The organism is Micromonospora sp. CA-269861, assembly GCF_050948505.1.
Lineage (GTDB): Bacteria > Actinomycetota > Actinomycetes > Mycobacteriales > Micromonosporaceae > Micromonospora.
The window spans coordinates 6,897,128-7,009,613 of sequence record NZ_CP192014.1 but is presented as its reverse complement, the minus strand read 5'-3'; the positions used below and the strand labels follow the sequence as shown (position 1 = coordinate 7,009,613).

The following is a 112,486-nucleotide window of genomic DNA, read 5'->3' as shown; positions in this document are numbered from 1 at the left end:
CACCACCGGATGCGGGGTGGTGTTCAGGCCCTCGACGGTGACCAGCAGCAGCGGCAGCAGAGTGGCCATCCGCAGCCACGGCCCCGGCCATGACGGAATCCGCTGCGCGGTCAACTCGCGGACCCGGTCGGTGAGCGCGGTGACCGCGCCCGCCGCGAGCAGGCCGAGCAACAACGTGGTCCAGAGCATCAACCGCCCGGGGGTACGCAACCCGTTCCAGCCCGGCAGATGCTCGAACAGTGGCACATAGGTGAACGTGCCGTCGAAGAAACGGGTGCCCATCGCGAAGGCCATCGTCGCCAGTACACCGGCGAGCAGCAGCAGTCGGTGCCGCAGCCGCCAGACCGAGAAGAACAACCCGCCCGCGGCGAGCGCGTAGAGCACGAAGCCCGGTAGCAGGGTCATCTCCGGGTGCCAGGGCAGTGCCGCCCGGGCCCCCTCGTGCAGCCCACCCCAGATCCGCGACTCCCCGGGCGCCGTCACGAAGCCCGACACCGGCGGCGAGAAGAGGCTGATGTCGCCGATGGTGCGCTCGGCGTACGGGTGCAGCTCGGTCACCCTGAAGAACGGGAACGCCATCAGCAGACCGACACCGGCGAACAACACCCCGCCGAGCACGTCGGCGGTGAACAACCGGCGACCGAACGGAACTGGCTGCCTGGTGCGCAGCCGCCGTACGAAGAAGAGGACGGCAGCGACCAGCACCGCGGCGGCCAGGAAGTACGCGAATGGCAGCCCGATGCCGAAGCCGAGGCTGAGTTGCCAGGCCGCCACCAGCCAACCGGCGTAGACCCAACCGTCATGCCGGCGCTCCGGCCGGTAGCCGTGCCGGAGGGACCACCCGTGCCCGCGCGCCAACATCGCCAGCGCCAGCGGAATCCCGCCGTTGGAGAGCACGTGCAGGTGCCCGGCCTGGGCCAGCAGCCACGGCGCGTAGGTGTAGCTCACGCCGGCGACGGCCGCGCCGATCCGGCCGGCCCCGAGCTGTCGGGCCAGCGCGTACGCCCCGAGCGTGGCGAGCGCGTGCGCCAGCACGAACATGATGTTGTAGCGCAGCACGGCGTCCTCGGGACCACTGCCGAGCATCCCGGCCGGGGCGTACCCGAGCAGCGTGTCGGAGAACGCGAAGCTCCACAGCTCGGGGAAGAACGTGTTGGACTGCCAGAGGCGCGCCGGGTCGGCCAGCAGGATGTGCCCGGACCAGGCCATCTGCCAGGCTTGCAGGCTCGGGTCCCAGTAGTCCTGCGGGAGGGTGTAGCGCGGATAGCGCAGCGTCGGCCAGGTCATCAGCACGGCCAGGGCCAACGCGCCGAGGGTGGCCACTGTCCACTCGTGGATCAGGAACCGACCGACGGCCCGGCCCGCCCGAGTGAAGATGGAGGGCCGTGGTTCCGGCGCGGACGCGAACGCCTCCCACCGCTCCGGGCCGACCGGCTTCGCCTCGCCGTCGGCCTTGTCCGGACCGTCAGCGTCACCCGCCTTCGCACCCTTGGCCGGGTCACCGTCCTTGGTCGCGCCATCCACCGCGCCGCTGTCCTTGGCCGGGTCGCCGTCCTTGGCGGACTTGCTGTCCGTGGCCTGGCCGCTGCCCTTGGCTGCGGCACTGCCCTTGGCGGTGCTGTCGCTGGTTGCGGTGCCGCCCTCGGCGGTGTCCTGCTTGGCTGCGGTGCCCTGCTTGTCGGCCTGCCGGGCGGTGTCCTTCCTGGCGGCACCACTCGTCGCGGGGTCGGCCTCGGGGTCGTCGATCGGGCCGGCTCCGGTCGTTGCACCGTCGCCCACTGGCGAGTGGTCCGCGGTGGTCTCGGCGGAGGCCTTGTCGGAGGCTTTGTCGGCGGTGCGAGCCGGCTGGGTGCGTGTGCCGGCCGCGGCCGTGGTTGCGGGTCGGCTCTCGGCGTCCGCGCCGGTGGGGGTGGGCCGGGCACTGCCGGTCCCGGGCTGTCCGCTCGTCATGCCGCCGGGCTCTCCGCTCCGAGCTGCTCACGCAGAAAGTCGATATCGGCCGCCTGGCCGGTCACACCACCGGGTGTCTCGACGACCACCGGCGCGCCGGCCGCCCGGATCACCGCCACCACCAGCTCCGGGTCGATCGTCCCGCCGCCCAGGTTGTCGTGTCGGTCCTGGCCGGAGTTGAACCCGCCCTTGGAGTTGTTGGCGTGCACCAGGTCGATCCGCCCGGTGATCGCCTTGACCCGGTCGACCAGGCCGAGCAGCTCCTCGCCGCCCGCGTACGCGTGGCAGGTGTCCAGGCAGAAGCCGACCTCGTGGTCACCGATGGCGTCCCAGAGTCGGGCGAGCGCGTCCAGCCGTCGGGCGCAGGCGTTGTCGCCGCCGGCGGTGTTCTCGATCAGGACCGGTACGCCGAAGCCGCCGGAGTCTGCCGCGTACGCGAAGGTCTTGCGCCAGTTGTCGAAGCCGACGGCCAGGTCGTCGCCCGCGTTGACGTGCCCACCGTGGACGATCAGGCCCTTGGCGCCGATGGCGGCGGCCGCGTTGGCGTGCCCGAGCAGCAGCTTTCGGCTCGGGATCCGGATGCGGTTGTTGAGAGTGGCCACGTTGATGACGTACGGCGCGTGCACGTAGAGGTCGACCTCGGCAGCGCGTAGCCGCTCGGCATCCTCGCGAGGCTTGGGCGCCTTCCAACCCTGTGGGTCGGAGAGGAAGAACTGCACGGTGTCGGCGGACCGGGCGGCCGCCTCCGCCAGCGGGTCGGTCGAATCGACGTGGGCTCCGATACGCATGCGAGCGAGCCTACGTCGCGACCCCGACCGGCGGGGCGACGGCCGGGGCGGTGTCGCGTCACCGGACGGACCGACGATCGTTGATGGGTTTGAACCGGCGACCAGCACCCGGTGCCGCCAGCGGCGCGAGCGTCGCACATGGCGACCGGCGGTCGGCGGCCGACAGCGAGGTCACCCCCGCCGCGCGGCCCGGCGCAGCGGGGGCGACCCCATCGCACACCGCATACCGGGCGATGACGAATCTCGGAAAATTGGGCTTTTCCCCCCGACACGGTACGAGTGCTGTTGTATCGTCAGATAACAACACGATAAAGCTCCGCGGGGCGTCTTCGGTCCAACCTCATCGGTGTGGTCGTTCCTCCCCAGGTCCCACCCAAGGAATGCGGACCGGACGCCCCGCGGCCTCGTAGACGGGGGTCCACCACCGGCCGATTGACGGTCGGATCGGTGGGCCCCCGTCGGCACGTCCGGTGCGACCCAGACCACCCCGGGCATGATCGTTCGGACCGGGTATCCTGGTCAGGTTGTCCGCGTCCGGCCGGGTTCCCTCGGCGCGTGCGGGCGGCGACACAAGACCTCCTGCCACGGAAGGACCGTGGCCGCTTAGCCCACAGGAGGTGAGCACGTCTTGCGTCACTACGAACTAATGGTCATCCTCGATTCCAGCCTCGAGGAGCGCACCGTCGCACCGTCGCTCGACACGTACCTGAACGTGATTCGGACCGCGGGTGGCTCGGTTGAGAAGACCGACGTGTGGGGCCGCCGGCGCCTCGCGTACGAGATCAACAAGAAGGCCGAAGGCATCTACGCCGTCATCGACCTGCAGGCCACGCCTGCTGCGGTGGCCGAGCTGGACCGTCAGCTCCGGCTCAACGAGTCCGTGCTGCGCACCAAGGTCATCCGACCGGAAATGCGCTAGAGCATCCAAACCCCGGTTCGTCCGGATCAGCCTCCGCGACTTCGTCATACGGCTCTGCGAGCCTGTACGACGAAACGCTGAGTGCGCGAGGAGATGGTCATGGCAGGAGACACCACCATCACGGTCATCGGCAATCTGACCGATGACCCCGAGTTGCGGTTCACCCCCTCCGGGGCGGCGGTCGCCAAGTTCCGAGTCGCTTCGACGCCCCGTTTCATGGACAAGGCGTCGAACGAATGGAAGGACGGCGAGCCGCTGTTCCTCGCATGCACCGTCTGGCGGCAGGCCGCCGAGCACGTCGCCGAGTCGCTGCAGCGCGGCGCTCGGGTGATCGTGTCGGGCCGGCTGCGTCAGCGGTCGTACGAGACCCGCGAGGGTGAGAAGCGCACTGTCATCGAGCTTGAGGTCGACGAGATCGGCCCGTCGCTGCGCTACGCCACGGCGAAGGTGCAGAAGATGTCCCGCTCCGGCGGCGGTGGCGGCGGCTTCGGTGGCGGCGGTGGCGGTGGCAACCAGGGTGGCGGCGGAGGCAACTTCGACGACCCCTGGGCTTCGGCTGCTCCTTCTCCCGCGCGTGCCGGTTCGGGCGCCAATTTTGACGAGGAGCCACCGTTCTAATGGCGCCGAGCGCCCGCGATCGCAAACCAGGAGCACGTGCAATGGCCAAGGCTGCGGCACTTCGCAAGCCGAAGAAGAAGGTGAACCCGCTCGACAAGGACGGGATCACCTATATCGATTACAAGGACACCGCGCTGCTGCGCAAGTTCATCTCCGATCGCGGCAAGATCCGCGCTCGGCGGGTGACCGGCGTGACCTCGCAGCAGCAGCGGCAGATCGCCCGTGCGGTCAAGAACGCCCGTGAGATGGCGCTCCTGCCGTACACGGCCACCACCCGCTGAGAGGAGGCACCGATATGAAGATCATCCTGACTCAGGAAGTGTCCGGCCTCGGTGCCCCGGGCGACATCGTCGAGGTCAAGGACGGCTACGGCCGTAACTACCTGCTGCCGCAGGGCTTCGCGATCGCCTGGACCAAGGGCGCGGAAAAGCAGGTCACGGTCATCAAGCGGGCCCGTGGGGCCCGCGAGATCCGCGACCTCGACCACGCCAACGAGGTCAAGGCTCAGCTCGAGGGTCTCAAGGTCAACCTGAAGGTCCGCGCCGGCGACGGCGGACGGCTCTTCGGCTCGGTCACTCCGGCCGAGATCGTCGACGCCGTCAAGGCGGCCAGCGGCCCGGTCCTCGACCGGCGTCGGCTGGAGGTGCCCGGTCACATCAAGTCGACCGGCACCTACCCGGTGAAGATCAAGCTGCACCCCGAGGTGACCGCGTCGTTCAACCTGAATGTCCTTCAGGGCTGACGTCCGCAACACCACCACGAGGGCCCGCACCGAGCGATCGGTGCGGGCCCTCGTGCGTACGTCGTCCAACCCGGCACTGCCCGGGTCGAGAGTGGCCGCCCGCGCAGCGCGTGCACCGACCCGCCGCCCGCCCGTCCTGGCCCCGACCCGCAGACGGGTCACCCGATGGGCTGGCCCGTCACCGCGCTGATCAGCACCGTGGAGAGGCCGCCGCCCACCACCGCGGCGGCAACCGCGATGGTCGCCGAGCGCCACGTCGTACCCACCCGACGCAGCAGCGCCGCCACCACCAGACTGCTCACCAGCGCCAACCCGAAGCGCGGCGAACCGGCGAGGAGTGACTCCAACGCGCGGGACCGGGCCGATTCGCACCCGCCGCCGCTGATGTCCGTCACACAACCAGCCGGCGCCTGGCTGTCCAACGTCAACAGCCATACGAAGATCAGCACTGCCGGCACCAGGTAACAGGCGGCCGTGTACAGCAGAGGCCGAACCGACCCACCCGGATCCGGGTCCAGCAGATCGTCCTCCAGGCGGCGCGCCCAGGCACCCGTGGCCGCCGACTCGACCCGCTGACGTACCGACGCCGTTCCTACCGACGGTCGGTCTGCCCGCCGCCGGGGCGCACCAGCACGCGGCACACCAGCACGCGGCGCAGGCGCGCTGCGCGGTCGTGGAGCTGTGTAACCCACCACCGGCGACCGGGGCGCCGACGTCGGAGGATCCATCCAACGTGGGTCGTCATCGGCCAGCCGGGTGCCGGACCAGAATCCGTCTTCCCGGCTCGGCCACCCCTCGGTTGTCGCCGAGCGATCGGAGCGCGGCGGCAGCGTACGGTCCCACTGGTCGTCCTCGATCGCGGACCGCTCCCACTGACCGGTGCGGTCCGACCGCTCCCAGCCACCGACGCTCTCCACCGCCGACCACTGACCGCTCAGGTCCCCGCCGTCACCGCCACCAGCCCCGGTCACCGGCGGCCAGGCCTGCACGCCCGAGGCGTCCCACGGATCCACCGCCGGCGGGTACGACGGTTCGGGCTCCGCCACCCGGTCTGATCCTCGGGCCCACGGGTCGGCCGCCGGACGGGTCCAGGACTCCTCCGCCGCACGACGGCTGCGCCGGCTGCGACGGCTCGGCTCCTGGTCCGGCACCTGCTCGGTCGGGGCGGCCTCCAGATCCCCGCCCGACCAGATCACCTGCGGACGGCCAACGGGCGCGCGGCGGGGACGCCGATCCGCGACAGCGCCAGAGATTGGCTCGTCCTCCCCGGCGTCGGCCCGTCTGCGGCCGGAGTATCCCTGATCCTGCGGCCGGTCGAGCGTCCACTCGCGGGTGTGGTCCGAGTCCGGCGCCGGGCCGATCGCCGCCTGCTCTCGCCGACGCGTCTCGCTGCCCCGCCGCCGACCGGTCGACGACTCGGCGGACCGCCGGCCCGCGCCGGACGTCGGCCGCTCGGGCTCATCCTCGGCCTCGTCAGGCGCCGCGTGGCGACCGCCGCCATCCGCGTGCCGGACCCCTGACTCCAGCGCCCACCTGGGCAGATAGGCGTCGACAGGCTCGTCCTGGCCGCGGTCCAACGCACGCCGTCGGCTGGAGGTGCGGTAGCGCCCGTCCTCGTCGTACGGATCAACCGGAACAGACGCCGCGCGCTCACTCCACGAGGCGGTTGGCTGGCGCTCGCGCGGGCTGCCATCGCCGCGTCCCCAGTCCCGGTAACTCACGGCCGGAGTGTGACCCTTCTGAACCGAAAGCGGAATCCGCTGTCCAGGTGTAGCCGTTCGCTGGAGATAGTACGGGACGATCGTGTCAAAGGCCCGACCGAAATATTCTCCTCCACAGGCTGGGGAGCATGTCTCCGCAGGTCAAAGACTTGTGGCCGAGAATTCCCCAATGGTTGTCCACAGGCTGTGCACACGCTGCGCACATGCTGTCCACCGGGATCCACAGGTTGTCCCGAGGCTCGTCCACCGGCGTTGTTGAGTCTCTGACCTCGGGGTCCGTATGGTTGGCCCTCGACCGCCGGCGATGGCCCCCGATCGACCGGCCCGGTCGGACGGAAGTGTCGTACCCCAGCGGTAGAGCTGGGACTGGATCCGGCGCAGTGGAGGGGGGACCCGTGTCGGTCACCGACGACATGCGGGCAGAGCCACGCTCCGGCGGAGGCCAGCCACCCGCGCCGCGGGACGGCCAGTACGACAAGACCCCGCCGCAGGACGTCGCCGCCGAGCAGTGCGTCCTCGGCGGCATGCTGCTGTCCAAGGACGCCATCGCCGACGTCGTCGAGATCCTCAAGACCAACGACTTCTACCGGCCGGTGCACGCCACCATCTTCGACATCATCCTCGACATCTACGGCCGCGGTGAGCCGGCCGACTCGATCACGGTCGCGGCGGCACTCGCCGACTCCGGGGATCTGGTCCGCATCGGTGGCGCGCCGTACCTGCACACCCTGATCGCCAGCGTGCCCACCGCCGCGAACGCGGCGTACTACGCCCGCATCGTCAGCGAGCGGGCGGTGCTGCGCCGGCTGGTCGAGGCCGGCACCAAGATCGTGCAGCTCGGCTACGGCACCGCCAGCGGCGGTAGCCGCGACGTGGACGACGTCGTCGACCTGGCCCAGCAGGCCGTCTACGACGTCACCGAACGGCGGGTCAGCGAGGACTTCGCGGTCCTGGCCGACATGCTGCAGCCGACGCTCGACGAGATCGAGGCGGTGGGCGCGCAGGGCGGCATGATGACCGGTGTCCCGACCGGCTTCAGCGACCTGGACCGACTGCTCAACGGCCTGCACGCCGGACAGCTGATCATCGTGGCTGGCAGGCCTGGTCTCGGCAAGGCGCTCGCGCTCGACACCCCGCTGCCGACCCCAGACGGCTGGACCACGATGGGTGAGGTCAAGGCAGGCGATCAACTTCTCGCGGCGGACGGCAGACCCACCACGGTCACACACGCCTTCGACGTCATGCACGACCGTCCCTGCTACGAGGTGGAGTTCTCTGACGGCACGGTCATCGTGGCCGATGCGGAGCACCTGTGGAAGACGACAAGTCGGGCTAGTCGGCGGCAGGGGCCGGCGCGCCAAAGGCGGCACTGGTCCGAGTCGTCGCTCGCCAACGTACGTGCGGCACATGAGCGGCTGAGCTCCCTGCGGAACCAGCCGATCACCCTCTTCGACACGATCGAGCAGGTCGGGCCGGAGTTCCGGCATGTCCTGCACACAGTCGCCCGTGAGGTCGGGTCGGTCGGTCGGATCAGCCGCCCCACCGTCCGCAGCGGCAAACCACGGAACTGGACTGCGCCCGGCTATCCGGCCGGTCCCCTCCTGAGCGCGCTTCTTCAACGAGCCGAGCGGGAGGTCAATGCCAGCAGCCGGGCCGACCACGACGGCGTCGTCACCACCGCCGAGATCGCGGCCACCCTGCGTACCGACACAGTCGAACGCCGGCTCAACCACGCCGTACGGAACAGCGCTCCCCTTCAGCTTTCGGAGCAAGACCTGCTGGTTCCGCCCTACACGTTGGGGGCGTGGCTCGGTGACGGGCACAGCGGCGCCAGCCGCTTCACCACGGCAGATCCGGAGATGGTCACGCACGTCGAGGCGGACGGCTTCGTCGTGCGGCCCAGCGGGCCGATGGTCTACACCATTCTGCTGCAGCCCACGTCCGCTGCTCCGGGAAACGGTGTCTGCGTGGACTGTGGCGTTTCCACCAGGGCGTTGCGTGAGAATCCAGCGACCAGGAAGTGCTCCGGCTGCCGTCACCGGAACGGGTCCTTCGTCGGGTTGTTGCGTCAGGTCGGGGTAGCGGGAAACAAGCACATCCCGGGCGTCTATCTGCGCGGCTCGGAGGCTCAGCGCAGGGCGTTGCTAGCGGGGCTGATGGACACCGATGGGACGGTCGCCCCTGCTGGCAATTTGCAGTACACGTCGACCTCGAAGAGGCTGGCTGATGACGTCCGCGAACTCATCGTCAGCCTGGGCTACCGCTGCACGGTCAATGCGAAGCCGGTACGCGGCCGTACCCCCGAGTCTTCCATCGCGTACACGTTGAACTTCTCCACGCCGGACGTGATCTTTCGGCTCAAGCGCAAGCAGGACGCGCACGCCGAACGCCGCCGCACCGCCTCCGACGTTCGGACGACCTCGCGGTTCATCGTCGACGTCCGCCCGGTTCCCAGCGTCCCGGTGCGGTGCGTGACCGTCGATAACGACGAACACCTGTACCTGGCCAGCCGGGCGATGATCCCCACCCACAACAGCACGGCCAGCATGGACTTTGCCCGAAATGCTGCGATTCGCGCCAACCAGGCGGCCGCCATCTTCTCGCTGGAAATGAGCAAGGTCGAGATCGTCATGCGGCTGCTCTCCGCCGAGGCGCGGGTGCCGCTGCATGTGCTGCGTAGCGGTCAGCTCTCCGACGACGACTGGACCAAGCTGGCCCGGTGCATGGGCGAGATCAGCGAGGCACCGCTCTTCGTCGACGACACACCGAGCATGAACCTGATGGAGATCCGGGCCAAGGCCCGGCGGCTCAAGCAGCGGCACGACCTCAAGATGATCGTGGTCGACTATCTCCAGCTGATGACCTCGCCAAAGCGCACCGAAAGTCGCCAGCAGGAGGTCGCCGACCTGTCCCGTGGCCTGAAGCTCCTGGCCAAGGAGGTCGAGTGCCCGGTCATCGCGGTCAGCCAGCTGAACCGTGGCCCCGAGCAGCGCACCGACAAGCGACCTCAATTGTCCGACTTGCGTGAGTCTGGATCAATTGAGCAGGATGCCGACGTTGTCATCCTCCTGCACCGCGACGACTACTACGACAAGGAGTCGCCGCGGGCCGGGGAGGCGGATTTTATTGTTGCCAAGCATCGGAATGGGCCTACCGACACCGTGACCGTCGCGGCTCAGCTGCACCTGTCCCGCTTCGTCGACATGGCCATCGGCTGACCGGCGCAGCGCCCCTGTCGTCGGTCAGCCGAGTAGTGGGAACCAGCCTGCCGACTCACCCAGCTCCAGCCGGTCCCGGTCGGTCAGCGGGACGCGCCCGGTCGCCTTCAGCAGGAAGTCGTGGTCGTCCCAGGCGGTGGGTCGAACGGTGTCGTCGCTGAGCAGGCCGTCCATGGTCGCTACGGCGACGCGTACCGCCAGGGGGCCGGGCGGCGGCGCGTCGGGCAACTCCAGTGTCAGGTCCAGGTGGTGGACGACAGCCTCGGTGGTCAGGGTGGCGAGGAAGTCGGGTACGCGCAGCACGTGTCCCTGGGTGGTCACGTACCCCTCGGGGTTGGCTGACGCGGCGGCGCGGACCGCCGCCGGGGCGGTGTCCCGCCAGAGGTTGACGATCCCGGTGGGACTGTCGAAGGCGGCAGCCGATCGGCGGACCCACCATGCGTGCCGGGCGGCCTCGTCGTCGTTGCCGGGGAAATCACGCCAGTAGCTCACGTCGTCGACGTCGGCGGGGCCGTCGACGGGGCTGGCCAGGGTGACAAGTGCCCGCTGGGCGTCGCCGAGCACGTGCAGGAGCAGGTCAGCGATGAGCCAGCCCCGGCAGCGGGTGGCTTGTTGCAGGCCGGCGTCGTCCAGGCGTCCGACCACCGCGGTGATCCCGTCGTACGCCTGGGCCAGCGCCTCGTCCGGTCGGATCGCGGTCATGCGATTCAGCCTCGCATGACCGCATCACGCCCGCCAACGATCAGTGGCCCGGGTGGTGTGCCCGGGTCGATGCGTGGATCGACCCGGGCGGAACGTCGGCGAGGGATCAGCCGAACATCTCGTCGAGGAAGCCCTTGCGCTTCTTCTGCCGGTAGTGGCCGTGGTAGCCGTGGTGCTGCTGCTGGTGGCCGTAGGCCGGCTGCGGCGGGTAGCCGTGGGCGGGCGGGGGCGGCGGCGGGACGGCGCCGTAGCCGGGCTGGTGCGGCGGGGGCGGCGGGGGCGGGTAGCCGGCCGGCTGCTGCGCGGGCTGCCCTGGCGCGCCACCGGTCTGTTGGCGGCTCCAGTTGGCCTCCGCCTCGAACAGCTTCTCCAGCTCGCCACGGTCCAGGAAGATGCCTCGGCATTCCCCGCACTGATCGATGACGACGCCGCTGCGCTCGTACTGGCGCATTTCTCCGTGACACTTGGGACAGGTGAGGCTACTCATCTCCCGACGGTACCCGGTGGACCTATGCAGTTGCTGTGAGCGCCTCGGTGACTTCTTCGTCTGACACTTCGTGGAAGTCGTCGTAGTAGACGCTCACCGCACCGAAGTCGGGTGGGCGTTGGGCACAGATGACCTGGTCCGCTTCGGCGGTCAGCAACTCGTACGCCTCCTGCGCGCCGACCGGGACCGCGACCACGACCCGGTGTGCCCCGAGTTGGCGGACGACCTCGACGGCGGCGCGGGCGGTCGCGCCGGTGGCGAGGCCGTCGTCGACGATCACCGCGGTCTTTCCGGTGAGGTCCAACTGTGCGCGTCCACCCCGGTAGAGCCGTTCCCGGCGTTCCAACTCGGCCTGCTCCCGACGGCTGACCTCGGCGATGTCGTCGCTGCTGAGTCGGCTGGCCACCGCGTCGTTGAGCACCTGGACGCCGCCCGGCCCGAGTGCGCCGAAGGCGACCTCGCGGGCCCATGGCATGCCGAGTTTGCGGACGACCAGCACGTCAAGTGGCGCGCCGAGCCGTTCGGCGACGACCCGGGCGACAGGCACGCCGCCACGGACGAGGCCGAGGACGACGACGTCCGGTTCGCCGATGAGTGCGGTGAGCCGTTCGGAGAGCACCCGGCCCGCATCGGCCCGGTCGCGGTACGTCGTCATGCCTTCAGGTCTACGCCCTGGCGCGCTGTTCCGCTCGGGAGTTACGCCGAAGTGGTCCGACCGGACGGCTCGTCGGGGACCGGCGCGGCCGGCGTGTCGATCGGGCGGTGCAGTGCGGGTGCCCAGGTCAGCAGGGCCAGCGGGTACAGCAGGTAGCCGAAGCGGGTCGTGGGCATCAGGGCGATGGCGGCGAGCAGCCCGTACCCGCAGATGAGCGCGGTGGCGACGGCGGTGCGGGGCGGGCGGCGGGCGAGCCGGACGGCGATGGCCACTCCGGCGGCGATCAGCAGCGCGGCGGCGATCAGCCGGCCGGCGGGTAGCGCGCTGGCGATCAGGTAGCCGGGGAACGGGGACTGCGCGGGGCTGGTGACCAGCCCGTGGCCGAGGGGGAAGCGCAGGACGTTCTCGGTGAGGGCGTCGCGGTCCACCAGGAGCGCCGGCAGTAGTGCGGCGACGGGCAGGCCGATGGCGCCGACGGCGACGCGGGTGCCGGCGCGCCGGGTCAGGCCCCAGACGATCAGGACCAGGGCGACCGGCCAGGCGAACAGCTTCAGCGCGCCGGCGAGCCCGACCGCGAGGCCGGCGCGGCCGGGTCGGTCGGCGGCGGCGAACGCGAGGGCCAGCAGGCAGAGCGCGAGTACGGGTAGGTCGTCGCCGCCGGTGGCGAGGGTGAGGGCGCAGATCGGCAGTACGGTGGCGGCCTGCACGCCGCGCAGCAGGGTGGCGTCCCGCCGGTGGGTCGCGGCGGAGGTGGTCTGGTCGGTGGTGGTCGGTGTTCCGCGGAGGACGGCGACGGCCAGGGCGAGGGCCAGCGCGGTGCCCACCGCGAACCAGACCCGGGAGTCGGTCCACCAGGTGTCGAGCAGTGCTCTGGGCAGGCCGAACATCGCCATGCCGGGCTGGTACGGGGTGTAGCCCATCAGTTGCTCGCCGGGTGGCAGGGCGGCGATGGCGTCGGGTCCGAGGTAGGGCGTGCCGTGCTCCAGGAGGCGGCTGCCGGCGTGCTCCACGACCAGCACCTCCTCCTGGGCCCGGTCGGTGCGCCCGCCGGCCCGGTCGATGCTCTGCCAGGCCAGGGGCAGCAGTGTGGTGGTCGCCCAGGCGAGACCGGTGACCGCCCAGCGGGCTGGCAGACCGGTCAGCCGGGAGGTCGGCGAGCGTCTGCGCAGCAGGAGTTGGGCGATCACCGCCAGCGTTGCGAGCAGGTATCCGACGGCGGCGACCGCGCCCCAGGCGCGGTGCGGCAGCAGTGTCGACGTGACCGCGGTGATCGCGGCGAAGGCGGTCGAGACGGCGTAGAGGCCCAGGTCGAGGGCGAGGCCGCCGGCGGCGTTGTCGAGCGTCCGCCAGTGCCAGCGACGGCGGTGGGCGGTCGGGTCGTCGACGATCACGCGCGACAGTCTGGCAGACCGGGCTGCCGGCGCAGTGGGCCGATGCCAGCTCAGGCGGGCAGGTGTGGGAGGCGGTCGGGCCTGGAGCGGCCGGCCTGGCGGCGGTTCTGGTTCAACCGGATCACCGCCCCGGCGTCGTGCAGTGGCGCGGCCAGGGTGCCCGGTCGGCCGCCCGAGCCGCGCTGCATCGCCGCGAGCAGGGTGCCGGACGGCATCGGCCGGGCGAACAGGTGCCCCTGGCCGGCGACGCAGCCCAACTCCCAGAGGGCCCGCCGCTGCGGTTCGCTCTCCACCCCCTCGGCCACCACGTCGAGGTCGAGGCTGCGACCGAGGTCGAGGGTGGAACGGATGACGGCGGCGGCCTCGGCCGAACTCTCCATCGTCGTCACGAAGCTCCGGTCGATCTTCAGCTCGTGTACCGGGATCCGGGAGAGCAGTGAGAGGGAGGAGTAGCCGGTGCCGAAGTCGTCCAACGCCAACCGGACTCCCTCGTCGCGTAGTCGGCTGAGCACCCGGTCGACCACGTCGAGTTGGCTGAGGGTCAGCGTCTCGGTCAGCTCCAGGACCAGCCGGTCCGGTGGTAGGTCGTGGGCGCGGAGGCGGGCCAGCACCGAGCCCGGGAACCGCGCGTCGAGCAGGCTGCGCGGGGACACGTTGACCGCGACGGGTACGTCGAAGCCGGCGTCGCGCCAACTGACCGCCGCGAGCAGTGCCTGGTCGAGAATCGCTTCGGCGAAGGCCGGTAGCAGGCCGGAACGTTCCACCGCCTCCAGGAACCGCAGCGGGTCGATCATGCCGTGGGTGGGGTGGTGCCAGCGGGCCAGCGCCTCCGCGCTCGTCACCTCACCGGTGCCCAGGTCGACGATCGGTTGGAAGTTGACGACGAACTCGTGGTCGGCGACCGCGCGCGGCAGGTCGCCGCCGAGGGTGAGGCGGCCGAGGTCGGCGGTGTCCCGGGTCGGGGCGTACGTGGAGATCCGCTGCCCGGCCCGCTTCGCCTGGTACATGGCCACGTCGGCGCGGCGGAGCAGTTCGGCCATGCCGCCGTTGGACGGGGCGCCGGAGATCCCGCCGCTGGCCTCGACGCTGATGCGCATGCCGTCCAGTTCGAACGGCTCGTGCAGGGCGGCGAGCAGCGTCTCGGCCCGGTGCGCGGCCACCGCCGGGGCCGGCAGACCACGCAGGAGTACGGCGAACTCGTCGCCCCCGAGGCGGGCCACCAGGTCTGTCGCCTGGGCGGCTCCCCGCAACCGGTCGGCCACCTGCACCAGCACCTGGTCACCGGCGGCATGCCCGAGCGTGTCGTTGACCTCCTTGAAGTGGTTGAGGTCGATCAGCACCAGCGCGGTCACCCCGTCGGCGTGCCGGGTGCTCAACTGCTCGGTGCCCTCGTCGAGGAGGTGCCGGCGGTTGGCCAGGCCGGTCAGCGCGTCGTGCGAGGCCGCGTACGCGTGCTCGTCGGCGACCCGGGCCAGCTCGGCGTACGCCTGGGCGTTGCGGACGGCCGTGCAGAGCGCGGAGGCGAAGGTGCGCAGGGTGTACTGCTCCCGCTCGGAGAGCTGCACCGGGCCGCGGAAGCGCAGTCGGAGCATGCCGACGTCGGCCGTCCGGTCGTGGCCTTCCAGCGGTGCGGGGACGATCGTGCCGTCGACGCCGGTGGGCGTGCCGGTCGGACCGTCGAAGGTGATGCCGCCGGTGCCACCGCGAACGGTGCGGTCGCCGTGGCGCAGCTCGATCTCGACCTCGTCGGCGGAGAACAGCTCGGCGGCCTGAGTGACGGCGGTGGTGAGGACGTTGTCCAGGTCGACCACGTTGAGCGCGTCGGTGGTGCGGGCCAGTCGCTGCCACGCCTGCTGCTCGGTGCGGCCTCGGATTCGCGCGGAGTAGGCCAGGTGCAGGCTCAGGACCAGGGGTGGGACGGCGAGCAGTAGCCGGGGGTCCATCTGGAGGGTGAGCAGGGTCAGGGCCGCCACCACGAACCGGACCGCGTAGCCGGCCAGGCGAAGGTCCAGGTTGCTGCGGAACTGGGTCGAGATCTTGGTGCCGGAGGCGAGCGCGATCACGGGAATCGCCAGCAGCTCGTCGAGGAGGGCGGCGATGAGGTACGCGACCGACAGGATCCCCACCAACTGCGGGGCCTGCATGGCGGGCCACGTCCAACCGAGCACGGCGAAGGTGAAGCCTGCACCGGCCGCGACGAGGATGTTCTTGCCGACGCCGAAGGCCAGCTTGATCGGTGGTAGGCGGACCGAGGCGATGGTGATCCCGATGCAGGTGCAGAGCACCACCCACGGAACAGGGGCAATGGCGGCCGCAATGACGATCGCCGCCTCGCTCCAACTGATCAGGTGCACCGTGGACCGGACACGTACGCGGGTCTTGACGAACGCACCCAGGGCGATCATGGCGGTCAGCGTCACCAGGGTTGCGCCGTCGGGTGTCGGGGCCTCCGCCGAAGGGAAGGTGAGTCTCAGGGAGGCGAGCGCAACGACTGCGGCAGCAACGACGAGGAGACCGACGATCAGCCGTAGCCGTCGATCGGTCCCGTCATCGCGTCGTTGTGAAGAGGCCACGCAACTCCTGGATTACCTCGCCTGTCGTGCTTGCAACCATATCGTCGAGCGATGCAGAAGTCCTGCACCGATGTCAGCCCCACTCGTTTCCGCGCATTTCACCCACCCTCTCCTTCGTGTGGTTGTCGGCTCCGTTGGCGCCGACTCTCTACGAATGGAGCTTAAATGGGGTTGGCCCTAGTTAGGGATGATAAATGTCGTTATCCTCAACATTAGTTAATCCCGTGCGTATAAGTGACATTCTGTTTGCGTTCCGGTGCGGAGAGCGCTGGGATGCTCGCCTGCTGCAGCCGGCTCGTCGCGGAATGTCGCGAGCTGTGTCGACTGATTGGACCGCGCCCTCAGTGTGGGTGCTGGACTGCCGCAACTCATCCGCCGATTCGGTCAACCGCTCCCCAGCTTCAGGTAGGAGTCCCCTTCGTCGACTGTGGGCGCAATCGTTCGCGGATGGACATTGACGATGGTGGCACTGCGTCGGGCTGGGGCCGGGGCCGAGCGCCGGGGCGGAAACCAGTAGTTGAGGGCTTTCGCTCCTTCTTTCCGTCATGCGGCAGGAGTTGAGAACGCCGATGCAACAGATGGTTCTTGCAATGTTCGCATTGCACTCGACGGCCCCGACGCAGTGGGTGACCGGGAGAGCTCGCCCCGCCTGCCTGATTGGCATCGGGCCGTCACATCCGGTGCCCGTAAGCTTCGTTGCGTGATCGGCTGAATACCCCGCTGGAGCAGGGGGACGGGTGGAGATTCAACTTCTGGGCGGCCTCTCGGTGCATCTGCTCGCTCGCAAGCTGCACCTGGGTACGCCCAAACAGCAGGCTGTCTTCGCGATGCTCGCGGTCCAACCCGGGCAACTGGTGACCCTCGACGACCTGGTCGACGAGCTGTGGCCGGACGGCCCACCGCGCTCTGCGGTGGCGAACGTACGGACCTACGCCGCCAATCTGCGCCGAACCTTCGAGACATTCGAGTCTGGTCGGGGTGTCGTCGTCAGGCAGCAGAGCGGCTACCGGCTCAACCTGGGGCCGGAAGCAGTCGACCTGTTCTGCTTCGAGATGGAGTGCGCTGCGGGCCGGGAAGCCCTGACAGCCGGCCACGTGGACCGCGCCCTGGAACTGTTGGGGTCCGCCGTGGCGCGCTGGCGCGGGGCGATGCTCGCCGGCATGTCGCTCGGGCCCGTGCTCGGCGCACGCGTGGTGGCCGCCGAGGAGGAGCGTCTGCTGGCCGTGGAACTCCTCGCCGACGCGCAGCTCAGGGCGGGCCGGGGCGACCTGGCGATCCCCCTGTTACGGGAGACCGTCGCCCGTCATCCCCTCCGGGAACCGGCGTACGTCCTCCTCGCGCGGGCGTTTCACGAGCGCGGCGACCACGTGGGCGCGCTCGTCACGTACGACGAGGTTCGGGCGAAGCTGATGGCCGAGCTCGGCGTCCTCCCGGGCTCCGACCTGCGGGCTCTTCACCGCACGATCGTGTCGGCGGTGCCACCCCGGCGACCGGCGAACCGCGCCGTACCGCGTCCGGCCGGCCGGAGCGTCCGCCCTCTCTCGAAGGCGCCTTCCCCGGTCGGTCTCCTGGTCCCCGAAAGCGCACCTCGGCCCGACCCGGTGGATCACCTGCCCCGAGCGGTCACCGACTTCGTGGGCAGGGAGGATGTGGTGTCGCGGCTGCTGGCGGAGACCCGGCGGGTCGAGCAGCGGGTGCCGGCCGTGCACATCATCGATGGCATGGCGGGTAGCGGCAAGACGACCCTCGCCGTGCACCTGGCCCGCCGGCTGTCCGATCGGTACCCGGACGGCGCGCTCTTCATCGACCTGTGCGGGCACGGCGAGAAGAACCGGGTCGAGCCGGCGAGTGCTCTGGTCACCCTGCTCCGACAGTTGGGCGTTCCGGCTGGTCGGGTTCCAGTGGAGTTCGACGACAGGGTGGAGTTGTGGCGACAGGAACTGGCCCGCCGGAGGTCGGTGGTGGTGCTCGACAACGCCGCGGGCAGCGAGCAGATCATGCCCCTGCTGCCGGCCGAGCCGACCACCGTCGTGCTGGTGACCTCGCGGCGGCGGCTGTCCCACCCGGATGTCGGGCCGTCGCAGACGCTGCCGCTCCTGAACCCCCGGGAGAGCGTGGATCTCCTCAGCCTGAGCGTCGGTCGGGACAGGGTCGAAGCCGAGCCGGAGGCGGCCGCCGAGGTGGTGCGTCGGTGCGGGTACCTCCCTCTGGCGATTCGTCTGGCCGGTGCCAGGCTGGCGCATCGGCGCGGCTGGCGGTTGGCGGACCTCGCCGAGCAGATGGCTGGTGACGTTCCGGTGCTGCACCATCTGGCCCAGGAAGAGAGCACTGTCACCGGGGCCTTCGCCGCTTCCTACGAGCCGCTTCCGAACTCGACCAAGCGTGTCTTCCGATTCCTGGGCCTGTATCCCGGCAGCCGCTTCAGCACGCCGGCAGTCGCCGCGCTGACCGGTCTGACGATCGCGGAAGCTCGCGCGGCGCTCGACGACCTCGTCGACAGAAACCTGGTGGAGGACCTGGACTCGACGCGATATCGGGTGCACGACCTCATGCGGCAGTACTCCATCGAACTGTGTTCGCGCACCGACTCAGTGAACGACCGAAAGGCTGGCCTGGCTCACCTGTTCGATTTCACTCTGGAGGCGGCACTGAGGGTCGCCAAGACGCTGGAGTTCAACGACCTGGGACCTCGCGTCACACATCTCCCGTTCGGGCGACCCGAGCTGATCGACGCGATCGGGGAACCCACCGCCGACTGGTTGGAGACGGAGCGGACGGACCTGGTGACGATGGTGAGGTCGGCGCTCGATGAGGGCTTCCACGAGCACTCCTGGCGACTGGCCCGTGCTCTATGGCGATTCTGTTACATCCGTGGATACTTCGAGGACATCATCACGACCCACCGGTACGCGCTGACCGCAGCGGAAGCATCCGGGGACGTCGGTGCGACGGCACTGATGAACAACTACCTCGCCTCCGGCTACGTCCGGACCGGCGACAACCGGGCAGCGCTGCACCATCTGACCCGCGCTGTCGCCCTCGCCGGAGAATCGCGGGACGTGCTGAACGCCACCCGATACCGCGCCAATCTCGCCGCCGTCTACTGGTGGGGCGGCAATCTCACCGAAGCGGTGACAGTCGGTCTGGAGAGCCTGCGCGACTACAAGGGGTACGGCAACGTCAGGGTGCCGATGGTGCTGCCGAATCTCGGCATAGCACTGACGTCCCTGGGGCGTTACGAGGAGGCGTTGCGGTTACACCGCCTGCACCTGGCGTGGGCCCGGACGAACTCCGACGAGTTCCACACGCTCAACGCGCTCAGCCACATCGGCGCCGTACGCCTGCGAATGGGTGACCTTCCGCAGGCGATCCGAATTCTCCTGGCCTCGTTGGCCCTACGTGATCGCACCGGCCACCGGTACGCCGAGGCCGAGGTGCGCAACGACCTCGGGATCGCCTATCGCCGGCTGGGTCGTCTGGTGGAGGCCCAGCGGGAACACGAGCTGGCCCGTGAGCTGTCGATCGGTTCGGGGGAGCGACACGTCGAGGCGGCCGCGCTCAACGAGCTCGGGCGCACCCTGCTGGCGCAGGGGCGCAGTGGCGGGGCGTTCGAGGCGCATCAGGAGGCGTTGCGGTTGGCTACCCGGATCGCGCACCCGCACGAGCAGGGTCGAGCCCTCGCCGGGCTCGCCGAACACGTCGCCCGCATCGACCCGGCCGAGGCCCGACGGTACTGGGAGCGGGCGTTGGCGATCTTCCGGCGGATGGGCGTGCCGGAGCGGTTCGAGGCCGAACGCCGCCTCGCCGAGCTGGGTGACGTAACAGTGGCCGCAGACCGCTGACCAGCCTGGACGTCGCTTATCGATTTCTTATCGGCGGGCCCGCTAACTTACCTGCCGTATCGGCGAACGGGGGAGGTTCTGCCCACGGGCAGAACCGGGTCGTCGACGCGCGCCCGCTGCCGGGTCCCCCCAGCGACCTCGGCGGCGGGTCGGTGAGTGGAGGAGCGGCGTCGGGGCCGCTGCGCCGTCAGCACCCGGTGCGGCGTGCGCGTGACGCCGCTCCTTCCGACCGCTGTCGTACCGCACCGATAGGCTCACGACCGTGACCGAACCCGCGCAGCTCAGCCACGTCGACCGCGCCGGCGCGGCCCGCATGGTCGACGTCTCCGCCAAGGCGGTGACGGGTCGGTTGGCCGTCGCGGCCGGCCGTCTGCGGACCACACCCGAGGTCATCGACCTGCTGCATCGCGACGGGCTGCCCAAGGGTGACGCGTTGGCCGTCGGGCGGCTGGCCGGGATCATGGGGGCCAAGCGCACTCCGGATCTGATCCCGCTCTGCCACCCGATCGCCCTGCACGCCGTCACTGTCGACCTGCGGCTGACCCCCGACACCGTGGAGATCACGGCCACTGCCCGCACGGCGGACCGGACGGGGGTGGAGATGGAGGCACTGACAGCTGTCGCTGTCGCCGGTCTCGCCCTGGTCGACATGGTCAAGGCGGTCGACCCGGCGGCCTCGGTCGAGGCGGTCCGGGTGCTGCGCAAGGAGGGCGGCAAGACCGGCGAGTGGGTTCGTCCGGAGGACCGGCCGTGATCCGGGCTCGGGTGATCGTCGCTTCCAACCGGGCCACCGCAGGTGTCTACGCCGACACCAGCGGGCCGCTGCTCGTCGCCGGCCTGCGCGAGCTGGGCTGCCAGGTCGACGAGCCGGTGGTGGTGCCCGACGGTGACCCGGTCGGCGACGCCCTGCGGGCCGCCCGCGCCGACGGTGTCGACGTGGTGCTGACAAGCGGTGGCACCGGCGTGACCCCGTCGGATCGGACACCGGACGTGACCCGGGGCCTGCTGGATTACGAGATCCCCGGCATCGCCGAGGCGATCCGCGCGCACAGTCGTGACCGGGTGCCGACGTCGGTGCTGTCCCGGGGCCTGGCCGGGGTCGCCGGCCGGATGCTGGTGGTCAATCTGCCCGGCTCGACCGGTGGTGCCCGGGACGGCCTGGCGGTTCTCGGGCCGATCCTCGGGCACACAGTCGATCAACTCCGCGGCGGGGACCACTGACCGTAGCGCGGCGCGGACCACTCACCGCTCCATGACGGGACCGGTGCACGCCAGGCCCGGGCGGGTGTCGGTCAGTGCCGATAGGCTCGGTCGGTGAGCACGGAAACCGCACCCACCGCGGATCGGGTCACCGCACCCCCACCGGCCGGGTGGGAGGAAGCACGGTCGCGGGTCTACGCGGTCGGTCTGGCCGCCGCGCTGCCCGCCGTCGCCCGACCACTTGCCGACGCCGACGGGTCAACCCTGGCCGAGCCGTTGACCACCCGCACCGACCTGCCCGCGTTCCCGACCTCCAGCGTGGATGGCTGGGCCGTGCGCGGTCGTGGCCCGTGGCGCGTCGTCGGCCGGGTGCTGGCCGGCAGCACCCCCACGCCACTCACCGAAGACGACACGACCGTCGAGATCGCGACAGGTGCGATGGTCCCTGAGGGCGCGACAGCAGTGCTGCGCGTGGAAGAGTCGACGAGCGCTGACGGCCTGGTCAGCGGCGTTCCCCGGACGACGCCGGAGTGGCGGAAACCCGGCGAGGAGGCGTACGCCGATGAGGAGCTGATGCCGGCCGGCACGCCTGTCGACCCGGCGGTGATCGGCCTGGCCGCCGCCTGCGGGCACGACACGCTGCGGGTCCGGCGGGTGCCGCGTGCCGCGCTGCTGGTCTTCGGCGACGAGCTGCTGACGGCGGGCCCGCCCGCGGCCGGTCGCATCCGTGACGCGCTGGGCCCCGCGGTGCCGGCGTGGCTACGCCGGTACGGCTGTCAGGTCCGCCCGTCGGACGTGGTCGGCCCGGTGGCCGACACGTTGCCCGCGCACGTGGCGGCCCTGCGCGCGGCGTTGGCCAACGCCGATCTGGTCTGCACCACCGGCGGCACGATGAACGGCCCGGTCGACCACCTGCACCCGACCCTGGAGGCGCTCGGCGCCGACTACGTGGTCAACACGGTGGCCGTCCGCCCGGGCTTCCCGATGCTGCTGGCCCGGCTGACCGGCCCCGACGGGCGAGCCCGGTTCGTGGCCGGGCTGCCGGGCAACCCGCAGTCCGCCATCGTCGCCCTGGTGTCGTTGGTCGCCCCGCTGCTCGCCGGCCTCCAGGGCCGGTCGATGCCGGTGCTGCCGAAGGTGACGTTGGCCGAGGCGGTGCCCGGTCGCGGTGACCACACCCACCTGGCGTTGGTCCGACTGGACCGGGCCGCCGGCGTCGCGTCCCCGGTCCGCCACGTCGGCTCGGCGATGCTGCGGGGCCTGGCCGGCGCGGACGGGTTCGCGGTCATCCGACCCGGCACCAGCGGCGAGCCGGGCGATCGGGTGCCGATCGTGCCACTGCCGTTGTTCCCCGGGGAGCGTGCGTCGTGACCGCACCAGCGATCACCTTCGGCGAGGTCACCGACCAGCCACTCGACCTCGCCATGCACGAGGCGGCGGTCGCCGACCGCCGGGCCGGCGCCGTGGTGTCCTTCCAGGGCGTGGTCCGCGACCACGACCACGGCCGTCAGGTCACCAGCCTGGAGTACGAGGGGCACCCGAGCGCCGCGCAGGTGCTGCGCGACGTGGCCGCCGAGATCGCCGCGGAGCCCGACGTCTACGCGGTGGCGGTCTCGCACCGGGTCGGCCCCCTGGCGATCGGTGACGTGGCGCTCGTCGCCGCGGTGAGCACCGCGCACCGGGCGGCGGCCTTCGCGGCCTGCGCCCGGCTGGTCGACGAGGTCAAGGCGCGACTGCCGATCTGGAAGCGGCAGGTCTTCACCGACGGCACCGAGGAGTGGGTCAACTGCCCCTGACCGCTCAGCGGTGGCCGTTGACCACCACGGCCCTGGCGAGCCGGTCGCCGTAGAACGCCGGCTCCGCACCCGGGCGCCACGGCAGGGCGGCGACCAGCACGATCAGCGCGACCGCGAGCGAGTTCTCCATCAGTGCTCCGAAGAGACCATCCTGGTAGTGCGACATCTCCGGCAGCTGGTGCTCGTACGGCCAGATCGGAGAGATCAGGAAGAGCAGGTAGAGGCCGATCGCGGCGACGCCGTGACGGAGCCCGGTCAGCGTCGGGTACCAGATCGGCGGGCGGAGCCCGTTGACCCCGGGCAGCCCGCCGAAGACCGGCCCCTGGCCGGTGCGTTGCGGCATCCCCCGACTCGCCTCGCGTCGACGCACGGCGGCGTCAGCCAGCACGATGATCGCCGGGATCACCCAGACCAGGTGGTGCGTCCAGGAGATCGGGCTGATCACGTTCGCGGTGAGACCCACAAGCGTGAAGGCGGTCAGCTCGTCGCCGTCGGCGCGGGAACTGGCGGCCCGGGACAGGCCCAGCGCCAGGACCAGCACCGAGAAGGCGAGCCACAGCAGCCCCGGGGTCTCGATCGAGTCGTACAGCCGGGCGAGCAGACCGGCGAGGGACTGGTTCGGCGTCATGTCCGCCGCGCCAACCCGTTCGGTCTGCCACAGCACGCTGCCGAAGTAGGTCCGCGACTCGTCACCGACGATCGCGAAGGTCCCCACCGTCACGCCGATCGTGGTGCCGATGGCGGTGGCCGCCACCCGCCACTGACGGGTGATCAGCAGGTAGGCGATGAACAGCGCCGGGGTGAGCTTGACCGCGGTGGCGAGGCCGATGCCGGCCCCGGCCCAGGCCCCGCCGTAGATGAAGCGCAGCAGCGGGCCGTCGGTGGCGGCGTAGTGGGTGCCCCGGCGGGAGCGCCAGCGGAGGCCGATCAGGTCCGCCATGATCAGGGCGAACAGCAGGATGTTGACCTGGCCGTAGCCGAGCGTCTCCCGCGTTGGCTCGATGGCGACCGCGAGCGGCACCGCCAGGGCCACCGTGAACCACAGTGGCCACCCCAGCCGGTCCACGATGGGTCGGAGCAGCCCGGCCAGCACCAGCGCCAACGCGGCGATGCTGGCGGCGGCGTTGACCATGCCGGCCGCGCCGATCGGCAGCTGCGCCATCGGCAGCATGACCAGCCCGGCGAAGGGTGGGTAGGTGAACCCGAGTGTTGTTCCGGGCGCGATGAACTCGTAGAGCTCGTGACCGCTCGCCCACCACACCACGGCTCCGTGGTAGATCTTCATGTCGAAGAAGTTGTACGGCCGCCCGAAGGTGCCGATGGCGAGCCATGCGGCGTAGGCGACGGCGGCCACGATGGCGCCCCGTACGACGTTCCTGCGATCGATCCCGCGCGTCACGCGGTCGATCCCGCGCGACACACGTTGGATTGGGGCGAGGCGGTCCGCCCGTCTACCGACAGCCGTCGGCATGGCGTGGCCACCCCCGTACCAAGGTCGTCCTACCCGTCCAGGTCCTGCACGGAGCCTAGAACGGCGCCTCACGTCAGTGCCTCCCGCGTTATGCGACCGTGTCCGATCCCACACATGTTTTTGACATTTCCACCGCGTTAACGCCTACCGGGTGGTTCAGGTAATTCGCGGCCTTAGCGAGGGGTGGGGGTGAGGCAGAGACAGATCGACGCAGGTCAGCCGGGGAGTCGACGTGCGGTTGACGCGGAGCGGACGGCGATCCGGGCCTCGCGGCGGGCGGTCCGGACGGCGCGTTGCATGGAACGTCGAGAGTGGCCGATGCGATGGCCCGTCCGCCACCGCAGACCCGGCTTGCCGCCGGTGTCCGCAGCGGCCAGCAGCAGACCACCGAGGATCCCGAGATTCTTCAGGACGTGAACCTGGTTGTTGTTCCTGGCGATCGGGTCGTCGTTGTTCCAGAAGGGATGCCCGGCGACGGTCACCGGCACCAGCGTACCGGCGAGAACCAGCGCCGCGGGTCGGCTGAACCGACCGGTGGCCAACATCAGACCGGCGCTCACCTGCACCGCCGCGTTGAGCCGGATCAACGTCTCGGTCTCGGTGGGGAAGCTCGGGTGTGCCTTCTTCAACATCGGTGCGACCTTGTCGGTCACCGGTTTGGCGGCCACCGTGAGCCGACCGGGATCACGGAAGTTGCGATACCCGCTGACCACGAAGATGCCGCTCAGCATGGCGCGGGCGAGGGAGCGTACGGGCGTCATGGATCAGTCATACCCCGTCGCGGCGTTTGCTACCCCGGCAACCGCAGGATCGGATTGGTGTTCGTACACGTGCGCCACGCCGAATCGAGCGACCGTCACGGATGGACGGGCGCTGGCGGGTAACGTCGCGCGGGTGACCACGCTGCGGCTACGCCCCGAGGACCCGGCCGACGCCGGCCCGGTCCGCCGCGTGCTGGGCGCCGCCTTCGCCCGCCCGGACGTGGCGACGCCGCCGGAGGTCAGCCTGGTCGACGAACTGCGCGACACCACCGCCTGGTTGCCGGAACTGGCCATGGTCGCCGAGTACGGCGGCGAGGTGGTCGGCTACGCGCTGCTCACCCGGGTGCGTCTGCGACCGGAGCGAGGCTCGGACGTGCCCGTCCTGGCACTCGGCCCGGTGGCGGTCGCGCCGCACCGACAGCGCGTCGGGCACGGCACGGCGGTCGTGCAGGCCGCCCTGGACGCCTCCACCGAGTTGGGCGAGCGGCTCGTCGTCGTCCTCGGCGCCCCGGCCTTCTACCGCCGGTTCGGGTTCGGCCCGGCGAAGGAACTGGGCCTGACCGGCCCGTGGGCCGGCCTCGGTGAGCCGTGGCAGGCGCTGGTGCTGCCGCCGTCCACCAGCGAGGAAGGCCCCCCGCCTCGCGGTGAGGTGCTCTTTCCGGCGCCCTGGGCGAAGGTCTGACGTGGTCGGCGGTCAGGCCGGCTGTGTCCGCAGGTACCGGCCGAAGTGCGGGACCGTGAAGGCGACGGTGCCCCGCTCACCGGAGTAGATCAAACCCTTCTTGATCAGCGCGTCCCTTGCTGGGGACAGGCTTGCCGGCTTGCGGCCGAGGGCTCGGGCGATCTCCGCGGTGGGAACCGCGGCGTCCATGTCGTCGCGGACCACAGCCCCCGGCTCGCCCTCGACCGCTGACATCATGGCCATCGCCCGCATGTACTCGCGTTCGGCGGGAGTGGCCCGTTCGAACCGGGAACCGAAGAACCCGACCGCCAGCTCGGCCTCCGCCTCGGGCGCGGCGACCCGCACATCGGCTGCGGTGATCGGCGAGCGTGGCGCGTGATCCCAGGTCGCCTTGCCGTACGCCTGGACGAAGTAGGGATAGCCGCCGGACTTCTCGTAGAGCAGGTCGAGTGCCTTCTGCTCGTACTCGACCTCCTCGCGCTCGGCGGGCGCGCAGAGCGCCCGGTCGGCGGCGATCCGGTCGAGCCGGTCGATGCGTTGATAGCGGAACAACCGTTCGGAGTACGACTTGGCGGCGCTGAGCACGGCCGGCAGGTGCGGAAGGCCGGCGCCGACGACGATCAGCGGCGCGCCGAGCTGGGACAGCTCGTGGCAGGCGGCGCAGAGCGCCGACACGTCCTCCGGGCCCAGATCCTGCATCTCGTCGATGAAGATGGCGATGCCGGTGCCGACGTCGCTGGCCACGGCGGCGGCGTCACTGAACAGCTCGACCAGGTCGATCTCGATGTCGCCGGAGTCGGCCCGGCCGCTGGCGGCCGGCACGTCGATGCCGGGCTGCCACCTGTCGCGCAGCTTCGTGGCGGCACCGGACCGGCCGGTAGGGGTGGACCGCTGAGCGAACGCCTTGAGGACGCCGAGGAACGCGTCGATCCGGTCGGGTGCGCGGTGGCGGGGGGCGAGCTCCCGGACCGCCATGTGCAGCGCGGCGGCGACCGGGCGACGCAACGACTGGTCCGGTCGAGCCTCGATCTTGCCGCTGCCCCAGAGCCGGTTGATTGCCTGCGACCGGAGGGTGTTGAGCAGGACCGTCTTGCCGACACCACGCAGCCCGGTGAGCATCAGGCTGCGCTCGGGTCGGCCCCGGGCGATGCGTTCGAGCACGATGTCGAAGACGTCCAGCTCCCGCCCCCGCCCGGCAAGTTCGGGCGGACGCTGGCCGGCGCCCGGCGCGTACGGATTGCGGACCGGATCCACGCATCGCAGATTATCGGGCCGTCTAGCTGCGAGGCTAGACATGGATAGATGGGGCTACCGGCGTGTCGAGACCGTCGAGAACAAACTAGGGCTGTCTAGCGTCCACGCTAGACAGCCCTAGTTTTGGCAATCAACGACTACGGGCTAGCGCTTCTTCAGGCAGAGCACGTAGTCGAACAGGTCGACCGAGTTGTCGTGCACGTAGTTCGCAGTCGCCTGCGGCGCGAGCGTCTCGCACCGATCACCGTCGGTGGTAGCCGGAATCCGCAGCAACACCTGGTAGGTGTTCGGGCCGCACGGCACCTTACGGAGTTCCGCGTCGTCCTCACTGCCGTCGTTCACCACGCAGTCACCCCGCGCGAACTCCTCGTCCGGGGTCGGTGCGGCAGACGTCGGCGCGTCGCTGGGCAGAGCGGGTGGAACGACCGGGGCACTCGTCGACGGGGTACGCGCGGCGTCGCTGCCGGCGTCGGCGACCTTCCAGACCGCCCAACCAGCCAGGCCGAGGCACGGGCAGAGCACGAGCAGCACCACCACCGTGATGATGAGAGCGACATTGCGGCCGGTCTTCTTCGCCGGCGGAGCGGGCGGCATCCCGTAGCCGCCGGGAGGCTGCTGACCCCACGGCGCGGGTGGCTGACCCGGCGTCGGCCCGGCCGGCGGGAACGGTCCGGGCGGTGGGTAACCGGGGCCCGAGGTTGGCGGCGGCGCCCACATCGGCGTGGTCGGCGGCTCCGGGTTGGCGGGCGGCGGCGCCCACATGGGTGCCGTCGGTGGCTCCGCGCCGGTCGGCGGCGGACCCCACTGCTGCCGGGTCGGGTCCTCCGCAGGCGGCGGGGTGTTCCACTGGGGCAGGGTCGGCTCGTCCGGCTGATCGGAACCCGTAGGTCCGTAGGTCGTCATGTCATCCCCGGGGGTGGGTGGTCTCAGCGTTGCTTGAGGCAGAGGACGTAGTCGAGACTGTCCAGCTCACTGTCGAAGGAGAACCAGTTGGTGTAGCCCTCGACCTTGCCGCACTTGGCCTTGGCGTCCCGCTCGCCGCTGGTCGGGCCGTCGATCCGGCTCAGCACCTCGTACGACTTCGGGGCACAGCCGCTGATCAGCAGCTTGGGCTTGCCGCCGGCGGTGCCCTCGTTGCGGACACACTGGCCGACCTTCGCGAACCGGGGATCGGCCGACGACTCCGGCGCGGCGGCGCTCGGCGCGGGCTCGACCGCGTCCGCGCTGGGCTCACCGGCCACGGCCGAGCTGCTCGGCGCGGCTACCGGCGCCGGGTCGCTCCCCCCACGGCGCAACCAGAACGCGCCGGCGACGGCCACCACCAGCAGTACGACGGCCAGTACCGCGATCAGCGGACCCCGGCCGCGCCGACGCGGTGCCGGATCCTCGCCGTACGGGTTGTCGGGCCGGTACGGCTGCTCACCGTACGTCGGGGTCGGCTGGTACGGGCCGCCGTAGGGCGCGCGCGGGTCGTGGCCGTAGGGCGTCTCCGTCCCACCGCCGTAGGGCGCGCCGGGCGCTGCACCGTAGGTCGGGGTGGGTGGGCCGCCGTACGGCCCGGGTCGTCCCTGCGGTGCGGGTGGGTACGACGGGACCGCAGGCGGGTAGGGCTCCGGCGCGGGCGGGTATGCCTGCTGCCCCGGGCGACCCGGCGTCTCGTCGGGTCTCTGCCCACGCCACGGCCCCGGGTGGCCGCCCCCCGACTGTCCGTAGTTCGTCATGCCGCCCTCCCGCGCGAGTGGTGAGAGGCCGGCCACCAAAGCGCGACGCGGACTCCGAGGTCACCGTAGCGTGGTCCACTGATGAGCTCACCTCCACCGAGTGCCACGACCCTCGCCGACCGTCGCGCCAGCACCACGCCGACACTGATCTGGACCGCGTTGATCGTGGTCTACCTGCTCTGGGGATCGACCTATCTGGCCATCCGGATCGCCGTGGAGACGCTGCCTCCGCTGCTGTCGGCCGCCCTCCGGTTCGCCGTTGCCGGCCTGATCCTGGCGGCGGTACTGCGCCTGCGTCGAGGCCCCGGCGCGCTGCGGGTGGACCGACGGCAACTCGGCTCAGCCGCGTTGGTCGGGGTGCTCCTGCTCGCCGGTGGCAACGGCCTGGTGGTGCTCGCCGAATCCGGGCCGCCTGGCGTGGCGGTGCCGTCCGGGATCGCCGCGCTGCTGGTGGCCACTGTGCCGCTGCTGGTGGTGCTGTTGCGCTCGGCCACCGGGGACCGGCCGCCGATCTGGACGTTCGCCGGGGTCACCCTGGGCTTCGTCGGCCTCGTCCTGCTGGTACTGCCGGGCGGTGGTTCGGCCGCGGTGCCGCTGCTCGGGGCGTTGACAGTGGTGGCGGCGGCCGCCTCCTGGTCGGTCGGGTCGTTCCTGTCCGGACGGATCCGGATGCCCGCCGACCCCTTCGTGGCCACGGTGTACGAGATGGTGGCCGGCGCGCTGGTGCTGGCCGTCGTCGCCGCCGGCCGAGGTGAACTGGCCGACTTCCACCCGGCAGCGGTCAGCACCCGGTCCTGGTTGGCGCTGGGCTACCTCATGGTGGCCGGCTCGCTGGTGGCCTTCACCGCGTACGTCTGGCTGCTGCACAACGCGCCGATTTCGCTCGTGTCGACGTACGCCTACGTGAACCCGGCGGTCGCGGTGGCGCTCGGCGCGCTGCTGGTGGCCGAGCCGATCACCCCGCAGGTGCTGCTGGGTGGTGCCGTCATCGTCGCCGGGGTCGCCCTCGTGGTGACCACCGAACGGCCACGTCGGGCGGGCACGGGATCACGATCGGGGCCTCCGCTGGAGCGCGACCGCCAGTAACGTCCGGCAGATGTCGGCCGCCGCGCTGGTGTCGATCGCGCTGCTCGGTGCGCTGGTCGGCCTCGTCGTACCCCCGGTGTCGCGGCGCTTCGCCACGGCGGACGCCCGGCCATGGGCGTTTCCGGAGCCGCAGCCGGTCCGGTGGCCCTGGGCCGACCCGATGGTGGCGGTCACCGTCTTTGTCGGCCTTGCCGTCGCCGTGGGTGACAACCCGGCGCTGCCGGTCTTTCTCGGGGTCGCGGCGGTCGGTCTGGTGTTGGCGCGGGTCGACCTGGCCTGCCTGCGGCTGCCCGATCCGTTGGTCCTCGTCGCCGGGCTCCTGGCCCTCGGCGGTCTGACCGCCGCAGCGCTGCTGTCCGGCACTCCCGGGAGGCTGCTCGGCGCCCTGGGCGGTGCGACGGCCGCTGTCGCGGCGCACGTGCTGCTGGCCCTGCTGCCCGGCTCACGACTGGGTTTCGGGGACGTGAAACTCGCCGCCGTCCTCGGCCTGCCGCTCGGCTGGTTGGGGCGGGACGCGCTGCTGACGGGGTTGTTCCTGGCGCACGTGCTGCACGGCGGTCTGGTCCTCGGTCTGCTCGCCGCTCGGCGGGTGCACCGGAACACCCTGCTGCCCCTCGGCCCAGCCCTGCTGCTGGGCGCCTGGCTCGCCATCCTCCTCAACTGACCAGCCCCCGGCACGCCCCGCGCGCCGGTAAGCGAGCGGCGAGGCGGGGAGCGCGGCGCGGGGCGCGAGGGTGTCGGGGGGTCAGATCAGGCGGAGTTGGCGGTCCTTGGGGCGGCGGGGTTCGGCTTCGCCGAAGCGTTCGAAGAGGCCGGGGTCGATGGTGCCGAGGAACGGCGAGGGGGAGCAGTCCCGCTCGGTGCCGTGGCGGGTGCGGCGGGCGGCGTGACTGACGTACAACCGGTCCTGGGCCCGGGTCAGGCCGACGAAGAAGAGCCGGCGCTCCTCGGCGACGGCGTCCTCGTCGGGCGTCGAGCCCGGCCAGCGCAGCGGCAGCAGCCCGTCCTCGACGCCGACCAGGAAGACCACCGGGAATTCCAGGCCCTTCGCGGCGTGCAGGGTGAGCAGCGTGACCGCCTCGGCGCGCGGGTCGAGCGCATCCACCTCCGCGCCGGTGGCCAACTGCGACAGGAAGGACTCCAGGTCGTCGCCGCAGCGTCGGGCCAGTGGGGTCAGCAGGTCCACGGCCGAGCGGACGTCCTCGGGACGGACCACGCTCGCCGCGCCGTCCAGGGTGGGCACGGCGAACCGCTCCGCGACCACCTGACCGGCGAGCCGCACCCGGGCGGCCAACGAGCCGGCCAGACCGTCGGCGTGCCGTAGCTCGCGGGCGATGGCGGCCACCCCGGGCCGGTCCCGCAGCCGGTCGTGGGACCGCTTCTGTACGGGGATGTTGGCCCGGGTCAGGGCGTCCACGATCGGGGCGGCCTGCGCGTCGGTGCGGTACAGCACGGCGATGTCGGAGAACGACAGCGAGGTGGACCGGCCGTCGATGCGGCCCGAGTCCAGCGAGCGGTGCGACAGCCCGCCGACCAGGTCGTCGACGGTGCGCACCACGAAGTCGGCCTCCTCGGCCACGGACGCCGCCGGGTAGCGCCCGACCAGTGGGGCCTCCGGGTCGAGCCGCGCCGGGTCCAGCCGTCGACCCCGCACCAGCGAGGACGGTGCGATGGCCTGCACGGCGGCGGCCAGGATCGGGGCCGACGAGCGGTAGTTGCGGTTGAGCCGGACCAGTCGGGCGTCGGTGAAGTCCTCGGAGAAACGCAGGAAGTAGCCGACGTCGGCACCCCGGAACGAGTAGATCGCCTGGTCCGGGTCGCCGATCGCGCAGAGGTTGCCGTCGGCGGGGCTGAGCAGCCGCAGCAACTCGTACTGCACCTCGTCGACGTCCTGGTACTCGTCCACGAAGATCCACCGCCAGCGGTCCCGGTACCGCTCGACCAGCTTCCGGTCGGCCCGCAGCAACTCGACCGGCAGGGTCACCAGCTCGTCCAGGTCGACCAGGTCCTGCTTGCGCAGCAGCGACGTGTAGGCGGCGCTGTCGTCGCCGGCCTCGGTGCGGGCCGCCGCCCGCTCGGCGTCGTCGGCGATCCGGAAGTTGGCCGGGAGGCCCGCCGCGTCGGCGTTCTCCCGCAGGACGGTCAACCCCAACGCGTGGAACGTACCCACCGTGACGTCCTCGGCGACCGGGCCGAGCAGGCCGTCGAGGCGGTGCCGCAGCTCCTCGGCGGCCCGGCGGGTGAACGTGATCGCGAGGCAGTGCTCGGGGAAGACGTTCAGCTCCGCGCAGAGGTACGCGATCCGGTGGGTGAGCGTCCTCGTCTTGCCGGTGCCCGGACCGGCCACGATGAGCAGCGGGCCGCCGGGTGCGGAGGCGGCCACCCGCTGCATGGCGTCCAGTCGGTCCAGCAGGCCGGTGCCGACCTCCTCCATGCCGGAGAGCATCGGCTCGAACGGCTCGTGCGGAGACGGCGGCGACGCGATCGGCGGTGCGGGCGCCGGGACCGGCTTCCGCTTCGGCTCCGCCTTCGCCGCCGCCGGGCGCTTGGCCGGGACCCGGGGCGCCGGCTCCGGGGGCCGTCGCTGCGCCGGCACGGGTACGTCGAACAGCGTCTCCTGCGCACCCAGCTCGGCCGGGTCGAAGAGCGTGATCACGCCGTACTCGCCGTCGTAACCGGGCACCCGGCGGACGTCGCCGCGCCGCAGCCGCCCGATGCCCTCCGCGAGCAGCTCACCACCGGCCTGCGCGATCTCGGCAAGCGGCGTCGTGGTCAGGATCTCCAGCTCGGGGCCGAGCGCGGCCAGCAGCTCGTTGAACCGCCCCTCGACCTTCTTCGACCGGGCACCCACCTTGTTGATCTCGCCGAGGATCTCGGCCAGCGGCACCAGGTGGGTGACGTCCCGGGCGTGCGCCGGCCGGTGCCCGTCCGGGCGGTCGGCCAGCTCCTCGATCCGACTGAGGACACCGACGGTGAGGGGTTTACCGCACTCGGGGCAGCGTCCGCCGGCGGCCCGGGTGCGCTCCGGAGACCAGTTGACCCCACACAGCCGGTGCCCGTCCGCGTGGTACTTGCCCTCCTCCGGGAAGAACTCGATCGTGCCGGCCAGGCCGTCACCGGTACGCAGCGCCTCCCGAACGGCGAAGTAGTCCCGTTCGGCGGTCAGTACTGTCGCCTCCCGGCCGAGCGCCGGCGGCGAGTGCGCGTCCGAGTTGGACACCAGTTGGTAGCCGTCCAGGCTGCCGACCCGCCAGTTCATCGCGGGGTCGGAGGAGAGGCCGGTCTCCACGGCGAAGATGTGCTCGGCCAGATCTGCGTAGCAGTCCGCGATCGCGTCGAAGCCGGACTTCGAGCCCAGCGCGGAGAACCAGGGCGTCCAGATGTGCGCCGGCACCAGGTAGCCGTCCGGGCTGGCCTCCAGGGTGATCTCCAGCAGGTCGCGGGAGTCCAGTCCGAGGATCGGCCGGCCGTCGGAGCCGAGGTTGCCGATCCGGCCGAGCGCCGTGTTGAACCGGGCCACCGCGTCCAGATCCGGTAGGTAGATCAGGTGGTGCACCTTGCGGGTCCGGTCGTCCCGCTTGTAGATGGTGGAGATCTCCACGCTCAGCATGAAGCGGACCGGGTCCGCCTCCGCCGTCTGCGCGAGCCGGGGTGGCAGCCGGCGGGCGATGTCCCGTTCCGCCTCCGGGTCGAGCCGGTAGAGCCCCGGCTCGGCCGGACGCAGCGTGTCCCGCAGGTGGTCGTACCAGGCGGGATGGGTGAAGTCGCCGGTGCCGAGCAGACCGATGCCCTTACGCCGGGCCCACCACGCGAGGTTCGGCAGGGTGAGGTCACGGCTGCACGCGCGCGAGTACTTCGAGTGGATGTGCAGGTCCGCGACGAATGGCGGTAGGCCACCGGGGGGTACGGCGCTGAACGGGGGCACGCCGCATCCTGTCACGCCCGCCGCGCCGGCCACCCGCCGCCACGCGCGTACGTGACCTCCGCTATGCCGAGCGCAACTCGACCAGGCTGATCTGTGGCTCCGCGCCGACCCGGACCGGAGGCCCCCAGAAACCGGCGCCGTTGGTCACGTAGACCTTGGTGCCGTCGACCTCGCCGAGCCCACTGACCACCGGCTGCTCCAGCCTGACGGCCAGGTTGAACGGCACCATCTGCCCACCGTGGGTGTGCCCGGACAGTTGCAGGTCGACGCCGTACCGGGCCGCCTCCTTGGCCGCCAGCGGCTGGTGCGCGAGCAGGACCACGGGACGGCTCGGGTCGCGGTCACCGAGCGCGGCGGCGAAGTCGGGCCCGGCGGCGAGGCCGGTGCCTGCCCCGGTGAGGTCGTTCACGCCGGCCAGGTCGAGCACACCGCCACGGGCCTGGATCTCCTGCCGCCGGTTCTGCAGCACCCGCAGACCGAGCCGGTCGACCTCCTGGACCCACTCCTCCACACCGGAGTAGTACTCGTGGTTGCCGGTGACGAAGAAGCTGCCGTAGCGGGAGCGCAGGTCGCGCAGAGGTGCGGCGGCCGAGCCGAGCTCGGCCACGGAGCCGTCGACCAGGTCACCGACGACCGCGACGATGTCCGCGTCGAGCCTGTTGATCGCGGCGACGATCCGCTCGGTGTGTGCCCGGCCGCGCAGCGGGCCGAGGTGGATGTCGGACACGGTGGCGATGCGCAGGCCGTCCATGCTGCGGGGGAGTTTGGCGAGCGGAATCCGCACCCGGTCGAGGTGGGGCGGGCCGAGCGCCGTGCGGATGCCGTACCCCGTGACGCCGGTGGCGGTGAGGCCGGCGAAGATGGCCGCCCCACGGGCGAGCAGCAACCGACGGGACGGGTCGTGGTCCGGTGCTGCGGCGGCGCCGGCGGCCGGTGGCTCGGTCGGCCCGGCGGCACCGACGAGCACCGGCTCGGGCGCGGCGGTGGTCGGCTCCGCGGCAACCACCCGGCGGCGCAGCACCAGCCGGGCGACGAGCATCGGAACTTCAAGCACGACCAGCACGACGAGCAGGTAGAACATCAGCGCGAGCCACAGGTAGCCCGGCCAGGCGAGCCAGTAGAGCCCGGCCTGTGTTCCGGCGAGGGTGACCGGCACGAGCAGGGCCAGCACCAGGGCGGCGATCCCGCCGACGCGTCGCCAGCGGCCCGGCGTGGTGGTGTCCCGGACGAGCCGCTTCCACAGGTAGAGGTGGATGAGACCGGTGACCAGCGCCAGGACAGTCACGAACCCCAGAACCGCGATCATGTGTGTGCGCCTTCCTCAGCCGCCCGCGAACGGGGGCAGGACATCGATCGTGGCCCCGGCCGGTAGGGGTGCCTGACGATCATGACAGGTGACCCCGTTCACGAGGAAACTCGCCACCCGCAGGACCGCGGCGAGCCGGTCGCCGTGGCGCTGGGTCAGCTCGGCCGTGAGGTCGTCGAGTGACCGCCCTGCGGGGAGGGGCTCCTCGGCGCGGCCGGCGGCGGCGCGGGCGCCCGCGAAGTAGCGGACGGTCAGCGGTACCCCCTCCACGCTCAACCCCCGATCGCGGACATCGGCCGGGTCGGCTGGAGGAAGGTGGGGTCGTCGATGCCGTGCCCGGCGCGCTTGCCCCACATCGCGGTACGCCAGCGCCGGGCCACCTCGTCGTCGTCCGCGCCGTTGCGCAGCGCGGCGCGCAGATCAGACTCCTCGGTGGCGAAGAGGCAGGCGCGGACCTGGCCGTCGGCGGTCAGCCGGGTGCGGTCGCAGTCCCCGCAGAAGGGGCGGGTGACGCTGGCGATCACGCCGACCCGGGCGGGGCCTCCGTCGACCAGCCAGGTCTCCGCCGGTGCCGCGCCACGCTCGGCCGGGTCGGGGCTGAGATCGAACACGGTACGCAGGGAGGCCAGGATCTCCTCGGCGGTGACCATGGTGTCTCGGGCCCAACCGTGCTGGGCGTCCAGCGGCATCTGCTCGATGATCCGCAGCTGGTAGTCGTGATCGAGGGCGAAACGGAGCAGGGCCGGGGCCTCGTCCTCGTTGACACCACGCATCAGCACCGAATTGATCTTCACGGGGCTGAGCCCGGCGGCCGCCGCCCCGGCGAGCCCGGCCAGCACCGCGTCGAGGCGGGGGCGACGGGTCAGCTTGGTGAACCGGTCCGGGTCCAGGGTGTCCAGTGAGACGTTCACCCGATCCAGACCGGCCGTCCGCAACGCCGGGGCCAGCCGGTCCAGGCCGATGCCGTTGGTGGTCAGCGAGACCCGGGGGCGAGGATCGAGGGCGGCGACCGCCGACACGATGTCGACAAGCCCGGGGCGGATCAGCGGCTCACCACCCGTGAACCGCACCTCGGTCACGCCGAGCAACTCGACAGCCACCCGGACCAGCCGGACGATCTCCTCGTCGGTCAGCAGCTCGGGGCCGGCCAGCCAGGGCAGCCCTTCCGCCGGCATGCAGTAGGTGCAGCGCAGGTTGCACTTGTCGGTGAGGGACACGCGCAGGTCCCGTGCGACGCGGCCGTACCGGTCGACGAGGACGCCGTCGGTCCCCGGGGCGACGCTCACCTGTCGACCGTAGCGCGCTCGGCCCGGCTCAGGACGGCACGGGCGGTCTGGACGACCACATCGCGGAAGCTGGCACCGAAGAGCGCGGTGTGCACGAGCAGCAGATGCAGCTGATGCAGTGGCACGCGGTCACGCCAGCCGTCCGGTAGCGGCCAGCTCTCCTCGTAGGCGGCCAGCACCCGATCCAGGTGGGGGATGCCGCCGAAGAGGGAGAGCTGGGCGAGATCCGTTTCCCGGTGCCCGCCGTGCGCCGCCGGGTCGACGAGCCAGGCCCGGTCGTCGGCCCCCCACAGCACGTTGCCCGGCCACAGGTCGCCGTGGATGCGCGAGGGCGGCTCGTCGCCGCCGAGCCCGTCGAGGCGGTCGATCACCTGCTCCACCAGAGCGGCATCGGCGCCGGTCAGCGCGCCACTGTCGACCGAGCGTCGCAGGTAGGGGCCGAGGCGCCGCTCGGCGAACCACGTCGACCAGCGCCCGCCGGTGAGGGTGTTGTCCTGTGGAAGCGAGCCGATGTAGCCGGGCCAGGTCGCGCCGAACGCGGGCGCGCCCGCCCGGTGCAGCCCGGCCAACTCGCGGCCGAACCGCTCCGCGGCCTCCGGCGTCGGTTCGCCGGGCTCCACCCAGTCGAGCGCCAGCAGCTCCGGCAGCACCACGATCACCTCGGGTACGCCGACCGCGCCGGCCTCCCGCAGCCAGCGCAAGCCGGCGGCCTCGGCGGCGAAGAAGCCCTCCGGCACCGGTCGGTCGGCGCCCTCCGGCCAGGACTTGGCGAAGACGGAGTGCCCGTCGTCGAGGGTGAGCCGGGCGGCGGCGCAGATGTTCCCGCCGGCGACCGGCGTCTCCCGGAGCCGCTGATGGGTCCGGAAGGTCGGGAGGTGTGCCGGATGCGCGCGCAGGTACGCCAGGTCCATCAGCGCACGGTAACCGCTCCTTGCGACAGCCAGGTGTCGCCCGACGACATCGGCGCTCTCTCCGCAGTAGTAGGTGTGGCGTGAACAGGGAGAACACGTTCAGTAACTGTGGATAAGCCGCGTGTCATCCACAGGGGTGGCAGGGCCCGGTACCCCCGCCGCAGGCTTCCGACATGGCCTCGACCGAACGCCCTCAGCTCGCCGTCCGCTCACCCGCCGACCTGATCGCCGCTGTGCCGTACCTGCTCGGGTTTCATCCCACCGACAGCGTGGTCGCCGTGGCGCTGGTCGGCCGGCAGATCGTCTTCGCCGCCCGTGCGGACCTGCCCGACCCGACCGAGCCGGGCGGGCTGGCCGGGCACCTGGCTGGTGTGATCCGCCGGCAGGGCGCGGAGGCCGCCACCGTTGTGGGTTACGGGCAACCGGAGCGGGTCACTCCGGCCGTGGACGCGGTCCGCGACGCGCTGAACGACTTCGGGCTGCACGTGCTCGACGCGCTGCGGGTGACCGACGGCCGCTGGTGGTCCTATCTCTGCACCGCGCCCGACTGCTGCCCGCCCGAGGGTCGCCGCTACGACCCGACCGTCAACCGGGTGACCGCCTCGGCGGTCTTCGCCGGCCAGGTCGCACTCCCCGACCGGGCCGCCCTGGTGGCGCAGGTGGCACCGGTGGACGGCCCGGCCCGCGACGCGACCCGCGCGGCCACCGCCCGCGCCGAGCTGAGGCTGGCCGAGCTGATCGAGCAGGCACCCGAGAGTGACAGGCTCGGTGCTCGGACGCTGCGGGCCGCCGGGGTGGCGGCGGTCCGCGAGGCCCAGCGCCGGCAGCGGCGTGGTGAGCGGCTCGACGACGACGAGGCGGCCTGGTTGAGCCTGCTGATGACCCACCTGCCGGTCCGCGATCACGCGTGGGAACGCACCGACGGTCGGGACCGGGACATCGCCCTCTGGACCGACGTGCTGCGCCGGGCCGAGCCGGAGATGGCCGCCGCTCCCGGTGCGCTGCTGGCGTTCGCCGCCTGGCGCGCCGGACAGGGCGCGTTGGCGGCGGTCGCGCTCGAACGCACGCTCAGCCTGCACCCCGACTACTCACTCGCCATGCTGCTGGACGACCTGCTCCGGCGCGGTGTGCCCCCGGCCGAGCTGGACGGCTGGCCGTCGGTCGGGATGCCCGGGGTCGTCCGGCCCCGCAAACGGAGCCGACGTGGCCACCGCTGACCGGCCCCGCGATCCGCGCGGTAATACCGTTGGTGCTACCGGAATTGATAGGCTGGAGGATGTGACCGTGAAGCGCTCTGTGAGCCTCCCCGACGACGTCGCGGAGTGGCTCGACCAGCAGCCCAACGTCTCGGCCGCCATCACCGCGGCGGTACGGGTCCAGATGGCCCGCGTGCACCTCGACGAGGTGCTGCGGCGGGCCGGCATCGAGGTGACCGAGGCGGGCAGGGCGCGGTGGCGGGAGCGGCTGGCGACGCCCATTCCGGCGGACGCGCTGGCCGAGGGGCGTCGGATGTTGGGACGCGCCGGGTGAGCGATCAGATCGCTGTCGTGTTCGACGCGTCGGCGCTGACGGCCTACATCGAGGGCAACGTCTCGGTCGGGGAGTTGATGCTGGAGGTCGCCGACGAGGGTCGGCAGGTGGCCGTCCCCGCGACCTGCGTGGCTGTCGCCTTCGCGAGCGTGGCCGACGAGATCGATGCCGCGCTCCTGGCCCTGATGATGACTGCTCCAATGATCCGCCTGCTGCCGCTCGACGCCGAGGACGTGCGGGACACCGGCAAGCTGGCCCGCGCCGTGGACGGCGACATCTCGTTCGGCCATGCCGCCCGTGCGGCACTCACCCACGAGGCGCACTACGCGACAGTGCGACCCAAGGCGGCGGCGAAGGTGCTCCCCGCCAGGTGGAGCATCCTCGACCTGGCCTGAGGTGTGCCAGGGCGGCCCGTTACCCCCGTCGTCGTCTGACGCCGACACCGTGGCCGTCGAGTGTTGATCAGGGTGCCGAGAGCGGTAGGCGTACGGCTGGTGGCAGTGGTTCCCGCATTGGGCTTGTCTGGAACGACTGGATCATGAATGCCGCGAACCGACGGGCGGCTGCCAGGCGTCTGGCGGTTGACTCGGCTCGTATGCCTTCGTTGGCCATCAGTGCCAGGACCAGGTCCTCCAGTACGAAGTCGTCCCGAAGTTGTCCTGTCGCTCGCGCGCGGTCGACGAGTTCGGCCAGCATGCGCAGTGTTCGGGTGCGATCCGCGGTGAAGCCGGCTTCCTGGGGGAGCTGACTGATGAAGGCGCGGGCGAAGCCTCGATCGTGGGCGTGTGTCGCCATGAGCTTCTCCACCACCAGGCGGAAGCCCAGCCAGGCATCGGGCTGCGCGAGGCCCTCCTCGACGATCGCCGAGCACACGGTCATCTGTTCGGCGAATGCCTCGGCGAGCAGCGCGTCCTTGGTGGGGAAGTGCCGGTAGATCGTGGCGGCGCCCACCTGCGCCCGCCGTGCGATCTCCCGGATCGGCACGTCGAGGCCGTTGGTCGCGAACGCCAGGCGAGCGACGGCCAGGATGCGTTCCCGGTTGTCGCGCGCATCCGACCGCTGGGCTTGTCTCACTTCGACCGTCACCGGTCTCAGTTTAGCTAACCGGACGGGGTGCTCCGTTACGGTTCGGCCCATGAGAGCTGTCGTATTCGCCGAGTTCGGGCCGCCCAGCGTTGTGCACGTCGCCGAGGTCGTGGCCCCCCACGCCGGGCCGGGTGAGGTCCGTATCGCCGTCCGGGCGTCCGGGGTCTCGACGGGGGAGGTGCTGATTCGTTCCGGCAAGCTGGCCGACTTGGTGCCCGTGACGTTCCCGTGGCGGACCGGCTTCGACGCGGCCGGGGTCGTCGACGAGGTTGGTGACGGCGTTACCGGCGTCACCGTCGGCGACGAGGTGTTCGGCATGGCCCCGTCGGCCACCCGTGGCGCCAACGCCGACCACGTGGTGCTGAGCGCGTGGGCCGGTAAGCCCGCCGCGTGGAGTTGGGAGGAGGCGGGTGGCGCCGCCGGCAGCGTCGAGACGGCCACCCGCGTTCTCGATCGGCTCGGGGTCGAAGCGGGGCACACAGTGCTGGTGAACGGCGCGGCTGGCGCGTCCGGCAGCGTCGCCGTTCAGGTCGCCGCCGCCCGTGGCGCAGCGGTCATTGGCACGGCGAGTGCGCGCAATCACGACTTCCTGCGTTCGCTCGGCACGGTGCCGACGACGTACGGGCCCGGGTTGCCCGACCGGGTCCGCAGGCTGGCGCCGGGCGGGGTGGACGCGGTGTTCGACTGCGCCGGAGGAGCACTCCCCGATCTGATCACCATCGCCGGGGACGCGGCACGCGTGGTGACGATCGCCGACTTCGCCGCCGCCGCCCACGGCGTCCACCTGTCGCACGGCGCACCTGCGGATCGGACGGGCAGGGCAGTGGGGTCCGGTGCCGATGTGCTCGCGGTACACGGCCTCGACATCGCGGTGCGCCTTGCCGAATCCGGTCGGCTGCACATTCCCGTCGCGGCCACGTTCCCGCTGACCGAGGCCGCGGCCGCGCACGAGTTGAGCGAGGCGCGCCACGCACCCGGAAGGATCGTGCTGGTCAACTGACGCTGTCGCCCGTCGCCGGCCGAGTCACCTACTGACGGCCGTCCTTCTCCAGCGCCCGGCCGCCATCGCCCCGGGACGGGCTCCTCCGGCGACGCCCTCCGTCGAAGGATGTACGCGTTGCTCCTGTCCACGGCCGACGCGACAGGGTCACCACCGCCGGAGAATGATCTCGTGGCTGTTCTCCGTGTTGGTACGACATGACCCCTGAGTTGCTGCTGTCGCTGGCCGGGTTGGCGTTGATCGACAGCACAAGCATCGGCACCCTCTTCATCCCGGTCTGGCTGCTGCTCGCCCCCGGGCCGGTCAACGTCCGGCGGATCCTGGGCTACCTCGCCACCATCGCGGCGTTCTACCTCGCGGTGGGACTGCTGCTGGTCTGGGGTGGCAGCGCGATCGGCGACGCGCTGGGTGGCGCCCTGGACAACCGGGCCGTCCTCTGGGCGCAACTCGTCCTGGGCGTGGGGATGCTGGCGCTCAGCTTCCGCTACGACGGTAAGCGGCGCCCACGTACCGGTGGTGTGTTGCGCTGGCGGGACCGGGCCACCGCCGGGGATTCCTCGGCCCGCTGGTTGGTCGGGCTCGCGCTGCTCGCGGCGCTCGCCGAGGTGGCGACCATGCTCCCGTACCTCGGCGCGGTGGGTCTGTTGGCCACCTCGGGGGTGGGAGCGGCGGGCGTGGTGGGGCTGCTCGCCGGGTACTGCCTGGTCATGGTGCTGCCGGCGGTGCTGTTGCTGGGTGCCAGGGTGGCCCGCCCGCGACTGGTCGAGCCGGTGCTGGCCCGCCTGAACGCCTGGATCGTCACGAAGGCGGGCAGCGCGTTGGGCTGGATCCTCGGCATCGCCGGTTTCCTGATCGCCCGCGACGCCGCCGCACGGCTGGCCCTCTTCGATCTGATCGACCGGATCGGTCGCTGACCGGCCGCTCGGGTCAGGCTGGCTGCTCCACCGTGATCCGCTGCGGCCCGGTGTAGACGTTCATGGTCCGCCCACGCAGGAAGCCGACAAGTGTCATCCCCGCCTCGTCGGCCAGTTCGGCGGCGAGGGTGCTCGGTGCGGACACCGCGGCCAGCAGCGGCACCCCCGCCATCCACGCCTTCTGGGTCAGCTCGAAGCTGGCCCGTCCGGAGACCAGCAGTAGATGCCCGGCGAGCGGCAGCCGGCGTTCCCGCACGGCCCAGCCGATCACCTTGTCCACGGCGTTGTGCCGGCCCACGTCCTCCCGGAGCACCACCAGCTCACCGTCGGGGGTGAACAGCCCCGCCGCGTGCAGCCCGCCGGTCCGATCGAAGCCGCGCTGGGCAGCGCGCAACCGGTCGGGCAGTTCGGCGAGCAGCGTGGCCGGCACGCTGAGCGGATCCGCCGCGACCGGGAAGAGCGACCGGGTGCGTACCGCGTCGATGCTGGCCTTGCCGCAGACCCCGCAGGAGCTGGTCGTGTAGAAGTTCCGGGACGGGTCGGTGGCCGGTTCCGGTACGCCGGGGGCGAGCACCACGTCCACCACGTTGTACGTGTTCGGCGTCTCCGCGCCGGCGCAGAGCTGCGCGGTCAGCACGTCGTCGGTCGACCGGATCAGCCCCTCCGTCAGCAGGAAACCGATGGCCAGGTCCAGGTCGTCGCCGGGGGTACGCATGGTGACGGCGAGCGGTCGACGTCTGCCGGGACCGGCCGCGCCGACCCGGATCTCCAGTGGTTCCTCCACCGCGAGCGTGTCCGGGCGGCGGACCGACAGGCGCCCGGCGGTCGCCGCGTCCAGGTCGATCCGGAGTACGCCCCGTCGATCAGTTGCCCGTCCCATCCCGCCATCCTCCACCCCACGCCGGGCCGCCCGCACGGCCACCGGCGACCGGCCATCCCACCCTCGCGCGTTGATCATGAAGTTGTCCGTGCGTGTCGTCGGCGTGTCGAGCGATAACTCCATGATCACCGGAGTGGGAGGCCGGGCCGGCACGGCTACGGTGGCCGGGTGGGGACGTACGCCGCAGTGGTGCTCGCGGGTGGGGCCGCCCGACGGATGGGCGGGGTCGACAAGCCCGCGCTTCCGGTCGCCGGCCGGCCGATGCGTGACCGGGTGCTGGCAGCCGTCCCCGATGCGACGACGCGGGTGCTGGTCGGCGCGGCCGACGCCGTGCCGGCGGGTGTGCGGGTCGTCCGGGAGAACCCGCCCGGTGGGGGCCCGGTCGCCGCGGCGGCGGCCGGCCTGGCGGTGCTGGACCCCGACACCACGGTGGTCGCGCTGCTCGCCGCCGATTTGCCGCTGCTCACCCGGGCCGCGATCGCAGACCTGCTGACCCACCTCGACCGGGAGACCCCCGACACCGAATCGCCGGCCGGCGGCTCCGCTCCGGCGCCGGCAGCTCAGAGCGGCCTCGCTCCGGAGCCGCCGGGGCCCACCGGCCGCGCGCAGGCACCGCCGGTGCGCAGCGGCCTCGGCAGTAGCGAGCGGCGACCCGACGGGGCGTGCTTCGTGGACGGGGACGGCCGGCGGCAGTCGCTCTGCGGTGTCTGGCGGGTCGCGGCGCTGCGGGCGGCTCTCGACCGGCTGACGGCCGAGCGGGGCGGCAGTCTGTCCGGAGCCCCGGTCCGGGCGCTGCTGGCCGGTCTCGTCGTGCGGGAGGTGGCCTGGTCCGGCGAGGGCCCGCCGCCGTGGTTCGACTGCGACACTGACGAGGACGTACGCCGGGCGGAGGAGTGGGCGCGATGACGGTGATGGACGACTGGGTCACGGCGGTGTGCGCCGAGTTGAATCTGGACCCGGCCGGGGTGCCGGTGCCGGCGGTGCTGGATCTGGCCCGGGACGTCGCCCACCAGGTGCTGCGTCCGGGTGCGCCGGTCACTGCGTACCTCTTCGGGTTGGCGGTTGGTCGGGGCGCGGATCCGGCGGACGCTGCGGCCCGGCTCAGCGCGTTGGCGGGCACCTGGCCGGTCGAGCTGGGCGACGACCCCGCGGACCCCACGGCCCCCTGACGGCCGCTGTCCGATCCCGGTCCGGGCTGATTCGACCTACCGGCGGCGTGGGTAGGGTGATCGTGACGGACGGAGGCGATCATGACGGCTGACCACCCCTCGGCGCCGCACGGTGAGCTGCCCGGCGCTTCTACTGAGCCGGCGGAATCGATCCTGCTCGACGAGCCCAGCACCACCGACCTGCGGGCGAAGGTGACCGAGGCGTGGCGGGAGTTCGCCCGCGCGCTCGCCGTACGGCTGCGGGAACTTCCCGTCGGCGCGCACCTCGATGTGACCCTGGACCCCACCGCCTCCGGCACCGGGGACGCCGTCTATTCGATAAGCGTCGACGTGGACGCGGACCGGGTGTTGTCCGCCCGCGCGGTCGGGAACGCCGCCCTTCCGGCGGGCTACCGACTGGACCGGGGCGCGGTGGCGGACATGGTGGCGCTCGGTTGGTCCCCGCCCGGGGTGGTCGCCGGCTCCGGCGGTTCCTTCGGGCTGAACGCCACGACGGCCGAGTCGACCCAGGTCGCCACGCTGCTCTCCCGCACGCTGCGGGACGTCTATGGTGCTCCGCACCCGGCCTTCCTCGTCTACCTGGTGCACGACGCCGAGGGCGAACCGCTGGCAGTGGACCCGCTGGGCACGGCGCGCAGCGAGTTCGGTCCGGACGCCGACGTCGAGGCGGACCTGGAGGAGGCGTTGGCCGAGGCGGCCGCCGCCCAGGTCGAGCGCGACGACGTGCTCGACCTGGCCGACCGGGTCCGTACCGTGGTCTCCACGATGTTGAAGTCGGACACCGACCAGTTGCAGATCGACTCGGACGGCGACATCACCATCCGCGCCGGCTCGGCGATGGTCTTCGTGCGGGTACGGGACAACCCGCCCCTGGTGGACGTCTTCTCCCCGGTGCTCACCGAGGTGGAGCCGACCGAGCGGCTCTACGTGAAGCTCTCCGAACTGACGAACCGGATGCCGATCGGCCGCCTCTACTGCGCCGACGACACGGTCTGGGCGTCCATCCCGGTGTTCGGCCGCAACTTCCAGGCGACCCATCTGATGCTGGCGGTGCAGGTGATGACCGGTCTCGCCGACGAGTTGGACGACCGTCTGCACGGCGAGTTCGGCGGTAAGCGGTTCTTCGGTGAGGGTGACAAGCCGCTCCGACGCGACGAGTCGGAGCACCGCACCGGCATGTATCTCTGAGCCCGATCAGGCCACGTCCAGCAGGGTCTTGCCGACCGTCGCGCGCGCCTCGATGGCGGCGTGCGCGTCGGCGGCGCGTTCCAGCGGGAAACGCTGGCCGATGAGCGGTCGCAGGCGGCCGGCCGCCGCGTCCGCCAGGGCTTGTTCGGTGTACGCCCGCAGCCGCGCGGGTGGCACGTCCGGCCGGACCACTGTGACCTGCCGTGCCGTGGCGGCCTCCACGGATACCGGGGACCACTCCCCGCTCGCCAACCCGAAGCTGACCATCCGGCCGCCCGGGGGGAGCAGGTCGAAGGCGGCCAGGGCGACCGAACCACCGACCCCGTCGAGTACCACGTCGACCCCACCCACCGCCGCTCGGACCTGCTCGGCCCACTCGGGCAGGAGGTAGTCGACGGCCAGTTCGGCACCCAGGCCGGGTAGCAGGTCCACCTTGCGTCGCCCACCGGCCACGCCGATCACCCGGGCCCCGGCCCGGACCGCGAGTTGCACCAACAGGCTGCCGACGCCACCTGCTGCGGCTTCCACCAGCACCCGCTCACCCGGGCGGACACCGACCGCCTCGATCAGCATGGTGGCGGTCCGCCCGTCGGCCAGCAGCGCCACCGCGTCGTCCAGCGCCAACCCGACCGGCACCGCGATCGACGCCGACGCGTCCACTGCCGCGCGTTCGGCGTAACCGCCGGAACCGCCGGTGGCGCTGACCACCCGCTGCCCGGTCAGCGCCGGGTCGACGTCCGACCCGACCGCCGTGATCACCCCGCCGACACCGTTGCCGGGGATCAGCGGTGGGGTGAGGCGGAACGGGCCGGGCCGACCGGCGCGCAGTTGCGTCTCGATGAAGGTGATGTTCGCGTGGGCGACGTCGATCAGCACCTGGCCGGGGCCGGGCGTCGGGTCGGGCGCGGTGCCGGGCACCAGCACGTCAGGCCCGCCGAACTCACGTAACCAGATCGCCCGCATGACATCCCCCTCGGCCTGGCTGGGCTGCCTCGCCCACTCCGGGTCAGTCCATCTCCTCAACCCGGGTTGAGGTCAAGAGGCGCGGGTGGACGGGCCGACGCCGGGGGACTCGACCAGCCGCGAGAGCACGATGGTGCTGCGGGTGGAGGTCACGAAGGACTCGGCACGCAGCCGCTCCAGCGCTGCCTCCAGGTGGGCGATGTCGGCGGCGCGCAGGTGCACGAGCGCGTCCGCCTCCCCGGAGACGGTGTACGCGCCGACCACCTCGGGGTGTCGGCGGGCGGCGACGCCGATCTGCGCCGGGGTGGTCCGGCCGGCGCAGAACAGCTCGACGAAGGCCTCCGTGGTCCAGCCGACGGCGGCCGGATCAACGACAGCCGTGAATCCCCTGATGACGCCGGTGGCGCGTAGTCGGTCGACGCGACGTTTGACCGCTGGGGCGGAGAGTGACACCCGAGCGCCGATGTCGGCGTAGGACGCGCGGGCGTCCGCGACGAGTAACGCAATGATCCGCTGGTCTACCGCGTCTATCTGCAACGTTCCGCCTCTGGGAAGCAACGCTTGTGGCTGTTTTCAAAGTTCCACGGTACCTACTCTTGGTGACCGTGAACCAGCAGCGTTTCCCGCGAAAGCGGACATATCTCATGTGCTCGCCGGAGTACTTCGCGGTCGAGTACGCGATCAACCCGTGGATGGACGTGACCACCCCGGTCGACCGGGACCTGGCCGTCAAGCAGTGGGACCGGCTGCGCGAGACGCTTGTCGGCCTCGGCCACGAGGTGCACCTGCTCACCCCCGAGCAGGGCCTGCCCGACATGGTCTACGCCGCCAACGGCGGCTTCGTGGTGGACGGCAGCGTCTACGGCGCCCGGTTCAAGCACGAGCAGCGGGCCGCCGAGGCCGCCGCCCACCACGCCTTCTACGAGGCGCAGGGCTGGCGGTTCATCGCACCCGGCGAGACGAACGAGGGTGAGGGCGACTTCGCGTACGTGCCGGAGGCGCACGGTGGCCTCATCCTGGCCGGGCACGGCTTCCGCACCGAGCTCCCGGCGCACGCGGAGGCGCAGGAGGCGCTGGGCCGTCCGGTGGTGTCGCTGCGCCTGATCGACCCCCGCTTCTACCACCTGGACGTGGCGCTCGCGGCCCTCGACGACGCGAACGTCGTCTACTTCCCGGGCGCGTTCTCGGCGGCCAGCCAGCGGGTGCTCACCCAACTCTTCCCGGACGCGGTGATCGCCGACGACGAGGACGCGATGGCCTTCGGGCTCAACCTGGTCAGCGACGGCGCGAACGTGGTGCTCAACAGCGAGGCCACCCGCCTGGCGGGCAAGCTCAAGGCGGCGGGGTACACCCCCGTCCCCGTCGAGCTGGCCGAGCTGAAGAAGGGCGGCGGCAGCGTGAAGTGCTGCATCGCCGAGCTGCGGCACTGACAGGCGAACGTCTCGGGGCCGGCCTCCCACTGGGAGACCGGCCCCGAATCGTGCTCCGGGCGTTCAGCCCAGCGTGGCCAGCTCGTTGATCAGCACGTTCGACATGACCTGACCGTCGCGCTGCACCTCGCGCAGGTACCACTTCTGCTGCGGGGTACGCGGCTGGTTGAACTGCCAGATGCCGCGCGGGCTGTCGATCTGGCCGATCTTGCCCAGGGCCAGGTTGACCTGCTGCGGCGTGGGCTTCCCACCGGCCAGTTGGATGGCCTGGTCGAGCACCTGCGCCGCGTCGTACGACGCCATCGCGTACGTGGTGGGGGTGACCTGGTACTTCTTGCGGTACGCCGAGGCGAAGACCCGGTTCGACGTGTTGTTCAGGTCGGCCGAGTAGTTCAGCGCGGTCTGGATGCCCAGCGCGTTGTCCTTCAGGTTCTCCAGCACGTTGCCCTCGGTGAGGAAGCCGGGCGCGTAGATCGGCCCGGCGAACTTCTCGCGCAGCTGCTTGATGAACTCCACCGCGGCCGCCCCGGCGAAGAAGCAGAAGACCGCAGTGGGCTTCTTGGCCAGCGCCTTGGTGATGTCCGACGCGTACGTCGTCTTGCCGGGGTTGGAGGTGGCGTTGGTGTACGTCTCCTCGTCGCGAATCCGGGGGTCGCTCGCGCCGAACTCCTGCCGGAAGCCGCGGACCACGTCCGAGCTGCCGACGTTCTCCGGCATGATGATCGCGACGCGGCCGTTCGCCGGCAGTTGGTCGCGCAGGTAGCGGCCCAGCGCCCGGCCGGCCTCGTCGAGCACGTACGAGGTCCGCCAGATGTAGAAGACGCTCTGCAGGCTGCTCGGTGAGGCGTTGGAGCCGATCAGCGGGACCCGGGCCTGCTCCACGGTGTCCCGGATGCCGATCATCACCGCCGAGTTGACCACGCCGGTGAGCGCCAGCACGCCCTGCTTGAGCAGGCCCTCGACGGCGGCCTTGCCCGTCTTCGCGGTGTCGCCCTCGTCGGCGGTCAGCAGCTCCACCGGGTGGCCGCCCAACCGCTGGTCGTGCAGGTCCAGGAAGAGCTGGAAGCCATTGGTGATGTCGTCGCCGATGCTCTTGAAACCACCGGCCTGCGGCGTGATCAAACCGATCTTCACCGGGCTGCGGTCGGCGGTCGGTTCGGCGTCACTGTCGGAGCCGCACGCGGCGACGAACCCGGTGGTACCGAGCGCGGCCAACAGTTGGAGCGCCCGCCTGCGATTCATCTGTGACACCGAGTTCCTTCCACGGAAGCGTTGCAGGGCCGAACACCGCCCCTCCGGCGTTCTACCTGGTCCGCGACGCTGCGTCAATGGCTAGTGATCATCGTGCAGGGACCGCAACACAGCAAGGACCTGAGGCCAGGCGACGGACTCCGGGTCGATCAGCCCGAAATGCTCGCATCCAGGCAGTTCAACAAGGGAAATATCGGAACCTGCGGCACGAGCCTCCGCGACGAAATCACGGCTCATCTCCGCCGGCACCTGATGATCGTCCGAGCCATGGACAACTACCGTGCGTGTCCGTATCGGTACCAACATCCGTGGATCCGCAGCCGCGTACCGGTCCGGGACCTGCGTTGGGCCGCCGCCGAGCAGCGCGGCGACCGCGCCCGAGTCCAGATCTCGCCGGTACGCCTCGCCCAGGTCGGCGACGGGGGCCAGGGCGAGCACCCCGCTCACCGTCGCCGGGGCGGTGGCCGCCACGTACAGCGCCAGATGGCCACCGGCGGAGTGGCCGACCAGGATCGGCGGGGCCGGGCTCACCCGGCCGGGCAGCGCCTCGGCCGCCAGCGCGGGCAGCTCGGCCACCCCGGTCAGTACGTCGGTCAGGGTGCCGGGCCAACCACCTCCCGGCTGCCCGGTGCGGCGGTATTCCAGCTGCGCCACCGGGTGGCCCGCGGCGGCGAGGGCGGCGGCCAACGGGCCGGTGTGCCGCCGGTCGTACTCGGCCCGCCAGAACCCGCCGTGCAGGACGACGACCAGCGGCCGTGCCGGCCCGGTTCCCGCCGGGAGGCGCAGATCGGCTACCTGATCCGGGTCGTCCCCGTACGCCACGGTCCGGTCGGGCTCCGGTGCGGGCCGGGTCAGCACGGCGCGCGGGTCGACAGGCATGGCGCCGACGGTAGCGCGCCCCGCCCGGGTGGTTCGGCCCCGGGAGTCGGTCCCGGGCGGCATGGCTCGCGCCCGCTGGGTAAAGATGGACCCCATGACCGAAGCGCGCTCCGCTGGACAGAACGACGAGCCCGGCCCCGACGACTCCGGCCACCCCGGCACCGTTGTGGTGGTCGGCCCGGACGGCCGGCCGATCGGCACGATGCAGACCGACGATGGCCAGGGTGAGGACCCGACCCGCCTGGTCGAACAGCCGGCCAAGGTGATGCGGATCGGCAGCATGATCAAGCAGTTGCTGGAGGAGGTGAAGGCCGCACCCCTCGACGACGCCAGCCGCAACCGGATGCGGGAGATCCACGAGCGGTCGATCGTCGAGCTCAAGGAGGGGCTCGCCCCCGAGCTGCGCGACGAGCTGGAGCGCATCTCGCTGCCCTTCGCCGAGGACAAGGCCCCCAGCGAGGGCGAGCTGCGGATCGCGCACGCCCAGCTCGTCGGCTGGCTGGAGGGCCTGTTCCACGGCATCCAGGCGGCCCTGGTGGCCCAGCAGATGGCCGCCCGGGTGCAGCTGGAGCAGATGCGCGGCGGCCGGCAGGCGCTGCCCAGCGGTCCCGGCGGGGTCGTCCCCGGGATGCCGGGCATCGGCCAGCCGGGCGGCGGCGAGGGTCACAACACCGGTCAGTACCTCTGACCTCAGTCCACCCCGAAGATCTTCTCCAGGTACGCCGCCACGCCGTCCTCGGTGTTCGCCGTCGTCACGTCGTCGGCGACCGCCAGGACGGCGCGGTGCGCGTTGGCCACCGCCACGCCACGCCCGGCCCAGGTCAGCATCGGTACGTCGTTGGGCATGTCGCCGAAGGCCAGCACGTCCGCCGCGGCCACCCCGAGTTGATCGCAGTACCAGGCCAGCCCTGCCGCCTTGGTCACCCCGGCCGCGGAGATCTCCACAAGCCCCGAGGACGACGAGTGCGTGGCCTCGGCCAACCCCGCCACCGCCGTGGCGATCAGCTCGGCGAAGGCGTCCGGGTCCTGCTCGCCGGCTCGGGCGAGGAGCTTCACCGCCGGAACCGAGAGCAGCTCCTCAGGCGTCGCGATCGGCCTGATGCCGTTGGCGTCGGCATCCCAGCGCAGCGGGTAGTGCGCCTCGTGCCGCATTTCCCGGCTGTCCAGGATCTCCACGGCGAAGCTGATCCCGGGCACCTCGGCCCGTAGCCTCCGGGCCACCTCGGCCAGGTGGTGCGGTGCGAGCGGGTCGGCCCGCACCACCTCGTCCTCGAACGGGTCGTAGACCACTGCGCCGTTGGCGCAGACCGCCGGCAGCGGCCGGGCGAGCTGGTCGTACACCATCTTGAGCCAGCGGACCGGACGGCCGGTGACCAGGACGACGGGCGTGCCTCGCGCGGAGATCCGCGCGAGCAGGTCGGCGGTGCGTGGGCTGACGGTGTGGTCGTCGCGGATCAGCGTGCCGTCGATGTCGGTGGCGATGAGGCGGGGCGTGTCTCCCATTACCGGGACAGTAGCCGGTCCAGATACACCGCCACCCCGTCGTCGTCGTTGCGCAAGGTCACCTCGTCGGCGACCGCACGCAGATCGGGGTGCGCGTTGGCCACCGCCACCCGCGACCAGCCGGCCCACTCGAACATCGGCAGGTCGTTGGGCATGTCACCGAAGACCAGCACGTCGGCCGGGTCGACCCCGAGGGTCTGCGCCACCACGGTCAGCCCGGTCGCCTTGTCCACGCCGGGCGGGCAGATCTCGATGAAGCCGAGCCCGGCCTGGGTGAGCGTGGCGACCTGCGGCGGGACGATCCGGCGGGCCACCGCCAGCAGCTCGTCCACGTGGTGGTCGGCGGTCCGGGCAAAGGCCTTGATCACGTCGCAGGCGAGGCACTCGTCGCGAGTGCGGGCCTCGAAGCGGTCCTGGTAGGGCCAGCTCTCGTGGTAGTCGCCCCACAGCGGGGCGTCGTGCTCGTCGGACGCCTCGACCATCACGGTCAGCGGGCCGACAGCCGCCTCCAGGTCGGCGAGCAGCCGGGCCAGCACCTCGGCGGGCAGCCGCTCGTCGCGGAGCACCACCGGGCCGCTCGGGTCGCTCTGGTCGACCACCCGCCCACCGCCGGCCATCACCAGGAAGTCGGCGGCGCGGATGTCGTTGCGGGTCAACTCGGTCAACCGAGGGCCGCGTCCGGTCGCGCCGACCACCGGAATTCCGGCGGCGCGCACCCGGTCGAGCACCCCATGGGTGTACGCGGAGACTGTGTCATCGCTGCGGACCAGCGTCCCGTCGAGGTCGGTCGCGATCAACTTGGGCAGTCCGGGGCGGGTCATCGTTCCTCCTTCGCCCGCCGCCGTCGCACCTGCCACTGCCAAGGAAACCGAGGCCCGGCGTGACGGCGGGCAGCAACCGTACCTCGCGGAACGGGTCGCATCCATGGCTTCCAGGCGAATCGGACGCCAACCCCGGGCACCCGTGAGATGTCCCCGGCTCCCCGCGCGCCTCCCCCGCGATCTTGCACTTTCGGTCGCGGTTCTGCGTGTTATGCACCGTTTGTCGGGACAGCAACTGCAAGATCGCCGAAGTGGGGCTAGGGCTAGGGCTAGGGCTGGGGGTCGGGGCGGGCGAAGGGGGCGGCGGGGGTGACCGTCAGGTCGGCTGGGGCGGGGAGGCCGTCCTCGATCGGGTCGGGGTTGCGGCGGCGGCGCCAGGGGTGTGGTGCTGGCGCGTCGGCGGGCCGGTCATCGTCGGGTGGCCCGGCGAACGCGCCGAGGGGCGCGGCGGGTGCCAGCCGCAGGGCGGCCGCGAACAGCACACAGGCGGCGAACGCCATCACCAGCCCACGGCCGTACTCGACCTGGAAGCCGTCCTGGGGCGAGTAGAAGAAGTTCCGCTGGCCGGGGTTGTCGAGGCTGGCCGTGGCCGCCACCAGCAGCGCCAGCAGGGCACCGGCCATGGTGAGGCCGGCCAGCCGGGCGTTGGGCCGTACGCCCGCCGTGCCGCGCAACGCCAGCGCCACGGTGCAGACGAGGGCGAGAAGCCCGACCAGGTAGCCGACCCCGAAGCCACCAACCTCGGCCACCCCGGCGGGCACCTCGATCGTCGTGTTCCCCTCGGGCCCGCCGTTCGGCAGGCTCATCACCAGCCACTCACCGACCAGCGAGGCGACCGCGGCCACCGCGCCCAGACCGGCGAGCAACAGGGGCAGCCGAGGATCCCGCGCGACGTCGACCAGGGACCACGCGAACCGGCGTCGCGGGGCCGGGTCGCCGGCATCCCACTCGATCACGGCCGGGGCCTCGGATCGGTCGCCCTGCCGCGGGATTGGAAGCTCCTCGGACATCGGCCACCCTTCCGCCGGTCACGGACCTGGATCGCATCATGGCACAGCAAGCTGGTGGTGACAGGGATCGCAGGGCTGGCGAGCGCGCCGGTCTGTCGCTCGGCGGTCGCCTTTCCGCTAGCGTTTGCCTCATGCCAATCCGTACCGCTTCAGCACAGTGGCAGGGCAACCTCACCGAGGGCGCGGGCACCGTCCGCACCGGTAAGGGCGGCCTGTCCGGCAACTACTCCTTCAAGTCGCGCTTCGAGGAGGGTGAGGGCACCAACCCCGAGGAGCTGATCGCCGCCGCGCACGCCGGCTGCTTCTCGATGGCGTTCTCCAAGGCGCTTGCCGACGCGGGCTCGACGGCCACCTCGGTCGAGACCACCGCCAAGGTGCACCTGGACAAGACCGACGCCGGCATGACCGTGACGCGGATCGACCTGGAGACGGTCGGCCAGGTCCCGGGCATCGACGACGCGGAGTTCCAGAAGCTCGCCGAGGCCGCCAAGGCCAACTGCCCGATCTCCCGCCTGCTCTCGCCGGGTGCCGAGATCACCCTCAGCGCCCGCCTGGCTGCCTGAGCCAGCCGACGCACTCCGTACGTCCACGGAAGGAGCCTCCGCCCGGTCCCGGGTGGTCGCTTCTTCCGTGCATGTACGGGTGACGGCGGTGCACGCCACCGGCATGGTGCGCGGCACGGTCGTCAAGCAGGGACCGGGTCGCGTGCCGCCGCGTCGGGCACAATGGGCGAGGTGCCGGTGGAGATGAGCCGTGAGCGCTTCGAGGAGTTGGTCGGCGAAGCCCTCGACGAGGTGCCCGAAGAACTGCTCGGCCTGATGAACAACGTGGTGATCCTGGTCGAGGACGACCCGCCACCGGGAGAGGTCGACCTGCTCGGCCTCTACGAGGGGCATGCGCTCACCGAGCGCGGTTGGGACTACTCCGGGGTGCTGCCCGACCGGATCTTCATCTACCGCCATCCGATCCTGCGGATCTGCGACGACGACGAGGACGTCATCGACGAGGTGGCGGTGACAGTCGTGCACGAGATCGCCCACCACTTCGGCATCGACGACGCGCGTTTGCACGCGCTCGGCTGGGGCTGAAGCCCCGCCGCCCGCGCCGCGCTCCGCTGGGGCTGAGGCCCCGCCGCCCGCGCCGCGCTCCGCCACCCGCGCCACGCCGCGCGACCGATGGGCGGTGCTTGCCGAGGTCGCCTACCGTCGGTGCAGCGAACGCGACCCTATTCAGGAGGCCCTTTCATGCGCAGCGAGCTGTTCTCCGCGGAGAATCTGGAGAAGGAGTCCGCGCAGCCCGGCATGCGGTTGCAGAACTCCAAGATGTTGAAGATCGAGCTCAACGGCGAGGCGATGGCCCGGGTCGGGTCGATGGTCGCCTACCAGGGGAACGTGCAGTTCCAGGCGCTGGGCTCAGGCGGGCTCGGCAAGTTCCTCAAGCAGAAGCTCACCGGCGAGGGTGTCCCGCTGATGAAGGTCTCCGGCCAGGGTGACGTCTTCCTCGCGGAGCTGGCCAAGGACGTGCACATCATTGACCTGGAGCCGGGCGACGCCCTGTCCATCAACGGCTCCAGCGTGCTCGCCTTCGACTCCACCCTCCAGTACGACATCAGGATGGTCGGCGGCGCCGGGATGGCGTCCTCGTCCGGTCTCTTCAACTGTGTGTTCAGCGGCTACGGGCGGATCGCCATCACCACCAAGGGCACCCCGGTCGTGCTCAACGTGGACGCCCCGACGTACGTCGACCCGCAGGCCGCGGTCTGCTGGTCGGCCAACCTCCAGACCGGCTACCACCGGGCCGAGCAGCTTGGCCTCGGCACACTGCTCGGTCGCCGCACCGGTGAGTCGTTCACCATGAGCTTCGCCGGTCAGGGCTTCGTGGTGGTGCAGCCGTCCGAGGAGCCGCCGGTGATGGGCAGTGGCCAGCAGCAGCAGGAGGGCGGTCTGCTCGGCGGTCTGCTGAGCTGACCGCAGCGGGCGGGCGCTCCACTCTCCGGGGCGCCCCGCCCGGTCAGGTCAGCTCACCGCTACGCAGTCGGGTCAGCCAGGCCGCCGCGTCGGCGTAGTCGACGTCGGAGAGGCCCGCCGGCGCGGGCACCGGGCGTTCGCCTGCCACCTCGGCCCACCGGTGCCGTGGGTAGGAGCCCAGGAAGCGGACGTCGGCACAGACCCGGCGGAGCCCCTGCAACGCCTCGCCCAGGCGTACGTCGGCCACGTGGCCGGTGCAGTCCAGGAAGAAGACGTAGCGGCCCAGCGCCTCGCCTGTCGGACGGGACTCGATCCGGGTCAGGTTGACCCCACGGACGGCCAACTCCATCAGCACGGACAGCAGCGCGCCGACCCGGTCGTGGGCGATGTAGACCGCGAGCGAGGTGAGGTCGTCACCGGTCGGCGGCGGTGGCGGCCCGGGGCGGGACACCAGCGCGAACCGGGTCACCGCGTCGGGGTGATCGGCGATCTTGTCGGCGAGTGTCGTGAGTCGGTGCCGGGAGGCTCCGATCGGTGCGCAGATCGCCGCGTCGTACTCACCCGTGCCGGCACCGGCGGCGGCCGCGCCGTTGGAGAGCACGTCGACCACCACGGCGTCGGGCAGGTGGTCGCGCAGCCAGCCTCGGCACTGGGTGGACGCCTGTGGATGGGCCGCCACGGTACGGATCGACGTCAGCGAGGTGCCGGGCCGCGCGGCGAGCACGAACTCCACCGCCAGGATCACCTCCCGGGTGATCACCAACGGCTCGCCCTCGGCCATCTCGTCGAGCGTGACGCCCACCGCGCCGCCGATCGAGTTCTCCAGTGGCACCAGCGCGGCGTCGGCGTCGCCGTCTCGGACGTTGTCCAGCGCCTCTCCGACACTGCGCGCGGGCGTACGGGTGCCGCGCTCGGCGGCGGGTACGGAGCGCAGCGCCTGCTCGGCGAAGGTGCCCTCCGGCCCGAGGTAGACGAAACGTGTCGGCGGTGTTCCCGGCATGCCGATCAGCCTACGCAACCGGTTGGTTTGCCGGGCCGGCGTCGCAGGCGAGGGCGCGGATACCGGCCGGGCTGGTGGCGCGTACCTCGATGGTGCAGACGTCGGTACCGGCGGTCACCAGCACCGGGGAGCTGGGTTTGCCCCGGGTGATCACCTGGAGTTCCTCGTGCCCGGTCACCGTCAGCACGGTGAACTGCCAGTCGGCGGCACAGAGCGGACCGGTGCGGACCTGGACCCGGACGTTCGCCGGCAGCACTCCGGCCCGGCCGCGCAACAGTTGCAGCACCCGCTGCCCGGTCGGCCCGTTGCGGCAGGCTGTCGCGACCAACCCGGCGTCCGGGGTGGGCGTGACCGTACCGAGAGACGGTGTGATGGTCGGCGGGGTCGTGGGTGCGGTGCTCGGGCCGGACGGCGTCGGCGCCGCGGTGTGGGTGGGCACACTGGTCGGCTCGCCGAGCCCCGGTGGGGCGCCGCAGCCGGCCAACGCGGCGGCGGCGAGCGCCATCGGCAGGACCCGGGCGATGGTGCGTGCAGGAACGCGGTCGGCTGCCCGGCCGCGAGTCGACGGTGGGGTGTGAATCGTCGCCCGCGGTGAGGGGGACGCGGGGTGGGCTGGGGTGAACGGCACGGGCCGATCCTCGGGACATCGGAGAATTCGTCGCGGCCGGGGTGGCCGAGCCCATCGTAGGGTGAGCGGCCGATCGGGTGAAGGTCAGCCGGTGACGCGGTGCCCGGCGCGCTGGAGCGCTGCGGTGCCCTCGGTCAGCCGGACGGTCGGCACCAGCAGGTAGTCGGTGTCGAACGTGGAGAACGTGACGGCGCTGACCCGTGCCTCGGCGAGCGGGTCGACGAGCGCGGCCAGGCCGCCGGTGCCGGCCAGCGCCACCGGGGCGGTCACCCGTAGGCAGCGCCAGGTGGTCTCCACCACGGCCTGCGCTGGCGCCCGGTCGGTCGGGCAGATCACGGAGATCCCGTCGGAGGTCCAGCTCACCGTCACCACGTCCGCGCCGCGCAGCCCGCTCGACAGCGCGTACGGCAGGGTGGTGCCGGCGGCCAGTCGGCACACAGCGTATTCCCCCGGCAGCAGTGCGATATCGAGCATGAGGGCACACTACGGCGTTCGTGCGGGCCCACCCGGGCAACGCCGCGTGCGGCGAAGGACACACTCCGCCGCAGGTCAGACCTCGGAGAAGAAGGTGAGCGAGCCGGCGACGGTGCCCTCGGTGAGCAGCGGGGTGGAGATCGCGTCGACTGTCGCGTCGGAGCTGTTCATCGAGGCGGCCTGCACCCGGAGTAACCCACGGGCGAGTCGGCCGGAGGAGAGCGCCAGCAGGGGCGGGATCTTGTCGATCTCGGCCTCGGTCAGCTCGCCCCGGTTGGCTGTGAAGTCGAGCAGGCGCAGCCCGCCGTCGAGCAGCGGTCGCCCGATCAGCCCGGCCGGCTCACCGAGGCACAGCAGCTCGCAGCCGGCCGTGGAGATCGCCACCACCCGGGTGTCAGCGTCGATCAGCAGACACGGCTCATCGGCCCGGGAGACTGTCGACGACCATTGGCCGACGTTGTCGGACTCCGGCTCTGTCGAGGCCCGCGCCGCCGGCACGAACGCTTCCGAGAGCGAAAGTTCGACGTGGGCCACCGCGCCTCCTATGTGCACCGATCGACTGTCCACGCTAGCGGGTCGCCGACGGAATCACCGAGCGCACCGGGTCACCGGGGCGCGCAGCGTGAACCGAGGCGACCGGTGACGGCGCGGAGACCGGTGAGGTGAACGGGGGGACCGGAGCCGCGTGGCGTCGCCAGTGACGTTACCGGTGGTGGGCCGGCTTGTCAGCGGCCGTTCGGCCCTCGTCGTACCACCGGTAGTCGGCGGTTGGACGGTACGTGCCGTTCAGCCAGGTGCCGGGGTGCTGTGCGACCCGGGAAAGCTTCTCGGCGGTGGCGGGGCTGATCCGGCTGCCACCGGCCACGAGCAGCCGGTCCAGTTCCCGGTGGGTGGCCATCAGACAGTCCTTCGGAAGCCCGTAGACGCTGATCACGCCGGAGCCGACGAAGGTCAGCACCGGCGTCACCGGAACGGGCAGCCCCACCGCGTCGGAGAGCGCCTTGCTGGCCCGCTTGGCATCCCGGCGGGACTCGGCCACGTACGGGGGCCGCTTGCCGTTGATCTGCACCACGTCTCCGGCGACGAGCACGCGGGCCCGGCCGTGGTCGGCGATGGTCACGGCGAAGAGGCCGCTCGGCCCGATGGCGAGGAACCCGGCCCGGTCGTCCTGACCGCGGTCGAGGACGTCTGTCACGTCGGTGCGTGGCCACTCGATCACATGCCAGGCTGGCCCGAGATGGTCGAGTTGGCCCAGCGCCCGTGCCCCGGCCGCCTCCAGGCGGCGTGCACCTCGCTCGGCCCGACGGCGGCGGGCCCATTCGAGCGGTGTCGGACGGACCGGTTCGAGAACCCCCGGCGCCTCGACGCGGGGGTGTGGCACCGCGACGGGCGGCAGTGCCCGAGCGGACGGTACGGCTCGTCGTGCGGGAAAGACAGTCATCGCGACCTCCGGCAAAAGGTCCCTCGAAGTTATGTCCTCACTACCCTACGTTGCCACTACCGGTGTTCGGCAAGCCGAAGCGCCGGAGTGACTGTGGATGAATGCCATATTCATCCACAGTTCTTTTCTCGGATGCCGCTAAACCCTGCCCTACGCTGCGGGAGTGACCCACTACGTCGACAGCGAAGTCGGCCGGCTCGGCACGGTACTGCTGCACCGGCCCGGCCCCGAACTGGCCCGGCTCACCCCACGCAACAACGACTCGCTCCTGTTCGACGCGATCCCGTGGGTGGGGCGTGCCCAGGAGGAGCACGACGCGTTCGCCGCCGCCCTGCGCGAGCGCGGCGTCGAGGTGCTCTACCTGGCCACCCTGCTGGCCGAGACGCTTGCCGTCGCGGACGCCCGGGCCGAACTCACCGAGGAGGTGCTGCGCTCGCGGCGGCTCGGCGACACGTTGCGCGCCCGCGTCGCCGACCACCTCTCCTACCTGGACCCGGCAGCCCTGGCTGACGTGCTCACCGCCGGGCTGGCCCACGAGGAGCTGCGGATCAGCTCGGAGCGACCGGGCGGGCTGGTCTACACGCTGATGGACCGACACGACTTCGTCATCGATCCGTTGCCCAACCTGCTGTTCACCCGCGACTCGTCGCTCTGGATCGGCGACCGGGTCGGTGTCACCAGCCTGGCCATGCCGGCCCGCCGCCGCGAGACCACCCTGACCGACGCCATCTACCGCCACCACCCCCGCTTCGCCGGCACCGAGTTCGTCTACCGTCCCAGCCTTGAGCACCTGGAGGGCGGGGACGTGCTGCTGCTCGCACCCGGGGTGCTGGCGGTCGGGGTGGGCGAGCGGACGACCCCGGCCGGCGCCGAACGCCTCGGCCGCCAGGTCTTCGCCGCCGGCTTGGCCCACACCATCCTGGTGGTGCCGATCGCCCAGAAACGCGCCACCATGCACCTGGACACCGTGTGCACGATGGTCGACGTGGACGCCGTCCTGATGTATCCCAACATCGCGAGCACGCTGTCCGCGTACACGGTGATCGCCGGCGCGGACGGCGAGGACCCGCGGGTGGACGGGCCGGCGCCCTTCCTGCGGGCCGCCGCCGACGCGATGGACCTCGACCTGCTCCGGGTCATCGACACCGGGCTGGATCCGGTCACCGCGGAACGCGAGCAGTGGGATGACGGCAACAACACTCTCGCGCTGGCCCCTCGGCTCTGCGTCGGCTACGAGCGCAACACCGAGACCAACGCCCAACTGGAGCGGGCCGGCATCGAGGTGATCCCGATCGCCGGCTCGGAGCTGGGCTCCGGTCGGGGCGGACCGCGCTGCATGTCCTGCCCGATCACCCGCGACCCGCTACCCGTCGCGGGGTGATCGGGGCGGTCCGGCTCAGCGCAGGGTGAGCTGGCGGCCGAGCAGCCCCTGACGGGCCCGACGGCCGGCGGCGTCGAGTGGCTCGGTGACGGTGAGCGCCTCCGCGTACCGCTTGGCGAACTGCGCCACCGGCTCCTCCCATTCGGCCGCCGGGGTCTCCTCCGGCAGGTCCCAGACCGGCACGAGTCGACCGTGCGCGCGGAACATGCCGGCGAACTTGGTCCGCTCGCCGAGCGTCAGCGTGCCGGCCGCGCCGAGTCGGGCCAGCGCGTCGAGTGCCGCGTCCTCGTCCTCGGGTAGGACCCAGCGCACGTGGGCCTTCTCCGGGACCTGACACCAGTACGCGGCCTTCGCCGCGGTCAGCCGCACCGTCGGGTAGATGGCCGCGTTCGCGCGCTCCAGGGACGCCTGGACGGTCGGATCGTCGGCGGCCCCGGGGTCGAGCCAGAAGTCGAAGCCGTCGTGCATGGTGATGTCCAGTGGACCGTCCACGAGGATGTCCTGCAGACGCGGCCCGGGCCCGGGCAGTGGCGGCACGGCCACCTGGCCACCGGGCTCGCTGCGCAGCGCGCTGAGCAACGCGTCGGCCAGGTCCCGGGAGACGTCGCCGGACTGCTGGTGGCGCTGGAGACCGATGAGCACGCGGCCGTCCGGCTTGCTGATCGCCGGGGCGGCCATCGGCAGCACCGTGGCGAGCGTCGCCGCCCGGTCACCGAACTCCTCGACCAGGGCGGGCGCCAGCCGCAGCGGGGCGGACGCGGCGGGCACCAACTCGCGCATCGCGATCCACTCGGACTCGTCGACCAGCCCGTCGAACGGACGCGGCACGAAGACGTCCCGTACCTTGTCGCGGCGGGGGGTGGTGTCGGCGGCGGTGCGCTGGCTCTTTCGACGCTTACTCACGGCGTCACAGCCTAGAGCCCCGAGCGGTTCGCCGTGGCCGGGACCCGCCCGAGCCGACTCAGCCCGCTGGCACCAGGGCCGGTCGGGGTGCCGGCGCCGGGTCGAACTCCGCCCAGACGCGCTGGCCCATGCCGTCCTGCTCGACGCCCCAACGGGTGGCCAGGCCGGCCACGATGTGCAGTCCGCGCCCGTCCGCCGCGTCCGGGCTGGCCGTCCGGAGCCGTGGCCCGGTGCTCGCGCCGCCGCCGTCGGTGACCCGCAACTGGATCAGTGCGCCGTCGGCCGAGGGGCGGAGCCGCCAGGCAACCCGGATCACGCCGCCGGGCAGAGGTCTGGCGTGCCGCACCGCGTTGCCCACCAGCTCCGCGAGCACCGCGATCAGGTCCGCGAGGAGCGTCGGGGGTACGACGTCCGCCAGCTCAGCGGCGAGCCGGTGTCGGGCCAGCCGTGCTCCGCCCGGGTGGTGGGGAACCACCACGCACCAGGCTCGATCCCTCGCTGCCGCTGCCACCGTCGCCTCCACGTCGCGCCACCCCTGGTCAACCGCGTGGTAGCCGCACCTCTGCGACCGTACCGCCGCCGGTCCTCGGACGTAGGGATACCCATCCATTCTGCTGTTCAACGATCCGGCGGACGAGATAGAGGCCGAGCCCGGCCCCCGGATAACCGCGACGGTCGCCGGACTCGCCCTGCCAGAACCTGTCGAACGCCCGTTCCACGTGCTCGGGTCGGATGCCGATGCCCTGGTCGCTGACCCGGAACGCCACCAGTTGACCGTCACCCGAGGCGGTGATCTCGATGGGTGATTCCGGTGCCGAGTACTTACCGGCGTTGGTCGTCAACTCGGTCAGCACGGTGGCCAGGCTGGGTCGGTGACCGAGCGCCTTGGGCAGATCGCTCGGGAGACGGAGCACCAGCCGGCGACGCAGCTCGGCAGGCAGGTCCACCACGGCGGAGCGCAGCGCCTCGCCGAGGTCGAACGGCGTGGGAGGGTCGTCGCCCGGCCCCACCTCGGCCGCCGAGCTGAGGAGACGGTCGACCAACCGGGCCAGCTCGTTGGCGCGTTGCCCGATCACCCGGGCCGCCTGGCGTCGGTCGACCTCGGTCAGCGACTCCCAGTGGTCGGTGAGGGTGTCCGCGTACCCCTTGATGACGGTGACCGGGGTGCGCAGCTCGTGGCTGGTCACCGCGACGAACAGCTCCCGGTCGTGGTCGCGGCGCTGCTGGTCGGTGATGTCGCGGAAGGTGACCACCCGCAACGTGCCCGGGCCGGGCAGCTCACCGGAGGTGATCCGCAACCAGCGGCCGTCCGGCATCCGGTGGTCCCGGACCTGCCCGGAGGGCGGCAGCGGGAACGGCAGCGGGCGGCTCAGCGCCTGCTCGACCGTCCGGCCGGTGACCTGGGCGGCGGCCGGGTTCCAGAGTCGGACGTGCCCGTCCCGGTCGACGACGGCCAGCCCGTCGGCGAGAGCCGCCACCACCGGGCCGTCGCCGTGCACCGGCAGGCCACTCTGGTCGCCGTACATGTGCGCGACGCAGGACGCGAGGTAGGCGACCACCCCCTGCTGCTCGGCGCTCGGCTCGTCATCGCCCGGATAGAGCGCGTGCAGGCTGCCGACTGTGTGACCGCCGATCTCGGCCCGGGAGACCGCCATCCGGCGCAGGCCGCTGCCGGCCAGTTCGCCGGCCAGCTTGCCGTTGAGGTCGCCCACCCGCACCTGGCGTACCCGTGGCCCGGAGAGCAGGCAGACGGTGTCCGGGTCGTCGACCGCCAACGGTCGACCGAGGGCCCACTCCGCCGCGCCTGTGGCGGCGATGACGCGACCACCTGTCGGACCGAACTCGACGAACGCCATCCCGGTCGCGCCGAGCGCCGGCTGGGCCACCCGGAGCAGTTGGGCGAGGACCGGCAGGCCCGCGTCCCCAGAATTGATCATCTCGATGACGACGGTGTGGCCGGCGATGAGAGCGGGGAAATCGATACGCTCCGGCATGTGCCGAGTCTGCCCCGCCGACCCGGTTTTGGGCACCCCCGCCCGGCCGATGGGGTCAGCGGTCCAGCCGGGCGAGGGCGTACGCCGGCCGGTCGGTGATGATCCCGTCCACCCCGGCGGCCAGCACCAGTTCCAGGTCGGTCGGTTCGTTGACCGTCCAGACGTACACCTGGTTGCCGGCCGCACGCAGTGCCGGCAGCAGCTGCGGGCGGGCCCGGACCAGGCCGATGCCCGGCCCGGCGATCCGGGTGCCGAACGGCAGCCGACCCAGCCGCAACCAGCGCGGCAACACCTCCAGCAACAGCACGGTGGGCAGCGTCGGTGCCAACTCGCGCACCCGCCGGACCGCCAGTGGGGAGAACGACATGACGGTGACCTGCACCGGGTCGTCCGGCGCCGGGTCGGCCAGCCCGTACCGGCGCAGCAGGCTGACCAGTCGCCGTTCCACGTTCGACCCGTATCGGGACGGGTGCTTCGTCTCGACCAGCAGCCGGACCGGCCGACCGGCGGCGAGCACCGCGTCCAGCAGCCGGGCCAGGGTCAGCAGCCGGGTGTGCGACTCGTCCGGCGGCAGGTCGCCGTCCGGCGCGCTGCCCGGGTGCCACGAGCCGAAGTCCAGGGCGTCCAGCTCGGCGAGCGTACGCGCGCTGACCAGCCCGCGACCGTTGCTGGTGCGGTCGAGTCGTCGGTCGTGCACACAGACCAGGTGCCCGTCCCGGGTCAGCCGGACGTCGCACTCCAGGCCGTCCGCGCCCTCGTCGAGGGCGCGCAGGTACGCGGCGAGGGTGTGCTCGGGTAGGTCGAACGAGGCGCCGCGATGCGCGAAGACCAGTGGCCCGCCCATTCCGCCGGCCTCAGATGACCTGACCGGGCTGCCCGTTCGCGTCGACCACCGGTCGGCCGACCGCAGCCCACTGGCGCATCCCGCCGTCGGCGTTGCGCACCTGCTCCCAGCCGTTGTTGATCAGGTAGGCGACCACCTGGGCGGAACGCCCGCCGGAACGGCAGACGACCGCCACCTCCCGGTCGGTGGGCACCTCGGCCAGCCGGGCCGGCAGCTCCATCATCGGCAGGTGGTGGGCGGTGGGCGCGTGGCCGGCCGCCCACTCGTCGTCCTCCCGCACATCAAGCAGGTAGGTCTCGTCGGCGATCTCGGTCACGGGCACGGTGGGAACCTGGGGTCCGAACACAGGAAGCAACACTAGATCCTTGTGGCCCGGTTCGGCACCGACCGGGCCGTCGGCACCGTCACAACCGGGTCACCCAGCGGGGGTTGGCCTGCGCCCACGCCGGCACCCGGGTGCCGCGAAGCGCCTCGAAGAGCCCGTTGCCCCCGTTGTCCAGCACCACGTACGAGACCTCGTCGATGGTCTGCGGCGAGGAGGGCACCTGGACGCCGCGCATCCCGTCGGGCGGCAGCGCGCGCAGCGCGAGGAGCAGGTCCTCCAGGGGTACGCCGTTGGTGTCGACGGTCAACGAGCCGCCGACCGCCCGGAGCACCTGGTCCAGTTTGACGGGGTTGCTGCGCAGATCCGCCCGGCCGGCGCTGTCCAGCATCGCCCGGAGCAGCTGCTGCTGGTGGTGCTGCCGGTCGTAGTCACCGCCGGGCAGGTCGTAGCGCTGTCGGACGTAGTCCAGCGCCTGTGCGCCGTCCATCTGGTGGCAGCCGGTGGGGAAGACACGGTTGGTGTGGATCGAGCGGACCTCGGTGTCCACGCACATCTCCACCCCGCCGAGCAGGTCGATGACCTTCCGGAAGCCGGAGAAGTCGATCAGCGCGGCGCCGTCGAAGCGGATTCCGGTGAGCCGGTGCAGGGTGGCGGAGAGCAGTTGTGCGCCGGCCTGCCCGCCGCCGCCGTGCTCGTACGCCGCATTGATCTTGTCTTGACCGCCGCCGAAGCCGTTCGCCGGTGGGATGGCGACGAGCAGGTCACGCGGGATGGAGACCAGGTACGCCTCCCGCTGCCCGGCGGGGACGTGCACGATGAGGATGGTGTCCGAGCGCTGGTCGGGGCCGGTGTCGCCCGGGCGCCGGTCGGAGCCGACCAGGAGATAGTTGAGCGGCCCGTCCAGGTCGGTGCGGTCGGTGCGGGCGTCGGCGTCGAGCAGTTGCTCCTTGGTCACCGTGCGGTCGTACCGGTGGCTGAGCATCTTGAGCCCGGCCACGGCGAGCCCCGCCAGCAGGACGAGGGCGAGGCCGATGCCGAGCAGGATGCGCGACCCACGGGCGCGAGGCGACCGGGCGGGCGGGGCTCCGGCCCGGCCCGCTGCGTTCCGTCCCCACCTGGACGTGACCGCCTCCCCGCAGCCGATACGTGAAACCTGCTCACGTCAGGCTACGGGCGGTGACGAGGTCGTCGCTGGCTTTCCGCGACTACCGGCCCTACTTGCGGGTGGAGATCACCTCGGGGTGGGTGAAGACGAACTCGGCGAGCTTGTCCTGCTTGACCGCCCGGAACATCGCCATCGTCTCTTCGCTCAAGCCCTCGGTGTTGTTGCCGTTGGCGTGGAAGGTGCCGTTGTTGGTCTTGAGCATGGTCAGCTCGTTGCCGGTGACCCCGCGCATGGTGAAGATGAAATCCTCGATCGGCACGCCGCCGGTGTCCAGCACGAACGCCTTGCCCGCCGCCTTGATCAGGTTGTTCATCTTGGCCGGGTTGGACAACATCCCGCCCTCGGTGGCCTTCTTGGCCATCGCCTTGATCAGCTGCTGCTGGTTCGCCTGCCGGTCGTAGTCGCCGTTGCGAAGGGTCTTGCGCTGCCGGGAGTAGTCGAGCGCTGCCCAACCCTCCATCTCCTGGCAGCCCTTCTTGTGCACCACCGGGGTCCGCTGCTTGCCGGTCTTCTTGGCATCCGCGTTCCACATCGGCTTGCCGTCGACGTACGACATGTGCAGCGACTTGACCTCCTGGGTGACACAGATCCGCACCGTGCCCAGGGTGTCGATGACGTTCTTGAAGCCACCGAAGTTGATGATCGCCGCGCCGTCGAAGCTGATCCCGGTGAGCCGCTTGATCGTCTGGGCCATCAACTGGGCGCCGCCCTCCCAGCCGCCACCGTTGGCGGCACCGGCCTGGAACGCGGCATTGATCTTCCCGCTGCCGCCGCCGTAGCCGCTTTTCTTGAAGGCCGGGATCTGCGCCTCGGTGTCCCGAGGGATCGAGATCAGGTACGCCTGGTCGTGCGTGGCCGGAATGTGCAGGATGATGATGCTGTCCGAGCGGACGTCATCGGCGGCCCAGCGCTCCCGCGCGTCCACGCCGAGCAGCAGCATGTCGATCGGGCCGTCCAGGCTCGCGCCGCCCTCGGCGTCGGACTTGCCGGCGTCACCCAGCAGGTTGCCCTTCGCGATGCCACCTGTCGCCTGCCCGATCAGCGCCTTGCTGCCGACGATGGCCACTCCGCTGCTCAGCATCAGCACGGCACCGAAGATCACGGTCAGCCTGGCCCAGAGCGGGTCCTTGCGCTTGCTCCGCTTCTTCGACCCACCGCCACCCGGGCGGTCGTCACCGCCACCACCGCCGCTGCCGGGCGGGCGTGAGCCCGGCCCGCCGCCCGAGGGGCGTGCCTGCGCTGGGATGGCCGCGGCGACTCGACCGCTGGGGGCGGCGGACCCGGGGGAAGGAGGGCGACGACTGGCCTGAACCGGCATGCGTGCTCCAGCTCGTGATCAGGAGGGGGCGGCACCACTGTACGTACATCAAATCGACTTGGCGAGTTCATCCCGGGTCAATCCGGACGTCGAATTTCCCAGACTCAGTCGATCGTCGCCGCTCAATGACCCGAACGGTTGGTGCCCGCCGGGCGGCGGTCAGCCGCCGTCGTTGCTCTTCGGCGGGTTGGCCTTGACCCAGTCGGCCATCGTGTCCGCAGACATGGCCTTGTACATCGCGAGGGCCTTCTCCCGGTCCGATACCACCACCGACTCGCCGTTGATCGTGTCGCTGCCCGAGTTCGGGCTGGTCACGAAGGTGAGGTTCTGGCCGCGCAGGTTACGGAACTGCAGCGCCATGTCTGTAACCGAGAAAGTCTGGTCGACGGTTACGGCCGCGGTCACCGACTTGAGGAAGTCGTTGAGCTTCTTCGGGTTCGCCAGCGTGCCGGTGCTGGCGGCCTTGTCCATCAGTGCCCGAAGAAACTCCTGCTGGTGCCGCATCCGGGCGAAGTCCCCGTCCGGGAACTGCTTGCGCTGCCGGATCCAGTCCAGCGCCTCGGCGCCGTCCATGTGGTTGGTGCCCTTGGTGAACGTCCGGTACGGCTTGTGGATCGACGTGATGGTCCGCTCCACCTTCAGGTCCACCCCGCCGAGGGCGTCGGTGACCTCCTTGAAGCCGCCGAAGTCGATCGCCATCACGTGGTCGATCCGAACGTCGGTGAAGCACTCCACGGTGCGTACCGCCAGCGGCAGTCCACCGAACGCGAACGCTGCGTTGATCTTCGCGCGCGAACCGGAGCCGCAGTCCGCGCCGGCGCTCTGCGGGATGGGCACGTACAGGTCCCGGGGGATGGAGACCAGGTAGGCCTCCTGGTGGTCGGCCGGGATGTGCATGACGATGATCGTGTCGGCGCGCCACTGACTCTTGGAGTCGACAGGCGCGTCCGGGTCCCGCGAGTCGCTGCCGACCAGCAGGATGTTCAGCGCGCCGTCGACGGTCTTGGCCGGCCGCCCACCGGTGATCTCCGCGAACGGGTCGGTGCGGGCCAGGTCACTGTTGAGGTTGCGGGCGTACAGCCAGGCGCCGACGCTGCCGAGCAGCGCCAGCACCAGCACCGCGACCCCGGCCACGAGGGCGATCCGACCCCAGCGGGGCCGCGGGCCACGCCGCCCCGGCCCACCGGCGCCACCCGGGCCGCCGGGCCCGGTGGGTCCCACCGGGCCGCCGGACCGAGGCTGCTCCTCGTCGTACGACGGGTAGAAGCGCGCCTCGGTCGGACGGGCACGCCCGGAGGCGCCCCGATCGGGGCCGGGCACCGACGCGCGCCCGGCGCTGCGGTGCAGGAACGGATGCGGAACGCCGGCAGACGAGGTCGCGGACATGTAACTCAGGGTACGTAGCGGGAGCCACCACCGCCTTCAGGCGACACTCAGCGGCAGGCGGTACGCGAAGATCTGGTTACCCTAGCCGCGTCCGGAAGTACTCGATCGTGCGTCGCAGGCCGTCTTCGGGCGCGACCGACGGCTCGTATCCGAGCAGCTCACGAGCGAGCGTGAGATCCGGGCGGCGCATCTCCGGGTCATCGGAGCTGCGGGTGACATAGGTCACCTTCGAGGTGCTGTCGGAGAGCGACACGATCAACTCGGCGAGTTGCCGCATGGTCAGCTCGTGCTCGGTGCCGCAGTTGACCGGGCCCGTCTCGGTCGAGTCGAGCAGCAGCAGGATGCCGCGCACCAGGTCCTCGACGAAGCAGATGGACCGGGTCTGGTTGCCCGTGCCGTGCACGGTGATGGGCTCACCGCGCAGCGCCTGGGAGATGAAGGTGGGGATGGCGCGGCCGTCGTCCGGGCGCATCCGCGGGCCGTACGTGTTGAAGATCCGGACGATCGCCGCGTCGAGCCCGCGATAGCGGTGGTACGCCATCGTCGCGGCCTCGGAGAAGCGCTTCGCCTCGTCGTAGACGCTGCGGACCCCGATCGGGTTGACATTGCCCCAGTAGGTCTCCCGCTGCGGGTGCTCCTTCGGGTCCCCGTACGCCTCGGAGGTGGAGGCCATCAGGAACCGGGCGCCGTCGGCGGCCGCACGCTCCAGCAGGTGCAGGGTGCCGACCGACCCGACCCGGAGGATCTCCACCGGCAGGTGGGCGAAGTCGGTGGGGCTGGCCGGAGAGGCCATGTGCAGGATCGCGTCGAACCGCTCGGCCAGCGCCGGGTGGTGGGTCGGCAGGCCGTCGGAGATGTCCGCCTCGACGAGGGTGAAGGTCGGCCGGTCCAGCAGGTGAGCGACGTTCTCCTTCGAGCCGGTCACGAAGTTGTCGAGCGCCACCACCGTGCAACCTCTGGCGATCAGGGCATCCACCAGGTGCGACGGGACGAAGCCGGCTCCGCCGGTGACGAGGACGCGGTGACCGGAACCAAAGCGCTCAGCAACCTTCATACCGTTCACCCTACCGACCGCCGGATTTGCGGAAGGGGTCCCCTGTTGACGCCCGGCGTCAACAGGGGACCCCCTCGCAGAGGTGGCCGCGGTCAGTGGGCGCCAGCGCCGGTGAGGGCGCGCACCTCCAGCTCCGCGTACTTGTCCTCGTCGTGCTCCTTGGAGATGACAGTGCCGATCCACCCGCAGAGGAAACCGAACGGGATGGAGAGGATGCCCGGGTTGGACAGCGGGAACCACTGCCAGTCGTGGTTCGGGAACATCGAGGTCGCCGCACCGGAGACCACCGGCGAGAAGAACACCAGCAGTACGGCCGAGAGCAGCCCGCCGTAGATCGCCCACACCGCGCCGGAGGTGTTGAACCGACGCCAGAAGAGGCTGTAGAGGATCGCGGGCAGGTTGCCCGAGGCGGCGACCGCGAAGGCCAGCGCCACCAGGAACGCCACGTTGAGGTTCTGCGCGTAGATCGACAGGGCGATCGACACCGCGCCGATCGCCAGGGCGGAGATCCGGGCTACCCGTACCTCCTGCCGCTCCGACGCCTCACCCTTCTTCAGCACGTTCGCGTAGAAGTCGTGCGCGAGGCTGGACGACGAGGCGAGCGTCAACCCGGCGACCACAGCGAGGATGGTGGCGAAGGCGACCGCCGCGATGATCGCCAGCAGGGCCGCACCACCCAGTTCGCCGCCGAAGAAGTCGATGCCGAGCGCTTCGGCCAACTGCGGCGCGGCGGTGTTGCCGGCCTTGTCCTGCGCCGTGATCGCCTGACTGCCCACCAGCGCCGCCGCACCGAAGCCGAGGGCCAGGGTGAGCAGGTAGAAGGTGCCGATGATGCCGATCGCCCAGAGCACGCTCTTGCGGGCCGCCTTCGCGGTCGGCACCGTGTAGAAGCGGATCAGGATGTGCGGCAGACCGGCGGTGCCGAGCACCAGGGCGATACCCAGGGACAGCAGATCCACCTTGTTGTAGAAGGTCTGCGTCGAGTTGCCGGCGACTTCGACGCCGTACCGCAACCCGGGTTCGAGGAACGCGCTGCCCTTGCCGGAGGCCTCGGCCGCCTGGCCCAGCAGCGCCGACAGGTTGAAGTTGAACTTCGCCAGCACCAGGATGGTCATCAACAGCGCGCCGCCCATGAGCAGGAACGCCTTGACGATCTGCACGTAGGTGGTGCCCTTCATGCCACCCACGGTGACGTAGATGATCATCAGGGCGCCGACCATGATGATGGTGGCCACCTTCGCGGTGGACGCGTCCATGCCGAGGAAGGTCGTCCCCGGCCGGATGCCGAGCAGCAGCGCGACAAGCGCGCCGGCGCCCACCATCTGGGCGAGCAGGTAGAAGATCGACACCGTGATGGTGGAGACCGCCGCCGCCGTACGCACCGGACGCTGACGCATCCGGAAGGCCAGCACGTCCGCCATCGTGTACCGGCCCGAGTTCCGCAGCAGCTCCGCGACCAGCAGCAGCGCCACCAGCCAGGCGACCAGGAAGCCGATCGAGTAGAGGAAGCCGTCGTAGCCGTAAAGCGCGATGATGCCGGCGATGCCGAGGAACGACGCGGCCGACATGTAGTCGCCGCCGATCGCCATGCCGTTCTGGAAGCCGGTGAAGGACCGGCCGCCGGCGTAGAAGTCGGTCGCCGTCTTGGTCTGCCGGCTGGCCCAGATGGTGATGCCCAGGGTCACCGCCACGAAGACCAGGAAGAGCGTGATGGTCAGGTTGCGGGCTGTGTGGTTGCCCGCCTCAGCCGCGAGGAACGTCTCAACCGCGTGGACCTTGCTCATGGGTCACCTCCCCGATCTCGGCGCGGATCCGGTCCGCGATGGGGTCGATCTTCCGGTCCGCGTAGCGGGAGTAGAGCCAGGCGATCAGGAACGTCGAGACGAACTGGAGCAGGCCGAAGATCAGCGCGACGTTGATGTTGCTGCCGAACAGCTTCGTGCCCATGAAGTCCCGGGCGTACGCGGAGAGAATGACGTAGAGCGCATACCACAGGAAGAAAGCGACGGTCATCGGGAAGACGAAGCCGCGCAGCGCACGCCGCAGCCCGGCGAACTCGTCCGACCGTTGTACGGCCAGGTACTTGTCCGACTGGGAAGCGGCCGGAGCGGGTGTGTCCGTGGACATCTGTGGATCACCACCTTCACAGGCGTCAGAGGAGTTTCGCGCACCGTAAAGAGCGCACTCCCCGGCAGGGAAGGCTGAGATCGACGCCGGTCGGCGAGTGCGCCGAGCGGTTGGCTGGCTGCGCCAAGTGACTCAGGTCACTGCGGTGATCGGTCGCCCCGGCCGAGGCGTCCGTTCAGGCCGGCAGTTCGTGATAGCGACCGCGGTAGTGCAGCAGCGGGGCGGCCTCCCCGGCCAGGTCGACCGTCTCGATCGTGGCCTCGACCAGCAGGCCCCAGCCGTACTCCCGGGCGGTGTCCAGCCGGCACCCGGCCCAGCCGCCGGCATCGGCCGGGACCGGCCCGTACGGCGTCTCGATCCACGTGCCGGTGGCGAAGAGCCCGCCCGGGGCGGGGAAGAGACCGGCGAACCGGTCGGCGAGTTGCCGGTGCGGCGGGCCGAGCGGTGTGACAGCGAACCGGCCGGCCTCCTCGACGGCCGCCCAGAGGTCGGACTCCGGGTCGATCAACCCGAGCAGCCGGTCTGGTTCCCCCTCGGCCACCAGGGTGGACGAGACGGTCAGCCCGTCCGGACCGGGTGCCGTCCAGAGGGTCACCGGTACGGCGAGGCGACCACGCAGCCGGCGTACCGGCGACCGTTGCCCGGTCGGCACCGCGAATGGGTCGGTGTGGTGGATCTCGGCGCCCGGTTCATGATTCACGTGAAACATTGTGACCCGCCCCGCCCGTCGTACGAACCCGAGACGCGAAGGAGCGAATCAGCGCGGCGACCTCGTCCGGTTGCGTGTCGAGCACGAAGTGCCCGCCATCGAGCAGGTGCACCTCGGACCCCGGAACGTCCGAGCGGTACGCCTCGGGTTCGGTGACCTCGAACGAGGTGTCGTACCGACCCCAGACGACAAGCAGCGGCGGCTGGGTCCGGCGGAGCCACTCCTGCCAGGTCGGGTACGAGGCGACGTTGGTCCGGTAGTCGTACTGGAGATCCAGTTGGCGTTCGATCTCCCCGGGGCGACTGAGGAAGGCTTGCTCGTCGACCCACAGGTCGGGGTCGTACCGCTCCGGGTCCGGATCGGTGCCGACGTGCCGGGTCCGGATCGCCTCCAGCGAGAGGACGTTCTCCCGGACCGCCGCCTCGTGTGCGGCCCGGTCCTGCCAGAAGGCCCGCCGGGTGCCCCAGAGCGGGCCCAGGCCGGTGTCGTGGGCCACCGCGTTCTGCACGATGAGGCCGCGCAGGCGGCCCGGGTCGGCGAGCACCATCCGTAAACCCACCGGCCCGCCGTAGTCCTGCACGTAGAGCAGGTAGTGCTCCACGCCGACGGCGGCGACGAAACCAGCGATCGTCTCGGCGATCCCGTCGAAGGTGTACGGGCTCCGCGGATCGGGGGCGGCACTGTGCCCGAAGCCGGGGTAGTCCGGCGCGATCAACCGGAACTGGTCGGCGAGCCGTTCGAGCAGCGGCTCGAACATGCGCGACGAGGACGGGAAACCGTGCAGGAGCAGCAGCACGGGCGCGTCCGGTGCCCCCGCCTCCCGGTAGAAGATCGAGCGCCCGTCGACGACGATGCTGCGGTAGCGCGTGTGCGAGCCCATGCCGACTGCCCCCTCGTCCCGGCTGCTCGCACCATAACGAGGGTCGGGTGGCCCTGACCGGCGTTCGGCCGGGCCGGACGGCAGCGCTCAGCGGCGCGGCGTCACAGTGGCCAGCAGCTCCGGCTGGCGTCGGTCCAGCACGTCGCCGGCCAGGTACGCGCCGAGCAGCGCCGCGCCCAGCCCGTACGCGGCACCGACCGGCAGGGCCAGCCAGAGCCAGGCGTCACCAAGCAGCGCGGCGGCCACCACCATCGGCACCGCGGCGACCGCCGAGGCGAGCATGGCCAGCAGGGTGAGCAGCCCCTTCGCCAGGCCCGCACCGCTGTTCATGGCGAACGGGTTGCTCGTCTCCGGCAGCGAGTACGCCCCGAGCACCGAGACCAGGCTGTTCACCGCCAGCCCGGCGCCGTAGGTGGCGACCAGGCTGCCGATCGTGAGCCCGATCCAACCCGGTCGACCGAGCAGCACCGACAGCACCACCGCGACGACCGCCAGCATCGGCAGCACGTACAGCGAGAAGGCAGTCATCCGGGCCCGCAGCTCGACCCGGCCGGGCACCCCGGCCACCACGTTCGCGGCGTACGCGCTGCCGTCGAAGCCGAACTGGTTGGCCAGGGTGACGGCGGCGAGCACGCCCACGAAGAGCATCGAGACGGTGACCACGACAGGTGAGCTGTCACTGGCCGCCGCCGTCAGCCCCTCGTCGTTCATGGCCGCGAAGTCCCCACCCGTAACGTTGATCATCACTGGCACGAAGATGCCGACCACCGCAATTGTGATCAGGTTCGCCCGGCGGCGAGCGTCCCGCCACCAGTAACGGGCCTCCCGGGCGACCAGGGCACCGAACCGGTCCCGGCGGGCCCAGCCGGCGAACCGGGGGAACAGTTGGGCGACCGCGCCGCCGGCGGCTCCGCGCTGCGCCGGGGCCTTGCCGGCGCTCGCCGCACCCACCATCGCCGACTCGAGCGACCGGGACCACCAGGCCAGCAGGGCGCCGAGCGCCACCACCGTGATCAGCAACTTGACAGGCGCCGCCCACACCCGACCCTGGGCCACGTCGATGCCGACGGTCCACGGAGCGCCGAACGGCGTCCAACCGATCACGGTCGCCACACCCGTCAACCGGTCCCAGTCCGCCTCGCGCAGCGCGGCGAGGCCGAAGACCTGCAACGGGCCGAGCAACGCGGCGACCACCGCCAGCAGCACGGCCGCCAGGTCCCGGACCCGTCGGGACCGCAACATGGTGGCGAAGGCGCTGGTGACCGCCCGACTGGCGGCCACACAGAGCAGCAGCCCGGCGAGCACACCCAGGACGGCGACCGACCCCGCCGACCAGCCGCCCAACGACGAGGCGGTCAGCACCAACCCGAACGACGCGATCAGCACCGCCAGCGCCGGCACGCTGATCAGGGCCGCCACGAACAGGCCGGTCACCAACGTGCGCCGGGGCAGCGGCAGCAGCGCGAACCGGGCCGGGTCCAGTGTCTCGTCCACACCGAAGAAGACAAGTGGCAGGAGCAGCCAGCCGAGCACCAGCAGCCCGCCACCCGCCGCCGCGATCAGCACCGCGTACTGGCCGTCGCCGGTCAGGCCCGGCGCGGCGAAGAGGAAGAAACCGCCGGCGGCGAACCAGAGCCCGAGCAACGCGCCGCCGACGAACAGGGCGATCCGCCAGCCCTGGCCGCGAAAGTTGTTGCCCATCACCCGCAGCTTGAGCCGCACGAAGTGGCGGGCGGAGACCGACCGTACGGGTGCGGCGGGGGTGGCGTCCGCGCTCACCGGGAGAGCCACGACAGCTCCTCGCCGGTAGCGGTGCGCCCGCCGACCACCTCGACGAAGACCTGCTCCAGCGAGCGACCGCCACGGACCTCGTCGATGGTGCCGACCCGCTTGATGGTGCCGCCGGCCAGGATCGCCACGTGCGAGCAGAGCCGCTCGACGACCTCCATCACGTGACTGGAGAACACCACGGTGCCGCCACCGGCCGCATAGCGGGTGAGGATGTCCCGGATCAGCGCGGCGGAGACCGGGTCGACCGCCTCGAACGGCTCGTCCAGCACCAGCACCCGAGGGCCGTGCAGCAGCGCGCAGGCCAGGCCGATCTTCTTCTTCATACCCGCCGAGTAGTCCACCACGAGCGTCCGACCGGCGTCGCCGAGCGCCAGCACGTCCAGCAGCTCGGCGGCCCGCTGGTCGACCACCGCCGGGTCCATCCCCCGCAACAACCCGTTGTACGCCAGCAGCTCCGCGCCGGTCAGCCGGTCGAACAGCCGGACCCCGTCGGGCATCACGCCGAGCAGCCGCTTGGCGGTGACCGGGTCCTGCCAGACGTCGTGCCCGAGCACCCAGGCCGAGCCGGCGTCCGGTCGCAACAACCCGACCGCCATCGACAACGTGGTGGTCTTGCCGGCGCCGTTCGGGCCGAGCAGGCCATAGAAGGAGCCGGCGGGGACGTCCAGGTCGACGCCGGCCACCGCGATCGTGCCGTCGAACCGCTTGGCCAGGCCACGCAGTGCGAGCGCGGGGTGCTCAACAGTCATGCGCAGACGTTATCCGTCGATCGCCAGTTCCGCCGTCCGGCCACGGGCGGACCCGCGATCATCCCCGAGAGGGACCAGGCGCCGACCTGCCCCGGATCGGCGCGGTGGTGGGTGGGGCGCGGGGTTACATCCGGAGGGCTTCGGGGGTGTGCAGGCGGAGCATGGTGGCGGCGACGTCGGTTGGGGCTCGTCGGCGGGTTGCCATCGAGACGACGACCATCACGGTGAACGCCAGCGGCACCGTCCAGGCGGCCGGCTGCGCGATGAGGGTGGCCGGCCAGCCGGACAGCGGTGGGCCGAGCACTGTGACCAGCACCGCGCCGATCGCCGCGCCGCCGCCGACCACCACGCCGGCGGTGGCGCCCACGTCGGTCAACCCGCGCCACCAGATGCCGAGGACCAGCAGCGGGCAGAAGCTCGACGCGGCGACCGCGAAGGCCAGCCCGACGACCTGCGACACGTCCAGTCCGGAGACGTGTAGTGCCAGCACCGCCGGCACACCGCCGGCGATGACGGTGGCCAGCCGGAACCCGCGTACCGAGCCCCGACCGAGCACGTCCGTCGAGATCACCCCGGCGACGCTGGTCAGCAGGCCGGACGAGGTGGAGAGGAACGCCGCGAACGCGCCTGCGGCGACAAGCGCGGCGAGCAGTCGCCCGACCAGCCCGTCGCCCAGGACCGCGCCGGGTAGCAGCACCACCACCGCATCGGTCTGGCCGCTGAGCAGCAGTTGCGGTGTGTAGATCCGGCCGAGCACCCCGTACAGGGTGGGCAGCAGGTAGAACGCGCCGACCAGCGCCAGCACGACCAGGGTGGTCCGGCGGGCCGCAGCGCCGTCCGGGTTGGTGTAGAAGCGCACCAGCACGTGCGGCAGGCCCATGGTGCCCAGGAAGGTGGCCAGGATCAGCGAGTACGTGGCGAACAGGCCGCGGTCGTCGTCACCGGCGGCGCTGGGCAGCAACCAGTCGTTGGCATCGGTGGCGACCCCGGACACCTCCGGCACCGGATCACCGGCAGCGAAGGTCAACTCGTCGCCGGGGCGTACCTCCCGGATGTCACCGTCGGGCAGGGTGAGGGTCGCGCGGTGCTCGACCACGACGGTGGTCGCGGCCCGGAACGTCGGTCCGTCGGGCGGGGTCACCGCCGGGCGGCCGTCGGCCTGCCACTGCAGGGCCAGGAAGATCACCGGTACGGCGAGAGCTGTCAGCTTGAGCCAGTACTGGAACGCCTGCACGAAGGTGATGGCCCGCATCCCGCCCAGCGCCACGTTCGCGGTGACCACGGCAGCCACCAGCAGGGCGCCGAGGGGGTACGGGGAGCCGGCCACCGTGGCCAGGGTCAGCCCGGCGCCCTGGAGCTGTGGCACCAGGTACAGCCAACCGATGAAGATCACGAAGGCGGTGGCCAGGATGCGGAGTCGACGCGACCCCAGCCGCAGCTCGCAGAAGTCGGGCAGGGTGAACGCCCCGGAGCGGCGCAGCGGCGCGGCCACGAAGAGCAGCAGGGCCAGGTAGCCGGCGGCGAACCCGACCGGGTACCAGAGCACGTCCACGCCGTACTTGAGGACCAGCCCCGCGATGCCGAGGAAGCTCGCCGCCGACAGGTACTCCCCGCCGATAGCGGCGGCGTTCCACGTCGGACTGATCGCCCGGGACGCCACCAGGAAGTCGGAGGTGGTCCGGGCCAACCGCAGCCCGTAGAAGCCGATCCCGACGGTGACCAGGGTGACGGCGACGATGGCCGGGACCACGAAGTCGTTGCCCACCTCAGCGCTCCGGCCGTTGCACCAGGTCGGTGAAGTCCTGCTCGTTGCGCTCGGCCAGCCGCACGTACGCCCAGCCCACGGCGATCAGGAACGGGAAGGAGGCCACCCCGAGCAGCAGCCACGGCAGGTTGACGCCGGCGACCGTGGTCCGGCCGAGCGAGGGGGCGATCGCGAACAGCCAGGGCAGCCCGCCCAACCCGATGGCCACCACCAGGGACAGCCGCAGTGCCAGCGCGAGTTGGGCCCGGACCAGGCCGCGGACCAGCGCCTCGCCGACCTGGGTCTGCTGGGCCAGCTCGGCGCGGGTCCGTTCGGCGCGGGTGTCCTGTCGGGTGATCTCGGCCAGCACGATCCGGGACCGCCGGGGCGGCGGTACCGCACCACCCGACCCCACGTGAGGGAGTTGCTTGGCCACCCCGGCAGTCTCGCCCGCAATGCGGGTTTGTCAAGCAGGGCCACCCGGCGGCGTCGTGCGCACCCGTGGGTGGCGTTGTGCATAACCTGTGGAGAACCGGTAACGCCTGTGGATAACTCCGGGACGATGCCGGCTGGCGTGTGGGAACTCCCGAGGCTCGTTGTGGACAACCGTCTGAACCGACGGTCACTCCAGGCCGATGCGCTCCGGTCGGGCCGAGGCGGAGCCGAGCCAGGTGTGCGGGTTGCCGTACCAGCACCAGCCCAGCTTGGGTGCGCCCTGGCTGATCCAGATCGCCGGCACCCGCTTGTCGCCGCAGCGGGAGCCGACAAGTGAGAAGCACCTGTTGCTCGCCAGCGCGGCCGGGTGCAGCGTGACGAAGGCGAGCCCCTCGTCGATGGTGAGGGGCAACCGGCTCTGCGCGGTGATCCCCTCCATGGCCGTAGCCGGGGCCAGGTTGCGGAACTCCTCACCCCGGTCGACGTCGAAGAGCAGGTACGCCGGCCCGGCCGGCACCTCCAGCTCCTTGATCGGGTCGAAGCGGGGCAGGTCGTCCTCGGCGTAGTTCCGGTCGATCACGCCGGGCTTGCTCTTGCCGGCCAGGGTGGTCAGCCCCACCCGTTCCGGTACCCCGATCAGGTCCCGGGTGATCACCAACAGGAAGGGCACCCGGGCGTCGGTGGGGGCGGGCAGCCCGGCGGTGCCCTCGGCCGCCCTGGCCCGCAGTGGTGCGACGAGGTCGCGGAAGGCGCTCTCGGTCAGCCCGGCGAGGGTGGGGTAACCGAGCTGCACCAGTCGGTCGAGTTGGCTGTCGAACTCGGATTCGGCGTTGAACGGGGTCTCGGTCACGTCAGGCCTCCCGGAAGTCGTACGGACTAGCGTACAACGTACGGTAGGGCTGCTCCCATTCCCGTCTCAGCGACTCCAATCCTGCTTCGCGGCCCTGACCAGCTTGTCCTTCAGCTCCCGGGTGTGCCGCCGGCTCACCGGCAGCTCGGTGGAGTCGATCACCACCACGTAGCCGGAGTTGACGAGCCGCAACTCCGCGATCAACTTCAACTGCACCAGGTACGACCGGTGCACCCTGACGAAACCGGCATCGGCCCAGCGCTCCGCTAGCGTGGCCAGCGAGACCCGCACCAGGTGCGACCCCTCCGCGGTGTGCAACCGGGCGTAGTCGCCCTGCGCCTCCACCCACCGCACCGCTGAACGGGGCAGCATCCGGGTGGTGCCGGCCAACTCGATGGGGATGGTCGGGTCCTCCTCCGCGCGGGCCAGCGCCGCCGGATGCGACGGCACCACCCGGGAACCGATCACCCGCCGCAACGACTCGGCCAGCCGATCGGCGCGAACCGGTTTCCGCACGTAGTCGGTGGCGCCCAGATCGAAGGCGTCCACCGCGCCGTCGTCGTACGCGGTGACGAACACGATCGCCGGTGGCCGGGCGAAGCGGCGCAGCACCCGGGCCAGCTCCATGCCGTCCAGGCCGGGCATCCGGATGTCCAGGAAAACCACGTCCACGTCGGCGTCGCGCAGCAGCCGCAGCGCCTCGGTGGCATCCCCGGCCGTGTGCAGCCGAGCCACCCGGGGGTCGGCCCGCAGGTGGTACGCCAACTCGTCGAGCGCGGGCGGCTCGTCGTCCACAGCGAGGACGCGCAGGAAACCCGACGCGTTCACCGCGCCCGTCCCGGTGCGCTCGCTCACGACCCTGCCCGTACGCCGGGGTGGAACTTCGGCACCCGCATGCTCACCTTCGTGCCCGAGCCCAGCCCGGTCTCCACGACCAGGCCGAACCGATCCCCGAAGACCGAGCGCAACCGCTCGTCGACGTTGGAGAGGCCGACGTGCTGACCCGTGTCGTCGCCCGGGTCGCCGGTGCCGCGGGCCAGCTCGGCGATGCCGGCGGTCAGCGTGGTCGGATCCATTCCCACTCCGTCGTCCTCCACCGTGATGTGGCATTCGGCTCCCGCGTCCCGGGCCTCGATGCTCACCATGCCCGTGCCCGGCTTGCGGGACAACCCGTGGCGAACCGCGTTCTCCACCAACGGCTGGAGGCAGAGGAACGGCAACGTCACAGGCAGCACCTCCGGGGCGATCTGCAACCGCACCTGCAACCGGTCGCCGAACCGGGCGCGCTCGATGGTCAGGTAACGGTCGATCGACCGCAGCTCCTCGGCCAGCGTGGTGAACTCGCCGTGCGCCCGGAACGAGTACCTGGTGAACTCGGCGAACTCCAGGATCAGCTCCCGGGCCCGCTCCGGATCGGTGCGCACGAACGAGCCGATCGCGGTCAGCGCGTTGTAGATGAAGTGCGGGCTGATCTGCGCCCGCAACGCACGGATCTCGGCCCGGGCCAGCCGCTCCCGCGACGAGTCCAGCTCGGCCAGGGCGAGCTGGTTGCCCGCCCAGTGCGCCGTCTCCAGGGTGGCCTGCACCAACCCCGGAGGCGGTGGGCTGTCGGCGACCGCCACCAGCGCGCCCACCACCCGGCCGTCCGCCCCCAGCAACGGTGCGACCACCGCCCCCCGGATCGGGCAGTCGACCCGGTCGCAGTGCAGCTCCTGCTCACCCAGCACCGTCGAGCGGCCGGAGCCCACAGTCCGCCGGGCGGCCGCGAGCAGTTGCTCCCCGTGGTGCGTGCCGCGCCCGTCGAGGGCCAGCAGCCGGTCGGCGTCGGTGAGCGCCAGCCCGGCCGCGCCCACCAGGGCCCGCAGATGGCGTACGGCCTTCGCCGCGCCCGCCTCGCTCAGCCCCGCGCGCAGCGGCTCGGCGGCCAGGCCGGCGGTGTGCAGCACCTCGTAGGTTGCCCGTTGGGTGGCGGTGGCGATGCCACGGCGCGCCCGCAGCCGCAGCACAGCGAACAGGGCTGCGGTCAGCGCGGTGACGAGTGAGACGACGCCGACCACGGCGGAGAGGTTGGCAGCCACGCAGCGATCCTCGCCCCTTCGGGCCGGCGCGCCAACCCTCTAGTACGCGCCCTTGCGGGCGAGCACCACCCCGACCGTGCGCCACAGGATGCTCAGGTCGTACGCGAGCGACCAGTTGTCGACGTAGTAGAGGTCCAGGCGGACCGACTCGTCCCAGGACAGGTCGGAGCGGCCGGAGACCTGCCACAGGCCGGTCATGCCGGGGCGGACCAGCAGGCGGCGGCGTACGTCACCCAGGAAGTCACCGTCGTCGGCCGGCAGCGGGCGGGGCCCGACCAGCGACATCTCGCCCCAGAGCACGTTGATCAGCTGTGGCAGTTCGTCGAGCGAGGTGGCCCGGAGGAAACGGCCGACCGGGAAGACCCGGGGGTCCTCCTTCATCTTGAACAGCATGCCGTCGGTCTCGTTGCGGTCGACGAGGCTGGCCAGCCGCTCCTCGGCGTTGACGTACATGGTCCGGAACTTCCACACCCGGAACGTGCGCCCCTCGTGCCCCACCCGGGGCTGGCGGAAGAAGACGGGCCCGGGATCGGAGATCCGGATCGCCACGCCGATGGCCAGGAAGAGCGGGATCAGCAGCAGCAGGCCGAGGCCGGCGGCGACCCGGTCCAGCAGGTTCTTGGCCAGCAGCGCCGGCCCGGAGAGGGTCGGCTCCTCGACGTGCAGCAGCGGCAGACCCTCGATCGGCCGGATGTGCACCCGCGGACCGGCGATGTCGGTGAGCTGCGGGGCGACCACCAGGTCGACACCGGAACCCTCCAGTTGCCAGGCCAGCCGCCGCAGCTCACCCGGCTCGGCGCTGGCCGACCCGCAGACGGCGATGGTGTCCCCACCGACCTCGCGGACCAGCGCCAGAACGTCCCGCCCGGCGTACACCGGCACCGGGGTCGGCATGCCCCGGGCAGCCGCGTACCCGTTGGTGATGTGGATGGCGACGGGCATCAGCCCGGCGGACGGGTTGCGGGTGACCGCCGCGTAGACCTCGAGGCACTCCGGCAGGGTGCCGACCAGCACCATCCGGTGCGCGGCCTGGCCGGCCTGCCGGCGGATGTAGTGCAGGGCCCACCGGGCCACGAACCGACCCCAGAGGATCAGCAGTGCCGCACCGACGAGCGCGGTGCCCACGGTGAACCGGGAGAGCTGGGTCACGGTGGCGAAGGCGAGGAAGGAGACGCTCGCGGCCACCGTCACCGACGCCCGGATCACCCGCTTGTACTCGTCGGGCCCGAGCCCCAGATAGCGCCTGTCGTACGCCCGATTGCCCCAGAGGATGACGACCCAGCCGAGCGGGAGCAGAAGGTAGGAGATGGTGTGGAACCAGGTCGGGTCCTGCTTGGTGCCGGAGAACCCGGAGGCAGCCTGGTCGAAGAGCTGGATTGCGATCCAGCTGGCAAATGCGGCAGCGCTGAAGTCGAGCAGGAGCAGGACCGCCGTGTAGGGGCGGTGCCAACGGGAGACGCGGCGTCGCGCCCTGGCCCACGCCGACCGGGGTACACCATTGTGCGTCGGCGGCGTCGGCGGCTGGATCTCGAAGCTGTCGACGTGCCGCACGAGTCTGCTCCGGCCTTCGTTGGTTACCGGGCGCTGGAGGCTTGCCGTCACCTCACCCATGTCCTCCCGCATGACACGGGCCGCTCACTCGGCGTGAAGGCCCGGGTCGCCCACCGTCCCAGTCTCCCACGCGGGCCCGACCGGTCGCCGCCCCGAAGCAGATTGGCGATCGATGGTGCTGGCGGGATCTGGCCGGCTCCGCGCCATTCCAGAAGCCGGGGACCGGGCCACTATACCGATGGATGCGCACGTAACCAGAACGGCGGACCGGAGCTTCCACTCAGTGTGGGCGATTCCGCTCCGTAGTCGTGGAGTGGAATTACTCACCGTACGAGACGGGACAACCGACGGTCAGCGAGCGGCTTACCGCCGGTCTGGCAGGTCGGGCAGTACTGGAGGCTGGAGTCGGCGAACGACACCTCGTGCACGGTGTCCCCACAGACCGGGCAGGGCAGCCCGGTGCGGGCGTGCACCTTCAGCCCGGAGCGCTTCTCGCCCTTGAGCTCCGCGGCCCGCTGACCGAGGGACCGCTCGACCGCGTCGCCGAGGACCTGTCGGGTGGCGGCGTGCAGGGTGGCGAGCTGGGCGTCGGTGAGCCGATCGGTGATCGCGAACGGGGACAGCTTCGCGGCGTGCAGGATCTCGTCGGAGTACGCGTTGCCCACCCCGGACAGCACCGACTGGTCGGTCAGCACCCCCTTGACCTGCCCGCGCCGGCTCCGCAGCCGCTCGGCGAAGGTGGGCAGGTCCGCGGCGAACGCGTCCGGGCCCAGTTTCGCCACCCCGGGGACCGCCGCGAGGTCGGTGACCAGATACGCGGCCAGCTTCTTCTGGGTGCCCGCCTCGGTGAGGTCGAAGCCGGAACCGTCGTCCAGGCGTACCCGCACCGCGATCGGGCCCTTGCCCGGACGCAGCGGGGTGGTGGAGGGGAACGCCTCCCGGTAGTGCAGCCAGCCCGCTCGCGCCAAATGCACCACCAGGTGCAGACCGCCCTCGAAGAGGACATCGAGGAACTTGCCGTGCCGACTGGCGTCGACCACCGCTCGACCGGCGACCTCGGTCGGTGCCGGCTCGTACGTCTTCAGGGCGCTGATCGCGGCGATCTCCAGCCGATCGACGCGCCGCCCCACCGCGCGCTGACGCAGGTAACCCGCGAGCGCCTCAACCTCCGGTAGTTCGGGCACGACACAACGGTAGCCTTCTTTGCCGTGAGCGTGAGGAATGAGCTTGCGAGTCCCGCAATCGCGAACGAGAGGCGAGCTCCGTGAGAATCGTGGTGGCACACAACCGGTACCGGGAAGCCCAGCCGTCCGGTGAGAACACGATCGTCGACTCGGAGATCGCGCAGCTCACCGCCGCTGGCGTCGAGGTGCTGCCCTTCATCCGCAGCTCGGACGAGATCCCGTCGATGTCGAAGGCGGCGAAGGCGCTGCTGCCGATCTCGCCGATCTGGGCGCCGCGAGCCCAGCACGACCTGAGCCGGCTGCTCACCGAGCACCGACCTGACGTTCTGCACCTGCACAACCCGTACCCCCTGCTCTCGCCCTGGGTGGTGCGGACCGCGCACCGGCACGGCGTGCCGGTGGTGCAGACGGTGCACAACTACCGGCAGGTCTGCTCGTCGGGGATCTACTTCCGCGACGGCGTGATCTGTCAGGACTGCAAGGGGCGGGTTCTGGGTGTGCCGGCGATCAAGCACCGCTGCTACCGCGACTCGGCGGCGCAGAGCGCACTGATGGCGACCACCCTGGCCGTGCACCGGGGTACCTGGCGCTCGGTGGACCGGTACGTCGCGCTCACCTCGGCGATCGCCGACCACCTCCGCGACTACGGCATTCCGGACGAACGCATCGTGGTGAAGCCGAACTCCGTACCCGACCCGGGTCGGCCGGCGCCGCTCGGTGACGGGTTCCTCTACATGGCCCGGCTCTCCCCGGAGAAGGGCGTCGACCTGCTGCTGGACGCCTGGCGTCGGCACCCGGTGGGTGCCCTGGGCACGCTGCGGGTGGCCGGCGACGGTGAGCTGCGCCCACTCGTGGAGGCAGCCGCCGCCGAGCGACCCGACGTGGTCTACCTCGGTCAGCTCGACCGGGCCGGGGTGCGGGCCGCGGTCGAGGCGAGCGCTGTGGTGATCGCCGCCGCGATGTGGCACGACGTGCTGCCCACCGTGATCATCGAGGCGATGGCGAGCGGCCGGCCGGTGCTCGGTACCGCGTTGGGCGGCATTCCGTACCTGGTCGGGGCCGACGCCCCGCACGAGCCCGCCGGCACCGGGCCCGCCGAGAACGCCTCCGCGGTCGCCGGGGGTGGCGGGTCACCCATGCCGGCGGGGATCGGTCTGGGTGAGGCCGGTTGGGTGGTCGCCCCGGAGCCGGCCGCGCTCGCCGCCGCCCTGCCGGTCGCCCGCGCGGGCGCGGCCGGGCTGGCCCCGGCCGCCCGCGCCCGCTACGAGCGCACCTTCCACCCCGACGTGGTCACCAAGCGCCTGATCGACATCTACGCGTCCCTGTCCCGAACCCCCAACCCCGTCTGACCCCCGCCCCACCACGCCGATCTTGCAGTTTCGGTCGTCGATATCGGTCGGATGCCCCATGTGTCGGGACAGCAAGTGCAAGATCGCGGGGTGGGGGGCGGGTCTGTCAGCGCAGGGAGGCGCGGGCCGAGAAGGCGATGCTCGCCAGCAGGAAGCCACCGTTGACGATCGTGAAGGCGACCATCACCCAGAGGACCAGCGCGGGAGCCACGGCGAGCACCAGGGCGGCCACGAAGACCACCGCGCCGTAGTCGCGGACCAGCTTCACCAGGCGTACCGGCAGCGAGGTCGAGGTGACCATGCTGGCCGCGTTCGGGCCGGCCTGCATCACCGACGTCACCAGGTTGACCATCCAGGTGCCCGCGAAGGTCGCCACGAGCCAGGTCGGCGTGGACGGCTCCTGCGCCACGGCGGTGGCGGCCAGGGCTGCCACCAGGGCGATCTGCGCGGCCACGTCGCAGAGCACGTCGACGCGGGCCCCGGCCGCGCTGCCCTGGCCGGTGACCCGGGCCAGCTGTCCGTCCGCGCAGTCCAGGGAGTACGCCACCTGCCAGCCGACCAGGGCGAGCAGGCCGACCACCCAGGCCGGTACGTCCCCGGCGGCGACCGGGCCGGCGAGCGCCACCACGGTGACCGAGGTGGCCAGCCCGAGCACCAGGTTGGTGATCGTCAACGCGGTCGGTCGCAGCCCGAGCCGCTGGGCGACGAGCGCGAAGACGGCACCCAGCCACTGGCTGATCGACTCGCTGAACAGGCCGCCGCCCCGGTTCACCCGGTGGAAGTCGGCGACGGTGGGACGGGGGTCAGCCAAGCTGGTCGCGGATTGCACCGGCGTAGTCTGCCAGCCGCTCCCGGGTCTCGGTAGGCGACAGTGCCAGGTGTTCGAGGATGGTGTACCGGTCCGGCCGGGTCCGCGGCGCGAACTGCACCGCCTCGATGAACTGGTCGTCGGTGAGCGCCACTTCGGCGGGGAGCCGGGGCAGGCCGTGCCGGGCGAGGCAGGCCGACATCTCCCGGAAGCGGCGGAGGTCTCCGCGCAGCCAGGTGCAGAACAGCGCGCCCAGCCCGGCCAGCTCGCCGTGCGAGGCGGTCCCGGGGAAGAGCGAGTCGACCGCGTGCATGATCTCGTGGCAGCCGCCGCTGCACGGACGGCTGGTGCCGTCGACAGCCATCGCCAGGCCGCTGGAGATCAACGCCTCGGCGAGGACGATCACGAAGGCGTCGTCGCTCATGTCGCCCGGGTGGTTGAGCACCGCCTCGGCGCCCGCCCGCGAGAGCGAGGCGGCCAGCCCGTCGACCGGCTCACCGCGTACCTGCCGGGACAGCTCCCAGTCGGCAAGCGCGCTGATGTTGCTGATCACGTCGCCGATGCCGGCCCGGTTGTGCCGGTCCGGGCCGCTCTCCACGAAGTCCAGGTCGACGATCACCCCGATCGGTATGTGCACGCCGTAGGAGCCCTTGATCCCGTCGGTGATCAGGCTGGCCACCGGTGAGGCGATCCCGTCGTTGGCGAGACTTGTCGCCACCGACACCATCGGCAGCCCTCGGCGGGTCGCCGCGTACTTCGCCACGTCTATGGTCTTGCCGCCGCCGATGCCGACGACCGCGTCGTACGACCGGGAGCGGAGTTTGCCGCCCAGGTCGTCGGCGGCGTCCAGCGTGCCGCCGGAGACGGTGAACACGTCCGCCGAGCGCAGCGACGGTCGGATCAGCTCCGCGATCTGCGCGCCCTGACCAGGACCGACCACCACCGCGACGTCGCCCCCGGAGGAGATCCGCCCGTCGGCCAGGATCGCGCCCAGGTCGGCGACCGCCCCGCGTCGTACGTCGATGTGCAGCGGGGTGAGGACGCTCCGAGCTAGTAGCGGCACGCGATCTCCCGCGCGCGGGCCAGGTCGGCGTGGTTGTCGACCTCGACCCACGGGACGTCACCGATCGGCGCCGCCCGCACCTCCCCGCCCCGGTCGGAGAACTCCTGGTAGCCGTCCTCGTAGTACAGGTTCGGGTCCCGTCGCCAGGTCGCCTCGAGGGCGTCGGCGAGGGCGTCGGCGATCTGCGGCTCGATGAGCGTCGCGCCGATGTACTCCCCGTACGCCTCGCCCGGGTCCATCAGCTTGGTGATCCGGGTGAGCTGGCCGGCGGCGTCGAAGGTCGTCTTCATCTCCTCCTCGGCCAGCGGCTTGAGGGTGTCCACGGCGAGCAGGATGCCCGGGCCACGCTCGGCGAGCAGGGTCTTCTCCACGCTCACCGGGTGCACGGTGTCCCCGTTGACCAGCAGCACCCCGCGCGCGAAGTACTCCCGGGCGAGCCAGAGCGAGTAGGCGTTGTTCCACTCCTCGGCCTTGTCGTTGTGGACCAGGGTGAGGGTGACCCCGTACTTCTTCTCCAGGTCCGCCTGGCGAGAGACGACCGCGTCCGCCGCGTAGCCGACGACGATCACGATGTCGGTGAGCCCGACCTCGGCGAGGTTGCCCAGCGCGATGTCCAGGATCGTCGTCTCGCCGTCCACCGGCACCAACGCCTTGGGCAGGGTGTCGGTGTACGGGCGCAGCCGTCGTCCCGCTCCGGCCGCGAGCACCATTCCGATCATCGCGACATCCTCCCTAGTCCTGCTCCTGTCACCGCTGGAGGATAGCCCCGGCTGGGTGCGCCGCTCCGGCCAACCGGGTCACCCGGGCAATGCCGCCAGGTCGGCGAGCATGGTCAGCCGCTCCTCCGAGCTGAGCGCGGCGTACGGGCCGGCGGCCCGCCGGTCGGTCTCCAGCTCGATGGCGAGCCGCTCGGGCCCGGTCGGCAGGGTGGCGATGCTCGACGCGGTGTGCCCGGCGGCGGTCCAGGCGGCGGCGTGCGCGTCGGCCCGGTGGTACCGCAGTGCGCCGAGCCGGTTGAGCAGCAGCACGCCCGACGGGGTGCCGTCCGGCTCGTACGGGGGCGCGAGCGCGGTGAAGGCCGAGCCGCCCTGGTCCGGCTCGTCGTCGGCCAGCACCAGGGCGTACGACAGCAGCCGGCCGAGCAGGGCCACCAGTCGGGCGACCCGGTCGTCGTGCCCGGCCCACAGCTCCTCGGTGACCTCGGCGTGCACCTGGTACAGCTCGGCGAGGAAGGCGGCGCCCCGCTCGGTGGTGGACAGGGCGCCGTCCGGGCCGCGGTGGAGCATCCCGTGCGCCACCTGCTTGTCCACGGTCCGCCGGCAGGCGACCGGGTCCTGGTAGCGGGTGATCGCCGCGAACCCGGACCCGTCGACTGTGCCACCGGGTGCGGCCAGCCGGGTGCGCAGGTCAACCAGGAAGCCGGTCGCCGTCACTCCGCCGTAGCGCTGGGACAGCTCGGCGCCACCACCGTCCCGGCCGGCCAGCATGCCCGCACGGAAGGTCCGGTCCACGGCCGGTGCGAGCAGCCCGGCGATCCGGTGCGGCGCCAGCTCGACGGTATTCACAGACCGATCGACCGCAGGACGGCGAAGCCCTCCTCCGCGATCCGTCGGATCAGCCCGTCGTTGACGTCGCGGTGCTCGTCGAGCACTGTCACCTCGTGCTCGGCCAGCCAGCGGTACTCGGTGTGCTTGCCGGCCTCCAGCGTCGGGCGGTCGAGGTCTCCGTCGACGCGGACCAGAAAGTCGTACTCGGTCCGGGCCAGGCCGTCGTCGCCGACGTAGCTGTACTCGCCCACCTGGCCCAGGACGTGCGAGAGGACCCACCCGGTCTCCTCGGTGATCTCCCGGCGTAGCGCCCCGTCGATGTCCTCGCCGGGCTCCAGGTGGCCGCCGACGATGTCCCAGCAGTCGGGAAACAGGCGTCGGTGTGGTGAGCGGCGCTGAAAGAAGATGCGGCCGTCCTGGTCGACGATCAGCGCGCCGGCGCAGCGCAGGGGCTCGGTGGACACCATCCGACAGTAGCCAGCACCCGCAGCAAGTGCGATGCCGCTCTTGTCCCGGAAACATCCACCGACCACCATGTCCGTACCGAATGCCACCGTCCCAAAGGGGTGATGCGTGATGCAGGTACGGGATGCGATGTCCAGCCAGGTCCTCGTCGTCGGTCCGGAGCACACGCTCCGTCAGGCGGCCCGGATGATGTCGGCCCGCGGTGTCGGGTCGGCGGTCGTGATCGACCCGGATTCCGAGGGCGTGGGGATCATGACCGAACGTGACGTGTTGAAGGCCATCGGCGCCGGCCTGGACTGCGACGTGGAACGCACCGGGGCCCACCTGACCTGGGACGTGGTCTACGCGGGGCCGGAGTGGACGGTGGCCGAGGCCGCCGCCGCGATGGCCCGGGGCGGGTTCCGGCACCTGGTGGTGCTGGACGGCCGGGAGGTGGCCGGCGTGATCTCCGTCCGGGACATCATGCGGGTCTGGTCGGAGAGCCAGGCGGTCGCCACGACCTGACCGGGGGTGGTGTGCCGGGCCGGATCGATGGGTAGACATCCCTTGCGGGCGCGGAGATGCCGTGGCCCGTGGGGGAGGTCCCGATGCGCGACGCGGAGCGGCTGGTCGAGCAGCAGTACGCCATGCTCCTGCGCCGGGACGTGGCCCGTCTTCCGGATCTCTACGCCCCGGAGGCGTTCTACTCCATGCCGGGGGTGACGGTCCGCCCGATCGAGCTGCCCGCGCTCCTGCGTACCTGGACCGGCGCTTTTCCCGACCTGCGGATCGACCCGATGGGCGTGGTCCGCACGGGCGGTGGCGCCGCCGTCGAGGTGCGGCTGACCGGCACCCACACCGGCACCCTGCACTCGCCGTACGGCACCGTCGCGCCCACCGGCCGCCTGGTGAGCTGGGAGGTGGCCGACGTGGTCCGGGCCCGCAAGGGTCGGATCACCGCCTGGCGTTCCTACTTCGACTGGAGTCAGCTCCTCGACGCGCTCGGTGTGCAGCTGGAGGGACTTTCCCGGGCCGCGCAGCACGACGCGCTCGCCCTTCCGGTCTGATCTGCCGCCGACTGGACGAGTGGGGTCACCCGACCCGGTGGCTCAGGATGCGGACATCGCCGTGCCGACCGCGCGTTCCCCGCTGCCGCCCGTACGCTCAACATCCATGACCGCCGAGCAGTTGATCTCCTTTGCCCGTGGGGCTCCCTCGCTGGACATCGTCGATGTCGAGGGGCTCAAGGCCGCCGCCGTCCGCGCCTTCGACGCCGACCCCGCGGGGGTGACGGCGTACGGCACCTCCGTCGGGTACCTTCCGCTGCGAAAGTGGATCGCCGAGAAGCACGGGGTCGAGGCCGCCCAGGTGCTGGTCACCAACGGGTCGCTCCAGGCCGACGCGTTCCTCTTCGACCACCTGGTCCGCCCCGGCGACGCGGTGGTGGTGGAACGCCCGACGTACGACCGGACGCTGCTCAACCTTCAGCGGATGGGCAGCGAGCTGCACGGCATCTCGGTCCAGCCGGATGGCCTGGACACTGCCGAGCTGCGCAAGCTGCTGGAGTCCGGGGTTCGTCCCCGGCTCGCGCACGTCATCCCGAACTACCAGAACCCGGCCGGCATGACGCTGTCGCTGGAGAAGCGCCGCGAGCTGCTCGACCTGGCCGCCGAGTACGAGTTCACGATCTTCGAGGACGACCCGTACGCGGATATCCGCTTCCGTGGTGAGGCGCTGCCGTCGATGCTCTCGCTGGACACCCGCAACGTGGTGGTGCACGCGTCGAGTTTCACCAAGACGGTCTGCCCGGGTGTGCGGGTCGGTTACCTGATCGGCCCGGCCGACCTGATCGCCTCCATCGCGAAGAACGCGACAAGCCTCTACATCTCCCCCGGGATGGTGTCCCAGGCGATCGTGCACCAGTTCTGTGTCTCCGGCGACATCGACCGCTCGATCCAGACGGTCCGGGCGGCGTTGGGCGAGCGGGCCCAGGTGCTCGCCGAGTCGTTGCGCCGGCACCTGCCGCAGGCGCGGTTCGTGGAGCCCGACGGTGGCTACTTCCTCTGGGTGGAGTTCCCGGAGGACGTGCTTGTCGACCGGCTCGCCCCGGCGGCGGCCGAGCGTGGGGTAGCAGTGGTCAAGGGCAGTGACTTCGTGGTGGACGGCGGGCGGCACGCTCTCCGACTGGCCTTCTCGGCGGTGACCGCCGACCGGATCGACGAGGGCGTCCGGCGGCTCGCGGAGGCCGTCGAGGCCGTCCGTAGCTGAGCTATCTGTCGGGTTCCCGACAGAACGGCGATGTCGGCCGTCCCGGGGCTCCCCTCCGGGCGGCCGACTGGCCCACAATGCTGCGAGCGTCACCCCGTCAGCTGCGGAGATCACCGCCCGGCCTGCCGGCCGGCCCCGCCCGGGTTGACGCGGCAGCACAACCTCCCGCCCCCACAGGTGCCGGGTGGGCCGTGTCGTCCCCCGCACACCCCCCGATGCGGCCCGGCCCGCCCGGCGCCGCCCCCCACGCGACCGCGTCACACCGGTCCTGGACCGGAGTCGGCGTAGCCTGCAAGCCGCAGCTGAGCGCGGGAGGTGACGCGATGACGGATCGGACAGAGCGGGACCGGACGGCACCGTCGACCACCGGTCGGGTGCTGCGACCTCGGGCGTGGCCCTCCCCGGTGCGGGCGATGACCCGGATCCTCAACACCGACGGCTCGCCGCCCGTCCCCACCCCGACCGGCACCGGCCGCAGCGCGGTCGTCGACTGCGCGCTCTACGTCGACGGCAAGCGGCAGCCCGGCGACTGGACGTACGCGGAGGCGCTGGCGGCGGCCCGCCGCGAGGAGCACGGTTTCGTCTGGATCGGTCTGCACCAGCCGGAGCTGGCCGAGATGACCGCCATCGCCGAGACCTACGGCCTGCACGAGCTGGCGGTCGAGGACGCGGTCAAGGCCGAGCAGCGCCCCAAGCTGGAGCGGTTCGGCGACGTCGTCTTCCTGGTGCTGCGCACCGCCCGTTATTGCGAGCACACCGAGCTGACCGAGAACTCCGAGGTCGTGGAGACCGGGCAGGTGATGCTCTTCATCGGCCCGAACTTCGTGATCAGCGTCCGGCACGGGGATGCCTGCCGGCTCGCCCCGATCCGTGCCGACCTGGAGACCAAGCAGGAGCTGCTGCTGCACGGCCCGTGGGCTGTGGCGTACGGGGTGACCGACCGGGTGGTGGATCTCTATCTGGAGGTGGCCGAGCAGATCGAGGACGACCTCGACGTGCTGGAGGCGGAGGTCTTCGACCGGCAGGGCCACGGGCGGATCCAGCGGATCTATCAGATGAAGCGGGAGCTCGTGGAGTTCAAGCGGGCGGTGGTGCCGTTACAACGGCCGCTGATGACGCTGACCTCGCAGGTCAACCGGGACGTGCCCAAGGAGATCCGCAAGTACTTCCGGGACGTGCAGGACCACCTGAGCCGCACCGTGGAGCAGGTGAACTCCTACGACGACCTGCTGAACTCGATCCTCCAGGCGCGGCTGGCCCAGGTCACCGTCGACCAGAACAACGACATGCGCAAGATCGCCGCGTGGGCGGCCATCGCGGCTGTCTGGACCTCCATCGCCGGCGTCGAGGGCATGAACTTCGACAACATGCCAGAGCTGAAGATGACGTACGGCTATCCGGTGGCCCTGGCCCTCATGCTCGGCGTCTCGCTCGCGCTCTACCGCTGGTTCCGCCGCAACGGCTGGCTCTGACCGCGAGGCGGCACCGTGAGCACCGTCACCTGACGCGGAAGCGCCGACGAGCGGGGTGAACCCACTCGTCGGCGCCCGATGCGCTGTCGCTGACCTCAGCGGCGGCCGTTGGTGCGGGCCGTGTCCTTGCCCAGCGCCTTGGTGAGGTCGTCGGTCGGCCGACCGGAGACGTCAGTGGCACCCTCGGCGACCGACGGGACCTTGTCGGTCGGGCGGACACCTGTCTGCTTGGTCGTGCCGGTGGTGCTGGCGCTGGAGCCGCCGGCCACCGCCGAGCTGCCCGCGCCGGTCATCCCCGCCGCGCCGGTCATCGCGGACCCGTCGGACCCCCGGGTGGCGGACGGCGTGCGCACCTCGATCGAGTCGACCTCGTCGCGCATCGGCTCCAGGGTGCTGCGGGTCGGGTCGTACTCGGCCCACTCCTGCTGCTCCCGTCGGCGACGCAGCGCGACCGCGCCGGCCAGACCGGCGATGGCGCCCGCCGCCAACAGGCCGGTCATCATCGAGCCGCGACGGCGCGGCTGCTTCTTCTTACCGGTGATCCGCATGGTCTTCGACTTGGCCTTCCTGGTCAGCGGCCCTGCCTGCGCGGCGCCGTCACGAGCAGCCGCCGCCAGCGGTGCCAGCGTGGTGAGAGTCGTCCCCCAGCCGGTCGCCGCGCGGTCGCGTACCTTCGCGGCGGTCGGTCCGACGTAGCCCCGGGCCACCTGGACCCGCGGGCCGACGGTCGCGCCGGCGCCCTTCGCGGCGTGGTTGGCTGCCAGCATCAGGTGGCTGATGCTCTGGTTCAGCTCGGCCAAGGCCTGCTGCCTCTGGGACTGGCGCCGCCCGAATCCAAACACGGTCCTACCTCCTGGGAGTTGTTCCTTCGTCATCCTCCACCTTCGGATGCCTCCGCGATGCCAGATCGGGCACATGGGAGGATCCGCATGGAACTGACCAACGAGTGAGGAGTACCCGTGGCCGAGGCTGTCTACGCCACCCTGCACACCAACGCTGGCCCGATCCGGCTGGAGCTCTTCCCGAACCACGCGCCGAAGACTGTCCGCAACTTCGTCGACCTGGCCGAGGGCAACCGTGAGTACACCGACCCGCGCACCGGTCAGCCGGGCAGTGGTCCGTACTACGACGGCACCATCTCGCACCGGGTGATCAGCGGTTTCATGGTCCAGATGGGCGACCCGACCGGCACCGGTCGGGGCGGACCGGGCTACAAGTTCGCCGACGAGTTCCACCCGGAGCTGCGGTTCGACCGTCCCTACCTGCTGGCGATGGCGAACGCCGGACCGGGCACCAACGGTTCGCAGTTCTTCATCACCGTGTCCCCGACGCCGCACCTCAACAACCGGCACACCATCTTCGGCCAGGTCGCCGACGAGCAGTCGGTGAAGGTCGTTGACTCGATCGCGAGCACCCCGACCGGTCCGAGCGACCGTCCGCTCCAGGACGTCGTCATCGAGCGGGTCGAGATCGAGCGGTCCGCTTCCTGAGCGACTGGCGAGGTACCTTTGCTCGCATGATTGAGCGCTCCGGAGCACGGCCGGTGCCGGTGGACCGTGTGGTGGCGGACGGAGGGTCGGCCCGGTGAGCGAGTCTCCGCCGACCACCCCGGTCTGCTATCGGCACCCCGGCCGGGAGACCTACGTCCGGTGCACCCGCTGCGACCGGCCGATCTGCCCGGACTGCATGCGGGAGGCGTCCGTCGGGCACCAGTGCCCGGAGTGCGTCAACGAGGGGCGTCGCAGTGTCCGGCCGGCGCGTACCGCCTTCGGCGGCGGTACGGCCGGCCGGCACGGCTATGTCACCAAGGCGCTGATCGCCGTGAACGTGCTGTTCCTGCTGCTCTCCATCGCCTCCGCCCGGGGCGGGGACGCGGCGGTGGGCGGCTCCGGCTTCGGCGGCCTGATGGGTGGCAGCACGCCGCTGACCGAGTGGGGTGCGGTGCTCGGCCGGGCCTACCTCTCCGACTACACGCTCGGCGGGATCGCCGAGGGCCAGTGGTACCGGCTGGTCACGGCGATGTTCCTGCACTACGGCGTGCTTCACCTGCTGCTCAACATGTGGGCGCTGTGGGTGCTCGGCCGGTCGCTGGAGGCCAACCTCGGGCGGGTGCGGTTCGCCGCGCTCTACCTGATCGCGGGTCTCGGCGGCAACGTGGCCGCCTACCTGTTCAGCAGCCCGAGGGCGGCCACCGTCGGCGCGTCGACGGCGGTCTTCGGCCTCTTCGCCGCGCTGATCATCATCGAGCGCAGGTTGGGTCGGGACATCTCCCGGATCATCCCGATCCTGGTGATCAACCTGGTGTTCACGCTGGCCGTGCCGGGCATCTCCATCCCCGGGCACCTGGGCGGGCTCGTGGTCGGCGCGCTGATGGCGTTGGTGCTCGCGTACGCGCCTCGTGGTCGGCGGACGCTTGTGCAGGTCGCCGGTGGCGCGATCATCCTGCTGATCCTGCTCGCGCTCGTGCTCTTCCGGACCGCCCAGCTGCTCACGTAGCGGGGCGGGCGGCCCGCAGCGCGGCGGCCACCTCTTCCGGGGTGGCCCCCAGGTCGTACCTGCCGAACAGGTGCAGCGAGTTGCCCGCGTCGATCTCCAGGGTCTCGCTGGTCAGCCCCAGCCGTGGTCGACGGTCGACGGCGATCGCCTCGACCGCCGACCAGGGCAGCAGCCGTCGGCCGGCGAAGCCGTGGACGACGGTGAGCCCTGCCGGGTCCACCGCCAACCGGACCGGCGCGACCAGGTCACGTACCGCCCAGCCGGCCAGCGCGGCGGCGGCCAGGACGGCCACCGCCAGGCGGACCGGGTCGCCGTCGGCGAAGAGCAGCCCGAGCGCGACGAGCAGGACGCCGCCGGCCAGCTTCGCCGCCGGCAGGCTCGACGGCACCCGCCACTGTCGTGCCTCGGTGATCTCATCCACCCGCCCAGCATGCCAGCGGCCGTCGGAATCCGGCACCCTCGTGTAGGTGTGGCCGGACGGTCGGTCCAGGGACGACGTAGGATCGGGACAGCCCAGGTTACCGGGGAGTAAACATGAGTGACGCGGTCATCGTCGGCGCGGTACGTACCCCGGTCGGGCGGCGCAAGGGCAGCCTCGCAGGCGTCCACCCGGTCGACCTCTCGGCGCACGTGCTGCGCGCCCTCGCCGAGCGCACCGGGCTTGACCCGGCGCAGGTCGACGACGTCTTCTGGGGCTGCGTGTCCCAGGTCGGCGAGCAGTCGTGGAACATCGCCCGCAACGGCGTGCTCGCCGCCGGCTGGCCCGAGACGGTCCCCGGCACCACCCTGGACCGGCAGTGCGGCTCCAGCCAGCAGGCCCTGCACTTCGCCGCCGCGACGGTGCTCTCCGGCCAGGCCGACCTGGTCGTCGCCGGCGGCGTCGAGTCGATGACCCGGGTGCCGATGGGCTCCAGTGTGGCCGGCGGCATGCCGTTCAGTGACCAACTGCGTGCCCGTTACCGGGGCGTCGAGGGCTTCGCCGACGACGCGCCGCTGCCGTTCAACCAGGGGGTCGGGGCCGAGCTGATCGCCCAGCGGTGGCGCCTCTCACGTACCCAGCTGGACGAGTTCGCGCTGGCCAGCCACGAGAAGGCAGCCGCCGCGCAGGATGCTGGCGCGTTCGACCCGGAGCTGACCCCGGTGCCGCTCACCGACGGTGGCAAGTTCGCCGCCGACGAGGGCATCCGCCGGGAGACCTCGCTGGAGAAGCTGGGCGAGCTGGCCACCCCGTTCCGCGCCGACGGCGTGGTGACCGCCGGGTCCGCGTCCCAGATCTCCGACGGCGCCGCGGCCCTCGCGGTGACCACCTCCGACTGGGCCAGCCGGCACGGCCTGCGCCCGCTGGCCCGGATCCACACCGCCGTGGTCGCCGCCGACGACCCGGTCACCATGCTCACCGCGCCCATCCCGGCCACCGCGAAGGCGCTGCGCCGCGCGGGGCTGGGCATCGAGGAGATCGGGGTGTACGAGGTGAACGAGGCGTTCGCCCCGGTGCCGCTGGCGTGGCTGGCGGAGACCGAGGCGGACCCGGAGCGGCTCAACCCGCGCGGCGGGGCGATCGCCCTCGGTCATCCGCTCGGCGGCTCCGGTGCCCGGATCATGACCACCATGCTCCAGCACATGCGGGACAACGGCATCCGCTACGGCCTGCAGACCATGTGCGAGGGTGGCGGCATGGCCAACGCCACAATCGTCGAGCTGGTCTGAGGGAACCCCCGCACACCGCTCACGTCCGCCGGGACGCCGGTGGGGGCGCGATCCGGCCGTTGGGCATGTGTACGACCCGGAGGAACGCGGGCAGTCGCCACGGCCTCGGCCCGCCGATGACGACGTCGCGCCGCAGCACCGCCTGCGCAATGCTGATCCGGCCGAACATCATCAGGTTGAACCGGGCGGGGCGGAACGTCACGCTCGCGTCGAACGGGGCGTCGGGAGGCGCGATCCACACCCGGTGGTCGCCCAGGGTGAGCGTCGTCGTCGGCGCGTACCGTGACCTGAACTGCACCGACACATGGTGCCGGGGCATCGGCAGTTCGGTGTTGAGCAGCACCCCGTACGTGTCGCGCAGCATGTCGAACATGAACAGGTCCCAGTAGAGCGCGGCGTGCTCGTCCGGCATCGGCCACGCCCGGCGGAGCGCCCGGGCGATGTCCCAACCGTGCACCAGCAGCTCGTTTGTCAGATGGGCGAACAGGCCGCCGACCGTCACCCGTGCGTTGCCCAACCAACTCACCGTCGATCGAGGATCAGCCGGCGTCGCCAGGAGGCGGCCGACCATGGTGTTCAGCTGCGTCAGCAGCACCTGCGGGTCGCGTTCGGTGAAGTGGGCGAGCACGTGGGCATTGGCGTCGGCCACCGTGTCCACGTTCGTCGTGGCGAGCAGGTCCTCCAGCCCCGGCACCCGGATGGGGACCTCGGTGCCCTCCAGTCTCGACACGTACAACACCGCGATCGATACCACGTGCGCGAGCGTGTCGGCCACGGTCCAGTCGGCGGTCGCCATGACGACGGGTGAGGGCGCGGCGGCCACCAGGTCGCTGAACCGGTCGGTTGCCGTTCGCAGTGCCGTGTTGGCCACAATCCACCGGTCGGGGTCTGCCGCGCCAGTCACCCGAACAGCATCGGGCACCTGACGAGCCGGAGCATCTTCGAACGTGCCGTCCTCGCCACGGGCGGCAGATCCGGATCGCTGTCAGTGGTTGTAGAACATGGTGGGGAACCAACCGAAGCCGAAGATCGAGGGCACCCGGACGTCCCAGTACACGACTGTGAATACCCCGAGGGCGATGAGCAGGGCGCCGCTGAGCACCATGCTGCGTCGCACGTCTGCGGCGAGCCACCCGATGAACCGGCCGCGGGTGAGCATGATCAGTAGTGCGAACAGCGCGGTGACCACGACGATGTTGCCGAGGGACTGCAGCACGAACGCCGCCGAGCCGTACAGCGGGTTGCCGCTGTCGACCGCCCAGTGGAACAGCTTGTTGAACAACGGGTACGGCCGGCCGATGAGGAAGCCGCCGATGAGCGCGCCGAGGGTGATCACCCGTGCGACCGGTCGGTCGGCGAACACGTCCCGCACCGTCCCGATCGCGGCCAGCCCGAGGTAGATGAGGGCCAGTCCGATGACGCCGAACACCACTGACGACTGGATGATGCGTACCGGCACCCCACCGGCGGTCTCGGTGGACATCTGGGGGAGCCTGTCGCCCAGAAGGACTCCGACGAACCCGTACGCCGCAGCGACGGCGACCATGCCCAGGGTGAGGTAGCCGACCGGCCGCAGCAGCAGCCGGAGCCGGCCGCCGTTGCCACCGCTTGCCGCGCCGAGCGGCCCGATGGACGCGAGCATCGCGATGTTGCATGCGGTGAAGGTGCCAGCGAGGCCCGACACGAACGCGAACACCAGGCCGGCGGCGGTACCGGAGATCGCCGTCGCCTTCGCGTCGTGACCGAGGAGCCCGCTGGCGACGCTGTCACCGATGACCGAATCGACGAACTCGTAGGACCAGAGCACGGCCAGTAGAACTCCGGCCGCCACGCTTACCGCGATGATGAGGCCGTTGCGGTGTGGACGCTCGGCGGTGAGGGGTCCCGCGAAGTCTCGGGTGCCTGTGGTTGGCGTTTCCGTCATGGCTCTACTCCCCGGGCCGATTCGCGTGTGACGACTATGCGCAGCGATGATGTCGCTCAGGGTTGCCCCGCCGCATCTCGCAGGGTGCGCAATCGGCGGCGTTGCGGGCCTTCGGTGGGACGCCGCGACGTACCGCCCGAAAAATGCGTCCCCAACGTCTGGCAGACGGCCTAGGGTGCCCAGCGTGACGACGATCGCCGGTGAACGGGCCCCCGACTGGTCCAGCGAGCAGTGGCAGGTGCGGGCCCGGTCCTGGGTCGACGCGCAGTTGAGCCGGGCCGGCCTGCGGGTGACCGGGCTGGTGGAGCCCCGGCTGCGTCCCTGGTCGTTGGTCTGGCGGGTGCCCACCGACGACGGGCCGGTCTGGTTCAAGGCCAACAACCCGGGCACGACGCACGAGGCGGTCCTGATCGCGGCGCTCGCCGAGTTGACGCCCGACCAGGTGCTGACGCCGATCGCTGTGGACCCGGCGCAGGGCTGGTCGCTGCTGCCCGACGGCGGCGAGTCGTTGCGCGACGTGCTGGCGCGTGACAGCGATCTGGCGCACTGGGAGCGGGCGCTGCCCGGGTACGCGGAGCTGCAACTGACGAGCGCGTCGCGCGCCGACGAGCTGGTCGCCCGAGGCGTGCCGGATCAGCGTCCGGAGGTGCTGGCCAGCCTCTTCGCCGACCTGCTCGACGATCACGAGGCGCTGCTGGTCGGCGTCGAGGGCGGGCTCGCTCCGGACATGCACGAGCGGCTGCGGGCCGAGCTGCCGTCGTACGCGCAGCGGTGCCGCCGGCTCGCCGACCTCGGCATTCCGGCCACCGTGCAACACGACGACCTGCACGACGGCAACGTCTTTGCCAGCGAGGTCGGGTACCGCTACTTCGACTGGGGTGACGCATCGGTGGCGCACCCGTTCGGCACGCTGCTGGTGACCCTGCGCTCCGTCGGGCACGCCCGGAAGCTCGCCGCCGACGACGCCCAACTGGTCCGGTTGCGCGACGCCTACCTGGAGGCGTGGACCGACAGGTACGACCGCCGGACCCTGGTGGAGGCCGCCGACCTGGCGATCGGCCTGGGCCCGGTGGGCCGGTCGCTCTCCTGGCGTCGAGCCCTCGACACCGGCGATGAGTCCCGCGCCGAGTACGCCGACGCGGTCCCGGGCTGGCTGGAGGAGCTGTTCGCCGCCAGTCCACTTGAGCCCAACTCCTGACCACGATCCGTCCGAGTCGGAAGTCGGACAGGCAGTGCGACAGGCGGCGTGGAACTTCCAAAAAACCCGCGTGACCCACGTCACCCCGCTGGGGAGGTCGTTGGGCACGTCATGGACGTCTTCTCCCGAACGTTCCTCCCGGCCGCCGCTGAGGCTGGCCTGGCCGTGCAGACGGTGAGCCGGCACATGCCGGTCTTCCGGCGCTGCGTCGGCTCCGGTGACGCCACCATCCTGGTCACCCGTTGCAGCCGCCCCGACCGCCCGGTCACCGGCGACTACCTGTTGCTACTCACGCACCGTCGGCTGGTGGTGACCCAGCAGACGCGCCTCCTGCACCGACTGCGCCTGCACCTCAACACCGAGTTGCGCGAGCTGAGCAACGTCACCTGGAGCCCGGACCCGCGGCTGCAGTCGGTCGAGATGGCGGCCACGGCGATCGACGGGATCCGTGAGCGGTTCCTGATCCGGACCAGCCACCCGAAGCAGGTGTGGCAGCTCGACGCGTTGCTCAACCAGGCGTTCCGGACCCGTCTGCGGCCGCCCGGCGCGCGGGTCGTCGCCAGCATCGGTGACGCGCCGGCCGGCGCGCGGCAGGGGATGTTCGCCCCGTCCTGGTGAGCTGACACCTCGTCGGGCGCCGTACCGCCTTTACCGAACTCGAACACGCACCGATCGCGCCGAGCCCACCGGGTCGGCAATCATGGGCCGGTGACCGTCGAACCACCGCATCGCGGGCTCGTCCTCGTCGTGGAGGACGAGCCGGCCATCGCCGACCTGGTCCGGCTCTACCTCACCCGGGACGGGTTCGGCGTCCACCTGGAACGTGACGGCGAGGCCGGTCTGAGCGCGGCCCGCCGGCTGCGCCCGGTGGCCTGCGTCCTGGACATCGCCCTGCCCGGCCTGCCCGGCACCGAGATCTGCCGCCGGCTGCGCGAGGCCGGCGACTGGACCCCGGTCATCTTCCTCACCGCCCGGGACGACGAGGTGGACCGGATCGTCGGCCTGGAGTTGGGTGCCGACGACTACGTCACCAAACCGTTCAGTCCGCGCGAGCTGGTCGCCCGGGTGCGCGCGGTGCTGCGGCGGTCCGCCGGTGGCCCGGAGGGCGCGGACCGGCCCCGTGTCGTCGGCCCGGTGACGCTCGACCCGGCCCGCCGCACCGTCACCGCCGCCGGCGCCCCGGTGCAGCTCACCTCGACCGAGTTCGACCTGCTGGCCCACCTGATGGCCCGGCCCGGCCGGGTCTTCACCCGGGAGGAGCTGCTGGCCGGGGTCTGGGGCTACGCGGCACACGCGGGCACCCGGACAGTGGACGTGCACGTCGCCCAGGTGCGGGCGAAGCTCGGCCCGGCGAGCGTGATCCGGACCCACCGCGGCGTGGGGTACGCGGTCGATGCCTGACCACCCGAGGCACGTCGAGTCGCCGACCATGGCCCTGCCGGTGGTCGGCGCCGGCCCACCGGCCGCGCCTCGACGAAACCGATTCGGCCGTACGCTGACCGCCCGCGCGGTGCTCGTCACCTGCGCTGTGGCACTGGTGTCGGTGCTGGTCACCGCCATCGTCGCGGTGCCGTTGGCGATCCGGGGCGCGGAGCGGAGCGAGCAGGAGGCGCTCGCTGCCCAGGCCCGACTCGCGGCCGAGGTGCTGCGGACCCGCCTCGACCGGGGTCGCAGCGCCGACGAGGAGCGGCTCATCCAGCAACTGCGGGACCAGGGCATCGACGCGTACCTGATCCGGCGCGGGGCTGTCGACAGGTCCGGTCTGCCACCCCGGGTGGTGCAGCGCATCGGGCAGGGCCGCAACGTGTCGGCGCGCCGCTCGGTGAACGGCGAACGGGCACTGGTCGAGGGGCGGGCGCTGCCCGGCGGCAACGGGGTGGTGCTCTCCCGCCCACTGGCCGACGGGCTGTGGGCCCGGGTGCTGCTCAGTCTCTGGCTGCCGCTGCTGGCCGGGCTGGCCGCCGGTGTGGTGGCCGGGCTGCTGCTGGCCCGTCGGCTGGCCCGGCCGATCCGCGTCGCGGCCACCGCCGCCGCCCGGCTGCGTGCCGGTGATCGCGCCGTGCGGGTGCCGGTCGAGCCGCCGGACGAGGTCGCCGACCTGGCCGAGGCGTTGAACGGCCTGGCTGCCGCACTGGCCACCAGCGAGGGCCGACAGCGGGAGTTCCTGCTTTCCGTCTCGCACGAGCTGCGCACCCCGCTCACCGCGATCCGGGGGTACGCCGAGGCGCTCGCCGACGGGGTGCTCGGTGCCGACGACACGGTGGACACCGGTCGGACGATGCTGGCCGAGGCCCAACACCTGGATCGGCTGATCGGTGACCTGCTGGCACTGGCCCGACTGGAGGCCGCCGACTTCCCCCTCGAACCGGTGTCGGTGGACCTGACCCAACTGGCTCTGGACGCCGAGCCGACCTGGTCCGGTCGGTGCGCGGCGGTGGGCGTGCCGTTCAGAATGGAGACGCCCGGTCAGCCGGTGCCCGCGTACACCGATCCGGGGAGGATCCGGCAGGTGCTGGACGGGCTGCTGGAGAACGCGCTGCGGGTCGTACCCCCGGGGTCGCCGGTGGTGCTCGCGGTCCGGCCGGCGGGCGCGGACCCGGCGCACGGCGGCGTGTTGGAGGTCCGCGACGGCGGGCCCGGCTTCACCGACGACGACCTGGCGGTGGCATTCGAACGCGGTGCGCTGCACGAGCGGTACCGGGGGGTGCGCAAGGTGGGCAGTGGGCTGGGGTTGGCGCTGGCCGCCGGGTTGGTCCGCCGGTTGGGCGGGGAGATCGTCGCAGGGCACGCGCCGGAGGGCGGCGCCGCCTTCACCGTCCGGCTGCCCGGCGATCCTTACCTGACCCGAACGTCGGTCTGACGCTCCGCTCGTCGTGGCCGGGAAGGCTGAGGGCTCCACTGACGGAGAGGGAGAGTCATGCCACGTTGGGGTATCGCCACCGGCACCACGGCACTGCTTGCGGCGGTCGCGCTCGGCGTCAGCGGCTGCGGCGCGGCCGAGGTGGCCAGCCAGCCCGCCCGGGATGTCGCCGTCGAGGTCGCTGCCGCCATGGGGGTCGAGGGTCAGGCGCTGACCGCGATGGGTTTCGACGCCGACGACCTGGACGTGCAGACCATCGCCGCGCCGGCCACCCCGACGCCGGGGGCGTCGCCCAGCGCGAAGGAGAAGGCCCGGGAGAAGCGCGGCGAGGAGTGGCGCAAGCGCCGCCAGGCCCGCGTGCTGCTGCGCAAGAACACCCTGCACGGTGAGGCGGTGGTGAAGACGAAGGACGGCGGTACGCAGACCGTCGCCGTGCAGCGCGGCGAGGTCACCGCGATCGACGGCGACTCGATGACAGTCAAGTCGACCGACGGCTTCACCATGACCTGGACCTTCGGTGACGACCTGCGGGTGGTCGAGCGCAGGGCCACCGTGCAGCCGAGCGAGGTCAAGGTCGGCGCGACGCTCGGCGTGGCCGGTGCGAAGGACGGCGACAAGGGCGTGGCCCGGCTCGTCCTCATCCCCCGCGCCAAGTGAGCGAAGGGGCCCTGGTCGACGCCAGGGCCCCTGCCCTCGTCAGTAAACGGGTTTTCCTCAGTACACGCGGGAGCCGATGAAGTCGTCGTGACCGTAGCCGACCGGGTTGGCGGCGGTACGGGCCTCGAACGACCACTGCTGTCGGGTGCTGCTGGAGCAACTCGCCAACCGCAGGCGGGAGCTGCCCAGCAACGGGTTGTCGAACGCCACGCAGAGGTTGTTGGCGCTCGCCGGCCTGATCTGGTTACCCACGAAGACGAACTGCTGCGCGCCGGTGCCGTTGCAGTCGTAGATGTTGACCGCCGTACCGGCGCTCATCGAGCTGTTGGCGACGTCCAGACAACGGTCGTGGGACAGCTCCGAGTGCAGCGACCGCCGGGCCGAGTCGTACCAGAAGCCCTGGTTGCGCCCACCGTGGCAGGAGTACGGCTGCTGCGCGGTGCCGTTGCGGGAGTCGTACCCCTTGCCGTCGACGCAGGTGCCGGTGGCCAGGTTGCGGAGTTGCTTGAACTCCAGCAGCCCCGGGTAGAGCACGCCGCTGCCGGTGCTGGCCGGGTCGACGCAGCTCGCCCGCGTCTGCCCGGAGTTCCAGAACTGGGTGATGCACTGGGCGAACATGCCGTGCCCACGGGCGTTGGGGTGGAACGACTGGCGGGCGGCGTTCTCGTTCCAGATGCCGACCTCGATGTAGAGGCCGCGGACCGAGGTGTTGTCGGTGCACACCTCGTGCCCGTGGAAGAGACGGCTGGCGTCCAGGTAGCGGGTGCCGGTGTTCGCCGCGGCCGACCGCAGCGCCGACTCGAACATCGGCACCGCCTTGTTCCGGGCGAACGCCGCGTCGGCCAGGTAGAGCAGGCAACCGCCGGAGTACCAGCCGGGGAAGTTCGGGTTGTCCTCCACGTCCGGGCTGCCGGGGCTCGGGTACGACATCAGCACCAACTCGTAGTCCGACCGCAGGTAGCCGGCGTTGGTCATGGTCTGCCGGATGTCGGTGAGCGCCGACTCCACGGCCTGCCGGCTGCCGTCGGTGCGGATCGTCCACTGGTCGGTGTAGGTGGGGTAGCAGGCGCCCTGGAAGAAGACCCGGCGGACGGCGCAGTCGGTGGCGACCGGGCCGAACTGGATGGTGCCGTCGCCGTTCGCGCCGACCACCACCCAGATCAGCTTCACGTGCGTGTTGCGTGCCTTGATGCCCAGGTGGTCGCCCTGGTTCAGCTCGTTGTGCTGGGTGGGGCCGCCGGCGATCAGGTTCCACGGGGTGGCACCTGAGCAGGCGATGTTGTACTGCGCGTCCGACGTGATGCCGGTGCGGAACACCGCCTGGTCGTACGAGCGGTCGCACCAGTTGCCGTCCTGGTGGGTGCCGGGGACGTAGTTGCCGACCCCCTCACCGGAGATCTCGCTGTCACCCATGGTGATCAACGCGGTGCGGCGCTGTTCGATCGGGCGGATCGCCGGGCTGCCGTAGAGGGCTGTCGCCTCGGCGGCCCGGATGGCTTCGAGGTTGGCGGGGAGTGGCTGGACGGTCGGTCGATCGGCGGCGGTGGCGGGGGTGGCCGGTCCGGCGAGCATCGGTAGGACGAGAGCGGCGACGGCGACGGCGACGGTGATGGCCCGTCGTCGGGTCGCGCGTTCGGGCCTGGCGGGGATAGCAGGCATCGACGCACTCCTTTCGGCTCAATCGCGGGACGTCGATTGAGTTACCAGACGGTAACGTGCGGATCAACAGATGTGAATGCGCCTCAGATCCTTGCGCGCGGGATGCAGAACCGCCCGGATCGGACGATCCGGGCTCCAGCTCAGCGGCGATGCGCCTCCGGCCCGGCAGTGGCCTGCAGGTTCAGCGGCCGGGCGGCAGGGCGTAGCCGACGTAGCCGCGGAACTCCAGCCGCCAGCCGGCCGGCACGAGCTTGGCGCAGGCCGCCTCGCTGCCGGTGCAGACGATCGCGTCGACTGAGGAGGGGTCGGCCGGCGGTCGTTCCGGCAGCACCGACTGCAACGCCACCAGGTCCGGTGAGCCGCCGTCGGGCTGCCGCAGCAGCAGCCACCACGGGTACTCCCAGTTGTCGTTCTGCTGCACCAGCCCGATCCGTCGCGCGCCGCTGTCCTGGACCGCTGTCGCCGCCCAGCGGAACTCGTCGGCCCACTGCGGGCGGCGCAGGAACCGGGTGTCCCAGTCCGAGGTGGTGAAGACCGAGCCGGCACCGACCAGTCGGCGCGGGAAGCCGTACGACAACGCGAGCACCCCGGCCAGCGCCGAGGTGGCCAGCACGGTGACGGCCGCCATGGTGGCCACCGAACGACGCCCGCCCGCGCGGTTGCGGATGAGCGCGTCCAGCCACAGGCCGGCGAGGGGTACGGCGAGCACCACGGCGTAGAGCAGCAGACGGTTGCCCCACGGCTGCCACTTGATCATCGCGGTGTGCAGCAGCACGGCGGTCAGCACCACCACGGCGTACGCCCGCAGCGACCCGGCCCGCTCGGGGGCGATCCGCCGTGGTCGGGCGAGCGCGATCACCGCGCCGATCACCGCCAACGCCCCGGCCAGCGGAAACGCCACCCGGTCCTCGTCCGGATACCAGGCCGGCTCCGGGAAGAGCTCCCGACCGAAGGTGATCGCGCGGTCCTGCGGGTCGACCCCGATCGCCTCGGCGCCGCTGATGATCACTTCGGCCCCGGCCCGACGCAGGGGCGCCAGCGGCGTGTCGAACGCGGTGTGCCCGATCCGCAGCGCGTTGACCACTATCGACGCCGGGTCGTGACGTTCCATCGGAATGGACTCGCGCAGCCGGGGTGGCCCCAGCGGGTGCCCGAACTCGGCTGTCACCCGGGCCAGGAACGGGCCGACCACCACGGCCGCGACCACCAGGATCAGCACCGAGCCGCCGATCGTGCGGGCCAGCCCGCCGACCGGCCAGGCCCGCCGACCCCCGCCCGCCGCTGCCGGGCCAGCAGGTGCCGGGTCCGCCGCTGCCGCGTCTCTGGTCCGGGCCAGCCTGAGCTGGGCCAACCCCCAGAGCACCAACAGCGGGCCCACCGCGATCAGGCCGCTGGTCTTGGTCACCGCGGTCAGCCCGGTGGCCGCGCCCAGCCCGAGCAGCGTGCCCCAGCCGGTCCGTCGACGCAGCCCGTCCAGCACCAGAGTCGCCGCGCAGGCCACCCACGCCGCGCAGATCAGGTCGGTCTGCGTGCTGGTGGCCTGGAGCACCACCATCGGCGTGGTAGCCAGCACGAAGGCGGTGAGCAACTGGGCCCGCCGGCCACCGCCGAGCTGCGCGGTGATCCGTGCGGCCACCAGGAGGCAGACCACTCCGGCCGCCCACTGCACCAGGTTGTGCAGGTGGTCCCCGCCGGTCAGCAGGCGCAGGTGCAGCAGCAGGTACTCGGCGCCGGGCGGGATGGTCACCTGTCGGTGGATCGCGGTGGGCCAGAAGTCCAGGTCGCCCTGGGCCACCCAGTGCTCCACCTTCGGCAGGTGATAGGTCTGCGAGTCGAAGTTGTTCGGCTCGGCCAGCAGCGCGACAAGCAGCTCCAGCAGGACAAGCCCGCCGATCGTGCCGGCGAGGAGCCGCTCGCCCAATCGGGCCGTACGCCAGGTGTCGACAGCCACCCCGAGCAGGCCGGACGGCCCCCGGCCGACCCTGGTCGGCGCGGCGTCGGGCTCGTTGCGCTCGGCGGCCGGGGCGGACACGTCGGGGGTGCCACCGGACACCACCGCGCCGACCGGAACCGGCCGAGGTGCCGCGCCCACCGAGGCCGGTGCGGCGGCGGACGGCTGCCCGAGGCGGGTCTCCCGTCGCCGACGCAGACCGGCCGCGGTCGCGGCAGCGGCCAGGAAGAGCAGCCAGGCGATGGTGAACGCCTGCCGGGTCAGCGCGTGCAACGCGCCGAGAACCTCGACGACGAGCACCGCGTACGCCCCGCTGAGCAGGACGGCGCGCACCACGGCGAGCCGCAGCGGTGCTACCGCGCCAGCCTCGCGCGGTCTCGCCGCGACGGTGAGCAAAAGCACCGCGGCGGCAGGAACCGCCGCGAGCAGGGAGCCGGCAGCCGACATGGCGGAAGTAAACACCATTGATCTGAGCCCGCCGCGCCGAGTGCCCCGCAGTGGCGATACGCGGTGAACAATCCAACCAGGCTAGGCTGAGGCCGACGTGTTGCCGCCACCGTGGAGATCCCCGTGAAGCTCTCGATCCTCATGCCGGTCTACAACGAGGAAGAACGCATCGCGGATGCCCTCAAGCAGGCATTGGCGGTGGACTATCCGTGCGAGATCGAATTGGTCGTGGTCGACGACGGCAGCCGGGACGGCACCGGCGAGGTTCTCGGTCGCGCCGACGACGCGCGCCTGCGGGTCATCACGCACCAGCGTAACGCCGGCAAGGGTGCCGCCATCAAGACGGCTGTCGACAGCGCCGAGGGCGACTACATGGTCATCCTCGACGCCGACCTGGAGTACGACCCGCAGGACATCCCCAAGCTGCTCGACCCGGTGCTCGACGGGCGGGCCACGGTGGTCTACGGCAATCGCACCTTCGGCAGCCACAGCGCCTACAGCTTCTGGTACGTGATGGGCAACAAGGGCGTCACGATGGCGGCCAACGTGCTGTTCAACTCGTACATCGGTGACCTGGAGACCTGCTTCAAGCTGATGCCGGTGGCGCTCTACCGGTCGCTCGAGGTGCGCTCGCGCGGCTTCGGCATGGAGGCCGAGGTGACCGGCAAGCTGCTGCGTCGCCGGATCCGGCCGTACGAGGTGCCGATCAGTTACCGGGCGCGCGGCCGGGAAGAGGGCAAGAAGATCACCTGGAAGGACGGCGTCGAGGCGATCTGGATCCTCGGGCGCGAGCGCGCTCGCCGCCGCCCCACCGCCTCAACCGTCAACTGACCCCAGGAACGCGCTTATCGACCGCCGCAGGCCGTCGGCGTCCAGACCATGCCACCGGGCGTGGTCCGCCGGATCGCCGTACCGTCGCAGGTCGGTCTGACCCACCCCCAGCGCGAGCAGCCGGTGCGGCACGTCCGCCAGGGCCCGGCTGACGACAGCGCTCGACGTCCCCGCCAGGTACGGCTCGACGAGCACCACGTCGGTGTCGGCGAGCGCCCGCAGCCCGCGCGTGTCGAACGGCCGGGGTGTGTGGGTGTACGCCACAGTTACGTCCATCCCCTCGACAGCAGCCAGTGTGGGTTCGAGCATCGGTCCGACCGCCACCACGAGCGGCGCGTTCGTCGGGCCCCGCCGGAGCACCCGTAGCCGGCTGGCATCCGGATACGCCTCGGCGTTGCGCTGCTCGGAGAGCCGCAGGTAGATCGGATCGTCGGTGGTCGCGGCGTTGCGGAGCAGTGCCGCCACCTCGTCCGGGTGGCCGGGTACCCGGACCGTCCAGCCGTCGCCGAGGGAGTCGAAGAGCGCCACGTCCCCGGGCGACTGGTGGGTGCGGCCCTCCGCCGAGCCGTCGTACGACGCGCCGATGCTGACCAGGACAGCGCCCACGCCCTGGTGGTCCAGGTCCAACTTGATCTGCTCGTACGCCCGGTCCACCAGGAACGTCGCGTACGAGTGCGCGATCGGACGCAGCCCGGTCAGGGCGAGCCCACCAGCCACACCGATCATCAGTTGCTCGCGGATCCCGACGTTGAGCACCCGGTCGGCGTGTCGGCGGCCGGCTGAGGCGAACTGGCTCGCCGAGATGTCGGCGAGCACCAGTGCGGTACGCGGATCCTCGTCGAGGAGCGCGGTGGTGGTGTCGATGAAGGCGGTACGCATGTCGGTCATCCCTTGCTCTCGGTGCGAGCGACCACCAGGTGCGGCTGTCGTGGCCGGTGCCCGGTCAGGGCCGTGTGCAGGGCGTCGTGGTCCCGCCCGTGCACGGTGTCGGCGGTCCAGCCGTTGACGGTGAACCGGCTGGCGATGCCGCCGGCCCACCCGTGGCTGGCCGAGGAGTTGTCGACCACGACCGCGGTGAGGTTGTCCAGGCCTGTCGCTCCCGCGTACGCGATCGCCTCGTGGTTGGATCCCTCGTCGAGTTCGGCGTCGCCGAGCAGCACGTACACCCGGGGTTTGTGCAGTCCCTGGGCGCGGAGGCCGAGCGCGGTGCCGACGGCCAGCCCGAGCCCGTGCCCGAGCGAGCCGGAGCCGATCTCGACCCCGGGCACCAGGAGGCGGTCCGGGTGGTGACCGAGCCGGCTCTCCGGCCCGGCCAGGTCGTCGAGCCAGGCGTCCGGGATGAAGCCGTGTGCGGCGAGCACCGCGTAGTAGGCCGCCGGTCCGTGGCCCTTGGAGAGCAGGAACCGGTCCCGCTCCGGGTCGTCGGCGGTGTCGGGGGTGACCCGCAGCACCCGGTCGTAGAGCACCTGGAGCACGTCGATGGTGGAGTGCGCGCTCGGCGCGTGCTTCTCGTCGCCGGTCAGCCGTCGGATCAGCCCGGGCAGTCGGGCGCTGCTGTCGGTGGGCAGTGTGGTGGTCATGCCACTACTGTGTGAGTTGAAGTGCACTTCAACTCAAGGACCTGTGGATGCCGGATTTATTGACGATCGGCGAGCTGTCCGCCCGCTCCGGGGTGGCGCCGTCGGCGCTGCGCTACTACGAGCGACTCGGGTTGATCCGCGCCGACCGCACCGGCGGCAACCAGCGCCGGTACGCCCGCGCCGAGTTGCGGCGGGTCGCCTTCATCCGGATCTCCCAGCAGGTCGGCGTCTCGCTCGACGAGATCCGGGAGGCACTCGACTCGCTCCCGGAGGCGCGCACCCCCAGCCCACAGGACTGGGCGCGGCTCTCGGCGAGCTGGCGGAGCCGGCTGGACGAGCGGATCCGGCTGCTCACCAAGCTCCGCGACGACCTGGACGGCTGCATCGGCTGCGGCTGTCTGTCCCTGCAGCGCTGCACGCTCAACAACCCGGACGACACGCTGGCCGGGGAGGGCCCGGGCGCCCGTCTGGTGCTGCCCCGACCGACCGACGACCCGACCCCGGCAAGCTCGCTCAACTGACGGCCGAGCCTGCCCGGCAGGCTCAACTGACGGCCGAGCCTCCACCCGGCGGGCGGGTGAGCAGCACCTTGCCGAAGTGGTCGTGCGACTCGACGCGCCGGTGCGCCTCGGCCGCCTCGGTCATCGGCACCCGCTGGTCCACGATCGGCCGGATCCGGCCCGCCTCGACCAACGGCCACACCTCGTCCCGTACGCCCTGGACGATCTCCGCCTTCTCCGCCAGCGGCCGGGACCGTAGCGACGTCGCGGTGACGCTCGCCCGCTTGCTCAGCAGCGCGCCGAGATCCAACTCGGCCTTGCGCCCACCCTGCATCCCGATCACCACGAGCCGACCGCCGGTGGCCAGCGCGGAGACGTTCTGCCCCAGGTAGGACCCACCCATGATGTCGAGGATGACGTCCACGCCCCGCCCGTCGGTGGCGCGCCGGACTTCCTCGACGAAGTCCTGCTCCCGGTAGTCGATCATGTGTGCCGCGCCCAACTCGCGCAGCCGGGCATGCTTGGCCTCCCGCGCGGTGGTCAGCACGGTCACGCCGAGGGCCGCCCCGAGCTGGACGGCGAAGGTGCCGATCCCGCTGCCCCCGCCGTGCACCAGCAGCGTGTCGCCCGTGGCGAGCCGCGCCACCTGGATCAGGTTCGACCAGACCGTGCAGGCCACCTCCGGCAGCGCCGCCGCGTCGACCGGGTCGCACGCCGGCACCGGCAGCAACTGCCCGGCGGGGACCGCGACCCGCTCCGCGTACCCGCCGCCGGCCAGCAGCGCGCAGACCTGCTGCCCGACCGCCCATCCGGCGACCTCCGCGCCGACCACCGTGATCACCCCAGAGCATTCCAACCCGGGGTACGCGGGCGCGCCCGGCGGCGGCGGATAGCGCCCCTGCCGTTGCAGCAGGTCAGCACGGTTGACCCCGGCGGCCCGCACATCAACGATCACCTCGTCCGGGCCCGGCTCCGGGTCGGGCACCTCAGCCCAGACCAGCGCGTCGGGTCCACCGGGCTCCGGAATCGTGATGGCTCGCATGGGCCCAGTCTTCCCGATCTCACCCGGTGCCGCAGGCGCACCCTCCAGCCCACAGTGGACCCGCCCTGACGCCTGGCCGGCGCACCGGGGAGGGACGCCGGGCCGCCCGGAGCGAGCCGTGGCAGACTATGCGTGGCCGTACGCCCACGGGTGGCGGCCCAGGAGGGTTCGCCTAGTGGCCGATGGCGCTGGTCTTGAAAACCGGTAAGGCAGCGATGTCTTCGTGGGTTCGAATCCCACACCCTCCGCCACCCTTGATCCACTCGACTTCCTGGAAGTCGGGGCGTCAGGACTCCCGGGATACCGATCGCCGGGTCCGTGCCTCGTAGCTGAGCAGCGCGGCGAGAAACGCGGTGAGCAGACCGAGAGCGACCAGGTCGTGCAGGTATCGGCCGGCGGGAAGTAGCAGCAGCGCCGCAACGGGAGCGATGAACTGCCCCGGTCGAACGCATCGGACGCTGAGACTCAGGAAGGTCGCCCTGGCTCCCAGGAACAGGGCGGTCCCGCCGAACAACGCGATGGCCGGCATCCAGATCGAGGTGCCGTGTGGCTCCTCGTGCGCCAGCCCGGCCAGCACCTGCTCGACCCCCAGCGCCACGTAGATGATCCCCGCGAGCACCGGGAAGTGAGCGACGCTGTAGGCGTTGACGCCGACGTGTGCGCGCCGCAGCCCGGTCTCCTTGATCAGCGCTTCCCGGGCGGTCGCCGCGCTTGCGGAGTACAGCCAGTACAGGCAGACCGTCACGGCCAGGGTGAGGAGAGCGGCCAGCAGGATCGATTCACGGATCCGCTCTTCTCCGATGCCCGCGCCGACCGAGATCAGAGACTCGCCAAGCGCGATGATCACCACGAGGCCATGCCGCTCGGCGAAGTGGCCGGGGCTACGTACCGGCCATCCACTCCGCACGGAGGCGACCACCCCACCGCCCATGTCGATGGTGAGGGCCGCCGCCCAGAGCAGGATCTGTGTGATGCCGCCGAACATGGCTCCGAGGAAGAGCGGGATCCAGGACAGCGCGGTCGCGAGGGCGTAGATACGGATGGTCCGGCGTAGCTGCTGGTTGCCCGCCATCACCCAGCGGAAGAGAACCAGATAGATGACCCGGAGCGCGACGTAGGCCAGCACCAGGATCAGCCGTGACTCTTCCGCGCCCGGTCCGGTCTGCCAGGCGTCGGGGATGACCAGGGCGGCGAGGAAGACGGCCGCCATCGCCACGGTGGTGCCGGCACGAATCAGCCCGACATCGATGCGGACATAGTTGCCCAACCAGCAGAAGACCAACCAGGAGATCCACAGCAGCAGGAGGACGAGGAAGCCCTGCACCAAGGTCATCGGCGCGGGTCGTTGGCTCATGAACGTGGTGACCCGGATGAGCCCGAAGACGAACACCAGGTCGAAGAAGATCTCGAACAGTGTCGTTCGGTGGGTCTCCGGGGTCGCTATCGGCCGTGCCCCGAAGATCCGCGCCATGAGGTCATCCTGGCTGTTCGCGGCGTACCGGTCCGGTGCCCCGCGTCCCGGTCACTCCGGCGGGTCGGTGGCCCGCTGCTCCCGGCGGATCGTCTCCTCGGCCAGTCGCTCGACAGCGCGTCCACGTTCGTCGGCGATTGCCCGCTCGTCCCGGCGGCGGAACGCGGTGATGACGGCCACCACGAAATCCCGCCAGATGCCGGCCACGATGTCCCCCTGCGGAACGTTGCCCGAACTCAAACGTAGCTCCGCGAAACCACAGTCGGTCAGCACGTGCTTCCGGTCGTCGGGACGGCCGTGGCGGGGTAAGAAGGGGCTGGTATCTCCGCACACCGGAAGGACGCGTCCCCATGACCCTGGAACGACCGATCGCCCCGGACCCGTACGAGCTGCTGCCGACGCTGCCCTCGTTCACGCTGACGAGTGACGACGTGCAGAACGGCGAGCCGATGGACGCCCGGCACGCGCATGACAGCACCGGGGGCGACAACGTCTCACCACAGCTGACCTGGTCGGACTTCCCCGCCGAGACGAAGAGCTTCACGGTTACCTGCTACGACCCCGACGCGCCGACCGGCAGCGGTTTCTGGCACTGGGTGCTGGTG

Annotated in this window: 111 protein-coding genes, 1 tRNA gene and 2 pseudogenes (2 of these 114 cut by a window edge); 44 read left to right on the top strand and 70 right to left on the bottom strand. The window is 71.4% G+C overall.

The window, feature by feature from the left end; genetic code table 11:
- Positions 1-1,950: the 5' portion of a hypothetical protein gene (locus ACQP0U_RS32320; protein WP_433314535.1), read on the bottom strand. It extends 348 nt beyond the left edge of the window; only the first 1,950 of its 2,298 coding nucleotides appear in the window; it begins with the start codon at positions 1,948-1,950; its stop codon lies off the left edge, out of view.
- Positions 1,947-2,738: a deoxyribonuclease IV gene (locus ACQP0U_RS32315; RefSeq protein ID WP_433314532.1), complete on the bottom strand. Its 792-nt coding sequence runs from the start codon at positions 2,736-2,738 to the stop codon at positions 1,947-1,949. Before ACQP0U_RS32315 ends, ACQP0U_RS32320 begins: the two co-directional genes overlap by 4 nt.
- A gap of 628 nt (positions 2,739-3,366) precedes the next feature.
- On the opposite strand from ACQP0U_RS32315, the gene rpsF reads away from it, so the two are divergent.
- The 4 genes from rpsF (at position 3,367) to rplI (ending at position 5,017) form a co-directional block, all read left to right on the top strand.
- Positions 3,367-3,657: a 30S ribosomal protein S6 gene (gene rpsF, locus ACQP0U_RS32310; protein ID WP_036391391.1), complete on the top strand. Its 291-nt coding sequence runs from the start codon at positions 3,367-3,369 to the stop codon at positions 3,655-3,657.
- Between the two features lie 81 nt (positions 3,658-3,738).
- Positions 3,739-4,275 carry a single-stranded DNA-binding protein gene (locus ACQP0U_RS32305; RefSeq protein WP_181518404.1) on the top strand — a complete coding sequence of 179 codons (537 nt, stop codon included), beginning with the start codon at positions 3,739-3,741 and terminating at the stop codon, positions 4,273-4,275.
- Between the two features lie 41 nt (positions 4,276-4,316).
- On the top strand, positions 4,317-4,556 hold the full coding sequence (rpsR, locus tag ACQP0U_RS32300; RefSeq protein WP_013289355.1) for a 30S ribosomal protein S18: 240 nt from the start codon (positions 4,317-4,319) through the stop codon (positions 4,554-4,556).
- A 14-nt stretch (positions 4,557-4,570) separates the two neighbouring features.
- A complete protein-coding gene (rplI, locus tag ACQP0U_RS32295; protein WP_433314529.1) occupies positions 4,571-5,017 on the top strand; it encodes a 50S ribosomal protein L9 in 447 nt (148 codons plus the stop codon).
- A gap of 158 nt (positions 5,018-5,175) precedes the next feature.
- On the opposite strand, the gene ACQP0U_RS32290 is transcribed toward rplI, so the two are convergent.
- Entirely contained in the window at positions 5,176-6,738 is a 1,563-nt protein-coding gene (locus ACQP0U_RS32290) for a hypothetical protein (RefSeq protein ID WP_433314527.1), read from the bottom strand.
- A gap of 395 nt (positions 6,739-7,133) precedes the next feature.
- On the opposite strand from ACQP0U_RS32290, the gene dnaB reads away from it, so the two are divergent.
- A complete protein-coding gene (gene dnaB, locus ACQP0U_RS32285) occupies positions 7,134-9,956 on the top strand; it encodes a replicative DNA helicase (RefSeq protein ID WP_433314525.1) in 2,823 nt (940 codons plus the stop codon).
- A 24-nt stretch (positions 9,957-9,980) separates the two neighbouring features.
- Here the strand turns inward: dnaB and ACQP0U_RS32280 are convergent, their stop codons facing one another.
- From ACQP0U_RS32280 to ACQP0U_RS32260, 5 genes are all read right to left on the bottom strand, one after another.
- The gene (locus tag ACQP0U_RS32280) at positions 9,981-10,658 is read right to left on the bottom strand and encodes a maleylpyruvate isomerase N-terminal domain-containing protein (protein WP_433314522.1); all 678 of its coding nucleotides are present in this window, start codon (positions 10,656-10,658) and stop codon (positions 9,981-9,983) included.
- A 106-nt stretch (positions 10,659-10,764) separates the two neighbouring features.
- Complete coding sequence (locus ACQP0U_RS32275; RefSeq protein ID WP_238670049.1) at positions 10,765-11,145, bottom strand: zf-TFIIB domain-containing protein; 381 nt, start codon at positions 11,143-11,145, stop codon at positions 10,765-10,767.
- A gap of 22 nt (positions 11,146-11,167) precedes the next feature.
- Complete coding sequence (locus tag ACQP0U_RS32270) at positions 11,168-11,800, bottom strand: phosphoribosyltransferase (RefSeq protein WP_433314519.1); 633 nt, start codon at positions 11,798-11,800, stop codon at positions 11,168-11,170.
- A gap of 41 nt (positions 11,801-11,841) precedes the next feature.
- Complete coding sequence (locus ACQP0U_RS32265; protein WP_433314516.1) at positions 11,842-13,191, bottom strand: glycosyltransferase family 87 protein; 1,350 nt, start codon at positions 13,189-13,191, stop codon at positions 11,842-11,844.
- A gap of 50 nt (positions 13,192-13,241) precedes the next feature.
- Positions 13,242-15,764 carry a putative bifunctional diguanylate cyclase/phosphodiesterase gene (locus ACQP0U_RS32260; RefSeq protein ID WP_433314514.1) on the bottom strand — a complete coding sequence of 841 codons (2,523 nt, stop codon included), beginning with the start codon at positions 15,762-15,764 and terminating at the stop codon, positions 13,242-13,244.
- Between the two features lie 737 nt (positions 15,765-16,501).
- On the opposite strand from ACQP0U_RS32260, the gene ACQP0U_RS32255 reads away from it, so the two are divergent.
- The 5 genes from ACQP0U_RS32255 to ACQP0U_RS32235 all read left to right on the top strand — a co-directional run bounded on the left by ACQP0U_RS32255 (position 16,502) and on the right by ACQP0U_RS32235 (position 22,602).
- Complete coding sequence (locus ACQP0U_RS32255; RefSeq protein WP_433314511.1) at positions 16,502-19,606, top strand: AfsR/SARP family transcriptional regulator; 3,105 nt, start codon at positions 16,502-16,504, stop codon at positions 19,604-19,606.
- A 262-nt stretch (positions 19,607-19,868) separates the two neighbouring features.
- Positions 19,869-20,360: a cyclic pyranopterin monophosphate synthase MoaC gene (gene moaC / locus ACQP0U_RS32250; RefSeq protein ID WP_433314508.1), complete on the top strand. Its 492-nt coding sequence runs from the start codon at positions 19,869-19,871 to the stop codon at positions 20,358-20,360.
- Positions 20,357-20,827, top strand: a complete 471-nt coding sequence (locus ACQP0U_RS32245) for a MogA/MoaB family molybdenum cofactor biosynthesis protein (RefSeq protein WP_433314505.1) — start codon at positions 20,357-20,359, stop codon at positions 20,825-20,827. The genes moaC and ACQP0U_RS32245 overlap by 4 nt, the downstream gene beginning before the upstream one ends.
- A 93-nt stretch (positions 20,828-20,920) precedes the next feature.
- Entirely contained in the window at positions 20,921-22,177 is a 1,257-nt protein-coding gene (locus tag ACQP0U_RS32240) for a molybdopterin molybdotransferase MoeA (RefSeq protein WP_433314502.1), read from the top strand.
- Positions 22,178-22,230: 53 nt separating this feature from the next.
- On the top strand, positions 22,231-22,602 hold the full coding sequence (locus ACQP0U_RS32235) for a molybdenum cofactor biosynthesis protein MoaE (protein ID WP_433321335.1): 372 nt from the start codon (positions 22,231-22,233) through the stop codon (positions 22,600-22,602).
- Positions 22,603-22,606: 4 nt separating this feature from the next.
- Here ACQP0U_RS32235 and ACQP0U_RS32230 read toward each other — a convergent pair whose 3' ends face one another.
- Both ACQP0U_RS32230 and ACQP0U_RS32225 read right to left on the bottom strand, forming a co-directional pair.
- Positions 22,607-24,073 carry a glycosyltransferase 87 family protein gene (locus ACQP0U_RS32230; RefSeq protein WP_433314499.1) on the bottom strand — a complete coding sequence of 489 codons (1,467 nt, stop codon included), beginning with the start codon at positions 24,071-24,073 and terminating at the stop codon, positions 22,607-22,609.
- 215 nt (positions 24,074-24,288) lie between these two features.
- Positions 24,289-24,834, bottom strand: coding sequence for a DoxX family protein (locus ACQP0U_RS32225; RefSeq protein ID WP_433314496.1), 546 nt, complete (start codon positions 24,832-24,834; stop codon positions 24,289-24,291).
- Positions 24,835-24,967: 133 nt separating this feature from the next.
- Here ACQP0U_RS32225 and ACQP0U_RS32220 point away from each other — a divergent pair, with 133 nt between their 5' ends.
- Entirely contained in the window at positions 24,968-25,516 is a 549-nt protein-coding gene (locus tag ACQP0U_RS32220) for a GNAT family N-acetyltransferase (protein WP_433314493.1), read from the top strand.
- Positions 25,517-25,528: 12 nt separating this feature from the next.
- Here ACQP0U_RS32220 and ACQP0U_RS32215 read toward each other — a convergent pair whose 3' ends face one another.
- The 3 genes and pseudogenes from ACQP0U_RS32215 to ACQP0U_RS32205 all read right to left on the bottom strand — a co-directional run.
- Entirely contained in the window at positions 25,529-26,770 is a 1,242-nt protein-coding gene (locus ACQP0U_RS32215) for an ATP-binding protein (RefSeq protein WP_196920321.1), read from the bottom strand.
- Between the two features lie 144 nt (positions 26,771-26,914).
- Positions 26,915-27,364: an LppU/SCO3897 family protein gene (locus ACQP0U_RS32210; RefSeq protein WP_433321332.1), complete on the bottom strand. Its 450-nt coding sequence runs from the start codon at positions 27,362-27,364 to the stop codon at positions 26,915-26,917.
- A gap of 332 nt (positions 27,365-27,696) precedes the next feature.
- A pseudogene (locus tag ACQP0U_RS32205) lies at positions 27,697-28,182 on the bottom strand (LppU/SCO3897 family protein); the annotation flags it as partial.
- Positions 28,183-28,572: 390 nt separating this feature from the next.
- Between ACQP0U_RS32205 and ACQP0U_RS32200 the strand changes: the two are divergent.
- Together ACQP0U_RS32200 and ACQP0U_RS32195 are read left to right on the top strand one after the other, a co-directional pair.
- Positions 28,573-29,577 carry an EamA family transporter gene (locus ACQP0U_RS32200; RefSeq protein WP_433314490.1) on the top strand — a complete coding sequence of 335 codons (1,005 nt, stop codon included), beginning with the start codon at positions 28,573-28,575 and terminating at the stop codon, positions 29,575-29,577.
- A gap of 10 nt (positions 29,578-29,587) precedes the next feature.
- Entirely contained in the window at positions 29,588-30,241 is a 654-nt protein-coding gene (locus ACQP0U_RS32195; RefSeq protein ID WP_433314487.1) for a prepilin peptidase, read from the top strand.
- A gap of 81 nt (positions 30,242-30,322) precedes the next feature.
- Here the strand turns inward: ACQP0U_RS32195 and ACQP0U_RS32190 are convergent, their stop codons facing one another.
- The 5 genes from ACQP0U_RS32190 to ACQP0U_RS32170 form a co-directional block, all read right to left on the bottom strand.
- Positions 30,323-33,502, bottom strand: a complete 3,180-nt coding sequence (locus tag ACQP0U_RS32190; protein ID WP_433314484.1) for a UvrD-helicase domain-containing protein — start codon at positions 33,500-33,502, stop codon at positions 30,323-30,325.
- Between the two features lie 61 nt (positions 33,503-33,563).
- Positions 33,564-34,808 carry a metallophosphoesterase gene (locus ACQP0U_RS32185; RefSeq protein ID WP_433314481.1) on the bottom strand — a complete coding sequence of 415 codons (1,245 nt, stop codon included), beginning with the start codon at positions 34,806-34,808 and terminating at the stop codon, positions 33,564-33,566.
- Between the two features lie 15 nt (positions 34,809-34,823).
- Positions 34,824-35,078 carry a MoaD/ThiS family protein gene (locus ACQP0U_RS32180; RefSeq protein ID WP_433314478.1) on the bottom strand — a complete coding sequence of 85 codons (255 nt, stop codon included), beginning with the start codon at positions 35,076-35,078 and terminating at the stop codon, positions 34,824-34,826.
- 2 nt (positions 35,079-35,080) lie between these two features.
- Complete coding sequence (gene moaA / locus ACQP0U_RS32175; protein WP_433314476.1) at positions 35,081-36,094, bottom strand: GTP 3',8-cyclase MoaA; 1,014 nt, start codon at positions 36,092-36,094, stop codon at positions 35,081-35,083.
- Positions 36,091-37,005 (bottom strand): fructosamine kinase family protein, encoded by a 915-nt coding sequence (locus tag ACQP0U_RS32170; RefSeq protein WP_433314473.1) that lies wholly within the window; start codon positions 37,003-37,005, stop codon positions 36,091-36,093. The genes moaA and ACQP0U_RS32170 overlap by 4 nt, the downstream gene beginning before the upstream one ends.
- Before the next feature lie 173 nt (positions 37,006-37,178).
- On the opposite strand from ACQP0U_RS32170, the gene ACQP0U_RS32165 reads away from it, so the two are divergent.
- From ACQP0U_RS32165 to ACQP0U_RS32155, 3 genes are all read left to right on the top strand, one after another.
- A complete protein-coding gene (locus ACQP0U_RS32165; RefSeq protein ID WP_433314471.1) occupies positions 37,179-38,222 on the top strand; it encodes a DUF4192 domain-containing protein in 1,044 nt (347 codons plus the stop codon).
- 67 nt (positions 38,223-38,289) lie between these two features.
- Entirely contained in the window at positions 38,290-38,535 is a 246-nt protein-coding gene (locus ACQP0U_RS32160; RefSeq protein ID WP_433314469.1) for a hypothetical protein, read from the top strand.
- Positions 38,532-38,930, top strand: a complete 399-nt coding sequence (locus ACQP0U_RS32155; RefSeq protein ID WP_433314466.1) for a hypothetical protein — start codon at positions 38,532-38,534, stop codon at positions 38,928-38,930. The genes ACQP0U_RS32160 and ACQP0U_RS32155 overlap by 4 nt, the downstream gene beginning before the upstream one ends.
- 67 nt (positions 38,931-38,997) lie before the next feature.
- Here ACQP0U_RS32155 and ACQP0U_RS32150 read toward each other — a convergent pair whose 3' ends face one another.
- A complete protein-coding gene (locus tag ACQP0U_RS32150; protein WP_433314463.1) occupies positions 38,998-39,621 on the bottom strand; it encodes a TetR/AcrR family transcriptional regulator in 624 nt (207 codons plus the stop codon).
- A gap of 49 nt (positions 39,622-39,670) precedes the next feature.
- Here ACQP0U_RS32150 and ACQP0U_RS32145 point away from each other — a divergent pair, with 49 nt between their 5' ends.
- Both ACQP0U_RS32145 and ACQP0U_RS32140 read left to right on the top strand, forming a co-directional pair.
- Positions 39,671-40,621: an NADP-dependent oxidoreductase gene (locus tag ACQP0U_RS32145; protein WP_433314460.1), complete on the top strand. Its 951-nt coding sequence runs from the start codon at positions 39,671-39,673 to the stop codon at positions 40,619-40,621.
- Between the two features lie 197 nt (positions 40,622-40,818).
- Complete coding sequence (locus ACQP0U_RS32140; protein WP_433314457.1) at positions 40,819-41,535, top strand: GAP family protein; 717 nt, start codon at positions 40,819-40,821, stop codon at positions 41,533-41,535.
- Positions 41,536-41,548: 13 nt separating this feature from the next.
- Here the strand turns inward: ACQP0U_RS32140 and fdhD are convergent, their stop codons facing one another.
- The gene (gene fdhD / locus ACQP0U_RS32135) at positions 41,549-42,415 is read right to left on the bottom strand and encodes a formate dehydrogenase accessory sulfurtransferase FdhD (RefSeq protein ID WP_433314454.1); all 867 of its coding nucleotides are present in this window, start codon (positions 42,413-42,415) and stop codon (positions 41,549-41,551) included.
- A 168-nt stretch (positions 42,416-42,583) separates the two neighbouring features.
- Between fdhD and mobA the strand changes: the two genes are divergently transcribed.
- The 3 genes from mobA (at position 42,584) to ACQP0U_RS32120 (ending at position 44,772) form a co-directional block, all read left to right on the top strand.
- Entirely contained in the window at positions 42,584-43,321 is a 738-nt protein-coding gene (gene mobA, locus ACQP0U_RS32130) for a molybdenum cofactor guanylyltransferase (protein ID WP_433314452.1), read from the top strand.
- Positions 43,318-43,584 carry a DUF6457 domain-containing protein gene (locus ACQP0U_RS32125; RefSeq protein ID WP_433314449.1) on the top strand — a complete coding sequence of 89 codons (267 nt, stop codon included), beginning with the start codon at positions 43,318-43,320 and terminating at the stop codon, positions 43,582-43,584. The genes mobA and ACQP0U_RS32125 overlap by 4 nt, the downstream gene beginning before the upstream one ends.
- Before the next feature lie 81 nt (positions 43,585-43,665).
- A complete protein-coding gene (locus ACQP0U_RS32120; protein WP_433314447.1) occupies positions 43,666-44,772 on the top strand; it encodes a T3SS (YopN, CesT) and YbjN peptide-binding chaperone 1 in 1,107 nt (368 codons plus the stop codon).
- Positions 44,773-44,778: 6 nt separating this feature from the next.
- Here ACQP0U_RS32120 and ACQP0U_RS32115 read toward each other — a convergent pair whose 3' ends face one another.
- Positions 44,779-45,735, bottom strand: coding sequence for a zinc-binding dehydrogenase (locus tag ACQP0U_RS32115; protein WP_433314444.1), 957 nt, complete (start codon positions 45,733-45,735; stop codon positions 44,779-44,781).
- A gap of 72 nt (positions 45,736-45,807) precedes the next feature.
- Positions 45,808-46,272 carry an Lrp/AsnC family transcriptional regulator gene (locus ACQP0U_RS32110; RefSeq protein WP_433314442.1) on the bottom strand — a complete coding sequence of 155 codons (465 nt, stop codon included), beginning with the start codon at positions 46,270-46,272 and terminating at the stop codon, positions 45,808-45,810.
- Between the two features lie 107 nt (positions 46,273-46,379).
- On the opposite strand from ACQP0U_RS32110, the gene ddaH reads away from it, so the two are divergent.
- The gene (ddaH, locus tag ACQP0U_RS32105) at positions 46,380-47,165 is read left to right on the top strand and encodes a dimethylargininase (RefSeq protein ID WP_433314439.1); all 786 of its coding nucleotides are present in this window, start codon (positions 46,380-46,382) and stop codon (positions 47,163-47,165) included.
- A 63-nt stretch (positions 47,166-47,228) separates the two neighbouring features.
- Here ddaH and ACQP0U_RS32100 read toward each other — a convergent pair whose 3' ends face one another.
- Positions 47,229-48,416, bottom strand: a complete 1,188-nt coding sequence (locus tag ACQP0U_RS32100; RefSeq protein ID WP_433314437.1) for an ABC transporter substrate-binding protein — start codon at positions 48,414-48,416, stop codon at positions 47,229-47,231.
- An 81-nt stretch (positions 48,417-48,497) separates the two neighbouring features.
- Complete coding sequence (locus ACQP0U_RS32095; protein WP_433314434.1) at positions 48,498-49,295, bottom strand: alpha/beta hydrolase family protein; 798 nt, start codon at positions 49,293-49,295, stop codon at positions 48,498-48,500.
- A gap of 85 nt (positions 49,296-49,380) precedes the next feature.
- On the opposite strand from ACQP0U_RS32095, the gene ACQP0U_RS32090 reads away from it, so the two are divergent.
- Complete coding sequence (locus tag ACQP0U_RS32090; protein ID WP_433314431.1) at positions 49,381-49,983, top strand: bacterial proteasome activator family protein; 603 nt, start codon at positions 49,381-49,383, stop codon at positions 49,981-49,983.
- A 2-nt stretch (positions 49,984-49,985) separates the two neighbouring features.
- Here ACQP0U_RS32090 and ACQP0U_RS32085 read toward each other — a convergent pair whose 3' ends face one another.
- From ACQP0U_RS32085 to ACQP0U_RS32075, 3 genes are all read right to left on the bottom strand, one after another.
- Complete coding sequence (locus tag ACQP0U_RS32085; RefSeq protein WP_433314428.1) at positions 49,986-50,798, bottom strand: HAD family hydrolase; 813 nt, start codon at positions 50,796-50,798, stop codon at positions 49,986-49,988.
- Positions 50,798-51,619, bottom strand: a complete 822-nt coding sequence (locus ACQP0U_RS32080) for an HAD family hydrolase (protein ID WP_433314425.1) — start codon at positions 51,617-51,619, stop codon at positions 50,798-50,800. Before ACQP0U_RS32080 ends, ACQP0U_RS32085 begins: the two co-directional genes overlap by 1 nt.
- Before the next feature lie 269 nt (positions 51,620-51,888).
- On the bottom strand, positions 51,889-52,629 hold the full coding sequence (locus ACQP0U_RS32075; RefSeq protein ID WP_433314422.1) for a hypothetical protein: 741 nt from the start codon (positions 52,627-52,629) through the stop codon (positions 51,889-51,891).
- 131 nt (positions 52,630-52,760) lie between these two features.
- On the opposite strand from ACQP0U_RS32075, the gene ACQP0U_RS32070 reads away from it, so the two are divergent.
- From ACQP0U_RS32070 to ACQP0U_RS32060, 3 genes are all read left to right on the top strand, one after another.
- Positions 52,761-53,192 carry an OsmC family protein gene (locus ACQP0U_RS32070; protein WP_130405704.1) on the top strand — a complete coding sequence of 144 codons (432 nt, stop codon included), beginning with the start codon at positions 52,761-52,763 and terminating at the stop codon, positions 53,190-53,192.
- Between the two features lie 177 nt (positions 53,193-53,369).
- A complete protein-coding gene (locus ACQP0U_RS32065) occupies positions 53,370-53,717 on the top strand; it encodes a metallopeptidase family protein (protein WP_357348693.1) in 348 nt (115 codons plus the stop codon).
- Between the two features lie 156 nt (positions 53,718-53,873).
- The gene (locus tag ACQP0U_RS32060; protein ID WP_030487734.1) at positions 53,874-54,596 is read left to right on the top strand and encodes an AIM24 family protein; all 723 of its coding nucleotides are present in this window, start codon (positions 53,874-53,876) and stop codon (positions 54,594-54,596) included.
- Between the two features lie 43 nt (positions 54,597-54,639).
- Here ACQP0U_RS32060 and pheA read toward each other — a convergent pair whose 3' ends face one another.
- From pheA to ACQP0U_RS32035, 5 genes are all read right to left on the bottom strand, one after another.
- Positions 54,640-55,596 (bottom strand): prephenate dehydratase, encoded by a 957-nt coding sequence (gene pheA, locus ACQP0U_RS32055; protein WP_433314419.1) that lies wholly within the window; start codon positions 55,594-55,596, stop codon positions 54,640-54,642.
- A gap of 10 nt (positions 55,597-55,606) precedes the next feature.
- The gene (locus ACQP0U_RS32050; RefSeq protein ID WP_433314416.1) at positions 55,607-56,224 is read right to left on the bottom strand and encodes a hypothetical protein; all 618 of its coding nucleotides are present in this window, start codon (positions 56,222-56,224) and stop codon (positions 55,607-55,609) included.
- 84 nt (positions 56,225-56,308) lie between these two features.
- Positions 56,309-56,698, bottom strand: coding sequence for an ACT domain-containing protein (locus ACQP0U_RS32045; protein ID WP_433314414.1), 390 nt, complete (start codon positions 56,696-56,698; stop codon positions 56,309-56,311).
- Positions 56,699-56,773: 75 nt separating this feature from the next.
- A complete protein-coding gene (locus ACQP0U_RS32040; RefSeq protein ID WP_433314411.1) occupies positions 56,774-57,232 on the bottom strand; it encodes a hypothetical protein in 459 nt (152 codons plus the stop codon).
- A 169-nt stretch (positions 57,233-57,401) separates the two neighbouring features.
- Complete coding sequence (locus ACQP0U_RS32035) at positions 57,402-58,139, bottom strand: hypothetical protein (RefSeq protein WP_433314408.1); 738 nt, start codon at positions 58,137-58,139, stop codon at positions 57,402-57,404.
- A 163-nt stretch (positions 58,140-58,302) separates the two neighbouring features.
- Between ACQP0U_RS32035 and ACQP0U_RS32030 the strand changes: the two genes are divergently transcribed.
- Entirely contained in the window at positions 58,303-59,520 is a 1,218-nt protein-coding gene (locus tag ACQP0U_RS32030; RefSeq protein WP_357348526.1) for an arginine deiminase, read from the top strand.
- 15 nt (positions 59,521-59,535) lie between these two features.
- Here ACQP0U_RS32030 and ACQP0U_RS32025 read toward each other — a convergent pair whose 3' ends face one another.
- The 22 genes and pseudogenes from ACQP0U_RS32025 to ACQP0U_RS31920 form a co-directional block, all read right to left on the bottom strand.
- On the bottom strand, positions 59,536-60,423 hold the full coding sequence (locus ACQP0U_RS32025; protein WP_433314405.1) for a DUF5926 family protein: 888 nt from the start codon (positions 60,421-60,423) through the stop codon (positions 59,536-59,538).
- Positions 60,424-60,481: 58 nt separating this feature from the next.
- The gene (locus ACQP0U_RS32020) at positions 60,482-60,901 is read right to left on the bottom strand and encodes an ATP-binding protein (RefSeq protein ID WP_433321328.1); all 420 of its coding nucleotides are present in this window, start codon (positions 60,899-60,901) and stop codon (positions 60,482-60,484) included.
- 61 nt (positions 60,902-60,962) lie between these two features.
- On the bottom strand, positions 60,963-62,417 hold the full coding sequence (locus ACQP0U_RS32015) for an ATP-binding protein (protein WP_433314403.1): 1,455 nt from the start codon (positions 62,415-62,417) through the stop codon (positions 60,963-60,965).
- Positions 62,418-62,472: 55 nt separating this feature from the next.
- The gene (locus tag ACQP0U_RS32010; RefSeq protein ID WP_238670004.1) at positions 62,473-63,261 is read right to left on the bottom strand and encodes a glycerophosphodiester phosphodiesterase; all 789 of its coding nucleotides are present in this window, start codon (positions 63,259-63,261) and stop codon (positions 62,473-62,475) included.
- Between the two features lie 10 nt (positions 63,262-63,271).
- Positions 63,272-63,607 (bottom strand): rhodanese-like domain-containing protein, encoded by a 336-nt coding sequence (locus tag ACQP0U_RS32005; protein ID WP_030487745.1) that lies wholly within the window; start codon positions 63,605-63,607, stop codon positions 63,272-63,274.
- A 58-nt stretch (positions 63,608-63,665) separates the two neighbouring features.
- Positions 63,666-64,568: an LCP family protein gene (locus tag ACQP0U_RS32000; RefSeq protein ID WP_433321325.1), complete on the bottom strand. Its 903-nt coding sequence runs from the start codon at positions 64,566-64,568 to the stop codon at positions 63,666-63,668.
- A 232-nt stretch (positions 64,569-64,800) separates the two neighbouring features.
- Positions 64,801-66,069: an LCP family protein gene (locus ACQP0U_RS31995; protein ID WP_433314402.1), complete on the bottom strand. Its 1,269-nt coding sequence runs from the start codon at positions 66,067-66,069 to the stop codon at positions 64,801-64,803.
- A gap of 159 nt (positions 66,070-66,228) precedes the next feature.
- Positions 66,229-67,455: an LCP family protein gene (locus ACQP0U_RS31990; protein WP_433314399.1), complete on the bottom strand. Its 1,227-nt coding sequence runs from the start codon at positions 67,453-67,455 to the stop codon at positions 66,229-66,231.
- 76 nt (positions 67,456-67,531) lie between these two features.
- A complete protein-coding gene (locus ACQP0U_RS31985) occupies positions 67,532-68,509 on the bottom strand; it encodes an NAD-dependent epimerase/dehydratase family protein (protein ID WP_433314396.1) in 978 nt (325 codons plus the stop codon).
- A gap of 92 nt (positions 68,510-68,601) precedes the next feature.
- On the bottom strand, positions 68,602-70,293 hold the full coding sequence (locus ACQP0U_RS31980; protein ID WP_433314393.1) for a solute symporter family protein: 1,692 nt from the start codon (positions 70,291-70,293) through the stop codon (positions 68,602-68,604).
- Positions 70,271-70,636, bottom strand: coding sequence for a DUF485 domain-containing protein (locus ACQP0U_RS31975; protein WP_433314390.1), 366 nt, complete (start codon positions 70,634-70,636; stop codon positions 70,271-70,273). Before ACQP0U_RS31975 ends, ACQP0U_RS31980 begins: the two co-directional genes overlap by 23 nt.
- Before the next feature lie 175 nt (positions 70,637-70,811).
- Positions 70,812-71,363: pseudogene (locus ACQP0U_RS31970) on the bottom strand (flavin reductase family protein); the annotation flags it as partial.
- A complete protein-coding gene (locus tag ACQP0U_RS31965) occupies positions 71,326-72,225 on the bottom strand; it encodes an alpha/beta fold hydrolase (protein ID WP_433314387.1) in 900 nt (299 codons plus the stop codon). The pseudogene ACQP0U_RS31970 and the gene ACQP0U_RS31965, both read right to left, overlap by 38 nt.
- An 87-nt stretch (positions 72,226-72,312) precedes the next feature.
- Positions 72,313-74,016 (bottom strand): ABC transporter permease, encoded by a 1,704-nt coding sequence (locus ACQP0U_RS31960; RefSeq protein ID WP_433314384.1) that lies wholly within the window; start codon positions 74,014-74,016, stop codon positions 72,313-72,315.
- On the bottom strand, positions 74,001-74,765 hold the full coding sequence (locus tag ACQP0U_RS31955) for an ABC transporter ATP-binding protein (protein WP_433314381.1): 765 nt from the start codon (positions 74,763-74,765) through the stop codon (positions 74,001-74,003). Before ACQP0U_RS31955 ends, ACQP0U_RS31960 begins: the two co-directional genes overlap by 16 nt.
- A gap of 124 nt (positions 74,766-74,889) precedes the next feature.
- Positions 74,890-76,530 (bottom strand): cation acetate symporter, encoded by a 1,641-nt coding sequence (locus ACQP0U_RS31950; protein WP_433314379.1) that lies wholly within the window; start codon positions 76,528-76,530, stop codon positions 74,890-74,892.
- Position 76,531: 1 nt separating this feature from the next.
- On the bottom strand, positions 76,532-76,945 hold the full coding sequence (locus ACQP0U_RS31945) for a hypothetical protein (protein ID WP_433314376.1): 414 nt from the start codon (positions 76,943-76,945) through the stop codon (positions 76,532-76,534).
- Positions 76,946-77,131: 186 nt separating this feature from the next.
- The gene (locus tag ACQP0U_RS31940) at positions 77,132-77,794 is read right to left on the bottom strand and encodes a DUF5701 family protein (protein WP_433314373.1); all 663 of its coding nucleotides are present in this window, start codon (positions 77,792-77,794) and stop codon (positions 77,132-77,134) included.
- 66 nt (positions 77,795-77,860) lie between these two features.
- Positions 77,861-78,622, bottom strand: a complete 762-nt coding sequence (locus tag ACQP0U_RS31935; protein WP_124778501.1) for a LytR/AlgR family response regulator transcription factor — start codon at positions 78,620-78,622, stop codon at positions 77,861-77,863.
- A gap of 23 nt (positions 78,623-78,645) precedes the next feature.
- Positions 78,646-79,872 (bottom strand): sensor histidine kinase, encoded by a 1,227-nt coding sequence (locus ACQP0U_RS31930; RefSeq protein ID WP_433314370.1) that lies wholly within the window; start codon positions 79,870-79,872, stop codon positions 78,646-78,648.
- Between the two features lie 39 nt (positions 79,873-79,911).
- Complete coding sequence (locus ACQP0U_RS31925) at positions 79,912-81,483, bottom strand: sugar transferase (RefSeq protein WP_433321322.1); 1,572 nt, start codon at positions 81,481-81,483, stop codon at positions 79,912-79,914.
- Between the two features lie 263 nt (positions 81,484-81,746).
- Positions 81,747-82,607, bottom strand: coding sequence for an Fpg/Nei family DNA glycosylase (locus ACQP0U_RS31920; protein WP_433314368.1), 861 nt, complete (start codon positions 82,605-82,607; stop codon positions 81,747-81,749).
- A gap of 80 nt (positions 82,608-82,687) precedes the next feature.
- Here ACQP0U_RS31920 and ACQP0U_RS31915 point away from each other — a divergent pair, with 80 nt between their 5' ends.
- Positions 82,688-83,956: a glycosyltransferase family 4 protein gene (locus tag ACQP0U_RS31915; protein ID WP_433314365.1), complete on the top strand. Its 1,269-nt coding sequence runs from the start codon at positions 82,688-82,690 to the stop codon at positions 83,954-83,956.
- 106 nt (positions 83,957-84,062) lie between these two features.
- On the opposite strand, the gene ACQP0U_RS31910 is transcribed toward ACQP0U_RS31915, so the two are convergent.
- From ACQP0U_RS31910 to ACQP0U_RS31890, 5 genes are all read right to left on the bottom strand, one after another.
- Complete coding sequence (locus ACQP0U_RS31910) at positions 84,063-84,785, bottom strand: CDP-alcohol phosphatidyltransferase family protein (RefSeq protein WP_387173474.1); 723 nt, start codon at positions 84,783-84,785, stop codon at positions 84,063-84,065.
- Positions 84,760-85,827: an iron-containing alcohol dehydrogenase family protein gene (locus ACQP0U_RS31905; RefSeq protein ID WP_091396869.1), complete on the bottom strand. Its 1,068-nt coding sequence runs from the start codon at positions 85,825-85,827 to the stop codon at positions 84,760-84,762. Before ACQP0U_RS31905 ends, ACQP0U_RS31910 begins: the two co-directional genes overlap by 26 nt.
- The gene (locus ACQP0U_RS31900; RefSeq protein ID WP_433314362.1) at positions 85,815-86,546 is read right to left on the bottom strand and encodes a sugar phosphate nucleotidyltransferase; all 732 of its coding nucleotides are present in this window, start codon (positions 86,544-86,546) and stop codon (positions 85,815-85,817) included. The genes ACQP0U_RS31905 and ACQP0U_RS31900 overlap by 13 nt, the downstream gene beginning before the upstream one ends.
- Positions 86,547-86,624: 78 nt before the next feature.
- A complete protein-coding gene (locus ACQP0U_RS31895) occupies positions 86,625-87,392 on the bottom strand; it encodes a hypothetical protein (RefSeq protein WP_433314359.1) in 768 nt (255 codons plus the stop codon).
- A complete protein-coding gene (locus ACQP0U_RS31890) occupies positions 87,389-87,841 on the bottom strand; it encodes an NUDIX hydrolase (RefSeq protein WP_433321319.1) in 453 nt (150 codons plus the stop codon). The genes ACQP0U_RS31895 and ACQP0U_RS31890 overlap by 4 nt, the downstream gene beginning before the upstream one ends.
- Before the next feature lie 109 nt (positions 87,842-87,950).
- On the opposite strand from ACQP0U_RS31890, the gene ACQP0U_RS31885 reads away from it, so the two are divergent.
- The 4 genes from ACQP0U_RS31885 (at position 87,951) to corA (ending at position 91,558) form a co-directional block, all read left to right on the top strand.
- Positions 87,951-88,343 carry a CBS domain-containing protein gene (locus ACQP0U_RS31885; protein ID WP_030487774.1) on the top strand — a complete coding sequence of 131 codons (393 nt, stop codon included), beginning with the start codon at positions 87,951-87,953 and terminating at the stop codon, positions 88,341-88,343.
- Between the two features lie 83 nt (positions 88,344-88,426).
- The gene (locus ACQP0U_RS31880) at positions 88,427-88,885 is read left to right on the top strand and encodes an ester cyclase (RefSeq protein WP_433314357.1); all 459 of its coding nucleotides are present in this window, start codon (positions 88,427-88,429) and stop codon (positions 88,883-88,885) included.
- Between the two features lie 106 nt (positions 88,886-88,991).
- On the top strand, positions 88,992-90,086 hold the full coding sequence (locus ACQP0U_RS31875; RefSeq protein WP_433314355.1) for a PLP-dependent aminotransferase family protein: 1,095 nt from the start codon (positions 88,992-88,994) through the stop codon (positions 90,084-90,086).
- Between the two features lie 323 nt (positions 90,087-90,409).
- A complete protein-coding gene (corA, locus tag ACQP0U_RS31870; protein WP_433314352.1) occupies positions 90,410-91,558 on the top strand; it encodes a magnesium/cobalt transporter CorA in 1,149 nt (382 codons plus the stop codon).
- A 95-nt stretch (positions 91,559-91,653) separates the two neighbouring features.
- Here the strand turns inward: corA and ACQP0U_RS31865 are convergent, their stop codons facing one another.
- Positions 91,654-92,433, bottom strand: a complete 780-nt coding sequence (locus ACQP0U_RS31865) for a hypothetical protein (protein ID WP_433314349.1) — start codon at positions 92,431-92,433, stop codon at positions 91,654-91,656.
- 84 nt (positions 92,434-92,517) lie between these two features.
- Between ACQP0U_RS31865 and ACQP0U_RS31860 the strand changes: the two genes are divergently transcribed.
- Together ACQP0U_RS31860 and ACQP0U_RS31855 are read left to right on the top strand one after the other, a co-directional pair.
- Positions 92,518-93,048, top strand: a complete 531-nt coding sequence (locus ACQP0U_RS31860; protein WP_203119037.1) for a peptidylprolyl isomerase — start codon at positions 92,518-92,520, stop codon at positions 93,046-93,048.
- Between the two features lie 94 nt (positions 93,049-93,142).
- The gene (locus tag ACQP0U_RS31855) at positions 93,143-94,054 is read left to right on the top strand and encodes a rhomboid family intramembrane serine protease (protein WP_433314346.1); all 912 of its coding nucleotides are present in this window, start codon (positions 93,143-93,145) and stop codon (positions 94,052-94,054) included.
- Here ACQP0U_RS31855 and ACQP0U_RS31850 read toward each other — a convergent pair.
- Positions 94,047-94,475: a PH domain-containing protein gene (locus ACQP0U_RS31850; protein ID WP_433314343.1), complete on the bottom strand. Its 429-nt coding sequence runs from the start codon at positions 94,473-94,475 to the stop codon at positions 94,047-94,049. The genes ACQP0U_RS31855 and ACQP0U_RS31850 overlap by 8 nt on opposite strands.
- Positions 94,476-94,588: 113 nt before the next feature.
- Here ACQP0U_RS31850 and ACQP0U_RS31845 point away from each other — a divergent pair, with 113 nt between their 5' ends.
- Positions 94,589-95,761 carry a thiolase family protein gene (locus tag ACQP0U_RS31845; RefSeq protein WP_433314340.1) on the top strand — a complete coding sequence of 391 codons (1,173 nt, stop codon included), beginning with the start codon at positions 94,589-94,591 and terminating at the stop codon, positions 95,759-95,761.
- 19 nt (positions 95,762-95,780) lie between these two features.
- On the opposite strand, the gene ACQP0U_RS31840 is transcribed toward ACQP0U_RS31845, so the two are convergent.
- Entirely contained in the window at positions 95,781-96,665 is an 885-nt protein-coding gene (locus tag ACQP0U_RS31840; RefSeq protein ID WP_433314338.1) for a maleylpyruvate isomerase N-terminal domain-containing protein, read from the bottom strand.
- A gap of 81 nt (positions 96,666-96,746) precedes the next feature.
- Entirely contained in the window at positions 96,747-97,685 is a 939-nt protein-coding gene (locus ACQP0U_RS31835) for a hypothetical protein (RefSeq protein ID WP_433314335.1), read from the bottom strand.
- Positions 97,686-97,869: 184 nt separating this feature from the next.
- Here ACQP0U_RS31835 and ACQP0U_RS31830 point away from each other — a divergent pair, with 184 nt between their 5' ends.
- The 5 genes from ACQP0U_RS31830 (at position 97,870) to ACQP0U_RS31810 (ending at position 102,400) form a co-directional block, all read left to right on the top strand.
- Positions 97,870-98,883, top strand: a complete 1,014-nt coding sequence (locus tag ACQP0U_RS31830) for an aminoglycoside phosphotransferase family protein (RefSeq protein ID WP_433314332.1) — start codon at positions 97,870-97,872, stop codon at positions 98,881-98,883.
- Positions 98,884-98,994: 111 nt separating this feature from the next.
- Complete coding sequence (locus ACQP0U_RS31825) at positions 98,995-99,501, top strand: hypothetical protein (protein WP_433314329.1); 507 nt, start codon at positions 98,995-98,997, stop codon at positions 99,499-99,501.
- Positions 99,502-99,591: 90 nt separating this feature from the next.
- Positions 99,592-100,284, top strand: a complete 693-nt coding sequence (locus tag ACQP0U_RS31820; RefSeq protein WP_124822475.1) for a response regulator transcription factor — start codon at positions 99,592-99,594, stop codon at positions 100,282-100,284.
- Positions 100,277-101,743, top strand: coding sequence for a sensor histidine kinase (locus ACQP0U_RS31815; RefSeq protein WP_433314326.1), 1,467 nt, complete (start codon positions 100,277-100,279; stop codon positions 101,741-101,743). Before ACQP0U_RS31820 ends, ACQP0U_RS31815 begins: the two co-directional genes overlap by 8 nt.
- 57 nt (positions 101,744-101,800) lie before the next feature.
- Complete coding sequence (locus tag ACQP0U_RS31810) at positions 101,801-102,400, top strand: hypothetical protein (protein WP_433314324.1); 600 nt, start codon at positions 101,801-101,803, stop codon at positions 102,398-102,400.
- 57 nt (positions 102,401-102,457) lie between these two features.
- Here ACQP0U_RS31810 and ACQP0U_RS31805 read toward each other — a convergent pair whose 3' ends face one another.
- Together ACQP0U_RS31805 and ACQP0U_RS31800 are read right to left on the bottom strand one after the other, a co-directional pair.
- Positions 102,458-104,059 carry a ricin-type beta-trefoil lectin domain protein gene (locus ACQP0U_RS31805; RefSeq protein WP_433314321.1) on the bottom strand — a complete coding sequence of 534 codons (1,602 nt, stop codon included), beginning with the start codon at positions 104,057-104,059 and terminating at the stop codon, positions 102,458-102,460.
- 181 nt (positions 104,060-104,240) lie between these two features.
- Positions 104,241-106,457 (bottom strand): glycosyltransferase family 39 protein, encoded by a 2,217-nt coding sequence (locus ACQP0U_RS31800; protein WP_433314319.1) that lies wholly within the window; start codon positions 106,455-106,457, stop codon positions 104,241-104,243.
- Positions 106,458-106,580: 123 nt separating this feature from the next.
- Here ACQP0U_RS31800 and ACQP0U_RS31795 point away from each other — a divergent pair, with 123 nt between their 5' ends.
- Positions 106,581-107,288, top strand: coding sequence for a glycosyltransferase family 2 protein (locus ACQP0U_RS31795; RefSeq protein WP_433314316.1), 708 nt, complete (start codon positions 106,581-106,583; stop codon positions 107,286-107,288).
- On the opposite strand, the gene ACQP0U_RS31790 is transcribed toward ACQP0U_RS31795, so the two are convergent.
- Together ACQP0U_RS31790 and ACQP0U_RS31785 are read right to left on the bottom strand one after the other, a co-directional pair.
- Positions 107,274-108,167 (bottom strand): transketolase family protein, encoded by an 894-nt coding sequence (locus tag ACQP0U_RS31790; RefSeq protein WP_433314314.1) that lies wholly within the window; start codon positions 108,165-108,167, stop codon positions 107,274-107,276. The genes ACQP0U_RS31795 and ACQP0U_RS31790 overlap by 15 nt on opposite strands.
- 5 nt (positions 108,168-108,172) lie before the next feature.
- Entirely contained in the window at positions 108,173-108,868 is a 696-nt protein-coding gene (locus tag ACQP0U_RS31785; protein ID WP_433314311.1) for a transketolase, read from the bottom strand.
- A 47-nt stretch (positions 108,869-108,915) separates the two neighbouring features.
- Between ACQP0U_RS31785 and soxR the strand changes: the two genes are divergently transcribed.
- A complete protein-coding gene (gene soxR / locus ACQP0U_RS31780) occupies positions 108,916-109,389 on the top strand; it encodes a redox-sensitive transcriptional activator SoxR (RefSeq protein WP_433314309.1) in 474 nt (157 codons plus the stop codon).
- Between the two features lie 22 nt (positions 109,390-109,411).
- Here the strand turns inward: soxR and ACQP0U_RS31775 are convergent, their stop codons facing one another.
- Entirely contained in the window at positions 109,412-110,410 is a 999-nt protein-coding gene (locus ACQP0U_RS31775; protein ID WP_433314307.1) for an NAD(P)H-quinone oxidoreductase, read from the bottom strand.
- Between the two features lie 161 nt (positions 110,411-110,571).
- Between ACQP0U_RS31775 and ACQP0U_RS31770 the strand changes: the two genes are divergently transcribed.
- Positions 110,572-110,661: transfer RNA gene (locus ACQP0U_RS31770), tRNA-Ser, on the top strand.
- Positions 110,662-110,696: 35 nt separating this feature from the next.
- On the opposite strand, the gene ACQP0U_RS31765 is transcribed toward ACQP0U_RS31770, so the two are convergent.
- Both ACQP0U_RS31765 and ACQP0U_RS31760 read right to left on the bottom strand, forming a co-directional pair.
- The gene (locus ACQP0U_RS31765; RefSeq protein WP_433314304.1) at positions 110,697-111,881 is read right to left on the bottom strand and encodes a low temperature requirement protein A; all 1,185 of its coding nucleotides are present in this window, start codon (positions 111,879-111,881) and stop codon (positions 110,697-110,699) included.
- A 51-nt stretch (positions 111,882-111,932) separates the two neighbouring features.
- A complete protein-coding gene (locus ACQP0U_RS31760) occupies positions 111,933-112,121 on the bottom strand; it encodes a hypothetical protein (RefSeq protein ID WP_433314302.1) in 189 nt (62 codons plus the stop codon).
- Positions 112,122-112,231: 110 nt separating this feature from the next.
- Between ACQP0U_RS31760 and ACQP0U_RS31755 the strand changes: the two genes are divergently transcribed.
- On the top strand, positions 112,232-112,486 hold the beginning of the coding sequence (locus ACQP0U_RS31755; RefSeq protein ID WP_433314299.1) for a YbhB/YbcL family Raf kinase inhibitor-like protein. The gene runs 288 nt beyond the window's last position; the window shows 255 of its 543 coding nt (coding positions 1-255); it begins with the start codon at positions 112,232-112,234; the stop codon falls past the right edge of the window.

Bases quoted from the DNA above. Each gene is read 5' to 3' on its own strand.
- ACQP0U_RS32315 (WP_433314532.1), bottom strand. From the start codon at position 2,738: ATGCGTATCGGAGCCCACGTCGATTCGACCGACCCGCTGGCGGAGGCG.
- rpsR (WP_013289355.1), top strand. From the start codon at position 4,317: ATGGCCAAGGCTGCGGCACTTCGCAAGCCGAAGAAGAAGGTGAACCCG.
- rplI (WP_433314529.1), top strand. From the start codon at position 4,571: ATGAAGATCATCCTGACTCAGGAAGTGTCCGGCCTCGGTGCCCCGGGC.
- ACQP0U_RS32280 (WP_433314522.1), bottom strand. From the start codon at position 10,658: ATGACCGCGATCCGACCGGACGAGGCGCTGGCCCAGGCGTACGACGGG.
- ACQP0U_RS32275 (WP_238670049.1), bottom strand. From the start codon at position 11,145: ATGAGTAGCCTCACCTGTCCCAAGTGTCACGGAGAAATGCGCCAGTAC.
- ACQP0U_RS32270 (WP_433314519.1), bottom strand. From the start codon at position 11,800: ATGACGACGTACCGCGACCGGGCCGATGCGGGCCGGGTGCTCTCCGAA.
- ACQP0U_RS32235 (WP_433321335.1), top strand. From the start codon at position 22,231: ATGCACGAGGCGGCGGTCGCCGACCGCCGGGCCGGCGCCGTGGTGTCC.
- ACQP0U_RS32230 (WP_433314499.1), bottom strand. From the start codon at position 24,073: ATGCCGACGGCTGTCGGTAGACGGGCGGACCGCCTCGCCCCAATCCAA.
- ACQP0U_RS32225 (WP_433314496.1), bottom strand. From the start codon at position 24,834: ATGACGCCCGTACGCTCCCTCGCCCGCGCCATGCTGAGCGGCATCTTC.
- ACQP0U_RS32210 (WP_433321332.1), bottom strand. From the start codon at position 27,364: ATGCCGCCCGCTCCGCCGGCGAAGAAGACCGGCCGCAATGTCGCTCTC.
- ACQP0U_RS32200 (WP_433314490.1), top strand. From the start codon at position 28,573: ATGAGCTCACCTCCACCGAGTGCCACGACCCTCGCCGACCGTCGCGCC.
- ACQP0U_RS32195 (WP_433314487.1), top strand. From the start codon at position 29,588: ATGTCGGCCGCCGCGCTGGTGTCGATCGCGCTGCTCGGTGCGCTGGTC.
- ACQP0U_RS32185 (WP_433314481.1), bottom strand. From the start codon at position 34,808: ATGATCGCGGTTCTGGGGTTCGTGACTGTCCTGGCGCTGGTCACCGGT.
- ACQP0U_RS32170 (WP_433314473.1), bottom strand. From the start codon at position 37,005: ATGGACCTGGCGTACCTGCGCGCGCATCCGGCACACCTCCCGACCTTC.
- ACQP0U_RS32165 (WP_433314471.1), top strand. From the start codon at position 37,179: ATGGCCTCGACCGAACGCCCTCAGCTCGCCGTCCGCTCACCCGCCGAC.
- ACQP0U_RS32145 (WP_433314460.1), top strand. From the start codon at position 39,671: ATGAGAGCTGTCGTATTCGCCGAGTTCGGGCCGCCCAGCGTTGTGCAC.
- ACQP0U_RS32140 (WP_433314457.1), top strand. From the start codon at position 40,819: ATGACCCCTGAGTTGCTGCTGTCGCTGGCCGGGTTGGCGTTGATCGAC.
- fdhD (WP_433314454.1), bottom strand. From the start codon at position 42,415: ATGGGACGGGCAACTGATCGACGGGGCGTACTCCGGATCGACCTGGAC.
- ACQP0U_RS32125 (WP_433314449.1), top strand. From the start codon at position 43,318: ATGACGGTGATGGACGACTGGGTCACGGCGGTGTGCGCCGAGTTGAAT.
- ACQP0U_RS32120 (WP_433314447.1), top strand. From the start codon at position 43,666: ATGACGGCTGACCACCCCTCGGCGCCGCACGGTGAGCTGCCCGGCGCT.
- ACQP0U_RS32115 (WP_433314444.1), bottom strand. From the start codon at position 45,735: ATGCGGGCGATCTGGTTACGTGAGTTCGGCGGGCCTGACGTGCTGGTG.
- ddaH (WP_433314439.1), top strand. From the start codon at position 46,380: ATGTGCTCGCCGGAGTACTTCGCGGTCGAGTACGCGATCAACCCGTGG.
- ACQP0U_RS32095 (WP_433314434.1), bottom strand. From the start codon at position 49,295: ATGCCTGTCGACCCGCGCGCCGTGCTGACCCGGCCCGCACCGGAGCCC.
- ACQP0U_RS32090 (WP_433314431.1), top strand. From the start codon at position 49,381: ATGGACCCCATGACCGAAGCGCGCTCCGCTGGACAGAACGACGAGCCC.
- ACQP0U_RS32085 (WP_433314428.1), bottom strand. From the start codon at position 50,798: ATGGGAGACACGCCCCGCCTCATCGCCACCGACATCGACGGCACGCTG.
- ACQP0U_RS32080 (WP_433314425.1), bottom strand. From the start codon at position 51,619: ATGACCCGCCCCGGACTGCCCAAGTTGATCGCGACCGACCTCGACGGG.
- ACQP0U_RS32075 (WP_433314422.1), bottom strand. From the start codon at position 52,629: ATGTCCGAGGAGCTTCCAATCCCGCGGCAGGGCGACCGATCCGAGGCC.
- ACQP0U_RS32070 (WP_130405704.1), top strand. From the start codon at position 52,761: ATGCCAATCCGTACCGCTTCAGCACAGTGGCAGGGCAACCTCACCGAG.
- ACQP0U_RS32060 (WP_030487734.1), top strand. From the start codon at position 53,874: ATGCGCAGCGAGCTGTTCTCCGCGGAGAATCTGGAGAAGGAGTCCGCG.
- pheA (WP_433314419.1), bottom strand. From the start codon at position 55,596: ATGCCGGGAACACCGCCGACACGTTTCGTCTACCTCGGGCCGGAGGGC.
- ACQP0U_RS32045 (WP_433314414.1), bottom strand. From the start codon at position 56,698: ATGCTCGATATCGCACTGCTGCCGGGGGAATACGCTGTGTGCCGACTG.
- ACQP0U_RS32035 (WP_433314408.1), bottom strand. From the start codon at position 58,139: ATGACTGTCTTTCCCGCACGACGAGCCGTACCGTCCGCTCGGGCACTG.
- ACQP0U_RS32015 (WP_433314403.1), bottom strand. From the start codon at position 62,417: ATGCCGGAGCGTATCGATTTCCCCGCTCTCATCGCCGGCCACACCGTC.
- ACQP0U_RS32010 (WP_238670004.1), bottom strand. From the start codon at position 63,261: ATGGGCGGGCCACTGGTCTTCGCGCATCGCGGCGCCTCGTTCGACCTA.
- ACQP0U_RS32000 (WP_433321325.1), bottom strand. From the start codon at position 64,568: ATGCTCAGCCACCGGTACGACCGCACGGTGACCAAGGAGCAACTGCTC.
- ACQP0U_RS31995 (WP_433314402.1), bottom strand. From the start codon at position 66,069: ATGCCGGTTCAGGCCAGTCGTCGCCCTCCTTCCCCCGGGTCCGCCGCC.
- ACQP0U_RS31990 (WP_433314399.1), bottom strand. From the start codon at position 67,455: ATGTCCGCGACCTCGTCTGCCGGCGTTCCGCATCCGTTCCTGCACCGC.
- ACQP0U_RS31985 (WP_433314396.1), bottom strand. From the start codon at position 68,509: ATGAAGGTTGCTGAGCGCTTTGGTTCCGGTCACCGCGTCCTCGTCACC.
- ACQP0U_RS31980 (WP_433314393.1), bottom strand. From the start codon at position 70,293: ATGAGCAAGGTCCACGCGGTTGAGACGTTCCTCGCGGCTGAGGCGGGC.
- ACQP0U_RS31975 (WP_433314390.1), bottom strand. From the start codon at position 70,636: ATGTCCACGGACACACCCGCTCCGGCCGCTTCCCAGTCGGACAAGTAC.
- ACQP0U_RS31965 (WP_433314387.1), bottom strand. From the start codon at position 72,225: ATGGGCTCGCACACGCGCTACCGCAGCATCGTCGTCGACGGGCGCTCG.
- ACQP0U_RS31955 (WP_433314381.1), bottom strand. From the start codon at position 74,765: ATGACTGTTGAGCACCCCGCGCTCGCACTGCGTGGCCTGGCCAAGCGG.
- ACQP0U_RS31925 (WP_433321322.1), bottom strand. From the start codon at position 81,483: ATGGGTGAGGTGACGGCAAGCCTCCAGCGCCCGGTAACCAACGAAGGC.
- ACQP0U_RS31900 (WP_433314362.1), bottom strand. From the start codon at position 86,546: ATGATCGGAATGGTGCTCGCGGCCGGAGCGGGACGACGGCTGCGCCCG.
- ACQP0U_RS31890 (WP_433321319.1), bottom strand. From the start codon at position 87,841: ATGGTGTCCACCGAGCCCCTGCGCTGCGCCGGCGCGCTGATCGTCGAC.
- ACQP0U_RS31885 (WP_030487774.1), top strand. From the start codon at position 87,951: ATGCAGGTACGGGATGCGATGTCCAGCCAGGTCCTCGTCGTCGGTCCG.
- ACQP0U_RS31880 (WP_433314357.1), top strand. From the start codon at position 88,427: ATGCGCGACGCGGAGCGGCTGGTCGAGCAGCAGTACGCCATGCTCCTG.
- ACQP0U_RS31875 (WP_433314355.1), top strand. From the start codon at position 88,992: ATGACCGCCGAGCAGTTGATCTCCTTTGCCCGTGGGGCTCCCTCGCTG.
- corA (WP_433314352.1), top strand. From the start codon at position 90,410: ATGACGGATCGGACAGAGCGGGACCGGACGGCACCGTCGACCACCGGT.
- ACQP0U_RS31865 (WP_433314349.1), bottom strand. From the start codon at position 92,433: ATGACGAAGGAACAACTCCCAGGAGGTAGGACCGTGTTTGGATTCGGG.
- ACQP0U_RS31845 (WP_433314340.1), top strand. From the start codon at position 94,589: ATGAGTGACGCGGTCATCGTCGGCGCGGTACGTACCCCGGTCGGGCGG.
- ACQP0U_RS31835 (WP_433314335.1), bottom strand. From the start codon at position 97,685: ATGACGGAAACGCCAACCACAGGCACCCGAGACTTCGCGGGACCCCTC.
- ACQP0U_RS31825 (WP_433314329.1), top strand. From the start codon at position 98,995: ATGGACGTCTTCTCCCGAACGTTCCTCCCGGCCGCCGCTGAGGCTGGC.
- ACQP0U_RS31815 (WP_433314326.1), top strand. From the start codon at position 100,277: ATGCCTGACCACCCGAGGCACGTCGAGTCGCCGACCATGGCCCTGCCG.
- ACQP0U_RS31810 (WP_433314324.1), top strand. From the start codon at position 101,801: ATGCCACGTTGGGGTATCGCCACCGGCACCACGGCACTGCTTGCGGCG.
- ACQP0U_RS31805 (WP_433314321.1), bottom strand. From the start codon at position 104,059: ATGCCTGCTATCCCCGCCAGGCCCGAACGCGCGACCCGACGACGGGCC.
- ACQP0U_RS31800 (WP_433314319.1), bottom strand. From the start codon at position 106,457: ATGTCGGCTGCCGGCTCCCTGCTCGCGGCGGTTCCTGCCGCCGCGGTG.
- ACQP0U_RS31790 (WP_433314314.1), bottom strand. From the start codon at position 108,167: ATGCGTACCGCCTTCATCGACACCACCACCGCGCTCCTCGACGAGGAT.
- ACQP0U_RS31785 (WP_433314311.1), bottom strand. From the start codon at position 108,868: ATGACCACCACACTGCCCACCGACAGCAGCGCCCGACTGCCCGGGCTG.
- soxR (WP_433314309.1), top strand. From the start codon at position 108,916: ATGCCGGATTTATTGACGATCGGCGAGCTGTCCGCCCGCTCCGGGGTG.
- ACQP0U_RS31775 (WP_433314307.1), bottom strand. From the start codon at position 110,410: ATGCGAGCCATCACGATTCCGGAGCCCGGTGGACCCGACGCGCTGGTC.
- ACQP0U_RS31765 (WP_433314304.1), bottom strand. From the start codon at position 111,881: ATGGCGCGGATCTTCGGGGCACGGCCGATAGCGACCCCGGAGACCCAC.